Origin of the sequence: Gymnodinialimonas sp. 57CJ19, from assembly GCF_038396845.1 — a bacterium.
In the GTDB taxonomy this organism is placed as follows: domain Bacteria; phylum Pseudomonadota; class Alphaproteobacteria; order Rhodobacterales; family Rhodobacteraceae; genus Gymnodinialimonas.
In genome coordinates this window covers 1,141,785-1,255,044 of record NZ_CP151587.1, presented here as the reverse complement: position 1 = coordinate 1,255,044, position 113,260 = coordinate 1,141,785, and the positions used below count along the sequence as shown (strand labels likewise).

The following is a 113,260-nucleotide window of genomic DNA, read 5'->3' as shown; positions in this document are numbered from 1 at the left end:
GCTTTCGCTATACTCGCCTCGGGCAGCACATCGAACAAATCCCTCGCGTCGCCGGGATAAACTGCAAGGTTCTCCACCCCCGCTTCCCGGATCTTGCCAAGCAACATGGCAACGCCATTGATATAGGGTTCGCACCCGATGATCGCGACATCGGGGTTGCTAGCGGCTTGATGCACCAAATGCTCCCCGCCGCCGAAACCGACCTCTAGCCACACGTCTTTACCGCCGAAGCGCTGACCCAAATCCAGCGCCTTGCGTTCTGGGTTCACGTCCCAATCAACGGCGCCCGGCGACAGGCGCGCCAAATCCTCTTCCAGATAGCGCTCTTGGCTATCTCGAAGGTCATGGCCCTTGCGGCGGCCATAGAAGTTGCGGTGCGGGCGGTTGGGGTGAGGCTCTGTCATAATGGCGGCGGAGTATCTTGATCCTCGGCGCTTCTCAAGCCTTTGGCCCCAATCTGCGCCCTCCCCCACATCACAACCACAAAAAACGCGTGGGTCACAGCGATATAGGTCAGGTGAAGCGCCCAGAATTGGGTGTCGCTCAGCCGTATTTCCGGCCGGTAGCTACGCATCCCCAAGCCGGCCAAGATAATGAAAACGCTCAGGATCGCCGTTGCCGGTAAGGCGATCCACACGGCGTCCCGCCACCCCATGGCGCGGGCCTCGCGAAGCGCAAATCTGCGCCCAATGGCCAAGGTCGGCAGGCTGGCCCAAACCAACAAAGAGACCGCACCACCCGGCCCGTTACCCAAGCGCGAGGCCCACCCATCGGCCAATGTGACCAGGAACAGGTAGATCAAGAGCACCACGGTAGACAGGACAAGCCCCCCCACGTGGCGTGCGCTATAGCGTGCCCGTAACCCGCCCGCCTCTTGCCGTGTCACTCAGCCGCCGTTGCCGCGCGTTTCAACTGGCCTCGAATCGCGGCCCAGAAGAACAGTTTGAAAAGCAGCATCAACACGACCGCAAGGCCCACCATCGGCACCAGGGCAAGAAGCAGATCATCGCCGTTCTCAGCCAGCAGCCTGTCCCATGCCTCGGTATTGCGAGAGAGGCCCAGATAAGCGCCGGCCACCACAGCTCCGGTGAAAATGACGGAACAGATCGCCGCCAGCCCCCAGCCTTCGCCGCCAGACATGGCGCGGCCTTCATGGCGAAAAAAGCTCTGCCCTACCTGAAACGGCGGCACGACAAAAATCGAGGTACTCGCCCCAATCATCGCCGGTCCGGTCATCAGCGTCTCTGCCAAATTCGGTGCGAACCGTAACAGCAGATAGGCCGCACCGAATAAAAGCGCTCCCATGCCGATCACCGACACGATGAAGCGGAAGACGTAGTAGAGCAGTGGCTTCGCCATGCTTACAGCGCCGCCTTGATGGCGTCGGCCAAATCCGTTTTTTCCCACGAGAATCCGCCATCGGCCTCGGGCGCGCGGCCAAAGTGGCCGTAGGCCGCCGTGCGGGCATAGATCGGGCGGTTCATGCCCAGATGGGTGCGGATGCCGCGAGGCGTCAGGTCCATGACCTGGCCCAATGCCCGCTCGATCTCGGCCTCATGCACTTGGCCCGTCTGATGGGTGTCGCAGTAGATCGACAGCGGCTTGGCCACGCCAATCGCATAGCTCAGCTGGATCGTGCAGCGATGGGCCAAGCCTGCCGCCACCACGTTCTTCGCCAGATAGCGCGAGGCATAGGCCGCCGAGCGGTCCACCTTCGTCGGATCTTTGCCCGAGAAAGCGCCGCCCCCGTGGGGTGCTGCACCGCCGTAGGTGTCCACGATGATCTTGCGGCCGGTCAGGCCGGCATCGCCATCGGGCCCGCCGATCACAAACTTGCCCGTCGGGTTCACGTGCCATTCCGTATCGGCAGAAATCCAACCATCGGGCAATTCACCGCGAATGTAGGGCTCTACGATGGCGCGGACGTCGGCAGAGGACAGCGATTCGTCCAGATGCTGTGTGGACAAAACGATGGAGGACACGCCGACCGGCTTGCCATCTTCATACCGTACCGACAGCTGAGACTTGGCGTCGGGTCCAAGCACTGCTTGTTCGCCAGACTTACGAACCTCGGCCAGTTTCTTCAGAATCGCGTGGGCGTAGTGGATGGGCGCGGGCATCAGCTCGGGCGTCTCGTCCACGGCATAGCCGAACATGATCCCTTGGTCGCCTGCGCCTTCTTCTTTGTCCTCAGCCGCATCGACGCCTTGGGCGATGTGAGCCGATTGTTCGTGCAGCAGGTTGGTGATCTCGACCGTCTCGTGGTGGAACTTGTCCTGCTCGTAGCCGATATCCTTGATACAAGCGCGCACGATCGGGTCCACTTTGCCCATATATTCGGCCAGCTTGTCCTGGTCGCTCAGACCCACTTCGCCGCCGATCACGACACGGTCGGTGGTGGCGAAGGTCTCGCACGCCACCCGCGCTTCGGGCTCTTCCGATAGGAAAGCGTCAAGGATCGCGTCAGAAATCCGGTCGCAGACTTTATCGGGGTGCCCCTCGGAAACAGATTCCGAAGTGAACAGGAAGTTATTACGTGCCATGGGGAGTGCTCCATTGAAGATTGCCCCACGCCAGGAAGCCGTTGTGGGGAGGTTTACGCCGCTTACGCCCCTTTGTTGCGGCAATCAATGGGGGCGGCGGCGGCGCGTCGCAACAAGGGCGGCGCCTGTGACAAATATCGCAATCAGAAGTGTCGGTATGTCGCCTGTGCGGGAATAAACCGTCGGCGGCAGCGGTGTGGGAAGCCGCGTGTCCAGCACCCCTTGGCTGTCCATCGGCAAGGCCTGCACCACCGTGCCACGGGCGTCGATTACGGCGGAAACGCCCGTGTTCGCCGCCCGGATCAACGGCAGTCCCTGTTCAGCCGCCCGCAGACGCGCCAGGGCAAGGTGTTGGTAGGGCATCGAAAAACTGCCGAACCAAGCATCATTGGTGACCTGAACCATCCAATCGGGCCGCGCGACCGCGTGAATGTAGCGCGGGAATATCGCCTCGTAACAGATCATCGGGAACACCTGCCCCAAGGGGCCAAGGTCGATCACCGCGGGCCCCGCACCGGGGCGATAACCGCCCGAAAGCTGCTGTGCGAGGCCGCGCAGGCCAAGCCGTTCGGCCAAAGCCCGCAGGGGCAGGTATTCGCCGAAGGGCACAAGGTGGTGCTTGTCATAGACGCTGATAACCGCCCCATCTGCGCCCAGATGCGCCAACATATTGCGCGGCTCACTGCCTGCATAGCGCTGGCCGCCGATCAAAACCTCGGCCTCACCCGCCGCCTCAGCAACGCGGGTACGGGCATCATCAGATCGGTTCAACAGGGTTGGCAGGCTGGTTTCCGGCCAGATGATGAGGTCCGGCGCTCCAAGGGGACCCGCGGCCTGGGCGGAGAGAGCAAGTCCGCGATCAAAGAACACAGGGATCATATCGCGGCGCCACTTCAGGTGCTGGGGCGCGTTGATTTGCACGACACGCACCACGGGGGCATCCGCGGCAGGCTCGGGCGCGGGAGGGGCCAGAGGGATCAGGCCAAGAGCAAGCCCCGTGGCCAGGGGGACCACAGACCAGAGCCGCCGGCGGGCCATGAACAGCGCCGCCGCGCTGGCCGATAGCACAAGCACCACCAGCGTCAGACCATAGGGGCCCACAAATGCCGACAGGGCCAGCGCCTCGCTTCCGATCAACCCGTGACCCGGCTCTGCCCAGGGCAGGCCGGTGAACACCCGGCCCCGCAGCGCTTCGGTCAGCGTCAGCAAACCTGCAAAGGCCAGCGCCCTGAGCGGACCGGAGCAAAGCCGCGCAGAAAGCCACCCCGCAAGGCCCCAAAACAGCGCCAAACCGCCCGCCAGAAGGACGAGCGCAAAGGGGGCCATCCAACCTGTCGCCAATGGGTCCACGAAGAAGGGCTGCACGATCCAATGCATCGACAGGGCGAACCACCCGGCCCCGGCGGACCACGCCCGCCATGCCGCCTTTCGTGGGGAAGGGGCCGCAACGACAAGGGCCGCAACCACCGCGAAGGCCGGGAAAATCACCACCCACAGATTGAACGGAGCCAATGCCAGCGCCGCGATGACGCCTGAAAGAAACGCCAGCGCCAGCACCTGCCAATGGCCCCGCCAAAGCCGTTGTGGCAAGTTCACTCGGCAGCCTCGGCCGGAAGGCGCACGCGCAGGCGTTTTATTCGGCGGGGATCGGCGTCGATCACTTCGAACTCCACGCCCGAGGGATGCGGGACAACTTCGCCCCGTGCGGGCACACGGCCCGTCAGAAGGAAGACCAATCCACCAAGAGAATCGACTTCTTCCTCTTCCTCCTCATCCACCAGATCTACTCCGATCTCGGACTCGAATTCATCCAATGGCGCCCGGGCCAGCGCCAGAAACGCGCCGTCTTCCTCGCGGACCCAAGGCTGCGCTTCCTCAATGTCGTGTTCGTCCTCGATCTCACCAATGACCTGCTCGATCAGGTCCTCGATGGTCAGCAAGCCGTCTACGCCGCCGTATTCATCAATCACCAATGCCATGTGGATGCGATCTGCCTGCATCTTGGTCAGCAGAACGCCGATGGGCATTGACGGCGGCACATACAGCACCGGGCGCAGGCTCTCGGACAGATTGAAGTCCTTGGCCCCACCATTGAACCCATGCTGCAACGCGATGTCCTTGAGGTGCACAAGGCCAATCGGGTCGTCCAAGGTGCCATCGTAAACCGGCAAGCGCGTCAGGCCGCTATCCCGAAATATCTGTACCAGGTCGGGCAAATCCGTGTCACTGCCGACCGAGGTGATCTCGGCCCGAGGGATCGCAACATCCTCCACCCGCATCTGACGCAGGTTCAGGATACCGGGAAGCCTTGGGCCTAGGGTATGAGGGGGGGAAACGACGCCGTTGGACAGGTCACGTTCGGGAGCAGGGCCCGAAGCATCGGCACCAAAAATACGGGCAAAAAAGCCGGGCCTTTGGGCCGGACTATCTTCATCGTCGAGCAGCGCGCCGGGCGCCGCAGCAGACGATGGATCAGGATTTGAGCTCATGGCTCCTTTCCGCAAAAAAACCGGGCCAGAATTGCCCGTGCCGCCCTAATATGGGTCAGGCACCCCCAAGGTTGCAAGTATCTGCGTCTCGAAGCCTTCCATAAGTGCCGCATCTGCATCGGTTTCATGGTCAAAACCAAGGCAATGCAGCAGCCCATGCACAATCAAATGGCTCACATGGTGGGCCAGCGGTTTGCCGCCTTCATCGGCCTCACGCGCACAAGTTTCGAACGCCAGTGCAATATCGCCCAACTCTTCCGGCATGCCATTGGGGTCGGGCAGCGGCAGAGCGGGCATTTTGCCGGGCGTGTTTGGTGCGCGGTCCTCGGCGGGCCAAGACAGCACGTTTGTCGGCGTGGGTTTGCCTCGGAATTCGGTGTTCAACTCGGCGATCCGCGCGTCGTCGCAGGCCATCAAAGACAGCTCGTAAAACCGCGACGTCACGCCGAGGGTGGCAAGGGTTGCCTCCACCGCCGCCTCAGTCATCTGGGCCAAGTCCAGCGCGTCCCAAGCGGGCGCTTCAATGAGGATATCAATCTCCATACCGCGCCCCTTGCACCCTTGCGAGCCGCCCGTCAATTGCTGCCCACCTCAGCCCACCGGGCCGTCCTTGTCGTAGGCTTGGATGATCTTGGCGACCATGTGGTGGCGCACGACATCCTTGGCGGTAAAGTAGTTGAAACTGATGCCCGGCACATCCTTCAAGATACGCTCTGCGTCGGACAGGCCGCTGGTGACGCCGCGGGGCAAATCCACCTGCGTGCGGTCGCCGGTAATGACCATACGGCTCCCCTGCCCCAGACGGGTCAGGAACATCTTCATCTGCATCGACGTCGCATTCTGCGCCTCGTCCAGCACCACGTAGGCATTGGACAGCGTGCGCCCGCGCATGAAGGCCAAGGGCGCGATTTCGATGGTCTTTTCCTCGATCAACTTTGCCAATTGCTTGCCGGGCAGGAAATCGTTCAACGCGTCGTAGAGCGGCTGCATGTAGGGATCGACCTTGTCCTTCATGTCGCCGGGCAGAAAGCCGAGCCGCTCTCCCGCCTCGACCGCAGGGCGCGACAGGATGATCTTGTCCACGTGGCCGCTCATCATCTGGTTCACGGCGACCGCCACAGCGATATAGGTCTTGCCGGTGCCCGCCGGACCGATGCCGAAGGCCAGTTCATTACCATAAAGCGCGCGGACGTAGTCCTGTTGCGCCTGGGTGCGCGGCTCTACCGTCTTCTTGCGGGTGCCGATTTCGAGCGTGCCGCCTTTGAACATCTCGATCTGGTCGCCATCGCGCACGCCGGTGCCGCTTGTTGAACCGTCCATGCGCACCGCAGCGTCGATATCGCCGGGCTCTACCTCTTTGCCTTGCTCAAGACGGGCGTAGAGCCCCTCAAGAATCGCGGCCGCCCGGACGCGCGCTTCGCCGAGGATCGCCAGCAGATTGCCGCGACGGTTGATCTGCACCGATAGCAATTGTTCAATCTGTGCCAGGTTGCGGTCATACTCTCCGCAAAGCTCAATAAGCAGCCGGTTGTCGGAAAACTCGATAACCTGTTCGAGAGATTCGGGGGCAACAGAGGGGGCGCTGGACGGGTCCGCAGGGGGCAGCGTGTTGATTGCCAAAGAAATCTCCGGTTGGGCTGGTGCACCCCGGACATCCCGCGGCGTCTGTTCTGTCCGAGTCTGGCCCCAGCGCCGTGTCTTGTCCACATCCCAAAGGGATCTGTCCGCAATATTTTGTATTTCGGGACAGTACCGCACGCAAAACCTACCCTTTTTCAAAGCAGAACGGGCGACCCATTGGGCCGCCCGCATGCATGAAATCTATTGGCGCACTTAGTTGCGGATGCGTGGCACGCGATCCGCGATGCCGGGGCTACCCGAGCTGTAATCGCCAATGATCGACCCACGAGGCGCGGGCTCGGTGCAGACCGGCAGACCCGAACGTGGGTCAAGGCGGCGCGACCAGTAGCCTTCAAGGCCATCGTCGATCATCCAGATGTGGCAGCCGTCGGGGTCGATGTAGATGCCAGCCTCAAGACGCGAGAGAGACCCCGCATCGCGGCCCCGGTCTTCGCCGATCGCGATAACAGGAGGTTCACCGTTCGGGCCAACACGCGCAGAGGTCGTACCCTCAAAGCTTTCCACACAGCCCATCAAGGCCAGTGGCGCAGCAATCAGCAAAGGAAGTTTAAAAACAGTCATAGTATGGTCCCTTCCTCCGCCTCAGCGGTAGCACACGATTTCGACGCGGCGGTTACGCTGCATGTTTGCAGCCGAATCGTTAGGCGCAACCGGACGACGTTCACCGTAGCCGATTTCCCGCGCGACGCGGGCGCCGATGGAACGGGCAACGTTCGCAACAGAGGCGGCGCGACGCTCGCTCAGGCGCATGTTGTATTCGTCCGAAGCGCGGCTGTCGGTGTGGCCATAGATTGCGTAGGCATAGGCACCGGCTTGGCTGAAGAACTGTTGCAGGTACTGGCGACCCGAGCTGGTCAGACGGGCGCTATCGGTGTGGAACAGTGTATCGGTGTTCGCGACGCCACAAGGGTTCACGTCCAGACATACGGGCATGCCGTTCTCTGGGTTAACACGGCCTTCCATGTACCCTTCAATACCGCCATCCGCGACCCAATGCAGGCAGCCATCGGGATCAACCCAAAGGCCCGGTTGGACCTGACCGCTAACGATAATCTGCTGCTGTTGCTGTGCTGCGACCGGCGCCGAGGTGGCCATGAACGCCCCCGCAACCAAGGCAGCAACGCCAAACGAGCTCGTCATTCCGCGCGCAATTACGCGTGTAAGAGCATTTTTCACCCGTGCATCCCCCTATGTTCTGAACAGCCAAGCACATACACGCACAGGCCTTCGATCAATTAATTCACATGCCTATTTGCGGACCTGGCAGGGCCGAAATGGAAAAGGCTTAGATTTCGGCAGGATAGCACCTTATCCCCCGTTGGGAAGGGGTTTATTCGCCCCAGCGTTGCGGATTCGGAAACAGCGTGTGACCAGTTCGCGCCATTTTTGCGTTTCAGGCGACGCACGATTCGCAATGTGATGCCGCGGCGTGCATTTCCCCCGTCAAAGAGAGATCTGCGCCGTTGTTCTCAACGAGCAGACGATCCCGCAAATCAAACGTGATTGTTTCCAAGTCGCGCGAAACTGAGCTGTTTCAGTTTTTGTGATGAGACCCAGCCCCCCATGTGTTAACCTTTTGGCACACATCGGGCGCCGCATGGATCTCTGCCAAGGGCTTTACCCCTTGATCAACGGCCCCGAGTAAACTGGGGAACTAAAATGATTAAAGCACTTACATTTACCGCCCTTGGGGGCGCACTTCTGCTTGGCTCTGGCGTGCCTGCAACAGCCAACAATTACCAATACCACATGATCGTGAACACCGTCCAAGTGACCGTCAGCTGTTTCCGCGGCCCGTTTTCCGAGGTCATCTGGGACCGCCCCAACGCGGTTTTCATCGATAGCCTGGTGAACGCCGGCTACACTTTCCCCGAGGCGCACGCCATCGGAGAGCGCGTTTGCCGCGACCCTTCCACCGTGGATCGGCCCGATATGGCGGTGCAGGTGATGCACCAGATCATCGCGCAGAACCCGCCGGGTTAAGCCAAGGCCAGCTTTGGCCACAACGGGCGGGATATGTCCCGCCCGAGCGCCTTAGACCAACCGTCCGGTTAGCGAGTTGGTCATGCTTTCAACAATCTCGACTTCGGCAATTTGTCCTCGCAGGGTTTCGGGCCCTTCCACATGGACCGAATGCAAGTAGTCGGATTTGCCGATCATCTGGCCGGGTTTGCGGCCGGGCTTTTCAAACAGCACTTTCACGCGGCGGCCGACCATATCGTCTTGGGCGGCGCGTTGTTGTTTGGTCAGCAGGGTTTGCAGCCGTTGCAGACGCTCGCTCGCCACTTCTTCGGCCACCTGACCTTTGCGCTCGGCGGCAGGCGTGCCGGGGCGGGCGGAGTATTTGAACGAATAGGCGGTGCCGTAGCCCACGGTTTCCACCAAATCGAGCGTGGCTTGGAAGTCTTCTTCCGTTTCGCCGGGGAAGCCGACAATGAAATCGCCCGACAGGTGCAGGTCGGGCCGCGCAGCGCGGATGCGTTCGATCAGGCGGATGTATTCCGCTGCCGTGTGCTTGCGGTTCATCGCCTTCAGGATCTTGTCGCTGCCAGCCTGCACCGGAAGATGCAGATAGGGCATCAGCTCTGGGCAATCGGCGTGCGCCGCGATCAGGTCATCTTCCATGTCATTGGGATGCGAAGTGGTGAAACGCAGGCGCTCCAGCCCATCAATCTTGGCCATCTCCCGGATCAACCGCGCAAGGCCCCAGGTGCCATCAGCCGCCGCCCCGTGGTAGGCGTTCACATTCTGCCCCAGCAGGGTGATCTCGCGCACGCCGCGCGCCACCAGATCACGGGCCTCGCCCATCAGCCTCTCAGCCGGGCGGCTCACTTCCGCGCCCCGCGTGTAGGGCACGACGCAGAAAGCGCAGAACTTATCGCAGCCCTCTTGTACGGTCAGAAACGCCGTCGGCCCGCGGGTGGCGCGTGCCTTGGGTAGCTTCAGAAACTTGTCTTCCTCGGGGAAGTCGGTGTCGAGCGCCTTTTCCCCCGCGTTCACGGCCTCCATCATCTTCGGCAAACGATGGTAGGTCTGCGGCCCCACGACCAAATCCACCAGCGGCTGGCGGTTCATGATCTCTTCGCCTTCAGCCTGCGCAACACACCCCGCGACGCCAATTTTCAGATCGGGGTTCGCGTCCCGCAGGGGGCGCAGACGGCCCAGTTCGGAATACATCTTCTCGGCCGCTTTTTCGCGGATGTGGCAGGTGTTGAGCAGGATCATGTCCGCGCCCTCGGGCGAGTTGACCTGTTCATAGCCCTCGCTTCCCAAAGCCTCGGCCATGCGCTCGCTGTCATAGACGTTCATCTGACAGCCATAGGTCTTCACGAACAACTTTTTCGTGTTGGTCAGCTTCTTGGTCATCAGGGCGCCTCGCGCGGGGTCAGGGAAATATCAACGGATGGGGTGTATCCTGCGGATACCTGCGGTTCAACCGACGTCCTAATTGCAAAATCGCCCAAGCAAAGGCATCTTGTGGCCAACCAATAAGACCGAGCATACGACCCTATGAATTTCGACTCCCTCACCAGTTTCAAGGCGGCCCCGGCATCGCAGCTAGGCAAGGGTCCCTTTGCGGTGCTGATTGCCGAGGACCGGGTGGAGCTTGCGTCTTCCTTGGACCACCTGCATTCGTTGGCCTTCAAGGCGATTATCGTGCTCGCGCCTGAGGAAGTTGAGGTTCCCGATGCCCCGGAAGGGGCGAAAACGGCCCAACACATCGTTCGCCACCCCTCCCGGCAACCGGGCGCGACCCAAGCCATCGTCAACGCCCTGATCGAGAAGGTGCCAGGGCAGTGGATTCACTACTGCTACAACGGCGAGTATCTGTTCTTCCCCTTCTGCGAGGATCGCACGGTGGGTGAATTGGTGACATGGGTGATGGAAGAACGCCGTGAATCGGTGCTGACCTATGTGGTCGACCTTTACGCCGGCGATTTGTCTGCGCACCCCAATGCTGTTGATCTGGACGGTGCGCTGTTGGACAGCTCTGGCTATTATGCCGAAACCCGGCGCGGCGGGCCTGAGAACGACGAAGTAATGGAAAGGCAGCTAAATTTCTACGGCGGCCTGCGGTGGCGGTTTGAAGAACATGTCGCCAAACCCAAGCGCAAGATTGACCGCGTGGGCCTGTTTCAGGCTGCCCCCGGTCTGACCCTGCGCGACGACCACACGCTGTCGAATGAAGAACTCAACACCTACGCCTGCCCTTGGCACCATTCGCTGTCGGCCACGATCTGTTCGTTCCGGGTGGCCAAGGCACTGCGCACCAACCCCGGGTCGCGCCATGACATCTCTGATTTCCGTTGGCACAAATCAGTGCAGTTTCACTGGTCCTCCATGCAGTTGATGGAACTGGGACTGATGGAGCCGGGGCAGTGGTTCTGAGGCGACCGGCCCACGGGATTGTTCACAAACCAATTTGAGTTTTAGGCAATGACCATGCGGAGCCTAAGCCCGCGTTAGCTATTTTTTGCCACCCTCCTGATCAAAGACACCCTCGATCAGGATGACGCCATGACGATCAGCGGCGACGAAAGCCCCACAGCGCCCCTCCTTGCGCAGAAACCGTCTGAAACCACGTCCCTGAGGCAGACTTATACGGTGCGCGACGGGCATGGCAGCGATGAGATCAAAACGTTTCAGCCCCACGATATCGTCGCCTTCGACATGGCCGAGATTGGCAGCTTCGAAGAAGTCGTCACGCGGATATCGGGCGGCGACGATCCGACAATTACCTTCGACAACGGGGATACGCTCAGGCTATGCGGTATCCACGCGCGGGATCTGAATGCCTCCAACTTCACCTTCTCTGTCGGGCCCGTGTCCTTTGTTGCGGGCACGCCCATAACCACCCAGCGCGGCGATATCCCGATCGAATTATTGCGCCCCAGTGATATTTTGTGGACCAAGGATCACGGCTGGCAGGCCCTGCGCATGGTTGTGCGCGAGACAATGAAATTCGCGGTGCATGACGATAGCCCAAAGCCAATCCTGATCCCGGCAGGGGCTTTGGGGGTCAATCAGCCAAAACAAGATATTATGGTATCCGGCCAACTTCGGGTTTTGCGAAGTATAGGCCAACACGGGGACGAAGTTTTGGTTCCCGCTGTGAACCTGATTGGCCGCAACGGCATCCGCCGGATGCGGGGCAAGAAGCGGGAAGAATACCTGAACGTGGTAATGGAACGGCACTCAATCATTCAGGTCGCCGGGTGCTGGGTTGAAAGCCTCCTTGCGACTTCGCGAAGCCTGCCGAAACAAACAGCCGCGGCTCGGCGCATGTTGGAGCACGCAGCCGAGATGACACCGACGCGGCGGATCGAGCGGCATGGCGCCCGCCCTCGCAATCTTAGAACTGGATAGTAAAACGGGCGGCCCGCTGGGGCCGCCCGTCACAAAGGTCAATGTGTCAGCGATTTAGGCGCTGGCGGTATCAGCCTCGATCGCTTTGGCAGTTGTTGATCCGCCAATCTCGATCCGGCGCGGTTTCAGCGCCTCTGGCACTTCACGCACCAAATCAATGTGAAGCATGCCATGTTCGGCCACGGCACCCGTCACACGGACATGGTCGGCCAATTGGAAACGCTTCTCGAACGCACGGGTGGCGATGCCACGATGCAGATAAGTCTGCTTTTCGTCCGTCGTTTCACGCTTGGCCGCGATCACCAGCTGATGTTCGCGCTGCTCGACACTGAGATCAGCGTCAGAGAAACCGGCAACAGCCACGGAAATCCGGTACGAATGCTCGTCCAGCTTCTCGATATTATAAGGGGGGTAAGTGGACTGGCTGGCGTCCTGGGTCAGCACGCGGTCCAGCATATCTGCCACACGGTCAAAGCCGACGGTGGCACGGTAGAGAGGGGAAAAATCATAGGTTCGCATGGGTCATCCTCCATTGAGCGATAACAAGTAATTTGGGCCGCCCTGTTGTCAGGCACGCACCCGGTTGCTTTCGTATCGGCCCGCTAGGCGGCACCGACCCCATTGATCTGGGAAGGGGGAATGCCGGTTTCAAGACCCTTGATCAGGGGCGAATGAACCGCGCCCCAATACCGCTGCGTGCGTTTGCGCCGTTCACGATGAACGACGGCGTGCCCCCCAACGTGGTCACCCCCACAGGTGTCGAAGCGCTGGCCTGATATTGCGACATCAGCGTGGCCAAATGATCTTCGAGCATGACAGCAAGGGAGATATCGCCTTCGCTCGATTGTGCGCTGGCGGAGATGACGGCGACCACTTCTGCGCGACCCTGATTGACCCGCACCACCGGAGAGCCCGAGGCCCCCGACACCACCTGACAATTCATTGCCCGTACCGAGTCCTGCCGCTGAAGGATTTCGCACCCCTCTTCGATCGAGGCATAACCTTCACGCTCGCGGCCATAAGACACCACCGTGACGCGCCCCTCACGCCAAGGCGTACGGGCCGTGGAAATCGGCACGATAGATGTCATCGAGATCGGCATCGACAGCTCCAAAAGTGCCAGATCACGACCAATCATATCGAAGTCCGGCCCTTGTTCCGGGTGGTATCCGGGCAGGACAATGATCCGGCGCACGTTGCGGACCGCCTCGGCATGGCCATTGCGGAGCCCGGCCAGAAAGGTCAGATCAGAGGCATCAAAAGCGCGGGCCGTCTGCGGGTGAAACACGCAATGGGCCGCGGTCAGCACCAGATTTTCACGGATGAGCGTGGCGGTGCAAAAGGAAGCGCCGGTATCGAGCCGCCCAACGCCCCGCCAGACCTGCGCCTCGGTCCCACTGTTAAGGGCCCGAAGGCCACCGTGCCCCTCGATCAGTTGCACCTGCGGCAACCCCTGCGCGAGAGCAGGGAAGCTGGCGCCGAGAATGACACCGAATGCACAGGCTACCCCTGCGAAAAATGACCAACCCATCGGTGGCTCCTTAACCGTTTCGGTAGGGCGTAGTGGGCAAGCGCGGCGAGAATATGGCCAGAGTGGGGATCAACTAGGGGGCGCGGGAGGGAGCCCTCCGAGAGGGCGGCGTTTGGGGCGGGTGTGGGATTGAGTTGTATTTGCCAAGATGAAGGAGGGAGCGAGGCGTTGGGTTTGCGAGCGTGGATTGAGGGGGAGCCTAGCGCAGCAGGGGCACGGCGGGCGTGTCACGGTTGCGATCCAACGCGGGCGGGCGCGGGCCGCCTGTGGCCCAATCGAGCAGCTCTACCGTGTGGACGATGGGCACGTCAGTCGCGCCACCGATCTGCATCATACAGCCGATGTTGCCCGCAGATATGATATCGGGGCGAAGGGCTTCGAGGGTGTGTACCTTACGCGTTTTGAGTTGGCCTGAGATTTCAGGCTGCATCAAGTTGTAGGTTCCAGCGGAGCCGCAGCAGAGGTGACTGTCAGCGGGTTCCAGCACCGTGAAGCCGGCGCGTTTCAAAAGGTCCTTGGGGTAAGTCTTGATCTGCTGGCCATGTTGGAGTGAGCAAGCCGCGTGGTAGGCTACGCGAAGGCCATCGGCGGTTTTCTGAACCGTTTCCGCGGGCATCAGGTCTATCAAGACTTCGCTAATGTCCTTGGCGATGTCCGCTACCTTTTGCGCGTCTTCGGCCAGGGTCGGGTTTTCCCTAAACATATGGCCGTAGTCTTTCACCGTCGTGCCACAGCCCGAGGTGTTAATCACGATTGCATCTAAGCCCGCGCCGTTAAGTTCGGCCGTCCAGGCGCGGATATTCCGCGCGGCGGCAAGGTGGCTCTCGTCGGATTTTCCCATGTGGTGAGTTAGCGCGCCACAGCAACCCGCCCCCTCGGCCACCACAACCTCGGCCCCGAGGCGCGTGAGCACCCGGATCGTCGCGTCGTTGATATCGGTGTTCAGCGCCTTCTGCGCACAGCCCGTCATCAGGGCCACCCGCATTTTCTTACTTGCCGCAGGAAAGGTCTGAGGATCATCATTGCGACTAACCGGAGGAATGTAGGTCGGCGCCATTTCCAGCATCGCCCTAAGCCGAGCATCCGGCATCAACCGGCCAAAGGGGCGGCCGATTTTCGCCCCCAGAAGGGCCAATCTGAACCGCGTTGGGTAGGGTAGGATGCGCGCCAAGGTCCAGCGAAGGATCCGTTCTAGCATCGGGCGTTCGTAGGTTTGCTCGATATATTCACGGGCATGATCAATCAGATGCATGTAGTGCACGCCCGAGGGGCAGGTCGTCATACAAGCCAGGCAAGACAGGCAGCGGTCCACATGTTTCACTGTTTTTTCGTCCGCAGGTCGGCCAGTCTCCAACATATCCTTAATGAGGTAGATCCGCCCCCGAGGGCTATCGAGCTCATCCCCCAAGACCTGATACGTTGGGCAGGTGGCCGTACAGAAGCCGCAGTGAACGCAGGTGCGTAGAATCTCGTTCGAGCGGGCGGTTGTGGGGTCTTTCAACTGCTCTGGCGTGAATGTGGTTTGCATTTCAGGTGCCTCCCATCAGGCCCGGGCTCAGGATGCCGCGCGGGTCAAACTTTGCTCTTAGCCCTTGCGATAGCTGCGCGAGGCCGCGCGGTTCCGGCTGGAAAGTGGGCACCTTCGCCACGACGGCGTCCCGCGCCTTGATCAGGGTCGCGTGGCCACCGCCATGGGCGACAACGCCAGCTTGAAGCCGCGCGTGCATGGCTGTGACCTCTGCATCCTCTGCGCCGGCGGCCATGCGCAGCCAGGCCAAGCCACCCGCCCAATCGAACTGAGCGTCCAGCGTATCCGAAAGCGACGGCATCAAGCGCCCCATCAGGTCGGACGGTTTCATGGAGATACGCCATACCGCACTGGCGTCGCCGGAGAAATCCGTCACGTCCCTCAGCCGTTTCCATAGGGCCGCCGACAGCAACGGGTCCGCGATAACCTCAACCTCTCCCATCGCGCCCAATAGGTTGCGCAATTGATCGCACCGATAGCGTACCGAGACCTCTAGCCCTTCCACTCTTAGGAAAGTCCCCTCCCCCGGAACGGCCGCAGCGCCGGACACATCGAAGGGCGACATCATTGCGCTGGTCATAACTTCCAAAGGGTTGCCCCCCCGCACAAGCACCGTCGCACCGTCCAATCGCGGCAGCACCTTTAGCGCCACTTCCGACAAGACCCCCAGCGTCCCGAAAGAGCCCGCCATCAGCTTGACCAGATCATAGCCAGTGACGTTCTTCATCACCCGCCCGCCGTTCTTCAGAACCTCTCCTCGTCCATCCACAAACCGCACGCCCAATAACGCATCGCGACACGCCCCCGCCTGCAATCGTCGCGGGCCGGAGGCATTGGCCGCCACAACTCCGCCAATGGTCGACCGCCCCTCGCGCCCCATAAGCGCCCGCATATCCAAGGGTTCAAATGCAAGCATCTGTCCTTCCGAAGCCAGTGCCGCCTCGATCTCCTCCAACGGCGTCCCCGCCTTTGCCACCAACGTCAGCGCGCCGGGATCATACATCTCGATCCCCGCCATGGCTTGCAACGACAGCACCTCCGCGTCAGGCACCCTCCCGATCACGCGTGTCCCACCGCCCCTGATCCGCAACGGTCCCGCAGCACCTGCCACTGCTTCGCTCAACTCAGCCTCATCCCGAGGGGTCAACATGGGGCCTGCTCCTTCATCTTGGCGCATACAACTCCGGGGGTCAGCGATCTTTTTCCTGGAAAAAGATCGCTCAAGGGGGCTGGCCCCCTTTTTGCCTTCCCATCAAGCCGCATGTTTATTCTTTCGACGTCCCACGGACACATCCAACGGAAAGACCTTTGCCGGGTTCAGCAACCACGAGGGGTCAAAGACATCTTTCACCCACATCTGCGCCTCCAGATCGGCGGCAGAGAATTGCGCCCCCATCAGATCGCGCTTCTCCACGCCAACCCCGTGCTCTCCTGTCAGGCAACCGCCCACCTCAACGCACAGCCGCAGTATGTCCGCGCCGCATTGCTCACACAGTTCCAGATCTCCGGGCTTATTGGCGTCGAACATGATCAGCGGATGCATGTTCCCATCGCCCGCATGAAACACGTTGCCCACCTTCAACCCGTAGCCGTCCGCGATATCCTTGATTCCCGTCAGCACCCTCGGCAACGCTCCCACCGGGATCGTGCCGTCCAAACACATGTAATCTGCGACCTGCCCCACGGCCCCAAAAGCGCTCTTTCGGCCTAACCAAATCCGCGCCGCTTCTTCCTCGGTCTGCGCTTCTCGGAACGCGACAGGATTATGGGATTGCGCGATCTCCCGGATCAACGCCAACTGCGCATCAATTTCCGAAACGCTCCCCTCCACTTCCACGATCAAAACGGCCTCGCAATCGGGATACCCTGCCTTCGCGTGGTTCTCTGCCAGCTCCAGAATCGGGCGGTCCATGAACTCGATGGCGACCGGCAAAACGCCCGCCTTGATGATGTCGCTGACACAGGCCCCTGCGACCTCATTGCTGTCAAAACCGATCAGCACGGGCCGCGCCCCTTCGGGCTTTCTCAGGATCCGCAACGTGGCTTCCGTCACGACGCCCAACTGCCCCTCGCTGCCGCAGACCAACCCCAGCAAATCATAGCCCCCACTATCGAGGTGCGCGCCGCCGATCTCCAACACCTCTCCGGCCATCGTAACCATCGTGACCCCCAGAAGATTGTTCGTTGTCACCCCATACTTCAGGCAATGCGCCCCGCCCGAGTTCATCGCGATATTGCCCGCAATGGCGCAGGCCAATTGCGACGACGGGTCCGGCGCGTAAAAGAAATCCTCCGCCTCCACCGCCCCCGTGACCGACAGGTTCGTGCGCCCGGTCTGCACCCGCACCACCCGGTTCTCATAATCCGTTTCCAGCACTTGGTTCATCCGGACCACGCCCAGGATCACGCAATCAGCCGTAGGCAACGCCCCTCCCGCCAAAGAGGTGCCAGACCCGCGCGGCACCACGGGCACCCCTTCCGCGTGGCACAGCTTCAGCACGGCGGCGACGTCCTCGGTCGTGCTCGGCAACACCACAGCCAGGGGCGGACATTTGTAGGCCGTCAAGGCATCGCATTCATAAGCTTTGGTCTGCAACGGATCGTGGATCACCGCCGTTTCCGGCAAGATCGCCAGTAATTGCTCTACAATCCTCGGCTTTCGCGCAATGATCCCTGCATCAGGTTCCGGCATTTGCATAGGCTGACCCTCCCGTCACGCGCGGCTGCATCGCACGAATTGGTAAAATATTATAACCAATACCACCTCACATCAATCGTTTTCCCACAGGGACAATCTGGCCCCTTGCGACCCGCGGGCTTCCCGCTCACAACAAGCGCCATGGAATGGGTCAAAGTCATACATCTGCTGTGCGTTCTGGGGTGGATGACCGGCATCTTCGCCGCGCCGCGCGCGTTGATTTTCTGGAAGCGTGAATGGGCCGCGCAAGGCACCTTCGGCCCGACCGGAGATCTCACCATCCGCATCTACCGCTTTTCCCTCGGCCTTGGCGTCGTCGCAGTGCTGTCCGGCATTTACCTTGCCCACCTCTGGGGCTGGCCCACCTGGTCTCTGCTGAAGATCTGCACCGTGGTCCTGCTGGCGGGTCACTACGGCTGGACCGGACGTCTCATTCTTCGGGCGCGCCAAGGCATCTTCACCGAATCCGACCGCTGGCTCCGCATCTACAACGAGATTAGCGTGCTTGGCGTCATCGGCATCCTGATCCTCGTCGTCTACAAACCCTTTTAACCCATGCCCCTCACACCTTCGCGTCGTGCATTCCTGTACCATCGCCCCTATTCTGCACCGATGAAGTATCTCATCCCCCTCCTGTTTCTCGCCACAACGCCCGCATCCGCCGACCCAGCCCAAATCCTTGAAGTCACCGCCGCCCAAACCGCTTCCGGCTGGCGCTTTGACGTGACCCTGTCCCATGCCGACACCGGGTGGGAGGACTACGCCGACGGCTGGCGCGTCGAATTGGCCGACGGCACAATCGCCGCCACACGTCCCTTGACCCACCCCCATGTGGACGAACAACCCTTCACCCGAGGCACCTCCGGCGTTTCCATCCCCGAAGATACCACCCAAGTCTTCGTCCGCGCCCGCACCAACACCGACGGCTGGTCTGACACGACAGCCCCCTACACCCTGCCACGCTGAGCCACTCCCAAGGTCACAAGACAGCGCCCCAGAACGCCGCGCTCCAACTTCACCTTTTTACAAATATCGAAACCCACCCTCTCCGCAAACGCACCGCCTGCGTTCGCCGAAATGGGGGAGCGCGAGGGGGGCTTCCCCCCTCGCCACCGACCCCCGCGCACGCAGCGCGGGGACCCCAACCAACCCCGTAAAGTCGCGCCCTATTGCCGTCCTTCGCGCAACCAGCCAGCCAACATCAAACCGCCCGCCAACAGCAGGAAAATCCACGTGCGGATGAAGGGTGTCACCGTCAAATCGGTGGTCACATAGGCCTCTCTCGTGGTCAGCCCCAACCAGCCGCGACCGTGGGCAATTCGGCCCTCCGATACCCGGCGCAGGTCAGGCAAGCCCTCTTCCAGCCGGACTGCTCGCCCGCCTGTGGCCGTCAACAATGGCTCCAGACGCTCCGCCCCGGCAATCGTCACTTCGAACTCTCGAGGGGCAGCCGGGCCGAGCGCGATGACCCGCTCCATATCACCCTCCACCAAGCGATAGAGGCCCTGTTCCTCACCCTCAATCTCTGCCGAGAACGCGCCCGGCGCGCTTTCCTCCAGCATCACTTCCAGCTGCTGGCCATCCGGCGTCGTCACGATGACGCGACCCGCCTCATCCGCTAGGGTGCGGCGCGTGATGGTGATGGTCTGGCCATCCACATCGGCCACCAGCGCCTCTTCTTCCAGGTCCGGCTCGCCCATCATCCAATGGGCCAATCGGCGCAGCAACTCCAATTGCGGACCGCCGCCTTCATACCCACGATCCCATAGCCATGCGTGATCCGAGGCCAGCAGCGCCACGCGCCCTTGCCCCACGCGGTCCAGCATCAGAAGCGGCGCACCATTGGCGCCCTCCATCACCGTTTGGCCGCCTTGTTCCGTCAGCTCAATCTGCCGTAGCCACCGCCCCCAAGGAGCCTCGCTTTCCGGCAGAGGCGTATGGTCGCCTTCCAGCCCCGTTGTAACCGGATGCCGAGCCCCCAATTCGCTGATCGTGGGGAGATAGGGCTGCTCGATCACCCGCGCCGTAGGCCGACCCGGCAAGATATCCGCCAGTGGCGTCCGATAGAGAGAGGACGCCCCCGCAAAGTCCGGCCCCGCCGCCACAAGCAAAGCACCCCCGTCTTCCACGTAGCGGCGAATGTTGTCGATGTAGACCATCGGCAGAATGCCACGGCGCTGATAGCGGTCAAAAATAATCAGGTCGAAATCATCGACCCGTTCCATGAACAATTCCCTTGTGGGGAAAGCGATCAAGGACAGCTCGCTAACCGGCACCCCGTCTTGACGGTCGGGCGGGCGCAGGATGGTGAAATGCACAAGGTCCACCGACGGATCTGACTTCAGCAGGTTGCGCCATGTGCGCTGGCCGGGGTGCGGCTCTCCACTGACCAAAAGCACCCGCAAACGGTCGCGGATACCGTTGATCTGCACCACGGCGGCGTTGTTGCGCGTCGTCAATTCGCCTTGGGCTTCCGGGACGGTAAACTGGATCACGTTTTGGCCCGCGTGCTCCAACGTCAGCGGCAACTCCAGACTTTCGCCCACGGGCACCGTGAAGGTTTGCGGCGTCCCGCCATCCACAGCGATCACAATTTGCGAGCGTCCCTCCAGCCCTGCGGGGACTGCGCCTTGATCCTCCAGGCGGATCGTCAGCATCAGCTCTTCGCCGATGATCCCAAAGGCGGGCGCGGTTTCCACCACAAGGCGGCGGTCCCAATCGGTGTCACGCCCGGTAATCAGCGCATGGATCGGCGCGGGCATATCCGGCACCAGCTCTGGGTCATGCAACCGTCCGTCGGTTATCAGCAACGCCCCCGCGATCCTTGCGCGCGGCTCCTCCGCCATCAGGCGCTGTAACTCGGACATCAGCAGCGTGCCCGCGTTATCTTCAGCGTCGCCCACGCGGGCGATCCGCGCCTCCATCCCCAACGCCGCAACTTCGGCCTCCAACGCGGCAAGCGCCTCGGCCGTTTGCGCGGGGCGGTTCGCGATCCGCTGGCTGGCGCTTTCGTCCACGACCAGCAGAACGATATCGGACAGCGGCTCTCTCTCCTCCGACTGCAACGACGGATTTATCAGGGCCAGCAACAACACCGCCGCCGCCAGCAAACGATAGGGCCACCCCGCCAAGCCACGCCAGATGGACAGCGCAAGGATCACCAACACCGCCGCACCCAGGCCGTAGATCACGGGCCACGACAAATGCGGGTCAAAGAGGATCTGGTTCGCCATCATTGCCCCAATCGGTCGAGCAGATCAGGCACATGGACCTGGTCGGATTTGTAATTGCCGCTGAGCACATGCATTACAAGATTCACACCGAATCGCAGCGCGATCTCGCGCTGGCGCTCACCGGCTTGACCTCGCCCCACGGGGTAGAGCGGCCGGCCCCGGTCATCCTGCGCCCAAGCGGCGGCCCAATCGTTGCCTCCGATCAGCACCGGCGTAACGCCGTCGTTCAGGTTGCGGAACGGCATCCCCTCAATCTGTTCCGCATCTGCGGGCGCAGCCTCGACCCAGACGTCACGCGACAGATGGCGACCGGGGAAGTCTTGCAGTAAATAAAAGGTGCGCGTCAGCACATGATCATCGGGGATCGGCTCCAGCGGCGGAATATCCAGAGGTGCCGCGATCACCTGCAAGCGCCGGCCTTCCGGCGTGCCAGACCCGAAGCCCCCCACATGGGCGTCGCGCGTATCAAACACGATCATCCCGCCACCACGCAGATAGTCGTTCAGGCGGCGGTATGCGGCGGCGGAAGGAATCTCCTGGCCCGCCGTGATCGGCCAATAGATCATCGGGAAGAAGGCCAGTTCGTCAGTTTCCAGGTTCACCCCGATGGGTGGCGCAGGCTCAACTGAGGTGCGTTGGTATAGCGTGTTGGACAGGCCCTGAAGGCCCGCACGGGATGTCTCATCCACGCCTTCATCTCCGGTCAGAACATAGGCCAATGTTGCTTCCGACGTGGCCAGAAGCGCCAGCTCTTCTGCCGGGGTCATCTGTGCGTCCGCCTGTGGGGTCAGCACTATCGACGCGGCGAGAACGGCCACGCCCTGTGTGAGCCGGCCGAGCCGTCCCGCCAGCCAAAGCGCCGCGAGGGCATCGAGCAACAGCAAAGCCAAGGCGCTCGTCAGGAACGCCGCCATAAGGTCCGTGGGCACCGTGACCGACATGCCTTCAACCGGCACATCGGCGGGCCATTGCGCAGCCGCCAGCGCCGTGTCCTGCGCCATCACGTTGCGGGCCAGGCGTCGATCCTCGCCGGAATAAAGCCCCGGCAAGACCTCGGCCGACAGGGGTGCTGTCGCCAGATCTTCCCCCGCCACGCCCGGGCGCGTGCCCGCATCGCGCAAAACGCCGAAGCCGTCCAGCACCTCTTCCGGGGTCCAGATCGTGCCCTCCAGATCCGCTGCTTCCGGGGCCACGGGGCGGGTCGAAACTGCCAAGCGTTCCAGCATTTGAACGAAGAGGCCCGACAGCGGCAACGTGGACCACTCCGCATTTGCCGTGACGTGGAACAAGATCACCGACCCTTGCCCAAGGTTGGCACGTGTGACCAAGGGCGTGCCATCCGAGAGCGATGCAATCGTACGGTCTGCAAGGGTAGGGTCCGGCTGCGCCACCACCTGGCTGGTCACTTGCACATCCGCCGGGATCGCCAGCCCGAAGAACGGCGAGCCCTGTTCAAACGGGCGTAGTTCCTTGGGCTCTCCCCAAGACATCGCGCCGCCGACGGTGCGCCCCCCAATCCGCAATCGCACGGGCATCAGAGGCCCCGCCTCGTCCCGCGCAATGTCCGAACCGGCAAGTCGTGGTCCCGCAAACCGCACCAAGAGCCCGCCGTTTTCGACCCAAGCGATCAACCCCGCCTCTTCTTCCGGCGAAAGGGTCGCGACATCGGCCAGCATGATGACATCAGGGCTCGCCAAAAGGACATCCGACAGGGCACCTTCCATCAGATCAGCGGTCGGCTCCAAGGCTTGGCGCAGGTAATGCAGCGGCCACAAAAGCGTCTGCTGTTCATCATCAGCGCCTGCCGAGATCAGGGCTACTTGGCGCCGTTGCAGCGCATCATCGACCAACGCCACTGCGCCCGCATGACGTTCACCAGAAAGTTCAAACCGGGTGATCCGATTACGCAGTTCCGGCGGCAGGTCAAATGCCACCTGTGCCACCATCTCGCCTGCATCAAAGGTGGCCACCGCCTGCGCCAAGTCACGGGGCAAGCCCGCAGGGTCCAGCCCATGGGCCACCACGGTCACGTCACGCGGCGCGCCCGAGCCGAGGCGCGAAAGGTCACCGCGCACCATGCCATCTTCGAACCGGGGCGGCGACAAGGCGATCAAGTCGCGATCCCCTTGGAACACCGATAAAGCGCCCAAATCGCCGAGCGCCTCAGTCAGCGCATCGCGCCCCTCATGGGCGACACCGTCCGAGAACCAGAACACCTCTGCCGGGCCATCCAACGCGGCGACCCAATCCTCAGCGGCGGACATATCGGGGGCAAAAGGCGCGGGCGTCAGGGTCGGCACGCGGGGGGCCCAGGCATTGGCCGCTTGGAACGAGGGGGCGGAAGCGGGCAAATCGGTCAGTTGCACGACCGCCACCTCCCGGCCCCGCCGGGCGGCATCATCCAACAACAGCTCTGCCCGAGACAGCCGCGCAGGCCAATCACGAGCCGACGCCCAAGAGCTATCCATAACAATCAAAAGCGGGCCATCCCCCGCGACGCGGTCCTCTGCCGGGTTCAGGACGGGGCCGGCAAAGCCGACAATCGCCGCTGCCACCGCCGCCATGCGCAACAACAACAGCCACCATGGCGTCTTGTCCGTCTGGCTTTCGTCATCAGATAGCCCCAGCAGCAGGGCAATGCCCGGAAAGCGGCGCTTGATCGGCGCGGGCGGCACGGCCCGCAACAGCCACCACAACAGCGGCAAGGCAACCAGCGCCAGCAATAGCAGCGGAGAGGTGAAGGCGAGCGAACCAATCATCAACGGCGCTCCAATGTTTGATAAAGCCACAACAGTGCGGGTTCAGCCGGCGTGTCGGTGTGGTGCACATGGAAGCGCCACCCGGTTCGGCGGGCCATCTCGCGCAGGGCATCTTTACGGGCCGCAAGACGGGCAAGGTATTCTTGTCGCAGGGACTTGGCTTTCAACGTCTCAAACCGGATCGCCCCGGACATGCTTTCAAACAGGGTGCGCCCGTCGAAGGGAAATGCCTCCTCAACCGGGTCAAGTACCTGCACCAACGCGCCTTTTACGCCCCGATCAGCGGCGCGGCCAAGGACCGTTTCAATCGACGCCGGATCGCCAAGAAAATCGCTGAAGAACACCGCGCGCGCGCCCGCTGGCATGACTTGCGGCTTGGGGGCGCCGTATTCGGGCCGATCTCCGCCATCCATCATCGCGCTGGCAATGCGCAGCAATTGCGCCTGCCCGCCACGGGGCGGCTCTGCCAAATGGGTCAGGCCCACCCTCTCTCCACCACGCACGGCGATCACGGCCAGCGCCATGGCCAAGGTCTGGGCCCGCCGCAGTTTCGAGGGCCGCGCATTGCTGCCCGAATAGGTCATAGAGGCGGCATCATCGACGCCAATCATCACCGATTGCGCCGCCTGCCATTCCGTTTGCCGCAGAAAATGCCCATCGGACCGGGCAGAGCGTCGCCAGTCGATCGACCGATAGCTGTCGCCCATTTCCGCCGGGCGATACTGCCAGAACTCGTCCCCCGTGCCCGCGCGTTTGCGGCCATGCACCCCCAACAACACCGTCGCCGCCAATTGCTGCGCATCCGCCATCAACGGCGGAAGCGATGCCGCAACCGCTTCGGACCGCGACCGCAGGCTGTCAGGCGTATGGAGGGTGAGTTCGCTCAAGCCGCCGCCTCGATCCGCGTGACGCGGGCGGTGACTTCGTCGATGACCTGCTCCAACACCGCACCCTCGGCACGGGCCGCAAAGGACAGCGCCATCCGGTGGCCCAGCACGGGCCGCGCCAACGCCGCGATATCTTCGACCGACGGCGCAAGCCGCCCATCCAGCAGCGCCCTTGCCCGTGCCGTCAACATCAGCGCCTGTGCCGCGCGGGGACCAGGCCCCCACGCCACCGCGTTTTTCACCACATCCGGGGCGTCAGGCTCGGACGGACGGCATGCACGCACCAGATCAAGGATCATCTCCACCACGGTTTCGCCCACGGGCATCTGCCGCACGACCCGCTGCGCGGCGATCAGCTCCTCAGGGGTAAACACCTCAGAGACCGAGGTTTCTTCAGTCCCCGTGGTGGCAATCAAAATGCTGCGCTCGGTGTCTCGATCGGGGTAAGGGACGTCGATCTTCACCAGGAAACGGTCCAACTGCGCTTCGGGAAGGGGGTACGTCCCCTCCTGCTCAATCGGGTTTTGCGTGGCCAACACATGGAAGGGCGCAGGCAACGGGCGATGTTCGCCAGCAATCGTCACCTCCTGCTCCTGCATCGCTTGCAGCAGCGCCGATTGCGTCCGAGGAGAGGCACGATTGATCTCATCGGCCATCAACAGCTGGCAAAAGACCGGCCCTTCGATGAAGCGGAAGTTGCGCGAGCCATCGTCAGCGGTTTCCAACACTTCCGAGCCCAGAATATCCGCCGGCATCAGATCCGGCGTGAATTGCACCCGGTTGGCCGACAGACCCATGACCGTGGAAAGCGTGTCCACCAACAACGTCTTCCCAAGCCCCGGCAAACCCATCAGCAAAGCGTGACCGCCCGACAGCATCGCCGCCAAAGCAAGTTCCACAACCTCTTCCTGGCCGATAATCCGCCCCGCGATCGAGGCCTTCGCCTCTCCCAATTTCGCGCCTAAGGCTTCAATCTCGGCAACAAGGGATTCGGTGTCAGCCATGGAAATGCTCCGCTTGGGTGATAAATATAGCTCCAACAGGTAACAGACCTATTCCGAAGACCACAAATGGCAAAAGGCGATGGGGGACAATTCATCGTGACTAACGCCTCGATTGCCCATTTTATCGCGCCCGACGCCCAAGAGAGGACACGAACACCATGACACCCGCGACCGATCAATTGCTCAAAGCCGCTCAAGACGCTGCAAAACAGGGCAAACTGCCGCCCGTTCACCTGTGGAATCCAGAGTTCTGCGGCGATCTGGATATGGAGATTCGCCGGGATGGGACGTGGTTCTATGAAGGCACACCCATTGGCCGAAAACCGCTGGTGCGGCTGTTCTCCACGATCCTGAAGCTGGAGGACGGGAAGTATTTCCTCGTCACCCCGGTGGAGAAGGTCGGCATCCGCGTTGTCGATGCGCCCTTCGTGGCGGTGGATATCGAACAGACCGCAGAGGGCATCACCTTCACCACCAACGTCGGCGATACGGTCACCGCCGGGGAAGGCCATGCGGTCCGGGTCGAGCGTGACTCGGACGGAGAGCCCTCCCCCTACATCCATATCCGCGCCGGGCTCGAGGCGCTGATCGACCGCAAAAGCTTCTACCGCCTCGTGGATATGGGCGAGGCGCATACGGTCGAGGGCACCGCTATGTTCGGTGTCTGGTCGCGGGAAACTTTCTTTCCCATCATCCCCATGGCCGAACTAGATCTTTAAGACCGCATCAACTGGCGCTGGTTCCACAATAACAGATATATCAGCGCGGCCAGAAGCATCCCCTGCAAGGCCCATAGAACCGGCGCCGTGCTTATGCCCCACTGGCTGGCCTCTCCAAACACGTCGATTGCCTGAAACACCATCGCGCCCACGGCTGCCACAATGGCCGCAAACCGCAAAACCACCGGTGCGCGCCGAATACTGCACCCCGCCGCAATACCCGCGAACACCGCGACCGCGACCTGCACATCAATGCGTTCGCCCCGCATGCCCATCAGCGCCAGCGGGCCAAAAACCCCCAAACCAAACACCACCAATCGGGCGTGGGGCAACAATGCTAGAAACCGATCCATACCCCCTTTCTCTCCCAATCCTTCCTCTCAGGCAACGGCCCTGACACACTCCTGACAGAACGCTGTCAGGAGCAGGGTGCTAATCCCGTTTCATCAACACAAGAAACCAAGGAAACACACAATGTCTGACACCGCTCAAAACTCCGCCTGTTGGTTTGAAATCGCCGTAAGCGACCTGGACGCCGCCAAAGCCTTCTACGGCGCCGTTCTCCAAAAAAACCTCACCACCGACACCGCAGGCCCAAACCCGATTGCCATGCTCCCCTTCAACGATGACACGCCCGGCATCGGCGGTCACCTCTACCCCGGCAAACCCTCCCGCGATGGCGCCACGATCCACCTCATCGTCTCCGATAGCCTCGATGCCGCCCGTGAACGCGTGATCTCCGCCGGCGGCTCGGTCGAAAGCCCCGATGTGCAAATCCCTCCGGGCCAATTCTTCTACGCCCGTGACCTCGACGGGAACTCCATCGGCTTGTTCAAAGCCAACGCCTAACCCGCCAACGAAGCGCGCTTGGCTCTCTGCCGGGCGCGCTCCCCCCTTCGTCTTGGCAAATACAACTCCTGCGCTGTCTCCTCCCCCAATCCGACACCTGATCTGACTTTCCCAACCCATCCCCCCGCTTCCCCTCCTCGCCAAGCAAAGGTATCCTGCCCCATGCGCCGAGCAGATCGCCTCTTCCGCCTTATCGACCGCTTGCGCCTCGGCAAGCTGACCACCGCGCGTGCCTTGGCCGACGCGATGGAGGTGTCTGAACGCACGATCTACCGCGACATCGCCCACCTCCAAGGCTCCGGCGTCCCGATAGATGGCGAAGCGGGCGTGGGCTACATGATGCGCGACGGCTACAACCTGCCGCCGCTCATGTTTACCGAAGAAGAGATCGTCGCCCTGAGCGTCGGCGCCCGGATGTTGCAAACCTGGGGCGGCACCTCGATGGCCCGTGGGGCCGATAGCGCCTTGGACAAGATCACCGCTGTGCTTCCCGATACCACCCGGACCCGCGCCGAGCGCCTACGGTTCGAAGCTTGGACAACCAACCCGCTCGACGACAAAACCCGCGCTACCATCGATACAGTGGAGGCCGCCATCCAAGCGCCTGAGCGACTGTCTATCGACTATCGTGACGACAAGGGCGCACCGACCGAACGCATCCTGCGCCCCCTCGGTCTCTGGTTCTGGGGCTCTGTCTGGACGCTTGTGGCGTGGTGCGAGCTACGTGAAGCCTTCCGCATGTTCCGGCTCGACCGGATTGTGGCAGCCCGGAACCTCGGCCCCTATGTCCCCCTGCCACACCAAAGCCTCGACCATTTCTACCAAACCGAATTCGACCGCAGGGACCGTCGGATCGACCGTACGGGACCGCCACAAGATAGCGCGACCCGAAACGCCCTCTAACCAAGCTCCCCCTTGCAGGCCCGTCCCTCCAACCGCAATACTCTCCGCACCATTGGGAGGTGGCAAGATGCTGGACGTGGCACAGTTCGATATCAACCGTATCGACGCGGCTTTCATTGAAAACCCCTATGCAACCCTCGCCGCCCTGCGCCAATCCGCGCCGGTGCATCTCAATGCCGATGGCTCGGTCTTTCTGACCCGCCACGATGATTGCCTCGCCACTTACCGGTCCCGCGATATGCTGTCGGACAAGACCGAGGCGTTTGGCAAGAAATTCGGCGAATGTCCGTTGAAAGAGCATCACACGACCTCACTCGTGTTCAACGACCCGCCCGATCACACGGTTGTGCGCAAGCTGATCTCGGGCGCGTTCACCCCGCGCAAGTTGCAAGAAATGGACCGCGCGGTGGAACGGATCGTCGCCCGCCTGCTGGACAGGGTCGAAGACCTCGGCGAATTGGACCTGATCGCTGATTTCGCCATGATGCTCCCGACCGAGATCATCTCGATCATGCTCGGCGTGCCGGAAGCCTACCGGGCAGAACTGCGCGGCTATTCCACCGCCATTCTCGGCGCGTTGGACCCGGTCGTGTCGCCGCAACAGATGGATGCCGGCAACCGCGCCGTAGAGGAATTCGGCGCGGTTCTGGATGACCTCATCAACCATCGCCGCGACAACCCCGATGCTGGCGCTGAAGGTGAGGTGCTGGAGGCGCTGATTTTCGGGGAACACAATGGTCGCAAACTGACGCAACAAGAGCTGGTCCAGAACTGTATCTTCCTGCTGAACGCGGGCCACGAGACGACGACCTCTTTTGTGGGGAACTCGGTCGATCTGCTGCTGGAAAACCCAAGCGAACACCGACGCTTGCGCGATGATCCCACCCTGATCGGCACCGCGCTTGAGGAAATCCTGCGCATGGAAAGCCCGCTGCAAATCGGTAACCGCTTGGCGGGCGACGATATAAACCTGCCCTCTGGCACGTTGATCCCCAAGGGCACTTATATCCACACGTCAATTGCCGGGGCCAACCGTGACCCCGAGGTTTTTGCAGACCCCGACCGCTTTGACATCGCCCGCAAGCCCAACCCCCATATCGCCTTTATCACCGGCATCCATGTCTGCCTTGGCGCGTCGCTGGCGCGGATGGAGGGGCGTATCGCCGTGGGTGGATTGATTGAACGTTTCCCGAAACTCGCCCGTACCAACACAGGGGAACGGTTGGGACTGGCACGCTTTCGCGGCTGGTCATCGTTGCCCATCAAGGTCCGCTAATGCCTTGAAGTGGCGCGGCGGCCCTCACCGCCGCGCCCATGGCTTCAGCCAACCCGCAAGACGACGGCCATGGCGGAATCCCCCGCCGCACAACCTTGGAACAGTCCTGTTCCACCGCCGCGCATGTTCAATTCCTCGATCATCTCGATCATCGCCCGCAGGCCCGTTGGTCCCTGCGGGTGACCCCAGATAAGGGAGCTGCCGAAGTTGTTCATGCTCCGCCAATCAATCCCGTAGGCACGGGCGAACGCGATGTCATTCACCGCAAAAGGGTTGTGGGATTTGATCGTGTCGACCCCATCAATGCTGATCCCGGCCCGCTCCATCGCCATGGCCGCCGCCTTGATCGGCGCGGCGGGCATGTAGCCCTTTTCTTCGCGGCCCTGCCCCACGGCCAGAATCTCGACAATCGGGCCCGAGCTGATCTCCTGCGCCCTTTCGCGGTCCGCCACCACTACCATGCCAGCATTGCCATCAGCCGGGTGGGTCTGCCCGGCAAAGGTGATTGTGCCGTCAGGCAACACGGGCCGCAGACGGGTCAGTTTGTCGGGGTCCGTCGGCTCCACGCCCTCATCGGTTTCCAGCGTGGCGACGGTCTTGCGGAACCGTGCGTCCGGCACTTCCAGAACCGGCATATAGCGGCGTTGAAAGGCACGGTCATCGGCCAAGGCATCGTCGTATTGCCCGCGCCGCGTCACCACCAGATCGTGCTGCTCTTCCGTGCTGATCCCTTCACGCGCGGCGACGTTTTCTCCGGTCTGGAGCATCCCATTCCGCGCCCAGGGGTCATGGCCAAAACTATCCAGAACCAGGTTCTCGGACGTCCCGGTGCCGCCCGTCCCTTGGGGGGCGGGGTAGTAGACATGGGCCCCGTTGGAGGTTCGGTCCCCGGACACCAACAACGCCTGTTTCGCCCCTTGCAGGCATTCGCCCACCGCCGTGGACAGCAAACGTGCGCCCGTCGCGCAGGCCTGTGACACCATCGGCGCGGCCAAGCCTTCGGCCCCTGCCATCGCCGTGAACCACGGCCCGCCATAAAAGCTGCCCGGTTGCAAAACGGTCTGACCGAAGGCGGCAAAATCAAATGTGTCAGGCGTCAGGTTCATCCGGCCCAACTCGGACCGACACACATGGGCGGCGAACTCGACCGAGTTCAAATGCGCCAGCGTTCCTTGCCAGCGCGCAAATGGGGTGGCCCAATAGGCACCATATGGAATGAAGGCCATTAGCTGTCTCCCAACACAACGACGCCCGGACCACCTTGATAGAGGCTTTCTATCAAATCTGCCCTGCGTGACTTCAGTTTCGCAAAGTTCAGGTTGCCCTTCGCGGTAATCTCTCCGTCTGCGATGTCCGGCGGCTCCGCCATCACCAAGACTCGCTTGATCTGCGCGGCAGAGCCGCCTGACCATCCGCATAACCCAGCGAAATCGGCATCGGTCAGCAGGGCGCCCGCCTCTTCAATGGCGCCGTCTCGGAGCCCTTGGGTAGGTACGATCAACGCCCCGACTTCGCCGTGCCCTTCGCCCACAAGGACAACATCCTGTGCGATGCCTTTCAGCGCCTCCAGAACCTTCAGACGCAGAACGCCCGCCCGCACCCATGTGCCGGTGACAAGCTTGAATTCTTCGCCGATGCGTCCATCGAACCGGAGCCCTTGGTTCATGTCATCGGGATCCACAAAGGCCATGGCATCGCCGGTCCTGAAGTAGCCTTCTTCGTCAAATGCATCGGCGGTTTTCTGGGCGTCGCCGAGGTAGCCGTTGAAAATCGACGGACCTTTGACGCGGACCTCGTATCGGTCGTCCACGGGGATCAGTTTCACATCGACCCCCGGCAAAGGCACGCCCACCACGCCGGAACGCTTTGTGGGTTCATGCTGTAGAATGGCCGCCGGCGCGGTTTCGGTCAGCCCCCAGGAAGAGGTGAACAACGGCAGGTCGCCGCGAACGTCCAGCGCCATGCTTTCCAGATCGCTCCACACGTCCTGCGGCAGGGAAGCCCCGGCGTAGAACAGCATGTCGAGGTCTTCGAAAAACGCTTTGGCAAAGCCCGGGTCATCCTTCATCGCGTCGCGTAGCGCGGCGAAGCCCACGGGGACGTTGAAGCTGATCGTGCCCTGTTTCAGGCGGTTGTTCTCGACCGTTTCGCCGATCAGCGCGGGAACCGGTTTGCCGCCGTCGATATACATGGTGCCGCCGTTGGCCAGCACGATGTTAAAGTTATGAGAGCCGCCAAAGACATGGTTCCAAGGCAGCCAATCCACCAACACGGGGGGGCGGCTTTTCAGGAACGGCAGGCCCATGGCAATTTGCGCTTGGTTCACGCACATCATCCGGTGGGTGGTTTTCACCCCCTTGGGCGCCGAGGTGCTGCCGCTGGTCATCAGGATCTTGGCGACCGTATCGGGGCCGACAGAAACGCCGCGCAGATCGCCGCCGCGTTGTGCCAGGGCGTCCAGCGTCAGGCCCGGCCCTGTCGCCATCAGTTGTTGCACGCCGTGCAGGCTATCGCGGGCAAAGACATCGGCCAGCGCCGCGCCATCTTCGGCGAAGACAGCCCCCGGCTGGATGAGCGAGGCGATGTAGTCAATCTGCCCCCGCGCCGCGGGAATGGCGGCATATTGCTCGGCCACGGGCACGATGGGCGCCCCGATATATTGGCACGCCAATGCCAGCAGCCCATGGGCGACCGAATTGCCCGTAATCACCATGACCGGGCGGTCTGGTCCCACGCCGATATCCAGCAATCCAACGGCAATGGCACGGGCTGTGTCGCGCGCTTCGCGGTAGTTGACTTCACGCCAGCCGTCGCCCGAGCGTTCCGCCAGAAACACCGTGTCCGGGGTCTCAACGGCCCAATGCTCCAACCAATCTGTGGTACGTTCAGCGATATCTCCAAGGTCAGCCCGCGCACGCAGGATCATCGTGCCATCGGCCCGATCTTCTCGGATCACGTCATGTCGTTGATACTTGTCCAATTTCCCGGCCCTCCCAAGCCTCGGCGCCGTTTTCCTCCACGCGGCGTAACGCGGCGATCAAAGCGGCGCGTTCTTCTGCTGCCATGCCTTTGGTCAAATGCTCATCAAATGCCCGCAACTTCTTGGCCGCGGCTGCGATTTTCTCGATGCCGGCGGTGGTTGCCGTCAGGCGGTACGCGCGGCGGTCGTTGGCATCTCGGGTTCGCTCAATCAGGCCTGGTTTCTGCAACTCGTCCAGAATCTGCACCAGATTGGGCCGTTCAATCGCCAGCACCTGCGCCAGATCCGATTGCTTGATCCCCGCGTTTTGCGCGATGACCGATAGGGCAGAATAGGTTGTGCGGCGTAGCCCGAAAGGCTTCAGAACCTTGCCCACTCCGACCAAGAGGGACGAGTTCGCTCGCTTCACATTGTAGCCCACCAACCCGCGCAGATCCGTGTCGAAGGACATCATTCGAAATCCGGTTCACGCTTGTCCAGGAACGCCCGAAAGCCTTCCTTTGCATCGGGCGAAGTCTGCGCCATCGAGGTGCAAAGAGCCTCGGTGAAGAAGCCCTCTTCCGGCGACATGGAGTTGATCTTCGAGACCCCATGAATGGCGAAATAGTTTGACATCCGCGCGTTCTTGGCGATCTCCGCGGCCAGCTCTCGTGCCTTTTCCAACGGGTCATCCACGACGTAGTGACACAGCCCCAAGGCCAAGGCATCCTGCGCGCCATAGGTGCGGCCCGTCAACATCATCTCGGTTAATCGGTCCGGCCCGATGATTTTGCCCACACGCACGGTCGCGCCGCCCCCCACGAAGAAACCGCGTTTGCCTTCAGGCAACTGAAACCGCACATCGGGCCCCGCCACGCGCACGTGACAGGCGCTGGCAACTTCCAGCCCGCCGCCGATCACCGCGCCGCGCATGGCGGTGACGATAGGCAAACCGCCAAACTGCACCCGCTCCATCGCGCGGTGCCAGCCACGGGAATGGGCCATGCCCTCCGCCGGGTCACGGTCATGCTGCTCGGCCAGATCAAGACCGGCACAGAAGTGGTCCCCCGCCCCCGTCAGGATCGCGACACGCACGCCTTCCGGCGGCGCATCACAGAAGGCGGAGAGTTCGGCCAGAAGCGCATCATTCATGGCGTTGCGCTTGTCGGGGCGGTTCAGGGTCAGCGTGGCGACGCGGCCCTCTATCGCGATATCGAGGCTCATTTCGGGGGCAACCTTGTTGCGCCGTCGAGGCGGATGACCTCGCCGTTCAGATAGGGGTTCTCGACGATGCTGGCGACCAACTGGCCGAATTCAGCAGGATGCCCCAACCGCGCCGGGAACGGTACATTGGCCACAATAGCTGCGGTGGTTTCTTCCGGCAGGCTTTCCATCATCGGCGTGTTGAACAGCCCCGGCGCAATGGCGTTCACGCGGATGCCGGGCCGGGCAAGTTCACGGGCCAAGGGCAGGCACATGCTGGCAATCGCCCCCTTGCTGGCGGCATAGGCCGATTGCCCCACTTGCCCATCCTGGAACGCGGCCGAGGCGGTGTTGACCACGACACCCCGTTCGCCATCTTCCAACGGTGGCAGGTCCATCATCGCCTGAACCGCGTAGGTCATCACGTTATAGGTGCCAATCAGGTTCACCTCGATCACCTTGCGAAAAAGATCAAGCGAGGTCTTGCCCTCGCGACCCACGATCCTGGCCGCAAAGCCGATGCCCGCACAGTTCACGCAGATGCGCGGGGCTTGCCCGAACCGCGCCATCGCGCTGGTCACGGCAGTCGCCGCCTGTTCGGGGTCGGTGACGTCACACTGCTGAGAGTAACCGCCAATGTCTGCGGCCACTTCCCGCGCACGGTCGCCGTTGAAATCGAGCACTGTCACGTCGCATCCCTGCGCCGCCAGATAGCGGGCTGTCGCCTCGCCAAGGCCCGAAGCCCCGCCTGTCACAATCGCTGATTGTCCGTCTAGTTTCATCACATACCTCCCCTGTGGCGTGACCGCCTTCGGCTTGAATAGCACCGGTTTCCTACTCCCGTTGGAAACCGTTATAAAGTATAATCATCTACCAGGTGATAAAGATCAAGGTAATCATTGGGAATAGAACCAACAGAACCACCCGCAGCAGATCAGACGCCACAAAGAACATCACGGCCTTGTAGGTGTCCGTCATCTTGGTGGTCTTCTCCATCGCATTGATAATGAACAGGTTCATCCCCACGGGCGGCGTGATAAGGCCCACCTCCACCACGATCAGCACCAGGATGCCGAACCAGATTGCCACCAGTTCCGAGTTGATCCGGGCCAGCGCACCGGCATTGACCCGACGCAACTCCAACGCACGGGTCTGGTCGCGAACCAGTTCCTCCCCGTTGGCGAGCGTCGTGAAGATGCTGTTGAGCATCCCATCGGCCATTTCGTAATGCCCCTGGATTGCGCCCATCGCCGCTGTCTGGGCAGCATCCAATGTGCCGCCACTGGCAAAGGCTTCTTGCAGACTGGAGACCATGCCCGAGGTTATATCCGGCACCGCCGCCATCGCCTCCATCGCGCGGGCGCCATGCAGGTCGACCATGGACACAAAGCCAAAGTCCAAACCCTGCATCACTGGCCAGAAGATCGGAATGGTCAGCAAGATCATCGACAGGCTGTCCATGAAGCACCCAAGCACCAGATAGAACACCAGGATGAGAATCAGGATCATGTAGGGCGAAAAGCCCGAGTCGCCGACCCATGCCGCGATGCCTTGGGGCACCTGTGTCAGGGCGAGAAAGCCGTTGTAGAAGGCCGCGCCAAGGATGATGAAGAAGATCATCGCCGTGGCGCGCGCTGTGACAGTAAAGCTTTCGATCAAGGTCACGCGTGTCAGTCCGCCGTTGAACCAAGCGATCAACCCAGTGCCAAGCGCGCCAACAGCGGCGCCTTCGGTCGGGGTAAACCAACCCGCGTAGATACCGCCGACCACGGCGCCGAACACCATGAGAACCGGCCAGATCTTGACCAGGGACGCAAAGCGTTCCGCGTAGGGAACCCGTGGCATCACACCGCCCCGCTCAGGGAACAGCCGCACATAGATCGAGATCGCAAGGACATAGCCAAGCGCCGCAATGATGCCGGGAATGAAGGCCGCAAGGAACAGCTTGGCGATGTTCTGCTCGACCAAAATGGCATAAATCACCAGCACGATAGAGGGCGGGATCAGGATACCAAGGGTGCCGCCCGCTGCCAGAACAGCCGTGGAGAAGCCGCCGTCATAGCCGTAGCGTCGCATCTCGGGCAGGGCCACCCGGCCCATGGTGGCCGCCGTCGCCAAGGACGATCCGCAAATCGCGCCGAAGCCCGCGCAAGCGCCCACAGCCGCCATCGCCACGCCGCCCTTGCGGTGGCCCAGCCAGCCTTCCGCGGCCTTGAACAGCGCCTGGGACATGCCGCCAAGGGTGGCGAAATGGCCCATCAGCAGGAACATCGGGATGATCGACAGGGAATAGCTGGAAAACGTCGTGAAGGTTTCAGACTTCAGGCGACCGAAAGGCACCTGCGTGCCGTCCGTCACCATGACAAGCCCGATCAGGCCGGTGACGAACATCGACAGGCCGATCGGCACCCGAAGGAAAATCATCGTGAGAAGCAGAGGGAACGAGAGGAACCCGATAAGTTGGTCAGTCAATGCTCTGCTCCCAGATCAGCGGGGAGCATCACGCGGCCCGTCATCATTTCAATCACCCGGACAATCGCCAAATAGACCGAGACCACAGCCGCCAGGACGGCCCCCAAAAGGCCAATGGCGTAGGAACACCAAACCGGGAAATTCAGCTCCAGGGTGGTTTGGCCCGAATTCAGTTTCCCCATCATGCCTCCGAAGAGTTGTGCGGCGATCAGCACAAGAACGGCGGCGAAGATCACCTCGGTCACCCCGCGAAGGATGCGGTTGGTGCGCTCGGACATCTGCGAGGTGAAGATATCCACGGTCGCGTGTCCGCCTGTAATCTGGCAAATTGGCAGGAACGCGAAAATCACGAAGCCGATGCCGGCCTCGATCAGCTCAAACGTGCCAAGGATCGGGCCAACGCCCGCGTCAATCATCCATTGCCCCAAACCGGCAAGGACATCCGCGTCTTTCATCCAGTGAAACAGACGGTCAAGGACACGCATAACGACGGAAAATACTGTCAGCAAAATGACGGCCGAAAGCATCATCCCGCCAAGGATGGCCATCAGGCGGGACAAGGACATAAGAGCGCGGTGCATGAAACTTCCAGGAGTTTTGGGTAGAAAAAGGGCCGCGGCAGATCGCCTGCCGCGGCCCGTTTTGCCTAGGGGCTTACTGAGCGCATTCGCCCGTCATCAGCTCGTTTGCGCGATCGATCAGCGCCTGACCGTCCATGCCGTTCTCGGCAAGGTCAGCGATCCATGTCGCGTAGATTGGCTCTACAACAGGCATCCATTCGGCCTGAGCGGTCGCTTCATCAATGGTGATGATGTTGTTGCCCAATTCAACGGCGATATCGCGCGCTGGACCATCGGCATCGGCCTGCGTGCCACCGGCAAAGATCGAGAACTCAAGACCAGAATGCTCGTCCATGATCGCCTGAAGATCTGCAGGCATCGCTTCGTAGGCTTCGTTGTTCATCGCCAAAACGAAGGTGAGGTTGTAAAGCGCGTTGCCTTCAAACTCGGTGTGGTTCTCGACCAGTTCCGCCACCCGCAAGGACGCCGTAACTTCCCAAGGGATCGTTGTGCCGTCGATAACACCGCGCGAAAGTCCCTCGGTCACAGCAGGCACAGGCATCCCGACCGGCGTAGCACCCGTGGCTTCAAGCAATTGGTTCACCAGACGCGAGCCGCCACGGATCTGCATGCCTTCAAGGTCAGCGGGGGTCTCGACCGGGTCTGCCGTGTGGAACAGACCGGGGCCGTGTACCCAAGTGCCCAGAAGGTGCACAGAGGAGAATTCCTCCTGCATGCTTTCCTCATACATCGTCCAGTAGGCGCAGGACGCGGCACGGGCATCGGCAACCATGAACGGCAGTTCGAAAACTTCGGTCGAAGGGAAACGGCCCGGCGTATAGCCGACCACGGTCCAAACGATGTCAGCAACACCGTCGATCGCTTGGTCCAGAAGTTCTGGCGGGGAACCACCCAACTGCATGGAGGGGTAGCGCTCGATCGAGATACGGCCGTCAGAGGCTTCTTCGATCTGGTCCGCCCAAACGTCCAGAACCAGCGTCGGCACGTTAGCCTGTGCGGGCAAGAACTGGTGCATCCGCAGGGTCACTTCCTGAGCAAATGCGCCAGACGCGGCCATCGCGCCCACGGCAACGGTGCCAAGCGCCGTCATAAGTGTCTTGTTCATCATGTTGGTCTTCCTCCCAGTGGTTTTTCCCGGGGCGGTCACGCCGCCTTGTTCCGGAACATGCGCAGTTGAGTTTCCCTAACTCAACTACAAGATTTATGAATATGAAGCATAATCGTTATGCCATGTCACTATTTTTGTGCGAAAAGCACAATTCTACCGGCCTTTCTGCAATAAAAGTTCACTTGACCCCACAGGGGCCATTGCCCTGTTTTGGCGCCCCCCCCTGCGAGCCACCCTTGTCGCAAAACCTGCAGGGGGCAGGCCCTCCGATAGAATCCTTGCGCTGCCTGTGAGGGCCAAGACTGTCAGTGGCAGCCTCATTCCAACACCTGCAACCATTCGTCCTGCACCGGACCCAGTTGGTCCAGTAGTGCGTGGACACGTTTACGACAGGCTATTTCCGCCCGCTCGGCCCCCAATACAGCCTCCGCCGCCGGGTCAGAGCGAAGGGCGAGCCGGCGCCAGCCATGCAACACCAACACCCGAAGCGCCAACCGATCAAGGGGAGACTCGGGCAGCGCATCAATAATGCTGACCAACTCCGCCAGCTTAGCGAACGCGTCTTCACACCCGGCCTCTGCCACCTCGGCGCGGACCCAATCGGGCAAGCCTCGGTCGCTCGGCTTGGCGACGATCCAATCCTCTGGCACGTCTTCCAGCGCCCCCGCGACAAAGCCGAAGCTACGCGCAATTGATATCGCCGAGGCGCCTTTGGGCAGCAATGCGAAGCCATCGGGCGCATCGGGCGGCAAGCCCACCAGGTGCCATTCTTCACACCCGGCGCCGGGCCCATAGACCCGATTCTCGACCTCGCCCACCTGCTTCATCCCGGTTGCAGAGAGGCTGTGGTATCCCACACGCCCATCGCGGCGGCTTTCAACCCAACCGTCCCGCTTCAAGCGGTGCAGGGCGACCCTCATCGCTTGCGGTTGCAGTCCAAGCCGCTCCACCAGGGCCGACAACACAATGCCCGACACTTCCGCGCCGCTGGACCGCCCCACATCGCCGAGGCAGGTCACCAGAACCGACCACAGCTTAAGCGGCGCGTCCGAGGCAAGTGCCGCGGCCAGATCCCGAACCGGATCACGCAAAACCGCGGTCCTTCCGTTCGGTTGTCGTCTTCATTTCGCGACCATCGTTAACAACTCGTATTCCGCCACGGCATCGCCGTCTTGATTGGTGACCTCTGCGTGCCAGCGTACCTCACCATACTCTTCCGTCCGAGATTTCCTATCCATTACCGTCAGATCAACGATAATGCTGTCTCCTGGCACGACAGGCTTCAGGAACCGCAGATTATCCAGCCCGGTATTCGCCAGAACTGGGCCCTCGGCGGGCTCTACAAACAGGCCCGCCGCAAAGCTGAGGATCAGATAGCCATGGGCTACGCGGCCCGGAAAGAACGGGTTCCGCTCGGCTGCGGCGTCATCCATGTGGGCATAGAAAGTGTCGCCGGTGAACTCCGCAAAATGCGAGACGTCATCCAGTGTAATTGTGCGCGGCTCTGTGCGCAGGGTGCGCCCGAGGCTCAACTCGTTGAATGTGACCTGGAACGGGTGCTGCGCCTCGGCCTTCTTGTCGGCGCCGGGAAGCCAGCGCCCCGTCACCGACGTCAGCATCGAGGGAGAGCCCTGAACCGCCACCCGCTGCATGTAGTGCTTCACCGCGCGGATGCCGCCCAGTTCCTCACCACCGCCAGCACGCCCCGGCCCACCGTGGGTCAGATGCGGCATCGGCGCGCCGTGGCCTGTGGCCTCGCCCATGCTGTCACGGTCATTGATATAGACGCGGCCATGCCAAGCGCCGATGCCCGTCACGACTTCACGGGCCACATCGGGGTCGTGGGTGATGACAGAGGCCACCAGGCTGCCGCCGCCCCGGTTCACCAGCCCCACCGCATGATCCAGGTCGCGATACCCCATCAGGGTCGAGACCGGGCCAAAGGCTTCGGTTTCATGCACGGCTGTCGCGGCATCGGGATCGGCGCAATGGAACAGCTTGGGGGAAACAAAGGCCCCCTTCTCGATGTCGCCGGCAACTTCGCCCTCGAAGACGCATTCGGCTTCACTGGCGATGATCGCGGCCTTTTCCAGCACGTCTTCGCGCTGATCGGCCGAGACGACAGGCCCCATTCGCACGCCCTCATGGCGCGGATCGCCCACGACGACGCGGGAAAGCCGCGCCGACAGCCCCTCTATCAGGGGCTGGAGAAGCCGTTCGGGTGCCAGCACCCGCCGAATGGCAGTGCATTTCTGTCCCGCTTTCGTGGTCATTTCTCGGGTGATTTCTTTCACGAAGAGATCAAATTCCGGGCTGCCCGGCTCTGCGTCTGGGCCAAGGATCGTAGCGTTCAGACTGTCTTGTTCCGCCGTGAAGTGCACGGCGCGGTCCAGCAAGCCTTGATGCCCGCGCAACATCCGCGCTGTTTTCGCGGACCCGGTGAAAGTCACCGAATCCTGCGCGTCCATGTGGTCCAACGCATCACCGACTCCGCCACTGATCAGTTGCAACGCGCCATCCGGCAGAACCCCTGCATCCAACATGATTCGCACGCATAGTTCGGTCACATGGCAGGTCGCCGTGGCCGGTTTGACGATAGAAGGCACACCTGCCAGCAGCGCCGGAGCGATCTTTTCCAGCATCCCCCAAACGGGGAAGTTGAACGCGTTGATATGCAACGCGACGCCCAGTTTCGGCGTATAGATATGCTGCCCGCCAAAGGCGCCGGTCTTGCCCAACTGCTCGAATCCGCCGTCAATCAGGACATGCCCTTCCGGCATTTCGCGCCGCCCCTTGGAGGCGAAGACAAACAGCGTGCCGATGCCGCCGTCCACGTCAAAGCCATGGTCGGCTTGGGTTGCACCGGTGGTGAATGACAGGTCGTAGAGCCGTTGCTTGTTCTTGTTCAGGTGAAGCGCCAGCGCCTTCAGCATCCGCGCCCGGTCGTGGAAATCCATCGCCCGCAGGCCTGGCCCGCCCACTTCGCGGCCATAGGCGATCATGCCCTGCACATCCAAATCGGCACGGCCGGCTTTGGCAATCACCTCTCCGGTGGAGGCATCCGCGATTGCGCGCGAGCCCGCATCTGGACCGATCCACACGCCCTTTGCGAAACTTTCAACATGTTGCACAATATTTCCTCCCCGAATAATCTTGTAACACTTTGCGCGATCAGACAAAATGCTGCAAGTAAAGTTTGGGAGGACTTCCACCATGGGCCTGGGCAGCGCCGCGCAAGCGGATGAAAAAACCATGCACGCAAGCGGTGCCTTTGTGGTGTATAACACATTATGACCCCGAAAGAGCGTGCAAACCGAAGTGCGGCTGCCATGTGGGCGGGCGACAAGGCCTCGGCCTGGGTCGGCATGGAGATTACCCATGTCGACGAAGGTAAGGCCACCCTGACCCTTAAGATTCGGGAAGAGCACTGTAACGGGCACGGTATCGGCCATGGCGGCGTGACCTTCATGCTGGCCGACAGTGCCTTCGCTTTTGCCTGCAACTCTCGCAACGTCGCAACGGTAGCCCAACACAATTCAATCAATTTTCTCGCCCCGGCCCGCCTTGGCGATACGCTGACCGCCACCGCCGTGGAGACGACCCTGAAGGGGCGCTCGGGCATTACCGACGTGACCGTCACCAACCAATCCGGCGAGAAGATCGCCTTGTTCCGAGGTGCGTCCCGCGCACTCGGCTCTGCTTTGTTTGAGGAATAAGACATGCGCGACCTCACCCCCTCTCGCGATTCTCTCGATGCGATTGAAATTGCGTCCCGCGATGAAATTTCGGCCCTGCAACTCGACCGATTGAAATGGTCGTTGCAACACGCCTACGACAATGTGCCGTTCTACAAGGCGCAATTTGATGCGGCGGGTGTGCACCCCGCGGACCTGAAGTCCTTGAAGGATCTGGCGAAGTTCCCGTTCACAGTGAAGTCCGATCTGCGCGACAACTACCCGTTCAACATGTTCGCCGTGCCCCGTGACAAGATCTCGCGTATCCACGCCTCTTCCGGCACCACGGGCAAACCTACGGTCGTGGGCTACACCGATGGCGATCTGGAGATGTGGGCCAATATGGTCGCCCGGTCCTTGCGCGCGGCAGGCACCAAGCCCGGCGACATGCTGCACAATGCCTACGGATACGGCCTGTTCACCGGCGGCCTTGGCGCGCACTACGGGGCCGAGAAGCTTGGCTGTACAGTCGTGCCCGTCTCCGGCGGGATGACGGCCCGGCAAGTCACGCTGATCGAAGATTTCCGCCCCACCACGATCATGGTCACCCCGTCCTATATGCTCAACATCTTGGAGCAATATCACCGACAAGGCATCGACCCGCGCGATTGCTCGCTAGAAGTAGGGGTCTTCGGGGCCGAGCCTTGGACCAACAAGATGCGCGCAGAGGTGGAAGCCGCTTTCGACATGCACGCCGTAGATATTTACGGCCTGTCGGAAGTCATGGGCCCCGGCGTCGCCAGCGAATGCGTCGAAACCAAGGACGGGCTGCACATATGGGAGGACAACTTCTACCCAGAGATCATCGACCCGGTCACCGGGGAAGTGGTTGAGGACGGCGAAATGGGGGAACTGGTTTTCACCACGCTCACCAAGGAAGGCATGCCGATCATCCGCTACCGCACCCGCGATTTAACTCGGCTATTGCCCGGCACCGCGCGATCCATGCGGCGCATGGAAAAGGTGACAGGCCGCTCGGACGACATGATGATTCTGCGCGGTGTAAACGTGTTCCCGACCCAGATCGAAGAGCAGGTCCTGACGATTGAGGGCCTGGCGCCGCACTATCAGATCGAACTGTTGAAGGAAGGCCAGATGGACGCCATGCGCGTCCACGTTGAATGCCTGCCCGAACATAGCAGCCCCGAGGCACAGGCCGCCCACGGGGCGACCTTGAAACACCGCATCAAGGAAGTCGTCGGCATCACCGCCGTCATTGTTGTCGCAGAGCCTGGCGGCGTCGCCCGCAGTGAAGGCAAGGCAAAGCGGGTGATCGACAATCGCTCCTGATCGGCTCGGCACGCGAAAAGCGTTACTTAAAACCTCTTTAGTTTTTATGTGGTAACGTTTTGTTGGACTTGGCACGCAAAACCTGCTAAAGTCGTTATCATATACCCAACGGGCTCCCTTTCGGGGCCACCCAGGCATCGAATGGAGTGATCTCATGTACGCTCAAATGGTCAAATCCGAGGCAACCTCTGACGACCCGGAAAAGCTTGCCGCTTTTCAGGCACGCATTGATGCGGGCGAAAAGATTGAGCCGAAGGATTGGATGCCGGAAGGCTACCGCAAGACACTGATACGCCAGATCGGCCAGCATGCGCACTCCGAAATCGTCGGCCAACTGCCCGAGGGTAACTGGATCACCCGCGCCCCCACGCTGGAGCGCAAGGCGATCCTGCTGGCCAAAGTGCAGGATGAAGCGGGACACGGGCTCTACCTTTACTGCGCGGCCGAAACGTTGGGGATCTCCCGCGATGAGATGACCGAAATGCTGCTGGATGGCCGGATGAAATACTCCTCCATCTTCGCCTATCCGACGTTGACCTGGGCCGACATGGGCGCGGTCGGCTGGCTTGTGGATGGCGCGGCGATCATGAACCAAGTCCCCCTCCAACGCACATCATTCGGGCCCTACGCCCGTGCGATGATCCGGGTGTGCAAAGAGGAATCGTTCCACCAGCGCCAGGGCTTCGACATCATGATGAAGATGTGCGCGGGCACGCCTGCGCAAAAGGCCATGGCCCAAGATGCCCTGAACCGCCTATGGTTCCCCTCCTTGATGATGTTCGGCCCCTCTGACGCCGAAAGCACCCACTCCAGCCAGTCGATGGCATGGAAGATCAAGATGAATTCCAATGACGAGCTGCGCCAAAAGTTCGTGGACCAGACCGCACCGCAAGCGGAATACCTTGGCCTGACAATTCCCGACGACACGCTGGCGTGGAACGAGGAGAAGGGTGGTTACGACTTTGCCGAACCCGATTGGGACGAATTCTTCGATGTCCTCAAAGGCAATGGCCCCTGCTCTACCGACCGCATCGCCACGCGCCAGAAAGCCTGGGACGACGGCGCTTGGGTCCGCGAAGCCATGACCGCCCACGCCGACAAGAAACACTCCGCAAAAGTCGCGGCTGAGTGACAAAATCTCTTGCAAGAGATTTCCCAGAGCCTTGCAAGGCTCTGCCCACGCCCTTGCAAGGGCGTGCCAAGGCTTTTGCAAAAGCCTTCTGCCCCATGATGATAGGTAAGGCACTGTTATGACTGATAAACGAGAATGGCCCCTGTGGGAGATTTTCATTCGGGGCCAACACGGCGCATCGCACCGCCATGTGGGTTCTCTCCATGCAGCTGACGCCGAAATGGCGATCCTGAACGCCCGCGATGTCTACACCCGCCGCAAGGAAGGCGTCAGCATCTGGGCAGTACCCGCCAGCGAAATCGCGGCCTCCAGCCCTTCCAAGAAGGGCCCGATGTATGATCCAGCGGAAGACAAGGCCTACCGCCATCCCACGTTCTTCAACATTCCCAAAGAAGTAGGGCCCATGTGATGGAGACAACAGAAAACACCGCCCTGTTCGAGTTCCTGCTACGGATGGGCGACACCACCCTGATCCTGGGCCACCGCCTATCGGAATGGTGCGGCAAGGCCCCGATCCTGGAAGAAGATATCGCGCTTGCCAACACCGCGCTTGATTTCATCGGTCAAACTCAACTTTGGCTCGGCCTCGCGGCTGAGGTCGAGGGCAAGGGCCGCTCCGCCGATGATCTCGCCATGCTGCGCGACGCATGGGATTTCCGCTGCTGCCTCCTGGTACAGCAACCCAACGGCAACTTTGGTCAAACGATCATGCGGCAATTCCTGTTCGATCACTGGCACTTGGCACGCCTCGGCTCCCTGAAGAACAGCACCGACGACCAAGTTGCCGCCATCGCTGCCAAGGCGGAAAAGGAAGTCACCTACCACGCAGAACGTTCTGCCGATCTGGTGATCCGTTTGGGCGATGGCACGACCGAGAGCCACGATAAAATGCAAGACGCGCTCGACTTGCTCTATCCCTATGTCGGCGAGCTTTTCGTCACAGATACAACCCTGCCCGCCATCGCGCCCGATCCCGCGCTCCTGCGCCCTGCCTACGACGGCACTATGGGCGCCATTCTAGCAGAGGCCACCCTGACGATCCCCGAAAGCCGCTTCGCCCATCAAGGCGGTCACACGGGCGCGCGCCATTCCGAACATCTGGGTCACCTGCTGACTCAGATGCAGTGGCTGCAACGGGCCTATCCGGGTGCATCTTGGTGAAACCTTCCACCCAACAAGTGTGGGACTGGCTCGACAATGTGCCAGACCCGGAGATCCCTGTGATCTCTCTGGTCGATCTTGGCGTCGTCCGGGGCGTTGCCTGGCGCGATGACACCTTGGAAGTCACCTTGACCCCCACCTATTCAGGCTGCCCTGCCACGGCGGTGATCGAATTGTCCGTGACCGAGGCGCTCCACGCCAAAGGTATCGACAATCTCTCGCTCAAGCGCCAGATCGCGCCGCCTTGGACAACCGACTGGCTCTCCGACAAAGGCCGCGCCAAGCTAGAGGCCTACGGCATCGCCCCGCCCAATCCCGCCGGCGGCCCGGCCCATTGCCCCCGATGCCGATCCACAGCCGTCGAGCGCATCAGCCAATTCGGCTCCACCCCCTGCAAGGCCCAATGGCGCTGCACGGAATGCCTCGAACCCTTTGACTACTTTAAGTGCATATAACCATGGCCAAATTCATCCCCCTCACCGTCACCCACATTCATCGCACCACCGCCGATGCGGTCTCCCTGCGACTGACCCCCACCGACGGCTCAACCCTGCCTTTCACCCAAGGCCAATACCTTACATTCCGTCAGGAAATCGACGGCGTGGAATTGCGTCGCGCCTATTCCATCAGCGCAGGCGTCACCGACAACATCTTGGAGGTTGGTATCAAGAAAGTGCGCGGCGGCGCCTTTTCCACTTGGGCCAACGAGACGCTCAAAGTCGGTGACCAAATCGAGGCGCTCTCCCCCATGGGCACCTTCCACACCCCCCTGAAACCCGAAGCGCGTCACCACTACATCGGCTTCGCCATCGGCTCTGGCATCACGCCTATCCTGTCGATCCTGCGCAGCACCCTCGCGGTAGAGCCAAACAGCCGCTTCACCCTGATCTACGCCAATCGAACTGCCCGCGATGTCATGTTCCGCGAGGAACTGGAGGACCTCAAGAACGAAAACCTCACCCGCCTCAACGTCGTCCACATCCTCAAGAACGACCCCACCGGTATCGACCTGTTCACTGGCCGCATCGACGCCGCCAAACTAGACGCCATGTTCGCCCAATGGATTGACGTCGAAACCGCAGACGCCGCCTTCATCTGCGGGCCGGAGTCCGCGACGGAAACCATCGCAAACCGCCTGTCTCACCACGGCGTGCCGCAAACGGCGATCAAATACGAACTCTTCGCCGCTGCGCAAAAGGGCCAACTGCCCCAAGGCGCGCTGCCTGACGACAACGCCACCACCACCACCGCCACGATCATCGTCGATGGCACCGCTCAGGACGTGGACGTTGCCCCCGGTGAAACCATCCTCACGGCAGCCCTGCGCGCGGGCCTCGATGCGCCCTACGCTTGCAAAGCGGGCGTCTGTTCAACCTGTATGTGCAAAGTCCTTGATGGTGACGCCCAGATGATCACCAACCACGCCCTCGAAGACTACGAAGTCGCCCGGGGTATGGTGCTGAGCTGCCAAGCCCTACCCATCGGCGACAAGATCACTGTGGAATACCAGGATCACTGATCGCGCCCGCTCCTTCATCTTGGCGGATACAACTCCCCGCGGAGCGTCCCACACCTGCCCCTCCCGCGAACACACGCTTCCGCCCTCTTCGCACGCATCCTCACGGTCGCCACAAAAAAGCCCCGCACGGATTGCTCCGGCGGGGCTCTCTTAAACGTATCTGAACAGCTTAGTTGGTGCCGTCAGACGAATCGGAGCTGGCAACGATACCAGCAACAACAACCGCTGCGCCCAACACGGCGAGGAAAATGGTCGACTCAGCAGCCAGCGTCCCGACTGTCACATCGGTTGCAGGGGCGGTGGCGACAGGCTCAATACCTTGTGCAACAGCCGTGGTCCCGAAAGAAGCGATGAGTGCGGTCGTCAGAAGGGCCTTTTTCACGGCACTACTCCAAATAAAGTAAAATGATATTTCAGTAGTATTTTGACTAAAGCTTGTTTTCAAGGCCAATCACCGTGAATTTGCGCCGCTCAATTGTAACCCCGCGGCAGGTAACAATAAGAATCTGCTTCAGCTCCCGTCAATCGTCCCCGCCTCCTTCTAAACCTCGCAAAAGGTTAACAAACTCAACATTATCTTGGCCCCTCTGACGGTAATGAAATTACTTGCATAAACGCTGGCCCCTCCAAAAGCCTCCCTTACAGGCTCGGTTCCGCCCGAGAATTCTCGCCCAACAGGCGAAAGGTTACCAAGACCACCGCTATTCCAAGGAAACTGCATCATCGCACGTCCGAGCCTGCCTCGGGCAGCGAAAAAACATCGCCAATTCAAGAGCTCGTGAAACTTGTGGAATATCAAACAGCCCATTGCAGTGCCGATTTGGAACACGGTGAACCCCGATGCCAGTTCTCGGGCATGGAGCCTCCGGCGTGGGCGGCGGCGGGGGCCAAAGGGCGCGATAGGGATCTTTACGAAACAGACCTGGAATACGCGCTGACTGCGTACGATGGCTCACTTCCTGTGGTGAGCCACGACGCCAAACTCCTTGAACGGATCGGCATCGAACGGCGCGTACTGTTGTCGGGCCAAAGGCGATCATGGATGCGCGGCAAGCCGCAGCGCGTTGCGCAGACACTCTCTGACCCGCTGGCAATGAACGTGTGGTGCTTCAGACACAGGCCGTCGAACTGGCGCGGCTCTCCAACTGAACCTGAACGATTGACGGGACACAAATGTTTGCACCGTGCCGGATCGAGAACCGTTCACCCTGCGAAATACCGGACTGAGCGCGCCGACAGCCCCTGCCGCCTTCGCGGCGAAGCAAAATACTCGACGACGCGCTTCTTGACCCTCCAGCAACTGGAAGCATTACCTCTCTGATACCAAGAAAGCATACTGCGCCCCGGTTGTGGAACCCTCCCGCACTGGAAGGTTGTTTCACCAGTGCAGCAACAAATTCGGAGATTGATGAGATGGAGAAGAAATCGGACTCTAAGCCCTATGGCCGGTTTTTCGCGATGATCGGAACATCGACCGCGATCATGTTCGGCCTGATGTATCTGAACACCTATGCCCTTGATCATGTGTTCTTCAGTGAAACACGGTTCTACATGGCTTTCCTCATGGGATCGGTAATGGCGGTTGTGATGCTGACATTCATGCTGGGGATGTACCGAAACAAGGCAGTAAACACGGCGATCTATGCAGGCTCAATCCTGGTATTCGCGGGCTCGCTCTGGCTTGTCCGCAGTCAGGAGACCGTGCAAGACGTAAGCTGGATGCGCGCGATGATCCCGCACCATTCCATTGCCATTCTCACCAGCGAACGGGCGGAGATTTCCGACCCCCGGGTGCAGGAACTAGCTAGTGAAATCATTGCAGCACAACGGCGTGAGATTGACGAGATGACCGCGTTGATCGCGGACCTCGATGGATCGTGACATCAACAAAATTGGAGACCCCAATGCCCAAAACGAACAGATCTGCCGTCCTCTATCGTATGGTCATGGCCGACCATACTTGCCCCTACGGCCTCAAATCCAAGGACCTTCTGGAGCGTGAAGGGTATTCCGTCGATGATCGCCATCTGACCAGCCGCGATGAAACCGATGCGTTCAAACAGGAGCACGGTGTCAAGACGACCCCCCAGACTTTCATTGAGGGCGAGCGGATCGGAGGCTACGACGACCTGGCCGCTCATTTCGGGAAACCTGTGAAGGGCGAAGGCGACACGTCCTACCAGCCTATCATCGCGCTGTTCAGTATCGCCGCGCTGATGTCAGTCGCCGTCACTTGGCTGACCCTCGGCGTGCCATTGGCCGGGCGATCCGTCGAATGGTTCATTGCAATATCAATGGTGCTGCTGGGTCTCCAGAAGCTTAAAGACCTGGAGTCTTTCGCGACGATGTTCCTCAACTATGATCTGCTGGCGCAACGCTGGGTTCGCTATGGCTACGTTTATCCGTTCGTAGAGACCGGCGCAGGACTGCTGATGATGGCGGGCGTCCTACCGTTGCTTTCTGCCCCTGCGGCATTGTTCGTTGCCAGTATCGGGGCGGTCAGCGTGTTCAAGGCGGTCTATATCGACAAACGAGAATTGAAATGTGCCTGCGTCGGAGGCGACAGCAACGTGCCGTTGGGGTTCGTGTCGCTGACCGAGAACCTGATGATGATCGGCATGGCGATCTGGATGCTCACGAAAGCGTTAGGCGGTATCGCTTGACCCTCCAGTAGGTGGAATCTGTATCCCGGGCGAAATTGCAACGGAGAACGCAGTGAACAATCGACTATTGGCAGGAGCAAGTTTCGTTGCGGTGGCGGCAGCGGGGCTGTGGTGGACATTTCAAACAGAGCCCGCGTCTACGGCTCCGGCAGCAGATGAGGCGGGATCTGCCCTCGCCGAGGTCTTACTGCCAGAGACGCTATCGGCGAATGCCCAGATCGGGGAAAATATCTATCTAAGCCAATGCGCGGATTGCCATGGGGTCGATTCCGTGGGCCGGGCTGGCATTGCCCCTCCGTTGGTCCATATCATTTACGAGCCATCGCACCATGGCGATGAGGCGTTTCAAAGGGCCGCCGCCCTGGGTGTTCAGCAACACCACTGGTCCTTCGGCAACATGCCCGCCGTCGAGGGCCTGACCCGCGGCGATGTCGCCATGGTCGTCGATTACATCCGTGAGCTTCAACAGGCCAACGGCATAAACTAAGGAACGTAAGAATGAAAAACCTGATCAGCGCGTCGTTCGCCGTTGCTCTATCCACCGGCATCGCAGCGGCCCACAGCGACGCCATGACGACGATGCCAGCCGATGGTGACACCGTCCGGACCGCACCTGAGCACGTCATGTTCACATTCGACGATCAAATCCGGCTGACCCGCATCGAGATGACCCATGGCGATACGCCGGCCGCTGATCTGGACCTGAGCGATCAGCAGTCTTTCGGGACCGAGTTTTCGGTGCCAGTTACGGACATGGGCCCCGGCACGTACCTGATCGAATGGCGGGGGCTTGGGATTGACGGGCATCCCGTCGTCGGTTCCTTCACTTTCAACGTCGAGTAAACCCATGCCCGATATCTGGGGGCAGGTCGCCATCATCATTAAATTGTGCCTCTACCTGAGCGTTCTTACGGCAACGGGTCTGGTCATGGTTCGTGTCGTTTTTGCCAATCAGCTCGGCGACACCCCCCTTGCCATTCGCAAGACCACTGCTGTGGCGGCAGCGATTGGCCTTGGGGCTGCGGGTTTGGCCTTTGCAGTTCGTGGCGCCGCTTTGACGGGCGATGCCTCGGGCATCACCGACCCGCAGATACTCGGCATACTGTGGCAAACACCCGTGGGCACGGTACTTTCCCTTCGTGTGATCGGCTTGGGCCTCATCCTTATCGGCTTGATGACGGGCCAGTTGGGCAAATGGGTGGCGCTTGCGGGGACCGCGCTCGTACTGTGGTCCTTCGCCCAGATTGGGCACCTTTCCGGAGCCGTGACGGGGATGAAAGTGCTGCTGGTCGTGCATCTGGCGGGCGTCGCATTCTGGATCGGCGTGCTATCGCCGCTCAGGCGGTTGGCCTCCAATCCTTTGTATCTTTCGCAAGCCGCCACTCTGGGCCATCGGTTTGGACAGATTGCAACCATCGTGGTGCCCGTCCTGATCGGAGCAGGTGTGTTTCATGCGTGGAAATTGACCGGATCGTGGGCGAACCTGATCGGCTCCGCCTATGGTCAGACCCTTTCGGCCAAAATCGCCCTCGTAAGCCTTCTTTTGGGCCTCGCTGCAGCCAACAAGCTGCGGTTCGTCCCCCAGCTTGCTGCCGGTGACACACAGGCCGCTCGACACCTTTCCTTGTCCATCAGTGTCGAATGGGTCGCCATCGTCGCGATCCTGTTGGCGACATCCATCTTCACCTCAATCCTACCGGTGCCCACATGATCCTAACGCGTCGCACATTCCTCGCCACGACTGCCGCGTCGGCCTTTCTTCCGCGCGTTGCTTTGGCGACACCAATCACCCTGCGGGCAGAGCCGGTATCGGCTCAAATCCTGCCCGAGACGGAGCCCGCGACCCGAATGCTGGGATTGAACGGCTCTACCCCCGGGCCAGAGCTTCGCCTGCGACAGGGCGAGACGCTGTCTGTCCTGTTCGACAACCAGACAGATCAAGGTTCAGCGATGCATTGGCATGGTATTCGCATAGACAACGCCATGGACGGTGTACCCGGCTTGACCCAAGACCTCGTAGAGCCAGGCACGACGTTCGACTATAACTTCGTCACCCCTGATCCTGGCACCTACTGGTATCATTCCCATGCCCGGTCGTGGGAGCAGGTGGAACGTGGCCTCTACGGCCCGTTGATCGTGGAAGAGACCAACCCGCCGCCTGTCGACCACGACATCACGGTGATTGTGGATGATTGGAGAATGGATCGGTCCGGGCAGTTGGCGGGAGATTTCGGAAACCGCCACGACTTCTCTCACGGGGGACGACTGGGCAATTTCGCGCGTGCTGTGATCTCCCGGCCATCGGTGCGACAAGGCGACCGAATCCGGCTGCGTCTGATCAACACGGCTACGGCACGCATTTTCCCGCTTGAAGTTACGGGGATCGAGGGGGTGATTGTCGCCTTGGATGGGATGCCCTTGCCGGACCCGATGCCAATTTCCGATCTGGTTATGGCCCCCGCCCAACGCATCGACATTATCGCAGACGTCGCTGACCCTGTGTCGATCCTTATCCAGACTGGAGAAGGCCCGTATGAGCTAGGCCAGATTGCGCTGGAAGGCATGAACGCAGACCCAATCATCAATGAGATTGTCGGTTTGCCAATGACCCCGACAGCCATGCCGGCCCCCACCCCCGATCACGCCTTGACCCTGACCATGGAGGGCGGAGCCATGGGTGGGAGGCACTCGGGCGAGGATCTGTGGGGGTTTAATGGCCAATCGAACCTGACCGACACACCCTTCGCCCGATTTGATCGCGGGCAGACAGCGCGGATCACTCTGGTCAACGAAACCGCGTTCCCCCATGGCATTCACCTTCACGGGCACCACTTCCATGAAGTTGCCGCCGATGGGTCGCTCGGGCCGCAACGCGACACGACCCTCGTCAATGCAAGGGAAACCCGCGATATCGTTTGTGTCTTCGACAATCCCGGCCAGTGGCTGCTTCATTGTCATATGCTTGGGCATCAGGCTGCCGGCATGAAGACTTGGGTGCAGGTGGCGTGATGCGTCTGTTTATGCCGTTGGTCGTGCTGGCCATAACCCCCGCCTCTGCCGTTGCAGACCATGAGATGGAAGGTCGCGATATCGCGAACGGACGGTCCCACTATGAAACCCACTGTGCCGCCTGCCATGGCCCGGATCTGGAGGGTCAACCCAACTGGCGGGTGCCCGGTGACGATGGGGTTCTTCCAGCTCCACCCCATGATCGCACGGGCCATACATGGCACCACGATAACCAACTGCTGTTCGACTATACATATCTGGGCGGTCAGGCGGCACTGGAGGCCCGTGGCATCGCCGGCTTCAATAGCGCCATGATGGGAATGCAGGACATTCTGACAGAAGATGACGTCTGGGATATCCTTGCATACATCCGGTCAACGTGGCCTCAAGACGTACAAGACATCCAAGCCAGCATGAACCCGCCCCACAGTGAAGAGTGACGCTTTTGGATGGCATCCTTGGCCGTGGCTGCCGGGATTACTCGCTCATGCTCCGGTAGCGACCTCAAATGCCGAACGCGATGCCGAAAAGATTTCGGTTCAACACAGCCGTGCTCAAGTTGAATCTATTAACTCAGATTTTCAGAAAAACGTTATGCCGAGTATAAAGCGTTGCGTTTCTTGAACCGCATAGCAGGAGACTTTCCACAGTCAGCTCGTGTGATCCATCGCCTTGAGGGTACGCCATCTAGGCTTAAATAAGTCGACAAAATTGGATATAGCTTTCGTCTTGGATATGGCTAAAGGATTGCACTGAGGACAAAATTTCGTGGCGTCTTCTCGATCAACTGCATAGGAAATTACTTAAGGGCGCCGATAGCTTCATTGCTTTTGCACGTAATTTTTTTCTGGTGCCTAAGTGTGGGACCCCTACCGGCGGAGAACCGCAACTTGCGGGGTAACCATTTGTGCGGCGAAGCCTCTGAACTACGTCATCTGAAAGATCACCGGTCGCAGTTGCCCCCCCCCCCCGCGGCTCCGACCGGCCGAGTTGGTTGCTTATTTGATACGCCGAAGGTACCCGCCAGGAGCCACCGAAATTTGCAATTTTGCGTCAATGTTGCGGTCAATTTCGAAATCATCGTTAGTCTGAAGAAACGCGTTTACAGCAGTCCTTGGATTGTCTCCCGGGCCCCAGGGCCTATCGTGAAACAACGAAGCGTCCATGTTTTCAACTAAGGTGTCGAATACGACGCAATAACTGTCGACGCTCGTCAGGTCGGCATAGGCCTCCAACTCCGCAAGTACGTGGTCGTGTGTGTGATTGCTATCCAATGATATCATCACTGTCTTCGCGCCCTCGGCGGCTGCACGGACCTGTTTGATAATATCCGGCGCGATGGAGGAGCCCTCGATCATATCAATACGGCCCGCCATCGGATGCGCTTCAATGGCCTCTCGGTTATGAGCGCGGATATCAATGTCGATTCCAAGTATACGACGTTTGGGGGCGGCGGGATCCATCACCTCTCTGGCCTCGATTGCTTCGCACAACTCAAGCTGAGCCAGCTGCGACGCCATGAAAATCAGGGATCCGCCGTGGGCAATCCCCGTCTCGATAATCAGGTCCGGCTTCACGTCCCAGATCAGTTCCTGCATGGCCATGATGTCTTGCGGATACTGAATAATCGGGCGGCCTTGCCAAAAAAAGTTGTAGGAGTACTGCTTGGCGAAGCTGGCCTCGATGAACTGATGGGCGGCAGCTTCCATCTGAGAAGCGTCGGTTTTGACGGCGTCGAGGCGCTCGGCCATTTCTTTCTCGAAGGGGGTCATTCAAATGTCTCCTGACGGGGCCGGGGTTCGGGAAAATCACTGTGCTCTGGAAGTTCGGTTGGATGGCCGACGACACAGGCGGGATCAAATGGGTTATCGGGTCGCGCTCCGAAGTTAAGCAACTCAACGCGACCATATCTTTGTGCGATACGGGTGGCCAGAACGCGCACGCTGATACCTTCGCCCGAGCAGACGTTCACAGGCCCCGATACGTCACCAAAGGTGGCCAGAATGATCCGGCGCGCGCCTTCTTCAACGTCGAGAAAGTCACGGATTTGCGAGCCTTGGCTAAGGTCTACGGGCTGCCCTTGCGACAGACGTTCATGCAAATGCGCCACGAGGCGGTTAGGGTGTTCACCTTCGCCAAAGAGGTAGAACAACCGGCACCACGCGAAGGCGGTTTCCGTTTGCGCCAATGACGTGGACAGCGCTGTGAAAGCAGCAGCCTTCGCGCCGGCATAAGGAGACTGCGGTTCCAGTGGCGTGTCGGTCCGCAGTGGGGCGTCGCCCATGCGGTACTCGATACAGGTCCCGATGCCGGTGAATTTGGCCACCTTGGCAGATCATGAAACCCGCGCATGAGAGGGGGCGCGAACATGGGGCCGGTATCGCCTCTCGCGGCAGGCTTGCAAAGTTCTGCAAGACAAGCGCCGCAAGATCTACCGCTCTAACAATCCCCAGAACTCCAGAACAGCTCCGCGCAAAACATCATTGTCCTGCGTGATTTTGCGCAATTCTCGTTGGCTGATAGATTTTGCTGGAACAAAGAACTCGACGCCGTCTGGCTGGTTTCGCACCGCATCAAACGGCAAGATACTCGCGCCAAATCCGCGCCGCACGAATGAGAGGATCGCTGTCGTGTTACGGGCCTCCAATGTGCTCGCGAGACGCAATTCACCGACGATGGGCGCCTCAACAAGCTCACAAAGCGGGTTCGCGATGAGCGGCTCTAGCGCCAACAGGTTCCAGTCTGATGCGCCTTGATTTGCCAAATGGGCTTTGTGGATCAGGCCGCCTTCGGCACAGACAATGCCCAGATCATCCGCAAAAATGCGCGTGCCTTCCAACGGCTCGTCCGGGCGCGCTGACACGATGCCGATGTCTGCTTCGTCGCGCTTTACCCGGGCACGCACGGTCGCACTGTCCACATCGCTGATTTCGATCCGCACCTCGGCGTGCGTCTTGCGAAAGGCGTCGATGACATCGGGCAGCAAGGCAACCGTAGCAGACGGCACAGCGGCAATGCGCACAATCCCCGCCGTCGACATCGCATGGCGGCGTATGGCCTCGACGCTTTTGTCAAACACATCCGTCGCCCGAGTGCTCTCTTCCAGCACGAGTCGCCCCAAAGGGGTAAGGCGGTTCTTGCGGTCTGTTTCAAACAGTGGACCGCCGATTTCTTGCTCGAACTGAGCCAGCATCATGGACACGGCTGAAGGCGTGCGCCCCAAGACCGCAGCGGCCCCCGCGAGGGTTCCCTGGTTGGCGGTCACGGAGAACGCACGGAGCATTTCCAACCTGATCGACATTCAGAAATCCTGAATAAAGCTTCAATAGCTTTAGAATGACTGAAGTCACCGCAACGGTCTAGGAGTTGATCAATCACAAAGGAGACAGCCATGACCGATCTTACGCAGCTTTATATCGATGGTGTTTGGACAGACGGTGCCACGCAAATCGAAAATCGCAACCCGTCTGATACGTCGGATTTGATTGGCATGTACGCCCAGGCGGATGCAGGGCAGCTTGACACCGCCCTTGCCGCTGCACGCCGTGCGCAACCTGCGTGGTGGGCTGCGGGCATCCAGAAACGCCACGACGTATTGATGGCGATCGGCACCGAGTTGATGGCCCGCGCCGAAGAGATCGGGCGCTTGCTGTCGCGTGAAGAGGGTAAGCCACTGGCCGAAGGCAAAGGAGAGGTCTACCGCGCGGGTCAGTTCTTCACCTATTTCGCCGCCGAGGTCCTGCGCCAGCACGGCGATCTGGCCGAAAGCGTGCGCCCCGGCATCGAGATTGACGTGCGCCGCGAGGCGGTTGGCGTTGTGGCGATCATCTCGCCCTGGAATTTCCCCGTCGCCACCCCCGCCTGGAAAATCGCCCCCGCGCTGGCCTTTGGGAACGCCGTCGTGTGGAAGCCTGCCAATGTCACGCCTGCCAGTGCAATTGCCCTGACCGAGATCATCTCTCGCCAAGACATCCCCAAAGGCCTCTTCAACCTTGTTGCAGGTCCGGGGCGCGATGTTGGACAACGGCTTGTGGAAAGCGCGGATGTGGATGCGATCAGCTTCACCGGCTCTGTACCAGTTGGCCGTGGCATTGCCGCCGCTGCTGTTCAAAACATGACCAAGGTGCAGATGGAGATGGGCTCCAAGAACCCGTTGATCGTCATGGATGATTGCGACCTTGATCTGGCCGTGACGCACGCCGCAGGGTCCGCATTTGGCGGCACGGGTCAGAAATGCACCGCCGCCAGCCGGCTGATTGTGCATGCCTCTGTGCATGATCAATTCGTCGAAAAACTCGTCGCGGCGGCGGGTGCGATGAAGGTTGGCCATGCGCTGGAAGACGGCACACAGCTGGGCCCGGTGGTCAGTGAAAGCCAGTTGAACGGCAACCTGGAGTATGTCGGCATCGGCAAGTCCGAAGGCGCGGAGTTGCTTTGCGGTGGCGACCGTCTGGAGATGGCGACCGAGGGCTACTACATGGCTCCTGCCGTCTTTGTGGGCACCCGCAATGACATGCAGATCAACCGCGAGGAAATGTTCGCGCCGATCACCGCCGTGCAAAAAGTCGAGAGCTATGACGAAGCACTGACAACGGCCAATGACACGCAATTCGGCTTGACCGCCGGCATCATGACAACCTCGCTGGCGCGGGCCAGCCACTTCCGCGCCAACATGCGGGCCGGTTGCGTGATGGTGAACCTGCCCACCGCTGGCACGGATTACCATGTGCCCTTCGGTGGGCGCGGGGCGTCCAGCTTTGGCCCGCGCGAGCAGGGGTCCTATGCGGCTGAATTCTACACAACCGTGAAGACCGCTTATGTCTCTGCGGGTGAGCCGTCATGAGCTACCTGATCGACGGTCTGCAATATGCGAACTGGTCCGAAAAGATCTTTCGCCAGATGCGCAAGGGAGGCGTGGACGCGGTCCACGTCACCATCACCTATCATGAGACATTCCGCGAAACGGTTCTGATTATCGAAAAGTGGAACCGCTGGTTTGAGCAATATCCCGATCTGATCTTTCAGGGCCGCACCGCCGACGACGTCCGCATAGCGCGTGAAACCGGGCGCACCGCGATCTTCTTTGGCTCGCAAAACCCGTCCTGCATCGAGGATGACATCGGGCTGGTCGAAGTCTTGCACACGCTGGGTCTGCGGTTCATGCAGCTGACCTATAACAACCAGTCGCTTCTGGCATCGGGATGCTACGAGGATGAAGACATCGGCCTGACCCGCATGGGTAAACAGGTTGTGGCGGAAATGAACCGCGTGGGCGTGGTGGTGGACATGAGCCATTCCGGCGAACGCTCCACCTTTGAGGCGATTGAGCACTCGACCCGTCCGATCACCATCAGCCACGCCAACCCTGCCAGCTGGCACAATGCCCTGCGCAACAAATCTGACGACCTGCTGCGCGCGCTTGGCGCGTCGGGTGGCTTTCTAGGCCTGTCCGTTTACCCCCACCACCTCAAGGATGGCGGTGACTGCACGCTGCAATCCTGGTGCGATATGGCGGCGCTGGCTATTGATCTGGCGGGGCCGCAAAACGTCGGCATCGGCACGGACCTCTGTCAGGACCAGCCCGACAGCATCGTTGAATGGATGCGTGTGGGCCGCTGGACCAAGACGATTGACTACGGCGAAGGCTCTGCCACCAACGCGGGCTTCCCGCCCATGCCCACATGGTTCAACGACAACCGCGACCTGGCGGGCATTCGCGCAGGTCTGAGCGCCGCAGGGCTGGACGAGGCCACAACAGACGGGCTCATGGGCGACAACTGGCACGCCTTTTTCGCGAAAAGCTTCGGGGCGCAATCCGCACCCCGCAAAATTCAAAGCGCTGCTGAATAGGCCGCGTACCATCGCTTATGGGAGGAACGATAATGAGCGATACGACGAAAGCAACGGGTCAGCCTTCGGGCACCACAGACAAGGCACTCTTCGCGATTACGGGCGGTTTCATCGCGCTGTTCTGCGCCTATGCGTTTTTCAACATCGAGGGCCTTTCGGCGCTGGTCGACAGCAGCTTTGCGTTCTCGGCACAGTATTTCGGGCTTTATTGGCAGGTTCTACTGCTCGCCACTTTCCTGATCGGGTTGCTGCTTTGTGTGTTGCCCGGCTCCAGGACCCTGATGGGCGGGTTGTCCCTGCCTGAGTTCGGCACGTTCAGCTGGGCGTCCATGATCATGTGTACCTTGCTTGCGGGCGGTGGCGTGTTTTGGGCGGCGGGTGAGCCGATTGCGCATTTTCTCTCGCCCGCGCCCGTCTTTGGCGATCTGAGCGGTGACGTGCAGGCGCAGGCGCACGCCGCCCTTGCGCAGAGCTTTCTGCATTGGGGCTTTCTGGCTTGGGCTATTCTGGGGTCACTGACCACCGTGATGCTGATGCATTACCACTACGACAAAGGTCTGCCGCTTGCGCCCCGCACACTGCTGTACCCAGTGTTCGGAGATCGCGCCCTCAGCGGGCCTATCGGTGTCATTACAGATGCGTCCTGCGTCATCGCTGTGGTTGCGGGCACCGTTGGTCCCATCGGTTTTCTGGGTCTGCAAATGTCCTATGGCCTGAACGAACTGACAGGTATTCCTGACAATTTCACCACCCAAGCCATCGCCATTCTGGCACTGGTCGGGCTTTACACCGTGTCTGCGATTACCGGTCTGGCCAAAGGCATCAAGATCTTGTCGCAGATTAACGTGATCCTGGCGGCGGCCCTGTTGGCCTTCATGCTGGTCGCAGGCCCGACGATGCAGATTTTCGCAGGCTTCTTCGGTGGCATGCAGGTCTATGCAACGCATTTCTTTGATATGGCGATGTATCGCGGCGATGCGGGCTTTTTCAGCGATGCCGGCTGGCTTGGATGGTGGACTGTGTTCTTCTGGGGTTGGTTCATGGGCTATGGCCCGCTGATGGCCGTCTTCATCGCGCGTATCAGCCGTGGACGGTCGATCCGCCAGATCATCCTGACGCTGTCGGTTATGGCCCCGCTGATCACAAACTTCTGGTTCACCATCATTGGCGGCTCCGGCATTTTCTTTGAAATTGCAGAGCCGGGTATCGTGTCGGGCCCATTCGAGGGCTTCAACCTGCCAGCCGGTCTGTTGGCGATCACACAAGCCATGCCCATGGGCATGATCCTGTCGGTCCTGTTTCTGGTGCTGACGATGTGCTTCGTGGCAACGACCAGCGACTCCATGAGCTATGTGATCTCATCCACCATGACCACCGGAGAGCCGTCCACCGCGATGCGGGCATTCTGGGGCTTGGCGATGGGTGTCATGGCGTTGATCCTGATTTCGACCGGATCGGGCGGCATCGGCAAATTGCAAAGCTTTATCGTGGTGACGGCTGTGCCGGTCTCCCTGATCCTGCTGCCATCCCTTTGGGATGCGCTGCGGATTACGTGGATGCTCGGCCGCAAGACCGAAGTCGCCTCCGCCTGAAAATACGAGGTGGCGCGGTGAACCCGCGCTACCTCGCCTGGGAAAATGCACGTTTGGGAGGACCTGCAATGTCTGTCAGCACTCGGAGAGTAACACCTGAACTGGCCCGCTATATGCGCGCTCCGTCCGAGGTCATGCGCCTTGCACGAATGGGCAGCGGCCATCCCACGCGCTTGTCGTTTCTGCGTGTCCTGCTCAGACGCCTTGGCACGGCAGATTGGCAAATTGACCGGCCCGTCTGGAACGTTGATGCCAAAGGCGTGGGCCACGGCGTCTACCGAGTAAAAAGCGGCAATCGCACCTATAGCCTTGTGGCATTCGCCCATGATCTTCCGCCTGAAATGCGCTCTGACCGGGTGATTGCAACGGCATGGGACGCGACGTTCACGCTATTTGACGGCGACCCCAGCGACACGGATATCGCACGATTGGCCGAAAATGTCCCGCTCCAGGAAGTAGGTCGTATCAGCCCCAAGGAACTCACCCTGGCCCGCGCGAACCGCTCGGTTCGCTTGTTCGAGCATGTCGTCGATACCTTGGCGCAAGGCCAGCAACCGGACCCCGACGAGATTGCCAACGTGGGGTATCTCATGCGCACTACGGCCGTTTATGGCTCGGGTAAGTTCGGCGCGTGTGATCGCAGCGACATTGCAGCGCGCGCGGAACTGGCCGCGCCCTTTCAGGTCGAAATGCTCACCGTTTGGCTGATCCGGGCGTTTACCATCGATATCGTCGAACACATCGCCGCCGCCAAAGGCGGAGACCGCGCCGTGAAACTTGACCGAGACACGCGTCGCAGCCTTGGCGTGGGTAATTCAACCGGCCTAGGCATGGCCCCGTTCGTCGTGCGCCACCCTGTTTTGCTCAACAACTGGATGATGGCCCGCGAAACGGCTTTGGCCCGGGTGCGGGCGCAGACGCGCGCAACCCCACAGACCATCGCAGGCCTGACCGCCGCAGCGCAGGGCGCAGCGACCAACGCACAGGCTTGGCATTCCGAGCATCCGGTTCAGGTGCGCAAGCTGCATGATCTGCGCCGCGATCTCGCTCTGATTACCGAATGTCTTGCGGGATGGGACTGGGACACCGATCATCCTTGGGACGCGCTCTGGCGATGGGGGGAGGCAACGCTCACCCTTGAAGGGCAAGAGGCGCTGCTGTCCCTGATGCTTGAACCCCATGGCGCCTTGATCGACGATCTGGCCGATCACATGGGCGCAGATGAGGCGGCCAACTTCCGAATTGACGGGGCCATGCCCGTGGCCCAACTGCGCGACATTCTGGAGAGTGATTACGCGTGGGCGCTGAAGATTGATTTCTCTGCGCCCGAAAACATCGCGCGCTTCTGGTATGTCTCCGAAGAAAAGCTGGAACCCCGCTTGGGCGAACGCGCAACCGAAGACGGCGCCACTTTGGAACAGCCCCTTTGCATCGCGCGGCTGATGTCCGAGCTCTACTTGAGTGTGCAGGCGGCGGAAGCGTCCAGCCCTGTTGCAGCGCTGATACTGGCCCATCCCGAACACCGCTATGCGGTGCGCCGAGCACAGGTGGCGGCCCGGCATCCCTTTGCGGAAGTGCAAGACAACCTGATTGCCGCTGACATGCTGCCCATCGACCTTCTGCGCTGCAAGCTGGCGTTCTTCGGTGCCAGCCAGTTTGATCCGCGTTCTGACCGTTGGGTGCGCATCAACCTGTTCGCAGGCGCTCCGTTTCCCGACGAGCTTGGATCGGAGCCCACGGCATGAGCCATCATCCTCACGACCAGACACGCGGCGATTCCACGCCATACTTCAGCGAAATGCAATCCGCACCGCTATCGTGCAACGAGGCTGCATCGCTGTGCATGAAGGCGGCACGTGGCGCAGGCATGAGCTGGGGCCTGGCCGAAGAAGCCGGGTTTTCAGCCGCATGGCTGGTGTCGCACGGGCTTGATGGCCCGTCATTCCTGCGGGCGCATCTGGAACGCGCCGACGGTAAGGATTGGTCGGATCTGTGTCCCGCCATCGTCCCCGGGAAATGGGAGAACGCAAAAGGCCAAGCCGTTTGCCCGATCATTCTGGGGGCAACCTTGAGCGATTATGCCGAGTTGCCGGAAGGACCCGTCGTGGGGGCCAAGATCATGTTGGGGCTGGTCAGTGCGCCGATATTGTTGCTGCCCTTCCTGTCCGAACTGGGCCGCGCTTATGGTCTGACCTTCACGTTGTCCGCTCAAACGGGGGCGGTTGATATCAATGCCGATCCGACCTCGCTACACGCGGCCGCACACCTGCTGGATGTCGCGCAGCTTGAGTTGACCATGGGCGTCAAGGCCGACGAGCCATGCGACCGCGAAGATCCATCAACGCCAAACGCCAAGACGACGGCCGCGACGATTGCGGCCCTCAACACATTCGCCATGCGTACGACCGTTCCGGCAACGGATGCGTCACGCGCTGGCGCTGGATCAACCCTCAGTGACAACGACTAACAAAGGAAATGTCATGACCCTCTCGCGCCTCAACCCAGGCCCCCGAATGAGCCAGGCGGTCACCGTCGGCAATATCGCGTTTCTGGCCGGTCAGGTTCCCGACGACCTGACTGCCGATATCGAAACCCAGACCCGTCAGGTACTAACCAAGATGGACGCCGTCATCGCCGAGCTGGGAGCAGCCAAGGCAGACATCGCATCGATTCAAGTCTGGCTGGCCGACATGGCCGATTTCCAAGGCATGAACGCCGTTTGGGACCAATGGGTCAGCAAAGACGCGCCACCCGCACGTGCCACCGGCGGCACAGCGCTCGCGCGTCCCGGCATGCGCGTTGAAATGATCGCTGTCGTCGCCCTGCCCCAGGCGGCCGCCTGACCCTGATTGTACTGGAGTGGCTTGGGCTGGCCGCTTCAGCGTGCATCGTTTCACGCCGCCGATCCCGAAATAGGGCGGCGTGGACATTCGCCACCAGGTCGAAAGCCCCCCCCGGCAGCCGCAAGCACAGGCTTGCACGTGCGCTGTTTCTTGAAGTCCTCAGCCCCGATTGTGTTCACGGCTGCACCGATGCCTGCGCACGCAATCCGGAGACTTTGAGCGTTGAATGCGACTGAACGACCACGCGGATATCTGGGAATTTTGCTGGATGCGTGTCACGGTAACCGTGAAGCATTCAACTCAGCATGTGGTTTGTGGCGGATAATGCAGCGGGCGGGGTGCGACCCAGTGCTTCTGATACCGAGATTTCGATGGTGCGACACATCGCATCCAACGGAAGTCCGTTTTGAACATTGCGGAACGGGTGCTCTAGCTCATTGGTGACCGCTTGAAGGCCGAAGAACACATAGGCGACCACGGCCGCAAAGAGCGGCGCGAACCAGCCCGTCGCTTCGATCAGGGCAAAGGGCAATAACCAGCAGTAAAGATACGTCGTTCGGCGCACCAACAGGGAATAGACAAACGGCAGCGGCGTGGTGAAGATCCGCTCGCAACCGGCTTGCGCAAGGCCCAATGAGGAGAGCGTTTGCGAGATCGTCATTTGGCCAAATCCGCTGATCGCATCTTCTTTGACGAGGTTGCCAATCTTGTCGGCCATCGAGCGTAACGCGGAATCCGCCGGATTCTTTCGCGCAACCATTGCGGCGGCCTCCTGTTCACCGACCCAGTCACGGATGTCCGCCTCTACATCCACCCCGCGTAGAAAACCGCGATGCAAATGCGCGAAGGCCACGGCGCACGACAGGATCCGTTCACGGTCCGCACCCTTTCCAACAAAGACACACATGTGCCGCCCCAAGTTGCGCACATCCGCAATCATGGCCCCCCAGAGCTTTCGCGCCTCCCACCAGCGATCATAGGCCGCGTTGTTGCGAAACCCGAGAAACAGCGACAGGGCGACGCCAAATATCCCCATGGCACCGATGGAGATACGTGGCAGCGGGACGACGTAGGTGTCCAGCATCATGACGATCACGGTCAAAAGTGCGATACCAATGATCCTGCCATAGATCTTTGGCACCACGGAACCTTGCATCACGAAGAACAGTTTCAGGGTCGAAGGCGCTTCTCTAACGATCATTTCGCGATCCTGTTTGTCGATGGTGTCATCTCTTGCGCCTTGCTTAACCCCTCACCGAGGTGGTCCAGAAGCAGTCGCACTTTGGGCGAAAGGTGGCGGTTGTGGGGGTAGACTGCCCAGATACCGTCATTGGGCGCGCTATAGTTCTCGAGGATCGGCACCAACCGACCGGCCGCAATATCTGCATGAATGTAATAGTCTGGCAGTTGGATAATGCCGATGCCCTTAAGTGCAGCATCGACCAGTGACCAACCGCTGTTGCAGCGAATATTACCTTTGACGCGGATGTGACGGGCCCTGCCCTGTTCCTGAAACCGCCAGGTATCCAGCGTTCCTTGCAGGCAATTGTGCGGCTCCAGCTCGGACAGGGTGTAGGGCGTGCCGTTCACGGATAGATAGGCCCGCGACGCGCAAGTGTAATGGGTGCGGGACGCCAGCCGTTTTGCCATCATCGTACTGTCGTTCAATTCGCCCAAACGGATCGCCAGATCATAGCTCTCTGCAACAAGATCAACCATCTGGTTGGTCAAGGTCAGGGTCACATCCAACTGAGGATAGCGCGCAACGAAGTCGTTGATCAGGGGCGCAATCCTGCTCTCGCCATAGGTCACGGGCGCGGTCATGTTGAGCCTGCCCTTGGGGGTCTGGTGCAGATCGGTAACTGCGCGTTCTGCTTCGGCCAGCCCGTCAAGAACCTGACGACAGTGGTTGTAATAGATTTGCCCTGTATCGGTGATCGAAACCTTGCGGGTGGTGCGATAGAACAGCTTGACCCCCAGCCGCGCCTCAAGGGCTCCGATTTGGCGGCTGACCTGTGCGGTCGAAACCCCCAAGCGGTTGGCCGCGGCGGTAAAGCTCTCGGCTTCCGCGACAGCGACAAATTCAGAAACGCCTTCCCAGATAACCAATCGAGTCTCCACCAGCGCCGGACCAAGCAACCACACCATTACCATACAGTAATAGTTATTTGCAGATTTACCCGATTATCTTGTGTCGGAAATAGAGTAAATCACAAGTCAGAAACCCCACATCAGAGAAAAGTGAGCCAGAATGACCGGTATCATCAAATCGAAAGCCGCCGTTGCCTGGGCTGTAAACGAGCCCCTGTCTATTGAAGAAATCGACGTGATGCCGCCGCAAGCGGGCGAAGTGCGCGTGCGCATTGTCGCGTCCGGCGTGTGTCATACCGATGCGTTCACCCTGTCGGGCGATGACCCCGAAGGCCTGTTCCCGGTTGTTTTGGGCCATGAGGGCGGCGGCATCGTTGAATCCATCGGCGAAGGCGTGACCAGCGTGGCTGTGGGCGATCACGTGATCCCGCTCTACACGCCCGAATGCGGCGAGTGTAAGTTCTGCAAATCCGGCAAGACCAACCTCTGCCAGAAGATCCGCGAGACCCAAGGCAAGGGGTTGATGCCTGACGGCACCAGCCGGTTCTACAAGGACGGCAAACCGATCCTGCACTACATGGGCTGTTCGACCTTCTCGGAATACACTGTGCTGCCCGAGATCTCTCTGGCCAAGGTGAACCCGGAAGCGCCTCTGGAAGAGGTCTGCCTGCTGGGTTGCGGCGTCACCACCGGCATGGGCGCGGTGATGAACACCGCCAAGGTCGAGGAAGGCGCGACGGTTGCGATCTTTGGCATGGGCGGCATCGGCCTTTCGGCTGTCATCGGCGCGGCGATGGCCAAGGCCAGCCGGATCATCGTGATCGACATCAACGAGAGCAAGTTCGACCTCGCCCGCAAACTGGGCGCCACCGACTTCATCAATCCCAAGGACCACGACAAGCCGATCCAGGATGTGATCGTCGAGATGACAGACGGCGGCGTCGATTACTCCTTCGAGTGCATCGGCAACGTCAACGTCATGCGCTCGGCGCTGGAGTGCTGCCACAAGGGCTGGGGCGAATCTGTCGTGATCGGCGTCGCTGGCGCGGGTCAGGAAATCTCCACCCGTCCGTTCCAGCTTGTCACCGGTCGTGTCTGGCGCGGTTCGGCCTTTGGCGGCGTCAAGGGCCGGTCGGAGCTGCCCGAATATGTCGAGCGCTACATGAACGGTGAGTTCAAGCTGAATGACTTCATCACCCACACCATGGGCCTTGAGGACATCAACGAGGCGTTCGACCTGATGCACGAAGGCAAGAGCATCCGCTCGGTCATCCACTTCGACAAGTAAACCAAACAATTTGGTCGCGCCTTTGTTGGCGCGACCGTCACTTCAATACAGCAGGTGTGACATGTCACTCGAAAACACGAGCGTTAACAAGAATTTCGGCGGCTGGACCAAGCACTACTCCCATCGTTCAACGACATTGAATTGCGACATGCGGTTCGCCATCTATTTGCCGCCGCAGACCGCGGATGGGCAAAAAGTACCGGTGATCTACTGGCTGTCCGGGCTGACCTGCACTGACGAGAACTTCATGCAGAAAGCCGGCGCACAACGGCTGGCCGCAGAACTGGGCGTTGCGATCGTCGCCCCGGACACCAGCCCACGGGGCGCGGATGTCGCCGATGATGACGGGTATGATCTGGGGCAAGGCGCGGGATTTTACGTCAACGCCACGCAGGCTCCGTGGAACCGCCACTACCAGATGTATGACTATGTCCTGAACGAACTGCCGCAACTGATCGAAGCGACATTCCCCGTAAGCGACAAGAAGTCGATCTTCGGCCATTCCATGGGCGGCCATGGCGCGCTGGTGTTGGCACTGAGAAACCCTGAGCAGTTCAAGTCGGTTTCTGCGTTCAGCCCGATTGGCAATCCGGTCGATTGTCCGTGGGGCCAAAAAGCTTTCACCGCGTACTTGGGTAAAGATACCGCCCCATGGGCCGATTACGATGCCAGCCTGCTAATGCGCAAAGCAACCAAGGTGGTGCCAGCACTGGTCGATCAGGGAGAGGCTGATGATTTTCTGGAAGAGCAATTGAAGCCTGAAACCCTGGAAGCGGCTGCAAGAGCCAGTGGCTATCCTTTGCAGCTAAACCGTCGCGAGGGCTATGATCACAGCTATTATTTCATCGCCAGCTTCGTTGACGACCACCTGCGGTTCCACGCGGAGCATCTGAACACCTGAAGCCCGGGGGAGGACTCCATGAGTAAGGCATTCACCAAAGAAGACGACGGCCCCGAGAATATTCGGCTCGACGATCTTCCACAAAGCCCGCACCCAAATCTGGTCACCCCGTCAGGGCTGGCCAATCTCAACGACCGTTTGGCCGCCGCGCGGGAGGACCTTGCTGAACTACGGAACCGGCCGGAGGCCATTGAAAACAATATGGCGATTGCAGTCGCCGAGCGCGACATTCGTTTCCTCGAAAGCCGTATCTCCAAAGCGATCCTGATAGACCCCAAAGACCACCCCGGCGATGTGGTCACGTTCGGTGCATCGGTTGACGTCGTCAATGAAGAGGACGAGCCGTTGACATACCGAATTGTGGGCGAGGATGAGGCAGATCCGACGCAAGGACTCATTGCGCCTTACTCACCACTGGGTGTCGCTTTGCTAGGTGCGGAAATTGGCAGCACGGTGGAATGGCAAAAACCAAGCGGCGTCGTTGAGCTTGAAATCACTGCCATACGGTTCGAATGAATAGACGGGCAGCCTCTCTCGGCGATGCCGCCTGACGCCAGTGGACCATGTTGATCGGTCAAGGGAAGACCGTTTCCGCTGCGCGCGCCAGTTTCTCAACGACTTCGTCCATTTGAGCCTCGCTCATGATGAAGGGAGGCGCCAGCAAGACGTGGTCGCCAACTTTCCCATCACGTGTGCCGGGCATCGGGTAGCAGGCGAGCCCTTGGGCCATGGCCGCTTTCTTCAGCTTTCCTGCGACGCCGTGGTGGGGCGCGAACGGGGTCTTGCTGGCGCGATCCGCAACGAATTCCAGCCCCCAGAACAGCCCACGCCCACGGATATCTCCGACATGGGGCATCTGCGCGAACCGCGCGCGCAGGCGGGCCTCGAAGGCCAAACCCTTTCGGCGGACCCCTGCGATCAAGTCGCGCTCCAACATTTCTTGTAACACAGCGCGCCCAGCGGCGGCGGCGATGGGGTGACCCAGATACGTGTGGCCGTGTTGGAAAAAGCCGGTGCCGTCGGACACGGCTTGATAGATTTGCTTGCTGCACAGCATCGCGCCGATCGGCTGGTAACCCGCGCCAAGACCCTTCGCGATGCAGAGGATATCGGGAGCGATGCCATCGGCCTCGCAGGCGAACAGATGTCCGGTGCGCCCCATGCCGCACATGACCTCATCCAGAATCAACAACACGCCGTGGCGATCACAAATCTCGCGGATGCGCTTGTAGTAGTCGCCAACCGCCGCAACCGCACCCAGGGTCGCGCCCACAACCGGCTCGGCGATGAATGCCATGACGGTCTCGGGGCCGAGCCGTTGGATCTCGTTCTCCAACTCCTGCGCAGAACGGGCGGCATAGGCATCCAGCGTCTCGCCCTCCGCGCGCTCGGCGTATTCATAGCACGGCGCGATGTGGTGGACGTCAATCAACAGCGGCGAGAATTGCTCCCGTCGCCATGCGTTCCCCCCCGCCGCCAAAGCCCCCAAGGTGTTACCGTGGTAGCTTTGCCGCCGCGCGATCAGGTGCCGCCGTTCAGGTTGGCCGTTTTCGACATGGTATTGTCGCGCCAGTTTGATCGCGGCCTCTACCGCTTCTGACCCGCCAGAGACGAAGTAGACGCGATCCAGATCGCCCGGCGCATGTTCGATCAGGATATCGGCCAGTTCCTCGGCCGGGTCGGTGGTGAAAAAGCTGGTGTGGGCATAAGCCAGCGCGTCGACCTGATCCTTGATCGCCTGCCTCACCCGTTCGTTGGAATGGCCAAGGCACGAGACAGCCGCGCCCCCCGATCCGTCAAAGTAGCGGTTGCCCTGAGCGTCGATCAGGTAGCAGCCGTCACCGGCAACGGCGGTGGGCAGCTCGGCATGGCAATGGCGGGGGAATACATGGGACATGGGGTCAGCTTTCTGGGGTCAGAGGTTTCATCCAAAGGCCGTTTGGATCACAGATCGGGCCAAGGACCACTTTGGCATCGAAGCGCGTGCCTGCAATGTCGAGTGTGACTTGAGTGTCCTGCGCAACGGGTGTGTGAACATGGCCCAGGGCAATTGGCCGCCCGGCGCGATGCCCGAAGGCGGCAGAACTGGTTTCCCCGATGATCGCCCCGCCATGATAGATTGGCTCATGCCCCAACGGATTGGCTGCTGTGTCGTCCAGCGCCAGCGAAATGACGTGGTTGCATTCGCTTCGGGCACGCGCCTGTGCGAGGGCTTCGGCCCCCTTGAACCCGCCGGTCTTGCGCACCGCGAAATCGAGGCCCGTGGTGATCGGTGTCACGTCGCCATCCAACTCATGGCCCATGGCGCAGAAGCCTTTCTCGATCCGCATGGAGGTTTGGGCGAAGAGGCCCGCAGGCACGGCCCCGGCGGCGGTCAACGCGGCATAGATCGGGGCCGCGTTCTCGGCCTTGCAGGTGATCTCCCACCCCGCCTCTCCGACGTAAGACATCCGCGCGGCGCGGACGTGTTTTCCGGCGATATAGGCGGCGGCTTGTTTGAAGTAACCGATGTCGTTCAGTTCAGGCGCGGCCGTTTCTTTCGCGATACGAGCAGCGTCAGGCCCCATGAGGCCGAGGACCGCGTAGGTTTCTGTCGTGTCCGTCAGCGTTACATCGAACCCATCGGCGTGACGACGCAGCCATGCAAGATCGCGCTTGATCGCGTTGGTGCCCACGAACAGGCGGTAAAGCGTGTCGCTGATGCGCTGCGCGGTCAAATCGGACTCGAACGTGCCGCGCTCATTCAGCATCGCCGTGTAGATGACCGAGCCCGGTTTCCGCGCCATGTAGCCCGCACAGACATGCAGCAGGAACGCCTCGGCGTCGGGGCCTTCCACGTCGATCTTGCCAAAGGGCGAGACATCGAAAATGGCGGCCTTCGTGTGGGCCGCGTGGACCTCTGCTGCGACGTTGTCGTGCCAATCCGGTCGCCCGAACGTCATACGCGGCTCAGCTACCTTGCCGAAATAAAGCGGGCGTTCCCAGCCGTAGACTTGCCCCATATGGGCGTTGGCGGCGCGGTATTCCGCGTCCAAAGGCAACAAACGCAGATCGCGTGCCGTTCTCAGCTGTTTGCCGGGATAGGCGATATCGTAATGCGTCCCCAATATCTCGGGCGCGCGGGCCATGAGGTGCTCGATCGAGTTGAACACAGGCGCGAACCGCTTGGCGTCCGCCTCTCCCAGGTCGTAGGCTGTGGCCCCATGCACAATAGCATGGGCGAGGTTCATCCCCGCGCCGCCGCCTGATGCAATCCCGACAGAGTTCATTCCGGTGCCCAAGAACAGGCCCTTGGTTTCCGCAGTCTCGCCCAACATGAACGCGCCATCGGGAGTGAAAGATTCCGGCCCGTTCAGCAGCATCTTCACCTCTGCCGTCTCCAGCGCGGGCAGGCGGTGGAGCGCGTTCATCATCATCGGCTCGAAGTGATCCCAATCCTCCCCCAGCAGACCGAATTCAAAATTTTCATCCAGCACGCCGGGTTTGATCGCTTTGCCCATCGGTTCAAAGCAACCCACCAGCAGGCCGCCGCTGTCATCGCGGATATACAGGTGGCTGTCGTGGTCCGATAGCGTAGCCATGTTGCCAAAGATCCCCTCAATCGGCTTGGTCAGCAGGTAGAAATGCTCACACGGCCATAGCGGCACGTCGGCGCCCGCCATGGCGCCCAATTCGCGCGACCAAAGCCCACCGCATAGCGCGATGGCGTCGCAGGCCACCGTGCCTTGAGTGGTTTCCACGCCGCGCACCTGGCCATTTTCAGTGAGAATTCCGGTGACGCCCGTGTCTTCAAAAATCTTTGCGCCCAAGCCCTTCGCCGCTTTCACCAGCGCCGCGCAGACATCCGACGGGCTGACCCGGCCATCATCCGGGGACCAGACTGCGCCCAGGACATCTTCCCCGTTCATCAGGGGCCAGCGTTCTTGTGCTTCACCGGGCGAGATTTCCGTCACGTCGATTCCGAACGCCTTGGCCAACGCGCCTTGGCGGCGCACATGGGTCAGGCGGTCTTCGGACGTGGCGATGGACAGCGAGCCTTCCTGTATCCAACCCACCGATTGCCCCGTCTCCTGTTCCAGCTGCGCGTAGAGGTCGACGGAATACTGGATCATCCGCGTCAGGTTGCGCGAGTGGCGCAAGGCGCGGACTTGCGCCGCCGAGTGCCACGTGGTGCCGGAGGTCAGCTTGTTGCGCTCCAGCAGAATCGCGTCAGACACGCCCATCTTGGCCAGATGGTAGAGCGTCGAGGTGCCCATGATGCCGCCGCCGATCACGACGACAGAGGCATGTGGGGGGAGGGGCGTCATGGCAGGTCATCCAGATGAGGTGAAATGCAAATAGCCTGACGTCAAATTACACAATGCGTCAATCATCGAGGAGTGATAACGTTTGTTATCAAAATATGAGGCGATGATTCCATGGACCCGACGCTGAAAAGCCGTTTGCTTTCAGAGATCAAGCAGCAAGCGCCTACTCTTTCCCCGCGCTTGCGGCTGGCGGCGAAGTATGTGGCGGATCATCAGGCGGACTTCGGCCTCGACCCGATCCGCGAGACGGCGCGCAAGGCTGGCGTCAGCACGTTCACGATGGTGCGGCTGGCAAAGTTGTTGGGGTTTGACCGCTTCGATGATCTGCGTGAGCCGTTCCGCCATGCGCTGGTGAGCACCACCGATCATGCCGAGGCGCAGGATTGGCTGGAGCGTTGGCGCGAAGCTGAAAGCCCGACACCGGCAGAGGCGGCGGCCAATTCCATGGCCGTGGTGGACCGCTCGTTGCAGCGTCAGAACCCCGAGAAGTTGCAGGAAGCCGTCCGCATGCTGCTGGAGGCGGACACCGTTTACCTGACGGCGATGCGGGCCTCTTACGGGCTTGCGTATCACTTCCATTATGTGGCGCGCATGGCTTTGCAGTCGATGGAACTGGTGCCGCGCCACATGTCCACGGCCATTGACGAGTTGAATGATGCGGGGCCGGGCGACGTGCTCATGGCGATTACCTTCACGCCCTATTCGCGCGAAACCATCGAAGCGGCGGCCTTTGCCAAGACCAAGGGCGCCAGGCTGATCATGATCACCGACAGTGAAATCATGGCGCCAGGGCTGGAGCCGGATCTGACTCTGCTGGTCTCGACTCTGTCGACGCATCATTTCGCCTGCACCTCTGGTGCCATGGCACTGATGGAGACGCTCCTGGCGATGGTCTTTACCGACGGCGGCCCAGACGTGCGCGAACGAATCACCGCCTACGAGGATTTGCGCACGGCACACAGCGCGTATTGGAGCAACCCGAAAAAACAATAGTTTTTGCGTGACACTTACTGAAAGTTGAGACCAACTTGTTACTATCGCCTCGGCAACGGGGCCGACACGGGTACTGCCCCAACGCTGGGGTCAAGACGGGCGCAGGCCCGCACGAAATTCAACTAAGGAGAGAAAGCATGACAATCCATAAGGCTTTGTTTGGCGCGACCACCGCAGCAACGCTGCTGTTGGCAGGTGCCGCAACGGCGCAGGATCAACAGTTCATCACCATCGGCACCGGCGGCGTGACCGGCGTGTACTATCCAACCGGTGGCGCAATCTGCCGCCTGGTCAACGCAGGCCGAGCCGACCACGGGCTGCGCTGCTCGGTCGAATCGACCGGTGGTTCCGTCTACAACACCCGCACCATCCGCGAGGGCGAGTTGGACTTCGGCGTGGTACAATCCGACGTGCAGGCCGCCGCACTGGCGGGCGAAGGCGCATTCGTGGACGACGGCGCCTATCCTGAGCTGCGCGCGCTGTTCTCGATCCACCCCGAGCCGCTGCACGTGATGGCACGCGCCGACGCGGGTATCGCTACACCGGCTGACTTCCCCGGCAACCGCGTGAACATCGCAAACCCCGGCTCTGGCACCCGCGTGTTGGCCGAGACGTTGATGCAGTACTACGACATCTCCGTCGATGACTTGTCGCTGGCGGCTGAAATGTCTTCGGCCGAGCAATCCTCGGCGCTGTGCGATGGCAACATCGATGCGACGATCTGGGCCGCGGGCCTGCCCAACGGCTCCTCTCAGGAAGCAACATCGACTTGTGACGTTGTGATCTTGCCGCTTGCAGGGCCCGAGATTGACGCGCTGCTGGCCGACAACTCGGCCTATGCCGCTGCAACGATCCCCGGTGGCATGTACTCCGGCAACCCCGATGACATCCCATCCTGGGGCCCACGCGCCACGTTCGTGACCGCCGCCGACACCCCTGATGAGGTGGTCTATGCCGTTGTCAGCGCCGTTTTCGAGAACTTCGAGAACTTCCAGCGCCTGCACCCGGCTTTCACCAACCTGACCCCTGAAGAAATGATCTCTTCCGGGATCACGGCTGATCTGCACCCCGGTGCCGCGCAGTACTACCGTGAGCAGGGCTGGGTCGAGTAACCCAACTTAACGACCAAGGCCGCCCGAGAGCATGATCTCGGGCGGTTTTTGCGTTTTCAGGACGCAGATCGAGGGACACCACCGGGGGACACGGCATGAGCGACACACACACAACGACAGCGGGCGAGGATTTCATCGCCGAAGCCGATACCGGCGCCCGCGCACCTAGCGGTGGTTTCAACCGGTCCGTCCTGTGGACCATCCCGCTGGTCTGGTCGCTGTTCCAGCTTTGGATCGCCTCCCCGATCCCTTATTCCATTGGCATTGGCGTGGTGAACAACGCCGAGGCACGCTCCATCCACCTGGCCTTCGCGGTCTTCCTGGCCTTCGCCGCGTTCCCCGGCCTGAAACCTGGCGGCGGAGCGAACCGGTCCTTCGTCGTGCTGATCGGTAGTTTCGTGACAGCCTACCTCTGCGTGTTGGTCGGCTGGCTGGTGGCGCAATCCTACGTCAACGGGGTCGTAGACCCGCTGGAACTACTGGAGACGCAAGGCAGCTGGACCACGCTACTGTTGCCGTCGTTCCTGCATGTCATCGGCGTGCTGGCCCTGACCGCCGCCCTTTATCCCTTTGTCAGCTATACGCCGCGCGATGGCATCCCGATCCTGACCTGGGTCATCGGCCTGATCGCGGCCTTTACCTCGGGCTATCTGTTTCTGGCCTGGGATGGCCTTGCAGCACGATCCGGCGCGCCCTCCAGCCTTGATATAACCGTGGCCGTCGTAGGTGTGGCCCTGCTGATGGAGGCGGCGCGGCGGTCCCTTGGATTCCCGCTGATGGCCGTGGCCGGCGTGTTCCTGCTGTATGTCTTCTTTGGCTCCAGCGAGTGGCTGCCCGACGTGATCCGCTGGCGCGGCGCCTCCATCGAGCGCGCGATGAGCCACATGTGGTTGACCACCGAGGGCGTCTTCGGCGTGGCCCTTGGCGTGTCGTCGGGCTTCGTCTTCCTCTTCGTGCTGTTCGGCGCACTGCTGAACCAGGCGGGCGCGGGCAACTATTTCCTGTCCCTCGCCTTCGCTACCTTGGGCCACCTGCGCGGCGGCCCGGCCAAAGCGGCGGTGATCGCATCTGCGGCGACCGGCCTGATCTCTGGTTCTTCAATCGCCAACGTGGTGACCACGGGCACGTTCACCATTCCGCTGATGAAACGCGTGGGCTTCTCGCCGTCCAAGGCGGGCGCGGTCGAAGTCTCTAGTTCCATCAACGGTGTTCTAACGCCGCCCGTGATGGGCGCGGTGGCCTTCCTGATGACGGAATATGTCGGAATTTCTTACGTGGAGGTGGTAAAAGCCGCCATCGTGCCAGCCGCGATTTCCTACGTGGCGCTGGTCTACATCGTCCACCTTGAGGCCCTGAAGATGGGTATGAAGGGCACCAGCCGGATGAACCCTATCAAGTTCATCCTTGGCGCGATCCTGATCATCTGCGTCGGCATCGTGATTGCGGGCGGCATCCTCTATGCCGCCGGACTTTTGGTCGGCCTGCTTTATTCCACCCTCGGCAGCGTCGCGCTTCCTGTCATAATCGTGGGCTTCCTCGTCGGCTACGTTGCTTGCGTGCGCTATGCAGCGGCAGGCCCGGACCTGGAGTTGTCCGTGGACAGCATGCAGAACCTGCCCCCCACCCGCGAAATCTTCAAATCCGGCGTCTACTACCTGCTGCCGATCCTGCTGCTGATGTACCTGCTGATGGTCGAGCGGAAATCGCCCGGTTTCTCGGCCTTCTGGTCGGCCTGCTTCATGCTGCTGACGCTGCTGACGCAAAAACCCCTGAAGGCCTATTTCCGGGGCGAGGGGCATTTGCAGGCGCGTCTGGTCGAGGGCTTCTGGGAAGTTACCGAGGGCCTGATCTCGGGCGCGCGCAACATGATCGGCCTGGCCTGCGCCATGGCCGTTGCGGGCATCATCGTGGGCTCGGTCACGCTGACCGGTGTGGGCCAGGTCATGGCGGAATTCGTGGAGTTCCTGTCGGGTGGCAACCTGATGGCGATGCTGTTCTTCGTGGCCGTGATCTCCATCATCCTCGGCATGGGGCTGCCCACGACGGCGAACTATATCGTGGTGTCGTCGCTGATGGCCTCGGTCGTGGTGGAGTTGGGCGCGCAGAACGGCCTGATCGTGCCGCTGATCGCGGTTCACATGTTCGTCTTCTACTTCGGGATCATGGCCGATGTGACACCGCCCGTGGGCCTTGCCAGTTTCGCGGCGGCGGCGATTTCCGGGGGCGATCCGCTGAAAACCGGATTTCAGGCGTTCTTCTATTCGATCCGCACGGCGCTGTTGCCGTTCCTGTTCATCTTCAACACCGATTTGCTGTTGCTGGATGTGACATGGGTGCAGGCGATATTCGTCTTCGTTGTGGCGCTGATAGCCATGCTCGTCTTCGCGGCGGGCACCATGGGCTTTTTCCTCGTGCGCTCGAAAGTTTGGGAATCAGTGGTGCTGGTGCTGGTGGCGCTGACGCTGTTCCGGCCCGGCTTCTGGCTCGACCAGATACAAGACCCGTACCTGCAACTTGCCCCGACCGAGATCTTCGCGCTAGCGGAAGAGGCTCCGCCGGGCGGAGAGCTTCGAGTCGGTCTGGAAGGGATGACGCTGGACGGCGATTTCGTCTCCTCCACCTACTTGCTGCCCTTGGGCGATGCGGGGCCGGACGGGGCCGCGCGGTTATCTCAGGCGGCGGGGCTTGATCTGGTGGAGCAGGATGGCACCGTCGTGGTCAGCTCGTTGATGTTTGGCGGCGTTGGTGAGCAGTTGGGCATCGACTTCGACTGGACCGTCACCACGCTGGAGGTCGAGAATGAGCGGATGCCGAAAGAGATTTTCTTCATCCCCGCCCTGCTGCTTCTGGGCATGATCGCCCTGATCCAAAGGGGCCGTATGCCCCGCGAAGAAGAGGAGGTAACAGCATGAGCGCGCTTGTCCTTGCGGCCCTTGATCTGGCCCACCCCGAACACCACGCGCCCATCCTCCTGAAGGCGGCCCAGATGGCAAAGGCCGAAGGGGCCGGAATTGCTGCCATCACCGTGATTCCCGACTTCGGGATGAGCATTGTCGGCTCTTTCTTTGAGGACGGCGCCGAGCAAAAGGCCCTGAATGCGGCGGGCGTCAGCTTGCACGCCGTGACACAAGAGGTGCTGGGAAAAGAGCTTAGCGCCGACGTCCGCCACATTGTTCGTCACGGCACAGCGTACGAGCAAATCCTTGATGCCGCAGCCAAGCATGGTGTCACGTTGATCATAATGGCCGCGCATCGGCCAAATTTCCAAGACTACCTGATCGGCCCCAACGCCGCCCGGGTCGTCCGCCACTCCAAATGCTCAGTGCTGGTACTACGCGACTGACCAACTGCCGCCCCTTGGTGCACTGCTCGGTATCGCAACGCGTGCGGGATCCCCGCTTCAGGGCTCCGTTAAAAACACTTCGCCGCCATGCGTGTGACTTTCGGCAATAGCTGTAGGGCCTAAGGACAAATCGACGGCCCCCCTGCGCATCAGGCGTCCGATTGAAGTGTCGCCATGTTGCGAGAGAATGATTCCGACGGGATGCACTGAAATCAGCATCAACAGATCGCAAAGTCAGTAATTTCTGAAAGTGTTCATCAAGGATGTGGGGACGCTTTCGGCCACAAGCCAAAATAATGCTAACCAACAAAATTTCAGGAGATCTAAGTGGCGGACTGGGGAACCGCCAAACCGCGTTCCAGACACTTCCGAAACAGTATAAAACTTAGATGCTTATCAGATAACTACGCCTTGCAACGTCCAACGCCGTCCCCCATATTCCTATAAAGAATGGGGGGTAAAATGGCGGACAATCAGAACAATACCATTACGCGCGAGGCACGCCGCAAGAGCGGGCAACACCCTGAGAAAGCCCTATCCGCCGCCTTCGTCCGGTCCGCCAAGGAACCCGGCAAATATTTCGACGGTCACGGGCTTTTCCTTAAGGTAGACGCCAGCGGCGCAAAGCGTTGGGTCCAGCGGATCAACGTTCGCGGCAAGCGCCGGGAAATCGGCATTGGCTCGACTTCCCTTGTTTCTCTGCAAGAGGCGCGTGAAACAGCCCTAGAGAACCGCAAGCAAGCTCGTGCGGGGGGCGACCCCCTTCAAGCCAAGAGACAGGCTCAGGCCGTCCTGACGTTTGAAGAAGCCGCGCGAAAGGTCCATGAACTCCACCGCCCGTCATGGCGCAACGCAAAACACGCGGCACAGTTCCTATCCACACTCGAAACCTACGCCTTCCCCACCATCGGGCGCTTGCGCGTGTCAGAGGTCTCTACGGCGGACGTGCTGGGCGTGCTGACACCGATCTGGCATACCAAACCCGAAACGGCGAAGCGGGTACGTCAGCGCATCGGCACAGTGATGAAATGGACCGTTGCCCAAGGCTGGCGACAGGATAACCCGGCCCAAGCGATTGCGTCCGCCCTGCCCCGTCAGGAGAAAGCACAGAACCCTCGCAAGGCGTTGCCCTATGTTGACCTGCCCGCCTTCCTTACAGACCTACACGGAAGCGAAGCTAACCCGCTCACCAAGCTGGCCTTGGAACTGATTATCCTTACTGCTTGCCGATCTGGCGAGGCTCGATTGGCCCAATGGGATGAAATCGACCTAGGCGCGGCTGAATGGACCATCCCGGCGGAACGCATGAAGGCGAAGCGGATCCACCGCGTTCCTCTGTCTACCCGCGCAGTAGAGGTATTGAAGAATGCCAAGGCCGAGGGAGAACGCATCGGCGATGAAAGCGGCCTAGTGTTCCCCGGTACAAAACGCGGCAAGCCTTTGTCCGACATGACGCTGACAAAGCTGGTAAAGGCGCTGGGCTATGACGTTCACGTTCACGGCTTCCGCACGTCGTTCCGCACATGGGCGCAAGAGCGCACCAACTACCCGCGCGAGGTGGCCGAAGCCGCCTTGGCCCATGTGAACGCTGACAAAGTAGAAGCCGCCTATGCGCGGTCTGATCTATTTGAGAAGCGAAGGCAGATGATGGACAGGTGGGCCGCGTCACAATCAATAGGAATGGGCGTCGTGGTGCGCCTTGATTCATGATTCATTCGACTTCAGAGTTTTTGTCGGCGACTGCAACCCGACCGCGACGCATTTCGAGATTTGCAGAAATTCCGCAAACACAGCGCCACGCCGCTAGAATCCATGCGGGAAAGGCACTGACCCGGCGAACATTCTATTTTTCAAGGAAAATATCCGTGTGGATTATCCAATAAAGTGATTGACCCACTCGGGGCCGCTTACGGTATACCTAGAGCATCCGAATTGTTCGCGAAATGTTCGGTGCCTCCCGACGCCGTGCAAGGCATCAGGAGGCGAGTCGGAAATGACTTGGATGGTACATTTTCCGACTCCTGTCTCGCAAACCATTGGGCGTAGCGCAAACGATTTCTGCGCGGCCCTTCAGAGCAGGAGCATCCATATGGAGCGCCATTTAAGACGACAGGCCGTCGAAGAAATCACCGGGCTTTCCCGGTCCACCCTCTATGCCATGATTTCAGAGGGAAGTTTTCCGAGGCCAGTGAAGCTAGGCAAGAGAGCCGTCGGTTGGCCTGAATCAAGCATTCAGACTTGGCTTTCTCAGCGCGAAACCGCCTGAGAACCGCCCACACTCACCACCATATGAGCGCGGGCGGGACATAGCTTTCCTGGACACGGAATAAATACCCCCTCCGCGCGAGAATTGAAAGGAACGGCTTTTGGCTGATTTTCAAGTCATGCGCATTCGCCCCCACAACGGCGCCCCCTTCACCATCAACGCTAAAGGGCGCGACCTTTGGGCGCTCGAACAACTGGCAAAAGCAAGCCAATCGGGCGTCACACCTAGAGAAGAACCCACTGGGCCACGCTGGGCGGCCTACGTCCACAAGTTACGAGGGCTGGGCGTCCCCATCGAAACCCGGCACGAACCCCACGGCGGCGAATTTCCCGGCACCCACGGCAGGTACATCTTACACGCCACCATTGAGCGGTTGAGTGCCGAGGTGGCACAATGATGGCCCAACGCATCGCCCGCCTTCGCCGCCTACATGGCTTGACCGACGCACAAGCCAAAGCGCTTGCCGTGCTTGTTTGGGGCCAGTGACATGACAGCCCTTCGAGAGCAACATCTAACAGATGATTTCCGCAATGAACTTGCCCGCCTTGTGCGGGCGGGTTTCCCACTCCTGCCGTTAGGAGGCGGGGCCGACGGCAAGGCCCCTCTCTTACGGTCATGGGCTGGCCCTACACTCACTCTAAGCCGCGTACTGGCCCCGCTTCATCGCACGGGTTCGCAGGTCTATGGCGTGCGGCTGGATGACTTGACCGTAATCGACTGCGATGATGATAGCGCCGAATTGGTCGCGGCTATGGAAGCGCGCTTTGGAGCATCCCCGGTGCATGTAAAGACGCCACGTGGGCGGCACCTATATTACCGCGCTAGTGGTACGGCTCCAAACCTTCGCGGCGAAAGCTATCCCGTTGATATCAAAACAGGAGCGCGAGCCTATGTCGTCGGACCACTTTCGCTGCGCCCAGACGGAGGCCATTACGCCCCAGCCAAAGGTTTACTTGGGACAGACGCCCTGCCCCTGATACGCGACTTTGAGAGGGCACAAGGCGCACAAGTGGAACAAAGGCCGTCAGAGTTCATCCCAATCGGTCAGAGACACGCGCGGCTTGTCACGGAGGCAATCAGAATGGTCGAATACGTGGACAGTGAAGGGGAACTTGTTGGGAATTTGCAAGGGGTGCGGGACGACCTTTGCGCCGACGCCGCCACAATGCCCGACAGTGAATTGGGGGCCATCGCCAAATGGGCTTGGGAGTGCCGTCTAAATAATCGCGTCTACCGAGGCCGTGACAGTGCTTTTCCTGTATGCAGGAAAGCGTTGGATGCCCTGCGCAACTGCGACAACGAAAGTGACGCTATCGCGCTCTTTGTGCTGTTGTCCGATATGCATGGTCATTCCCCGGGCAAACGGTTCGCTCTGGATTTTAAGGCAATGCGGTCATCAGGGCTAACCCGGCTTTCTATCCCCCGTTTACGTGCTGCACGCCGTGCCCTAGAGGCAGTTGGCCTATTGGCTGTCGCGGGCAATCACTTCGCGGGGGCGGTGCATCGTACCTATACGCTTACCCGATTGCGATTGCCCTCTGGCGACCCTGCCAGCGTAGCGCAGATGCCCAGCCGAAACGGAAAAGGCAAGGAAGGGGGGAGGGTCTAAGATTATATATGTTGAGCGATATCGGACCTACAAATTACACGCGTACGGCGGGCGGCATTATGCGTCTCGAACCCTATTAAATTGATGGGATGCATTATATGCAGGTGCCAGAATGCCGTTAAGCACAGATTAGGAATGAGAATGTTGTTCACATGGTTGGGGAAGGCCATCGCCCTGCTTTGCCTCTTGTACGGATTGTTCGATCTGCTTTGGACTCTAACAGGGCAATATGGCCCGGCCATTTCCCATTTGGCAGACCTAGACCTTGGCCCTGGCGAGGTGGCACAGGCGTTGAACGAAGTAGGCATGTTTGAGGACGTTGGCGACGCGTTTAGACTAATTGCATTCGGTGTCGCGCTCGGTGTTTTGACAGAAATCAGCCAGTCGCTAGTTGTGAGAACGACCAATAACTGAAATTTGCCGACCGACCGCACACGCATAGAGGTTTCGATAACCGGCGGCGAACTAGTAGCGGCGCGCAAAGTGCGCGATCTATCACGCCGCAATTTGGCGGTGAGATGCGGACTCCTTCCCGACACCATCCGCTATTGGAAGGGAAAGCCGGAGCGCACAGGCTGGTCATAGGTCGCAGCACAATCCTAGCTTTTTATGTTCAATCTGACGGTACAGAAAAATAGTTACCCGCCACGGTCCATCATCGGGTGGCGCTGGACTTTGATACTCCCCCCACCCTCACCCTAAGGAAAACCTAAACTTCTCTGATGATTTCGGAAAATAATAGGAGGTCCAGCATGGGTGGATACGGCTCAGGACGACCAAGCTACAAACAAAAAGCAGAGGACTGCCGCTCGCTCGACGTGAACCGCTTTCACCGCGAGGGATGCCTAGACCCCGGCAAACGAGGGAACTGGGTTTGGTCCCGTGATGGCGAGGAAACCGGGCGCATCGGATACAAAGCAGAGGCTGGGCGACTGGTCCTAGACTACCGTGTGCGCGAACGTGGCGGCGATTGGGAACCAATCACCGAAACCGTCCAACTCACGCGCGTCGCCTGCCACTATGGCAATTCTCGACCCTTTTTCCTCTGCCCCGGCGTGGTGAACGACCGCACTTGCGGGCGGCGTGTTGGCAAGCTGTTCGCAGGCGGGCGCTACTTCCTCTGTCGCCATTGTTGCCGCGTGGCCTATGCCAGCCAATCAGAGGCCCGCCATGACCGCATGTTGCGCCGCGCCAACAAACTACGCATGGCGCTGGGCGGCGAACCGGGAACCGCTCACTGGATAGCCCCCAAGCCCAAAGGCATGTGGCAACAGACCTATCAGCGGAAACGGTTTGAGATTGAGTGGTGCGAGGACCAAGCGAACCGGGCCTTCATTGCAAAATTCCGCCACCTTCTCAACGCTGAGGAACGCGAGATATATTTCGGTCAGTAGACGACATCACCCGGCTCAGCAGATGCGCAGTTGACCTTGCGCGGCCTCACATCTCTATTGGCACTTCTCAGCTTACCTAGGAAAACCCATGACGCCAGTCGAATTCATCTCCAAATGGCGCAACGTCGAGTTGAAAGAGCGCACGGCCTCACAGTCGCACTTCAACGACATATGCCGCCTTCTGGGCATCGACGACCCCATCACGGCGGACCCCAAGGGCGATTGGTTCACGTTTGAAAAAGGCGCATCCAAGACAAGTGGTGGCGAAGGCTGGGCGGACGTTTGGCGCAAAGACAGCTTTGCATGGGAATACAAAGGCAAACGCTCCAACCTCGACAAGGCATTCGACCAACTCTTGCAATACGCAATCGCGCTGGAGAACCCGCCGCTTCTCATTGTGTCGGATATGAATGTTATCCGCATCCACACCAACTGGACCAACACCGTCCAAAACGTCCACACGCTCACCCTCGACGACCTGACAGACGCCGCCAAACGCGACCTTCTGCGCAATGCCTTCCTCGACCCGGGAAAACTGAAACCGACCAAGACCCGCCGCCTTGTGACGGAACAGGCCGCCCAAAACTTTGCCAATATGGCCCAACGCCTCCGCGAACGCGGCCACGACCCGCAAGAGGTCGCGCATTTTATCAATCGACTGGTCTTCTGCATGTTCGCGGAAGACGTGGACCTTCTGCCTAACAAGATGTTCGAGCGGATGATAAAAACCGCCCGTCCCAAGCCTGAAACCTTCGCTATCCACGCCAAGGCCCTGTTCGGCGCAATGAAGACGGGTGGCCTTGTCGGCTTTGAAACCGTCGAATGGTTCAATGGAGGTCTCTTTGACAGCGACGATGTTTTGCCGCTGGAATGGCAGGACCTTGATGACCTCATCCGCGCCTCTGCGCTCGATTGGTCCGATATCGACCCTTCCATCCTTGGCACCTTGTTCGAGCGTGGGCTGGACCCGGCCAAGCGCAGCCAGCTTGGGGCGCATTACACCGACCGCGACAAAATCATGCAGATCGTCAATCCGGTCATCGTGGAACCGCTCCTGGCCGAGTGGGCCGAGGTCAAAGCGCAGATCGAAGCGCAGATTGACAAAGCACCCAAGGCCACCAAAGAAAAGCTTCTCAGCACCAAGGAAAAGGCAGCCGTTACCCGCGCACTGGACAAGGCCGAGGCGCTGCACCTTGAATTCATCGAGCGGCTAAAAGCGTTTCGTGCGCTCGACCCCGCCTGTGGGTCGGGCAACTTCCTATACATCGCCCTGCTGGAACTTAAGAACCTAGAACACCGCGTCAATCTGGAGGCCGAGGCGCTTGGCCTGCCCCGTGGCTTCCCCCAGCTTGGACCGGAGGTTGTTCTGGGGATTGAGCTAAGCGCCTACGCCGCCGAACTCGCCCGTGTATCGGTCTGGATTGGCGAGATCCAATGGATGCGGCGCAACGGCTTTGAGGCGGGAAAGAACCCGATTTTGCGCAAGCTGGAGACAATCGAGAACCGCGACGCGGTGTTGAATGTGGACGGGACGCGGGCGGATTGGCCGAAAGCGGATGTGGTGATTGGGAACCCGCCATTCTTGGGCGACCGCAAGATGATTGCAGAACTCGGCGAAGAATACACTTTCGCATTACGAAAGGCATTTTCCCGACAGGTGCCGGGCGGAAGCGACTTAGTTTGCTATTGGTTTTCTAAGGCTTGGGAACAGATTGAAATTGGTCAGCTGAAACGAGCGGGCTTAGTTTCCACGAACTCGATACGCGGTGGAGCCAACCGCAAAGTGATAGAGCGGATTGCCAAAGGTGGCTGGATCACAACCGCTTGGTCAGATGAGGCTTGGACTGTCGACGGCGCGGCGGTGCGAGTCTCGATGGTCTGTTTTCAAGAACCTAAATCTAAAGATACAACTTTGAACGGTGACGTGGTTCCAATCATATATTCCGATCTGACGACCAATTTGCTCGACTTCGACCTTACCGACGCGGTCCGCTTGCTCTCTAACGTGGGAACTTGCTTCATCGGAACGCAAAAAAATGGACCGTTTGATATTTCCGGTGACGTCGCGCGGCGGTATCTATGCAGCCCACTGAATCCAAATGGCAGACCAAATTCTGACGTGGTTTTTCCTTGGACCAACGGTTCGGCGATAACGCAAAGAGACCCCGACAAGTGGGTCATCGACTTTGGGCCAATTATGAAACAGGCGGACGCCTCACTCTATGAGGAACCGTTTGAGCGGGTCGTTTTGGAGGTAAAACCGACTAGGGAAAAACTCAGGAGAGATTGGCACCGTCTTAAATGGTGGCTTCACGGCGACCCCCGGCCTGCTCAGAAACGCGCAGTCTCAGACCTCAATCGCATGGTAGTGTCGCCTCGCGTATCCAAACATCGTTTATTCGCGTGGCGGATAGCAAAACTTGTGCCGGATTCTGCCGTTGTCGCAATCGCCCGCGACGACGACACCACCTTCGGCATCCTGCATTCCACCTTCCACGAACTCTGGTCTCTGCGCATGGGCACTTTCTTGGGCGTCGGCAACGACCCTCGCTATACCCCTTCTACAACCTTCGAAACCTTCCCCTTCCCCCAAGGCCTCACCCCCAATATCCCCGCCGCCGACTATGCCGACGACCCGCGCGCCGTGAAAATCGCCGTCGCCGCCGCGCGCCTCAACGAACTCCGCGAAAACTGGCTCAACCCCGCCGATCTGGTGGACCGCGTGCCCGAGGTCGTCCCCGGCTACCCCGACCGCCTCCTGCCCAAGGACGACGCGGCGGCCAAAGAACTCAAGAAACGGACCCTCACTAACCTCTACAACACCCGCCCCGCGTGGCTCGACCACGCCCACAAGGCTTTGGACGAAGCGGTGGCCGAGGCCTACGGCTGGGGCGACGATTGGCGTGATGGCAAGGTGACTGAAGATGAAATCCTGGCCCGCCTGTTCAAGCTCAACCAAGAGCGCGCGCAGGCCGAGGCCAAAGCGACATCGAAAGCAAAACCTAAGCACTATGCGAAAGCGAAGGCAAAAAAATGATCCCTTTCACCCGGCCCAAACAAATCTCGCTCAAGAGCCATCCCGTCTATTCCGAAAACTGGGTTCAGGACATTATTGCCGAAGACCCTTCAATCCTAGGTTTGGGCGACCTCGTCCTGAGGGACCGCGAACGCATCCAAGTCCGCGCCGGGCGGCTGGATTTGTTGCTTCAGGACCCAGAAACCTACAAGCGCTATGAAGTCGAATTACAGCTTGGCGCGACCGACGAGACCCACATCATTCGCACAATTGAGTACTGGGATATCGAACGAAAACGCTACCCGCAGTACGAACACTGCGCAGTCATCGTGGCCGAGAATATCACCAGTCGTTTTTTGAATGTCGTATCTTTGTTCAACGGCGCACTGCCGATTGTCGCGATCCAGATGCAGGCTTTTGAAGTGGGCGAACACGTCACGCTGGTGTTCACGAAAGTCCTAGACGAAGTACAACGCGGCCTAGTGGACGAGGACGAAGACGCTATCAGCGCGCCGACGGACCGGGCCTATTGGGAAAAAGACAAGGGAACCCAAAAGACCGTCGCCTTGATGGATCGCATGTTTGAAATCGTGAAGGAAGGCGACCCGTCGTGCGAGCTGAAATACAATAAATTCTATGTTGGACTGATCAAGGATGGCCGTGCCAACAATTATGTTACGTTCAGGCCAAAGAAGTCGTTTGTTCTTTTCGAGCCTAAATTACCACGCACAGACGAAGTCGACGGCTTGTTGGACCAAGCTGGCGTGGAGACCCTTGAGTATAATGACCGCTGGGGCCTCTATCGCATCCGAGTGACTGACAAGGACTTCAAGACCCACGTGGGCTTATTTCGCGACCTGATTGACCGTTCCAGAGCAAATCGCAGCGGGTAAGTGCAAGGGACGACACCCGTGTCATACGCGCAGGTGTCCGACATTCCGCGCGTCCAAGTGGTTCGTATAGCAACACATGCGCTTTAGTTCTTGCCAGACCTGAAAGAGAAGCGGGGAGGTCGCAAGCCTGTGTCTAATATCTGTTGACCGGATGCAGTAGGCAACCTTGCTTGGGGGAAAATGGCGGCAGAAGTGGCAACCAAAGAGAATAGCTTCAAATCTGGGATGGCGGTCAAAATGGGGGACGTACGCCAGATGCCGACCTCTAAGTCGATGATTTAAAATCAAAATCTGGATTTAAATGGCGGACTGGGGAGGATTCGAACCCCCGACCCCTTGATTCGTAGTCAAGTACTCTATCCAGCTGAGCTACCAATCCGCGTGAGGGTCATTTAGCGCCGCCGGTTGCGTAGCGCAAGGGCCTAATCAAGCCGCAAGGCCCCCGGGAAGAAATAATGCGAAGATCGTGCCGTCTGACCCCGTACTTTTTAACGTCAACGTCCCCCCATGGCCGCGCAGGATTTCCGCACAAATCGCAAGACCAAGGCCCGTACCGCCCACTTTGTCGGTGGAAGAGAACGGCTTGAACAGCCCCTCTTGGGCGCCTGCGGGCAAGCCGGGGCCGGTGTCGCAGACTTCGATGCGCCAGCCGCCCTCGTGCGCGCAGGCTCGTACGATGATTTCACCGGGCTGGCCTGTGGCGGTAATGGCCTGGCGGGCATTGCGGACAAGGTTGGACAAGACGCGGTGCAATTGTTCAGGGTCCGCGCGCACAACGACGCCGGCCTCGATCTCTACATCATAGCTGACTTCTCCGTCCCCTTGGGCAAGGTTGTCATTGTCCAGCACGTCATCCACCAAAGGCTGCAGCAACACTCGGTCCAGCTTGGGGGCCGGTTCTTCGGCGCGGCCAAAGGCCAAAGTAGCCTCGGTCAGGTTAATTGCCCGCCCGAGCGAGTTGATGAGCTTTGGCGCAATGCGTTTCACCGTCGGGTCTTGGACCGTTTCCAGCCGATCCGCGACGAGGGTGGCAACGGACAGAATATTACGCAGGTCATGGCTGATCTTGGCAACCGCCTCACCCAATTGCGCCAGCCTTTCGCGTTGCCGAAGCAGAGAGGTAAGTTGGGTCTGCATCCCGTGAAGCGCCTCTTCCGCGTTCCGAAGCTCCCTCACCGAGCCGCGCGGGGTAATGATCCGGTTCGCATCCTCGGGGGCTTCGGCATAGGTCATCATCGCGCCAACCACACGCTTGATCGGGTTCACCATCAGCATGCGCACCGCCACGAACAATAGCAGCGCCACAAAGGCCGATATGGCGGCGGACAATAGCAAGATCCGCATCCCATAGTCGATCATCGCCATACGCAAGGGCGCGGTTTCCATCGTGACTTCGATCAATAGTCCCGCTTCGCGGACCGGCTCGCCGATCACACGAATATTCTGATCTTCGGTCTCGAACATCCGCATGGAGGCGTCGCGAACAAGCTCCCAGGCCGAAGCATCGCGCAGGTCGAAGGAGGCCGAGATCGGCTCCATCCCATCGGTTGAAAGGACCAGCTGCCGCACGGCGTCCCGTCGCAAGACCACGTTCAGGACTTCTGCGTTTTCCAACAGCTCATATTCGAGCTCATCGTCGATCATACCGTCTGCCGCCAACAAGGCGAGAGAGGCGATTTGCGCCCGCTCCAACCGTGCCAGAAGATAGTCTTCGCGAAACCGAGCGATCGAGGGCACGAAAATGAAGACTTCAGCCAGCATCACGAAGATGACGGTAAGGAGCAGAAATCGCCCTGAAAGACTGTTTGCCACCAACGGCTCCCTTATTGGCCCGAAGCCCGGCCCCTTCTACGGGCGACCGAGCTTTTGCACAAATCCGACGACCTTCTTTACCATAGGACTATCGAACAGCTTTGGCGTGAAATAGGCACTGGCAGCGCGTTTGTTAACCTCGCCAAGCGTCGGATAAGGCGCGATCATGTTGGCGACCGCGCTCATCTTCAGCTTGTTGGCGATGGCGAGCGACCAAATCCCGATCAGCTCTCCCGCTTGCGGCCCAACAATCGTTGCCCCCACGGGTTTGCCTTTCACAACCATCACTTTCACGAAGCCCGTGGTCTGTTCCGTCGCGATGCCACGGTCATTATGGGAAAATTCTGCTTTGGCGACGAAAACCTTGTCACCGTGCTGGTCTTTGGCCTCGGCCTCGGTAAGGCCAACTTGGGCCAGTTCCGGGGAGGTATACGTCGCCCAGGGAATATGATCGGTGCGTGCCTTGGCGGGCAGACCAAACAGCATCGGCCGGATGATGACACCTGCATGATAGCCCGCGACATGGGTAAACTGCGCCCCGCCCGCGGCGTCGCCCACGGCATAGACGCGCTTGTTGGTGGACCGCAGATCCGCGCCGACGGTCACACCGCCCCGCTCAAACGCGACGCCCGCCTTGTGCAGGTCCATATTATCGACGTTTACCTGCCGCCCGACCGCCACCAGAAGGTGAGACCCCTCAAAGGTCGCGCCATCCTTGGTTTCGACCTTGATCGCCCCTTCCGTGCCGCTGATGTCAGAGGCCGTCGCGCCCTCCACAATCTCGATCCCTTCGCCGCGCAGGGCGTCCAGAACGATTGCCGCCGCTTCCGGATCATCCTTACCCATGGCTTTCTCGCCTTCCAACACGGTCACACGGCTGCCCAAACGCCGATGCGCTTGCGCCATTTCCATGCCAATGGGGCCGCCCCCGATGATGATCAGATGATCGGGTCGCTCGCGCAGGTCGAAGATCGTCTCATTCGTGTAGTAGGGCACGCGGTCCAGACCGGGGATCGGCGGCACAAAGGGTCGAGAGCCCGTCGCAACCACAAAGCGCCGCGCCTTGATCGTGGTGTCGCCCGCCTGCACTTCCGAATGAGAGATGAAGCGCCCGAATTCGCGGATCACTGTCACGCCGAGGCCTTCAAACCGTTCTTGCGAATCGACGGGCTCAATCTCGGCAATCACCGCGCGGACATGGTCCTTGGCCGCAGCGAAATCGGGGGCCGGGTCATGGCCCGCCACACCGAAAGCCGCCTGAGAGGTCGCGTGCGCCTTATGTCCCGCCGCCAGCAAAGCCTTGGAGGGCACGCAGCCAAAGTTCAGGCAATCCCCCCCCATCAGGTGGCCTTCCAGAAGCACAACCTTCGCCCCCATCTGAACGGCACCTGCCGCCACAGACAGGCCGCCGGAACCGGCACCAATGACGCAAATATCAGTTTCAATCACAGCCATGGTTCACAGCCCTTTCTTGCCGCGCACGGCTTTTAGAATGATGGGGAGGGTCGCAAGCGCGCACAGGCCGAGGATCGGCAAGATGATCTGCGGCTCGAAGATGATGCCAAGGTCCGGGGTCTCGCCGCGGGCAAAGACCTCTCCCAATCCGGCCCCGACAGAAGTGTAGACGATGGCTCCCGGCATAATGCCGAAGAAGGTGGAGATCACATAGCGCCGTGTTGGAACCTCAAAGAAGGCGGGCAGAAGGTTGGCAATGAAGAACGGCACCGCAGGAACCAGGCGAAGAAGAAAAAGCGCGGACCATTGGTTTTCATCAATGGCGTCCTTGAATTTCTTGGTGATCCCTTCCGAGCCTTCCAACCTCGCCCCTAGCTGCGCGCCAAAACTGGTCTGCGCTGCCAGGAAGATCGCCGTGGCCCCTGCGGTCGCCCCAAGAACATTGAAGAGCGCGCCGGGGAAGGTTGCGAACAGGAAGCCGCCCGTCAGCGTGGCAATTGTGGCCCCCGGCAGGGAGAACGCCACGATCAGCGCATAAGCCAACACGAACAACAGGACCGTCAGCAGGTAGTTGGCATCGCGAAAGGCAATCAACGCCTCTCGGTTATTGGCCAGAGCTTCAAAGCTCAGGTAATCGCGAAACAGATACCACCCGACGCCTGCGCCGATCGCAACGGCGATAAGCGGAAGATAGCGGGTGAATTGTGTGTGCTGCTGCTGGTCCACGCTGTCTGACATACCTTTTTTCCCTTACCCTTGAGTTGGACCTTAGATGCGGCATCTAACGCAAGGGGGATATCCCCGCTCACGGTTGCTTGATGGGGCGTGACGCAAGTAAGGGTTTTCGTGACCGCAATGGCAGCAAACTGTCACATTCGCGGTTTGGATTGTTTCAAGTGTGGGTCGTACCATGGAGAAGATTTTCGTCAGCGCCTGCTTGATGGGTGCGCGCGTGCGCTACGACGGCGGCGCAAAGACGCTGGAGAATCAGCTTCTGGCCACGTGGCGGGCCGAAGGCCGCTTGGTAACCCATTGCCCGGAAATGGCGGCCGGTCTGTCCAGCCCCCGCCCCGCCGCCGAGATCGCTCCGGGGGCCACCGCTGAAGCGGTGCTGGCAGGCCGGGCTGGCGTCTACGACAAGGACGGCCTGGATTGGACCGGAGAGTTCACCCTGGGCGCCCAGCTGGCAGTGGAATTGGCGCAACAACAGAACTGCCGCTTTGCTTTATTGACTGATGGAAGCCCGTCTTGCGGCCCCACTTACGTGCATTCGGGCAATTTCGATGGCCAACGCCATTCTGGTGAAGGCCTTGTCGCGCACCGTCTTCGCGCCATAGGCGTCGCCGTCTACGCCCCGGACCAGTTGCGCGAATTGGCCCGCGCCTTGGAAGAGGCCGAAAATACCGCGTCCTGATGCGGGCGCGTTGTTGACAGCAGCCCCACACTTGCCTATCCCGCAGGCTCTTAGAAAGATTCCTGCCGTATGAGGCGCGCGTTTGGCGCCCTCCGGCCAAGATTGACGGAGCGAGACCCATGTCGAAGCGGACATTCCAACCCTCGAACCTCGTGCGCAAGCACCGCCACGGCTTCCGTGCGCGTATGGCAACCAAAGCAGGTCGCAAGATCCTGAACGCCCGCCGCGCCCGCGGTCGGAAGTCGCTCAGCGCCTGATCGCCGACCGATGGCATCGCAAACGCCTCCGCCGAGCGCCGCCTCGCCGGGGGCTTTTTGTGTTAAACGTCCGCTTATGACCCTTACCCAGCGGGCTGATTTCCTGTCGGCCGCCCGTGCGGCCCGTGTGCCGACGCCTGCCTTCCTGTTGCAAGCTCGTCAACGCCCCGAGGGAGAGGCCGCTGATGCGATCCGCGTCGGTTTCACCTGCTCCAAGAAGGTCGGCAATGCCGTCGCCCGTAATCGCGCCAAGCGACGTCTGCGCGAAATTGCCCGCGCCGTGCTGCCTACCGAGGGGAAGGATGGTTGGGATTACGTCCTGATTGGCCGCAAAGACGCCACAGCGACCCACGATTTCCAAGCGCTAAAAGCTGATCTGTCCCGCGCGTTGCGCAAGGTGCACCGATGAACCCGGCGGCATTTCTCCTGTCACTTCCGATCCGGTTCTACCGGTTGGTGATTTCTCCGATGATCGCCACCAACTGCCGTTTCACGCCAACCTGCTCCTCTTACGCGATGGAGGCATTGCGTAAACATGGTGCGATCAAAGGCACCTGGCTGGCCACCCGCCGCGTCGCCCGTTGCCACCCTTGGGGGGGCTCGGGCATCGACAACGTGCCGGACTAGGCTTGGCGGTCCGCGAAAACCTGTCGCGAAGCTTCCTGCATTAACCTCCTGTTTGCGAAGTTGGTCTACCCCTTGGGCGCAGTTCGTATAGCAGCCGGAGGCGTGAAAGTTGGCAGACCCCAAGGCAAAAGGCACGGTAAACGTCGGGCAAGGGCCGCTCTATCGCTTGTCGAGGCGTATCCAGACGGCGCTCTCTCGAATAGAGGTGCTGGCGCTTTTCCCCCTGCTTGCCCTTAGCGCCCATTGGATGGGTTTCGAGGATGTTTCGCTGGTCACAGCGGTTTGCCTGTCCACATTGCTGGCCCTTGGTGGAATTGGCAGGCGGGCAACGGCCCCAGGCAGCTTTGCCGCTTCCGCCGCCACCCCGGCGACGGGACGCGGCGCGTTGGTGGCCATGATGGACCGCGTGTCGGACGTGCCGGGGCGCGACACTGCCTGCATCCTTGTGCAGATTGATGATTGGGCCGCCTTGCATAGCCGGTGGGGTCTGGATGCCTGCGAAGAGATTGCAACCCGCGTTGAAGAACGGCTTCAAACGACTCTGCGCAACGGCGACCTGCTGACCCGCTTGGGCGACGCCCGCTTTGGCATCGTGTTGTCGCCCCTTGCGACCGCGCGGCTTGGCCTGCGCGACACCATTGCCTCGCGGCTCTCTGATGCCATTGCAGAACCTTTGGCCATGCGCGGATCGGCCCTGCGCCTCACCGCCTCGATCGGGCACTCCGCGATGATCAAGAACGGGGCGGACCCGGCCGATACCACCTTCAAAGCGGCTGAAACTGCCTTGGACGAAGCCGCCCTGAATGGCCCCAATGCTATCCGCGCCTTCGCCCCCGGCATGGGTCGTGCCCGCGCGCTACAAACCAGCCTTAGCGAGGAAGTGGAGGCAGCCATTCACGACGGCGCCATTCAGGCATGGTTTCAACCGCAAATCCACGCCCGCACCGGCACCCTTTCCGGGATGGAGACGTTGGCCCGCTGGCAACACCCCAAACACGGGCTTCTTGGCCCGAAAGAGTTTTTCTCCGCCGTTGAAGCATCAGGACACATGCCTCTGCTTGGGCAACGTATGCTGCACCAAGCCCTGAAAGCGCTGCGTGATTGGGATGCTGTGAAGGCGCATATCCCGCAAATCTCGGTGAACTTCTCGGCGGGGGAACTGCGTGACCCTGACTTCGCCAATCATATGGCTCAGGAAGTTGCGCGCTTCAGCCTTGCACCCTCTCGGATTGTGATCGAACTGCCCGAAGGCGTCGGCAAACATATCGAGGAAGACGCAATCGCGGCCAACCTTCTGAAATTGCGCAACGCAGGGCACCGCGTGGACCTTGAAGGCTTCGGCCTTGGGGCCGCATCCATCCCCACCTTGCAACGGTTAAGCGTCAGCCGGATCAAGATTGACCGGAGCTTCATTCTGGATGTCGATGTCGCCCACGAAAAACGCCAGTCCGTCGCCGCCATTATCGCCTTGGCGCAAGCGATGGGCATTGAAACATTGGCCCAAGGGGCGGAAACCCAAAGCGAACAAGATGCCGTGGCAGAACTTGGCTGCGATTTCGTGCAAGGCTATGCCATCGCCCGTCCGATGGGGTTGGACAACGTTGCCGATTGGGCCCGTGCCCATGGCGCCGCTGGCAAGACGATTCGTCTCGACGACAGGCGTGCCGCGGCTCCCTAGTCGATTTACCGAACTGCTGAACACCGCCGCCGCTCCGCCAACCGACCCATCTGGACCCTGCTGCCCCCAGCCACAGAAGGCCCGACGCCGCCTCTGCCCTTGGGACCCGCGCCGATTTCGCCTCTTGACCTTTCAACCCTCAGTCTGTTGAACCCGCAGGGATTGGCGTTACCGATTGAGCAGCGGTGTTTCGCCTTATTCCTAAGGGCTCGGATAGAGGAATTTCGCGGACATGGATGATCAGAACAGAAACCTGATCCTGGCCACCGGCCTTAGCTTTGTTGTGATCCTCGTGTGGTTCCTTCTCTTCCCGCCTCCAGAGGTCGTGGAAGACCCCAACGCGATCCCCGTGGTCGAAACCGAAACCGGCATCGCGCCCACCCCTCCTGTCACCGCGACAGGCGATCCTGCGGGGGCCGAAAACACCGCGCCCACCGAGGTGGCTCTGACCGAAGCCGCGCGGATCGACATCGAAACGCCTTCCGTCGAAGGCACCATTTCGCTTCTGGGCGGCCGCATTGATGACCTGTCCCTGCGCAACTACACCACAGAAGTGGACGGCGACGAGATCGTGCGCCTTCTGTCGCCCGTCGGCTCGGAAGATCCCTACTACGCGCTCTATGGTTGGACCCCTTCCGGCGACCTCGGCTATGAAGACGTCCCCACCTCCGACACCCCGTGGGAGCTTGAGTCCGGCACAACCCTGACGCCCGAGACGCCTATTACCTTGGTTTGGGACAACGGCGGCGGCCTCGTGTTCCGCCGCACCATCGCCATCGACGACCGCTTCATGTTCGAAGTCACCCAATCGGTTGAGAACACCGGCGAAGGAGACGTGAGTCTTGCCCCCTATGGCATCGTCGCGCGTCACGGCCTGCCCTCTGACTTGCAGAACTTCTTCATCCTTCACGAAGGCGTCGTGCGCAAAGTCGATGGTGAGCTGAGCGAAGTCGACTATGATGACCTTCCCGATCTGGACGTCGTCGCCCGCGAAGGCGTGCCCGCCGAAGTGATCGAGGTAGAGGCCAACGGCTGGATCGGCTTCACCGACAAATACTGGATGACGACGCTGATCCCCGGCGAAGACCAACCCTTCGTCTCTGTCATCAAATACGTGCCCGGCTCGGACATCTACCAGACCGAAGCGCGCCTTCCCTATATGTCCATCGCCCCCGGCGAAACAGCCGAGGTGACGACGCAGCTTTTTGCAGGTGCCAAGGAAGCCGAGACCATCCGCGACTATGAAAACGCCGAGCCGGGCTTCATCGCCCGCCTGTTTGGCGCCGAGCAAGACCCCAACCGCGGCGAAGTTTCCCGATTCGTCGACAGCATCGACTGGGGCTGGTTCTACTTCCTGACCAAGCCACTGTTCTGGCTGCTGCACTGGCTCAACAGCACCATCGGAAACATGGGTCTTGCGATCATTGCCCTGACGCTGATCGTGAAAGCCGTTCTCTTCCCGCTCGCCTATCGTTCCTATGTGTCGATGGCGAAGATGAAAGAGCTCCAGCCCGAGATCGAGAAGCTGAAAGAAGCCGCTGGCGACAACCGAGAGAAGCTCCAGAAAGGCATGATGGAGCTGTATAAGAAGAACAAGGTGAACCCTGCGGGCGGCTGTCTGCCGATCATCCTGCAGATCCCGATCTTCTTCTCGCTCTACAAGGTGATCTTCGTCACGCTGGAACTGCGCCACGCGCCGTTCTTCGGCTGGCTCAATGACCTGTCCGCGCCCGATAGCTCCTCGATCATCAACCTCTTCGGCCTCTTGCCCAACCCCGCGCCTGATCCAGAGTCGATCATGGCATTGATCTTCATCGGCATCCTGCCGCTGCTGCTGGGTATTTCCATGTGGTTGCAACAGAAGCTGAACCCAGCCCCCACCGATGCGATGCAGGCGCAAATCTTCGCGTGGTTGCCATGGGTGTTCATGTTCATGTTGGGCAGCTTTGCGTCTGGCCTGCTGGTGTACTGGATCGCGAACAACACGCTGACGTTCACGCAACAGTACCTGATCATGCGCAGCCAAGGCTTTAAGCCCGATGTTTTCGGCAACATCCGCAAGAGCTTTTCGCGCAAACCCAAGGAAGAAAAGTGACTTGGGAACTGGATCAGATCTGGCGCTATCCGATCAAAGGCGTCGGGGCTGAAAGGCTCCGCGCCATTGATCTGTCGCCCGGTCTGCCCCTGCCTTTGGACCGCGCCTGGGCGGTCCTGGAAGAAGGTGGCGATGCCTCTGATGGTTGGCGGTCTTGCCGCAATTTCCTGCGGGGTGCCAAGGGGCCGTCGCTGATGGCGGTAACCTGCAATGTGGATGGCCCTGAAGGCGGCGAAGTCATTCACCTCAGCCACCCTGACGTGCCCGATATCAGCGTCGTCCCCGGAGCGGACACGAAGCCCTTCTTCGACTGGCTCTCCAAGATCTACCCAGACACCCGCCCGCAAGCGGCGGCGCTGGTAGAATCCCCGGCAGAGGGCATGTCGGACGCGCCTTTCGCGTCAATCAGCATCCTGAACGCGGCCTCGCTTCGGGCCTTGTCCCAAAAGCTGAACCAATCTCTGGATGAACGTCGGTTCCGCGGCAATCTCTGGGTTGAGGGGCTTGCGCCTTGGGAAGAATTTGACCTGGTGGGCAAAACCCTCCGCATCGGTGAGGCTCTGCTCGAAGTGATGGAGCCCATCACCCGCTGCCGCGCGACCGAAGCCAACCCCACCACAGGCCACCGCGACGCGGACACCCTGCGCGGGTTGCGTGACGGCTGGGGTCACCAAGATTTCGGCGTCTACGCCGTGGTGCGGCAAGCCGGCAAGATTAAAGCGAGCGACACGGTCCAACTCCCATGAGCGGCCCCGACCCGTCCACCCTCGCCCCCATGGCTCCCGCCTACGCGGGCACCGTGTTCCTCAAGCCGCTGGCCGAGGGGCGCGCGAATGTCACCGTGGGCGATTACACGTATTATGACGACCAGGATGAGACCCGCGATTTCTTCACGCGCAACGTGCTGCACCACTACGATTTCATCGGTGACCACCTCCACATCGGCCCCTTCTGCGCCATCGCCCACGATGTGCGCATCTTCATGAACGGCGGCACCCACGCGATGGACGGGTTCTCGACATATCCCTTCAACATCTTTGGGCATGGCTGGGAAGACGGCTTCGACCCCGCCACCTGGACGGCCGGGCAGAAGGGCGACACCCATATCGGCGCAGACGTCTGGATCGGCAACTCGGCCACGATCATGCCCGGCGTGACAATAGGCGCAGGCGCGATCATCGCAGCCAAGACCGTGGTCACCAAAGACGTCGCCCCCTACACCATCGTGGCAGGCAACCCCGCGCAGCCCGTCAAGCAACGCTTCGATACGGATACCATCGCGCGCCTGCTTGCCGTCGCTTGGTGGGACTGGCCAGCAGACAAAATCACCCGTAACCTGAACGCGATCCGCGGCGCTGACTTGCCCGCGCTGGAGGCCGCGACATGAACGCCCTACCCTTTCCCCTTGCTGACGAACCCGATGCGATTACCGCAGAACGGGGCCGCAAGCTGTTCGCGGGCAATACCGACTTCCTCAAAGGCGTCGTCGCCATGGACGGCCTGCCGCCCGCTGACCGGATAGAGGTCTGCTTTGCCGGCCGCTCCAACGTCGGCAAATCCACCCTGATCAACGCGCTCACCGGCCGCAAGGGCCTCGCGCGGGCATCGAACACGCCGGGCCGGACGCAGGAAATCAACTACTTCACTCTGCTCGACAGCCACTACCTCGTGGACCTTCCCGGCTACGGCTACGCCGAGGCGCCGCTGCATGTGGTGCAACAATGGCAGGCCCTGCTGAAGTCCTACCTGCAAGGCCGCGCCACCCTGCGCCGCGCCTTCGTGCTGATCGACGCGCGCCACGGCGTGAAGGCCGTCGATGAAGAGATCATGAAGCTCCTCGACATCGCCGCCGTGCCGTTCCAAACCGTGCTCACCAAATCCGACAAGGTGAAAGGCAAAGACCGCGAAGCCTCCCTCGCCCGCACCCGCAAAGCACTTGCCAACCACCCCGCCGCCTACCCCGAGATCATCCTGACCTCCTCGGAAAAAGGCGACGGCATCCCCACACTCCGTGCCGCCATCGCCTCGATCGAGGCCTAGCGCACCGCTCCTCCTTCATCTTGGCCGTACACCTCCGGGGGTAAGCGGGTTTTCCCCACGGGAAAATCCGCCAAGGGGGCTGGCCCCCTTCATTCCACCGCTTCACACCCGCGCCCGCGCCGCTTAACGTGAGGCAAATCTCACACCGGCCCAAAACATATGAAAACCCAAATGACCCGCGACTACCTCGCCACCGCCCGCACCCTCTCCGAGGCCCTGCCCTACCTGCAACGCTTCAACGACGCCGTGATCGTGGTGAAATTCGGCGGTAATGCCATGGGCGACGACGCCGAAATGGCCTCTTTCGCCCGTGACATCGTCCTGCTGCGCCAGGTCGGCATCAACCCTGTGGTCGTCCACGGTGGCGGCCCGATGATTAACGACATGCTGGCGAAACTCGGTATTGAAAGCACCTTCAAAGACGGCAAGCGCGTCACCGATGCCGCTACCGTTGAGGTAGTCGAAATGGTCCTCTCGGGCCGCGTCAACAAACGCATCGTCCAAGCCATCAACGCCGAGGGCGGCAAGGCCGTGGGTCTTTCCGGCAAAGACGCCAACCTGATTACTTGTGTCCCGGCTAACCCTGATCTGGGTTTCGTGGGCGACCCCTCCGAGATCGACACAAGCGTCATCGACAACCTCTTCGAAGATGACATGATCCCCGTCATCGCCCCCTTGGGCCAAGGCACGAACGGCGAGACCTATAACATCAACGGCGACACCGCCGCCGGTGCCATCGCCGCTGCCCTCAAAGCCGACCGCCTCCTTCTTCTCACCAATGTCTCCGGTGTAAAGAACGCGGCGGGCGATGTGGTGACAGAACTCACCTCTGCTGATGTGGACGCCATGATCGCCGATGGCACTATCGCGGGCGGGATGATCCCCAAAACCGAAACCGCCCTGCAAGCGGTCCGTGCCGGTGTCCGCGCCTGCACCATCGTCGATGGCCGCGTGTCCAACGCGGTTCTTCTGGAACTTTTCACCGAACATGGCGCGGGTTCCATGATCCGCCAATGACAGGCCAAAACTGATGGACTACGAAACCCTCCAGAACGCCGTCCGCCCCCACCACCTCACGATCGTCGGTGCCTTCCACCCAAAGCCCGACGACACCACCCCCGACGGCACCGGCACCCTTGTGCTCCTCGCCCCGGCCGAGCCGACGTTCTGGCCCCATTTCACGGCCTCTCCAGAATACCTCGATGGTGCGCCGGACCCGATGAACCGTTGGTCCACCCGCACGCTCACCACCATCGCAAAGCCGCTGGACGCCACGCCCCTCTTCCCCTTCGGCGGCCCCCCTTATCTGCCATTCATCTCATGGGCGACAAAATCCGGCAGCATCCACGCCAGTCCTATCTCTCTGCTGGTTCACAACGACCAAGGCCTGATGATCTCTTTCCGTGGGGCGCTGGCCCTGCGCGAAAAAATTCCCCTCACCCCGCCACGCCTCACGCCCTGCCTGCTCTGCGCCGCCCCCTGTGAGACCGCCTGCCCAGTCGATGCCCTGTCCGAAGACGCCTACGACACCGCCGCCTGCCACAGCTTCCTCGACACCCCCGCTGGCGCGGATTGCATGACCAAAGGCTGCAAAGCCCGCCGCGCCTGCCCGGTCAGCCAGGACTTCGCCCGCAACACAGAACAATCGGCCTTCCATATGCGTAGCTTCCACCCATGAGCCAAACAATCATCCTGATCCGCCACTGCAAATCCGACTGGGACGGCAGTACCGATGACCACGCCCGCCCCCTCAGCGCCCGGGGCCACCGATCCGCCCCGCGCATCGGTGCTTTCCTCTCACACCACGACCTTGTCCCCGACGAAGCCCTCTGCTCCGACGCCCTTCGCACGCGGCAAACCTGGGCCGGCATCAAAGACACCCTCCCCCGAGCGCCCAAGGCCACCCTCAACCCGGCCCTTTACCTCGCAGAGCCCGCGGTGATGCTCAAAGCCCTCCAAGCCTCCAACGCTGCCACAATCGCCATGATCGCCCACAACCCCGGCACCGCCGCGCTTGCCTGGAGCCTGGTCCACACGCCTCCCGCCGATGACCGCTTCGCCACCTATCCTACCGGCGGCACCACAATTCTCCGTTTCAACGGCCCCATCTCCCCCGGCACAGGCCACCTCCTCCACTTCACTGTGCCGCGCGACCTCCCCGATCCGCACTGACCCTCCCTTCATCTTGGCCAATACAACTCAAAGAGAAACGCCCGCATCTTGCGACACGGGCGTTAGGTATCTCGTAGACCGGGCTTAAGCCCGGGGTGTTCAGTGCCCCAGGATCTGGCTCAGGAACAATTGCGTCCGCTCCGATTGCGGGTTCGTAAAGAACTCCTCCGGCTCGTTCTGCTCCACGATCTGACCGGCATCCATGAAGATCACGCGGTTGGCAACCTGGCGGGCAAAGCCCATCTCGTGGGTCACGCAGAGCATCGTCATGCCCTCTTCCGCCAGCTCGATCATCGTATCGAGCACTTCCTTGATCATCTCAGGGTCCAGCGCCGATGTCGGCTCATCGAACAACATGATCCGAGGGCGCATGCACAAGGACCGCGCAATCGCCACACGCTGCTGCTGACCGCCCGAAAGCTGACCGGGGTATTTATCGGCCTGCTCGGGGATCTTCACCTTCTCAAGGAAATGCATCGCCGTTTCTTCGGCTTCCTTCTTGGGCGTCTTACGTACCCAAATCGGGGCCAACGTGCAGTTCTCCAAGATCGTCAGATGCGGGAACAGGTTGAAGTGCTGAAAGCACATGCCAACCTCGGACCGGATCTTGTCGATGTTCTTGAGGTCGTTGGACAGCAACGTGCCATCCACCGTGATCTGACCCTGCTGGTGCTCTTCCAGCGCATTGATGCACCGGATCAGCGTGGACTTACCCGACCCCGACGGGCCACAGATCACGATCCGCTCCCCCCGGTTAACGGTCAGGTTGATATCCTTGAGCACGTGGAACGTTCCGTACCACTTGTTCATTCCATTGATTTCGATCGCAACCTCATCGGAAACGGTCATTTGGCTGCGGTCGATGGTACGATCTTCAGCTGTATTAGACATGAGTTTTCTCCTCAGCGATGGCCCGATTAACGGTGGCCGGTAGCGAGCTTACGCTCAAGATATTGCGAATAGCGGGACATGCCGAAGCAACAGATGAAGAAGCATAGCCCGATGAAGATGAACAACTCCCAGTAGATACCGTTCCAGTCAGTCGTGGCGCGGATCAAGTTGGAGAAGCCGATAGGGTCCGACAGGCCCACAAAGACCACCAGCGTGGTGTCTTTGAACAAGCCGATGAACGACGACACGATCCCCGGAATGGAAATCTTCAGCGCTTGCGGCAGGATAATCAGTTGCATCGCTTGCCAGTAGTTCAGGCCAAGGCTGTCTGCGCCCTCATACTGCCCCCGTGGCAAAGCCGCGAGGCCGCCCCGGATCACCTCGGCGATATAGGCCGAGGAAAACAGCGTCACCATGATGATGACACGCAGCATAAGGTCGAAGTTTGCGGACGGCGGCAGGAAGTAGTTCAGCAGCAACGACGCGGTGAACAGCCACACAATCAGCGGCACGCCCCGGATCACCTCGATGAAGATCACCGAGAATTTGTTGATGATGAACAGGTCCGACTGCCGACCCAAGGCCAACACGACCCCCAAAGGCATCGACAGAATGATCCCCGCCGCGCCGATGACGAAGGCCAGAAGGAAGCCCCCGAAGTTATCGGAATCAACCGCTTCGATCCCAATCGGCGCGATGGAGTTCAACACACCGGTGATCGGTCCGACAAGGAACAGCCAGAAGATCAGCGGAAGCACGATGGCCGCCAGCGTCGACAAAAGCGCGCCCAATGGAAGTGCACCGTATTTGATGCAGGCAAAGCCAATCACAAAGCCGAACGCCACGACCAGCGGGCCCCAGATCGAGCCCCCCCAAAGAAGAAAGTAACAGATGAACGGAGCCAGAAGCGTCAGGATCAGCATCTTGCGGTTGACGTTGTCAAACAACACCGGCGCAAGGGCCACGCCGAAGATCACCAGCGCCAGGATCGGACGCCAGTAGAACTCTGGCGGGTAGAACCCGAACAAAAGCTGGTGCCAGCGGTCGCTTAAAACGGCCCAACAAGCCACCTCGGTATGCTCTGCCCAACGGCCCTCGGCGATGTAGCCGTCGCGGATTTCACGGCACTCGGACAAAGAGCCCGCGTCCCAGATCCCCATGAAAACCCACCCCAGCGTGTGGCTGAGGATGTAGTAGATCACATAGAGCGCAAGGATCGTCATGATCCCGTTGCCGACCGACGAAAACAGGTTCTCTCGAACCCATTTCGCCGGGCCCGCAGCCGTTACCGGAGGCGCTTGCTCGGGCAGCATCTCGGTGCGGACATACGCGGTGTGTGTGCTTGTTTCTGAATGAATCTCGCTCATATCAACGCTCCTGCAATTTGACGGAGTTGTTGTAGAGGTTCATTCCCCCCGAAATCACCAAAGAGGTAACCAGGTAGAACAGACCCAGAAGTAGCATCCCTTCAAGCTCTCGACCGGTTTGGTTGATCGTGATCCCGCCAAGGGTCGCACGGACATCCATGTAGCCCACGGCGATCGCCAGCGAGGAGTTCTTGGTAAGGTTCAGATACTGCGAGATGAGCGGCGGGATAATCACCCGCAACGCCTGTGGCAGAACCACAAGGTTCATGGTCCGGTTCGGACGCAGGCCCAGGGCAGAGGCCGCTTCGGTCTGGCCCTTGTTCACCGCCAGAATACCAGCCCGCACGATCTCGGCGATGAAGGCACCTGTGTAAAGCGACAGGGCAATCCAAAGCGCGATGAGGGAGTTGCGAAGCTGCAAGCCGCCGCTGAAGTTGAAGCCACCCAATTCAGGGTAGTTCAGGGTAACGGGACGACCCAAGATGAAATAGGCGATCAGCGTTGGAATGAAGAATAGCGCCAAGCCGACAAGGAACACAGGCGATTGCACGCCGGTTTGTTCCTGCTTCTTTCGCGCCATGGAGCGGTAGACGAAAATGCCCACGATGGATGCCAGAAAGATCGCAACCAACAGCATCGAATTCGCGCCCCACTCAGGCGAAGGCATGAAGATGCCGCGGTTGGTGATGGCAACGCTGTCCCAGAGGATCATGGATGCCTCTGCATCCTCACCCCGGAAATCGCGGGGCTGCGGCGTGGCTTCGGTCATGACTGCGAAAATCACGATGATCCAAAGCAGCAGGGGAATGTTGCGGAAACCCTCGACATAGACGGTCATCAGGCGCCCGACGATCCAGTTTTTCGACAAGCGCAATACGCCCGCCGTAACCCCGATAATCGTGGCCGTGACGCAGCCAAGGAAGGCGACCAGAAGCGTGTTGAGGATGCCCACCAGCGCGGCCCGCGCGTGGGTGGAATCGTTGGAATACTCAATCAGCATCTGGTTGATGTCGTAACCAGCGCGATTGCCCAGAAAACTGAAGTCGAAGTCCTTGCCAAGCGTCGCAAGGTTCGTGACCACATTACTCGCCAACCACCAGATGCCCGCCATGATCAGGATGAACGCGATCACTTGAATAGTCGTCGAACGGTAGCGGGTATCGTAAATCAGTTGACTGATATGGAAGGATTTCTGCGGCGGGTCAGATAGCGTCGCCATTATGTGTTGTCCCTGTCAGAAGGATACGTGCGTCCCCAGAGGCGGCCCAGTTTTGTCGGGTCCTGCCCATTTCTTGCTTAGGATGACGCGCGGAATCGAGTGGATATGGAAAGGGCGCGAACTTTACGTTCGCGCCCTCCAAGGTCATTCCTTAGCGGAAAGGTGGTGCGTACAGCAGGCCACCGTCGGTCCATTGAGCGTTCAGACCACGCGCAATACCGATCGGAGTGGATTCACCGATGTTGCCTTCGAAGATCTCGGCATAGTTACCGGAAGCTGCGATAGCACGGGCGGCCCAATCGGCGTCCAGGCCAAGCATCTCGCCGAGGTTGCCCTCGGTGCCCAGCAGGCGACCGATTTCTGGGTTCTCGGTAGTGCCACCGATTTCACCGGCGTTTGCCGACGTTACACCCAGCTCTTCAGCAGCGATCAGGGCGTTCAGTGTCCAGCGAGCGATATCTGCCCACTCATTGTCACCGTGACGTACCAGCGGGCCGAGTGGCTCTTTGGAGATGATCTCGGGCAGAACAACGTGTGCCGATGGATCTTCAAACGTCGCGCGTGTAGCGGCAAGGCCGGATGCGTCCGTTGTGTAAACGTCACATGCGCCAGCAAGGTACTGCTGCTGTGCTTCGGCGTTGGTCTCAACTGGAACAGGCTCGTAGCTCATGTTGTTGCCAGAGAAGAAGTCAGCCAAGTTCAGCTCGGTTGTTGTACCGGTCTGAATGCAGACAGTTGCGCCATCCAGCTCAAGTGCGGAAGACACGCCCAACTCACGGGGGACCATGAAGCCCTGACCGTCATAGTAGTTCACGCCGACAAATTCGAACGACAGGTCAACGTCACGGGAGAATGTCCACGTTGTGTTACGTGCCAGAATGTCGATCTCGCCGGAGGCCAGAGCGGTAAAGCGTGTTTGGCCCGTTGTTGGCGTGAAGCTTACAGCATCTGCGTCGCCCAGAACGGCTGCTGCGACAGCGCGGCAGTACGCAACGTCAAAGCCTTGCCATACGCCATTCGCGTCAGCGGACGAGAAGCCCGTCAGACCTGTCGAAACACCACAGTTAAGTGTGCCTCGCTCTTGAACATCGCCCAGTGTCTGCGCCGAAGCGAAGCCAGCGGCTACGCCAGCAACGGCGAGAGTGCCGAGAAATACTGATTTTTTCATGTTTACCTCTTCCTGTGGAACCGCCCGTCCGGATCATCTTTGTGTGTCCCGACGAGTATTGGCATATGCCACGGAGGCCTGTTGTACCTCCGCATGAGCCAAATTGGGCAAATCCGGGGCATAAGGTCAAGGGCAAGACGACCTGAAGAAGGGGAGGAAACGCATCGTTTTCGCCGATCCGTTCAGCGACTGCCTTCGAATCGGGCAATGGCAGCGGGCAGTTGCCGTCTTGCTGCTAGTTGGGCTGACAGAATTTCCAAAAACTATCCGCGTGTAAAAACTGCGCCTCTTTTATCGCCGCCGCCTCTTCTGCTTCCTCGTCAGCGCCCCATTGCTCCATCTGCCACGTCTCATCGATTCGGCTCAAACGCCAAGCTTCCTTGGCAGATATGTGCCTGTGAGCGACGGCGAGGCCCAACACGAGCGACCCCGACAGCGTCACCAGATCGTGAAGCGCGGTCATCGGAAAGGGCGCGACCGCACGCAATGGCTTGGCCAAAGCGGCAATAGATGCGTCAGGCTGGCTGACCCACATAACCCCGGTGCGAAGCTCCAGCCGGGCGCCAAATTCCTCTGCCGCCCAATCCAGAACCGGATCCCATGCTGCTGCTTGACGTTGCGTTAACGCCTCCGGCCCCTCGGCCCGATAGCATAATAAATCGGTGTCCGCGTATCCCAGCAGCATCTCCGACACCGCTTCAAGCTGTGGTGTGACCCGTTCAATGGCGGAATTGGCCGATCTGGTATGGGGCATGGTCAGGGGCCGAATCTCTTCTTCCTGCGCGTCCCACTCTGCGGCGACGGCCTCGGCCATGGCCCGGGTGGGCATGATCAAGGGCTGTTTGCCCGGCGTGTTGACACCGCGCCCATCCAACAAGACGCGGAAGCCGCCCTCCACTTCGGCAACACTGGCCGTTTTCCAGAACCGTTTGGCTTTCCACTCGGTCATTGGACCTCCCACAAGGCTGTAAGGGCTGTCGGCATCTCGGCGAAATCGCGCAGGATTTGAACCGCGCCCGCCCCGGTCAAAGCGTCATCGGCGTGGTAACCCCAGCCGACCCCAAGTCCGCGCACCCCCGCGCTGCGCGCCATTTCCATGTCATAACTGGTATCGCCCACCATGATCGCGCTGCCCGCTTCTACCCCGGTCTCGGCCAGGCACGTCTGCACCATGGACGGGTGCGGCTTGGAGGGATGATGATCGGCCACTTGAAGCGTCTGGAATGTCTTTTCCCAGCCATTCGCTTCGATCAGATGGTCCAAACCCCGCCGGGATTTACCCGTCGCCACCCCGAGCAACACATCATCTTGCTGCGACAGCCCCGCCAAGACGGCCTCTGCGCCGGGATAAAGCGGCGAGTCTGCTTTGCCGGACGCCCGAAGATCGACGAATGTATCCTTATAGGCCTGCGTCAGGCTTTCGCGTTTGTCCGTGTGGTGGGGGACCAGTTGCACGAAGGCTTCGGGCAGGGACAGGCCGACGATGGACAAGATCGCCTCGCGCCCCGGAGAGGGCAACCCATGGGCCGCAAACGCCCCATCCATCGAGGCGATGATGTGGCCTTGGCTATCGACCAGCGTGCCATCGACGTCGAATATCACCAGCTTCAAAGTCAAAATTCGTCATCCTCAAACGGATCAGCCGGCACGTCGCGCGGGTCCCAACCAAGGGTCTCCCAGGTTTTTGCCATATGTGACGACAGGGGGGCTACCAGATTGATCTGGGCGTTTGTCATCGGGTGGCGGAACGACAAGGATCGCGCGTGCAAGTGCAGCTTGCGGCTGATGTCGCCGCCCAGTTGTGCGCCCCAGCCATCGCCAAGGTTTTCCTGCCCGCTGCCGCCGTATTTACCGTCGCCGATAATCGGATGCCCGATCTCGGCCATATGGGCGCGTAGCTGGTGCGTACGTCCGGTGATCGGCACCAAGGCGCACCAACACACACGGCCCGCAAGGTTGGACATGACGGCGTAATCCGTCTCGGCCCGTTTGGCGCCCTCGGTATGGGGAATTTCGTGCACGGGAACGGCACGCATCTTCTCGTTCTCGCCGCCGCGACCGTGGCCGGGGGCTTTCACGAGACCGAGCTTGATCGTGCCCATACGTGGCAGAGGGCTGCCCGCGACGGCGGCCCAATAGATCTTGCGGGTAGAGCGCAGGCGGAACGCATCGGTCAGCGCTTTGGCCCCCATTCGCGTCCGCGCCATCAACAAGACGCCAGAGGTGTCTTTGTCGAGCCGATGCACAAGCCGCGGCTTGTCCTCGAACCCGAATTTAAGCGCCTCGGCCAAGCCATCCACATGGCGCGTTTGGCCGGTGCCACCTTGGGTCGGCAGGCCCGCAGGCTTGTTGATCGCAATGATATGGTCATCGCGGTAGATGACGGCCTTTTGGATCATCTCGGCATCGGCGTCGCTGATGCGGCTTTCGCGGTTCACCCAAGTCGCGGGGTCGGCCTTGGGATCGGCAGCATCAGGCAGCGGCGGAATGCGCACCATCTGTCCGACTTCCAAGCGCGTGTTGGATTTCACCCGGCCACCATCGACGCGGATTTCGCCCTTGCGGCACATCTTTTCAATCCGGCCTTGGGGGACGTGGGGGAAGATGCGACGGAACCAGCGATCCAGCCGCTGATCGCCATCGTCCGGCCCGACTTCCAGTGTTTGAACACCACTCATGCGAATACCCCACGGGCAAGCCAGAGGCCTGCCATTAATCCTGCGATGGAAAGCCCCACCGATAGCGCCACATAGGTTGCCGCTTGGCCGACATCGCCGCGCTCGTACAGCGTCACGGTTTCCAGCGAGAAGGCCGAAAACGTCGTGAAACCACCGAGCAACCCGGTCATGACGAAAGGCGACAGATGCGTAAGGCCGCGGTGCTCGGCGACCACCACGAAGACGCCCATCAACAACGAGCCGATGATGTTTACGGTCAGGATCGGCAGCGGAAACGCCCCTTGCCCGAACACACGCAGCATTCCGAGACCGGTAAGGTATCGCAGTACAGCGCCAATGGCACCGCCGAGAGCAATTTGAAGGACAGTAATCATAGGGCGGGGAGTGCGCCTGCGGCGCGGATTTGTCAACGTGTTGCGCCTCCGGACGGCTCCTCCAGGCGAGGCCTGTCCTCGCCGCGGCTAGCGGTTGCGTTTGGCACGCAGCCCTTCGAACCAGTCAACGCGTTTGCGCAGATCCCGCTCGAACCCGCGTTCCTTGGGTTCGTAGAACTTCGGGCGGGACATCGTTTCGGGGAAATAATTTGCGCCCGAGAAGCCATCTTCGGCGTCGTGGTCGTATTCATAACCCTTGCCGTACCCCTGTTCCTTCATCATCGAGGTGGGCGCGTTCAGGATGTTCTTGGGCGGCATCGCAGAGCCCGTGGACTTGGCACTGGCGCGCGCCGTTTTATAGGCCACATAGGCCGCGTTGGATTTGGGCGCGAGGGCCAGATAGACGACCGCTTGGCTCAGCGCCAATTCACCTTCGGGCGAGCCGAGGCGCTCATAGGTTTCCCAAGCGTCCAGACAGACACGGTTGGCCTGCGGATCGGCCAAGGCGATGTCTTCCACAGCCATGCGCGTCAGCCGCCGGGCCAGATAGCGGGGGTCTTCACCGCCCTCCAGCATCCGGGCGAACCAATAGAGCGCGGCGTCAGGGTCCGAGCCGCGCACCGATTTGTGCAAGGCAGAGATCAGGTTGTAATGGGCATCGCCCGACTTGTCGTATTGCGCCGCGCGGCGTTGCAGACGTTGGCCGAGCGCCTTGGTATCGAGCGGTGCCACATCCCAGGAGGCGACCTGTTCCACCAGGTTCAGCATCGCCCGCCCGTCGCCATCGGCCATTTCACGCAGGGCAATGCGGGCATCGGGGAGAAGGGGCAGTTTTCGGTTCAGTTCCGTCTCGGCCCGTTGCAGGAGCGCTTCCAGATCGTCATCGGAGAGGCGTTCCAGCACCATCACTTGAGATCGGCTCATCACAGCGGCGTTCAGCTCGAACGAGGGGTTTTCCGTCGTGGCCCCCACCAGAAGGATCGTGCCGTCCTCCATATGGGGCAAGAAACCGTCTTGCTGCGCCTTGTTGAACCGGTGGATTTCGTCGACGAAAAGCAATGTGCCCTGGCCGTTGGCGTGGCGGATCTTGGCGGTCTCGAATACTTTGCGCAGGTCCGGCATACCGGTGAAGATGGCGCTGATCTGGACGAAGTTCAGGGCGGTTTCATCGGCCAACAGCCGCGCGATGGTGGTTTTGCCAACCCCGGGAGGACCCCAGAAGATCAGCGACGACAAGGCACCGCTGTCCAGCATCACCCGAAGCGAGCCCTCGGGGCCCAGAAGGTGTTGCTGCCCGATCACCTCAGACAGAGACGCGGGACGAAGCCGGTCCGCAAGCGGGCGCGGGCCTTTGGGGGTGTCGGCAGCCTTTGCGCCTGTGTCGAAGAGATCAGCCATGGGGGGAACGTATGCCTCATCGGGCTTGAGAACAACGCTTGCGGCGCGCGATATCTTGCGGGGGATTTCATCCCCCGGCCCCCCTGAGAGTTGTATGGCCAAGATGAAGGGGCGACAGAGCGGGCGCCGCCCCTTCGAGGAGGGTCAGTGCATTTTGGAGGCCATGGTGACGAAGTAGCAGCGATGCGCGACGCCCCCGATTTTCATGACTGGGCCGCCCGGCTCCATGTCGATGCCGAGGCGGCGGCCGAGGCGCGGGATGCCGATGGGGAGGAGGCCGAGCAGCGTTGTGGCGCCCAGTTCGCGGGCCGAGCGGACCATATGGCCCATGAGGGACAATTGCACGTCGCGGCGGATGTCCGTTTCGACACCTTCGGCCACAAACAGGCGGTTGGCGTCCCAGATGTGGGGCGCGATTGGGGCATCTTCGTCCAGAAGATTGGCGGGGATCGCATCGAGCAGGCCGCGTTGCGCGTCCCGGACCATATAGCTGTAGATACCGCAAGACGCCGTGGTGGGCGTCAGGCGAACACCGGCGAGCACTCGGCTGCCATCGTGGACACAGACCCATCGGCTTTGGGCGGTGTCGTATTGGTCGAATTCCATGTTCCCTTCAGAGGGGATTTCCCAGCCCATTTCCTCGATAAAGGTGCGGTGGCGCGCCTTGAGCATATTGCTAAAGAGGGGGCCGTGGGTGTGGAAGTTCTCGAACGAGAGGGTCGTCATTTGCATAGCAGTCTCCTGTGAGGTGAGTCAGTTCAACGTGATCACATCGCCAAGAAGGCCTTCATGCGGGCGCTGCGGCCCTTCCTCTCAAATCAATCCGTACTCCTTGGCCCGTTGGACAGCTTCTGCTGTCGTTCGAGCCATCAGTTTTTGACGAGCAGACGTCAGACGCGCTTTGAAAGCGCTTTCGGATATACCGAGCTTCGCGGCAGCAGCAGCATGGCGGTCCCCCTCCGCGATGCATTTCAGGGCGTCGGCTTGCGCTTTGCTTAGTCGAGCAGGCGGTTCCGACAGATCGTGCATGCGATGCACGATCCGGTAGATCAGCTCCATCTCGTCGTCGCCAAACTCGCGGTCTGCGCGGCTGGCCCCTGCGATGGTGCGTGAAGACATCGGTCCGATAGAGGCGATCATCCCGTATTTGAGGCCGTACTCAGCCGATTCTTGCAAAATCCCGAAGGGATCAGGCAGGCCGATCTGGCTCCAACGACGGGTTCCCGTATGGCTTAACCCCCAGGCTAGCGTCGGGTCCCTCAGACCGTAGAGTTTAGATGTGTAAACCTCCTGCCAGATATCGGGGTAGGTGTTCACCATGATCAATGGCGACACGTAGCGTATGTGCAAGCCCACGGCAAAACCGGCAGGTGCCGCTAGCGACAACTCGTGCAGCAGCAAGTCGAGTACCGGCGCTTTAGTCATGGACCTCACCAATTAGACATGTCCATTTAGATAGGTTGCTAGGTAGGTGGTCAAGGTTGATTATCAACCGCTTAGCAAACAGGTGAGACATATGGACAAGAGGATCGCACCGGATCTTTTTGCGCGTCTCATGGAGCTGCCTCCCGAGATGCGAACAGATTTACTGGAATTTCTGGGAGAAACGCCGTTGGCCCCGGCGGAAGTGTTGCGCCTGGCCGATGCGGCTGCCCACAAGGCAACGCAAGCAGATCCCTGACTGCCAACAAAAAAAGGCCCCTCGCACGCGCGAAGGGCCCAAATTTTGATGTCGCAAGAGCGGCGCGTTATTCCGCGTCGGCCTCTGCTTCAACACGGGCACGGTCCGCGGCGCCTTTGGCATCCACGTCACGGTCCACGAATTCGATGATCGCCATGGGCGCCATGTCACCGAAGCGGAAGCCCGCTTTCATGATGCGTACGTAGCCACCCTGACGCTCGGCGTAGCGAGGCCCGAGAACTTCGAACAGCTTGGCGACGTCCTTGTCCTGCTTCAATTGCGATGCGGCCTGACGGCGCGCGTGCAGGTCGCCGCGTTTGGCAAGCGTGATCATCTTTTCGATGATGGGACGCAGTTCTTTTGCCTTGGGCAGCGTGGTTTTGATTTGTTCGTGCTCGATGAGCGAGCCGCACATGTTCGAGAACATCGCTTTGCGGTGTTCGTGGGTCCGGTTCAGGCGGCGGTATCCGCGGGCGTGACGCATGGTCTATCTCCAATAATGTGCCCTCTACGGGCGATTTTACTTTGTCTGGAACCCCATGCGTTGCGGGGCTCTCTCCTTGGGCCGGCGGGCTTGGCCGCTAGCCAGATCGTGAGGCCCCCGGGCCTTGGCCCGGGGAGTTATCTTCAGAAGTTGTCTTCGTACTTCTTGGCCAGCTCTTCAATGTTGTCGGGCGGCCAGTCAACGATATCCATGCCCAGGTGCAGACCCATGCCGGACAGCACTTCCTTGATCTCGTTCAAGGATTTGCGGCCGAAGTTCGGGGTGCGCAGCATCTCGGCTTCGGTCTTCTGGATGAGATCGCCAATATACACTATATTGTCGTTCTTCAGGCAGTTGGCCGAACGCACAGACAGTTCCAGTTCATCAACCTTCTTCAGCAGAAGCGGGTTGAATTCCAGATCGTCTTCGTCGTCCTGACGGGTCGCGGACTCGGGCTCATCGAAGTTCACGAAGATCGACAGCTGGTCCTGGATGATCCGCGCAGCGTAGGCCACGGCATCGTCAGGACTCAGGGAGCCGTCGGTTTCCAGCTTCAACGTCAGCTTGTCATAGTCGAGAACCTGACCTTCACGGGTCGGTTGCACGTCGTAGGACACTTTCTTGACCGGCGAGTAGATCGCATCAATCGGTATCAGGCCGATGGGCGCGTCTTCGGGGCGGTTCTTGTCAGCAGCCACGTAGCCTTTGCCGGTGTTAACCGTCAGCTCGATGTAGAGATCGGCACCGTCGTCGAGGTGGCAGATCACGTGGTCCTTGTTCAGAACCTCGATACCTGCGGACTCAGAGATGTCGCCTGCCGTCACGACCCGAGGGCCCTTGGCAGAGATCGACACACGCTTGGGGCCTTCTGCGTCCATACGGATCGCAACACCCTTAAGGTTCAGCACAATGTCGGTAACATCTTCACGAACGCCAGCGACGCTGGAAAACTCGTGCAGGACGCCGTCGATTTGAACGCTGGTGATCGCCGCGCCTTGCAGCGACGACATCAGAACACGCCGCAGCGCGTTGCCAAGCGTCAGGCCGAAGCCACGCTCCAGCGGTTCTGCAACCACGGTTGCCTTGCGCGCAGGATCATTGCCCGGCTGAACAACCAGCTGAGTGGGCTTGATAAGCTCTTGCCAATTTTTATGGATCATACGTCCCTCCATTCTTGTGTCGGGGGGATCCGTCCCGGACACGCTCGAGGATCAAAATGACGTCACCCCACGCCACCGAAGTGACGCGGGGGGATGTAGAGAAAATTGCTTAGACGCGGCGACGCTTCGGAGGGCGGCAGCCGTTGTGGGCCATAGGCGTCACGTCGCGGATGGACGAGATCTGGAAACCCAGAGCAGCCAGAGCACGCAGCGCGCTTTCACGGCCAGAGCCAGGGCCCTGCACTTCAACGTCCAGCGTACGAACGCCGTGGTCTTGTGCTTTCTTGCCTGCGTCTTCTGCGGCCATCTGGGCAGCAAAAGGCGTAGATTTACGGGAACCTTTGAAACCCATGGTGCCGGCGGACGACCAGGAAATGGCGTTGCCCTGAACATCAGAGATCAAGATTTTGGTATTGTTGAACGAAGAGTTCACATGAGCAACGCCTGCGGCGATGTTCTTGGAGACCTTCTTCTTTGCGGGGCGACGATCGCGAGCCATGCTATCAGCCCTCCCTTATTTCTTCTTGCCGGCAATGGCCTTTGCAGGGCCTTTGCGCGTGCGAGCGTTGGTGTGGGTACGCTGACCGCGAACGGGCAGGTTACGACGGTGACGCAGGCCACGGTAGCAACCGAGGTCCATCAGACGCTTGATGTTCATCTGGGTCTCACGACGCAGGTCACCTTCAACGGCATAGTTGGCGTCGATGTGCTCGCGGATGGCAAGAACTTCGGCGTCGGTCAGCTCGTTCACGCGGCGCGTGGGGTCGATACCGACTGCTTCGCAGATCGCGGCAGCAGAAGTGTGGCCAATTCCGGTGACATAGGTCAGCGCGATCGGTACGCGCTTGGCGGTGGGGATGTTAACCCCGGCAATACGTGCCATGTGTGGCATATCCTTTTCGTTGCGAGCCCGTCGTACCAGGCCCTTTTTTCACAACGTAAGCCCGGGCAATCTGCGCCGGGCTTGCGAGGTAATCATAAAGAATCAAATGCGCATCTGATTCCCACTAAGGTGCGGGATGTAGGCCCCATTCCGGCAAAGGTCAATAGGGCTGCTGGGTCCAGCGTTTCAAGCGTCCAGAACGTCTGCGATGCTCTTGGAAACTTCCGCGATCTCACCCAGACCCGGGACCCAGTGCAACTGGCCTTTGGCGTGGTAATATCCGATCAGCGGTGACGTCTTCTTGTAGTATTCCATCAGGCGGATCTTGAGGCTTTCCTCATTGTCGTCGGCACGCACCGGTTGGCCTGCGGCCTCTGCCTCTTTGGCGCGGTTGACGATCCGGCCCACAAGTGCCTCGTCGTTGACTTCCATGGCGATGACATAGTCCAGCGTCTGGCCAACTTCTGCCAGCAGGTCTGCCAATGCGTCTGCTTGGGCCAAGGTGCGGGGGAAGCCGTCAAAGATGAAGCCAGAGCCGCCCTTTTCCAACTGCTCACGGATCAGACCGATAACGATCTCATCTGTCACAAGCTCTCCGCGGTCCATCACGCCGGCAACAAGATTGCCCATCTCGGTGCCACTGGTGCGGGC

Annotated in this window: 115 protein-coding genes, 1 tRNA gene and 1 riboswitch (2 of these 117 only partly in view); of the genes, 57 read left to right on the top strand and 59 right to left on the bottom strand. The window is 60.4% G+C overall.

Features of this window, described 5'->3' with window-relative positions; genetic code table 11:
- From AADW23_RS06290 to AADW23_RS06245, 10 genes are all read right to left on the bottom strand, one after another.
- Window positions 1-404 carry the 5' portion of a tRNA (guanine(46)-N(7))-methyltransferase TrmB gene (locus AADW23_RS06290; protein ID WP_341863669.1) on the bottom strand. The gene continues 304 nt to the left of window position 1, outside the view, so 404 of the gene's 708 nt are visible here — the first part of the coding sequence; its start codon is at window positions 402-404; its stop codon lies off the left edge, out of view.
- Window positions 401-886, bottom strand: a complete 486-nt coding sequence (locus tag AADW23_RS06285) for a hypothetical protein (RefSeq protein ID WP_341863668.1) — start codon at window positions 884-886, stop codon at window positions 401-403. The genes AADW23_RS06290 and AADW23_RS06285 overlap by 4 nt, the downstream gene beginning before the upstream one ends.
- Window positions 883-1,359, bottom strand: a complete 477-nt coding sequence (locus AADW23_RS06280) for an ABZJ_00895 family protein (RefSeq protein ID WP_341863667.1) — start codon at window positions 1,357-1,359, stop codon at window positions 883-885. The genes AADW23_RS06285 and AADW23_RS06280 overlap by 4 nt, the downstream gene beginning before the upstream one ends.
- A gap of 2 nt (window positions 1,360-1,361) precedes the next feature.
- Window positions 1,362-2,543 carry a methionine adenosyltransferase gene (gene metK / locus AADW23_RS06275; protein WP_341863666.1) on the bottom strand — a complete coding sequence of 394 codons (1,182 nt, stop codon included), beginning with the start codon at window positions 2,541-2,543 and terminating at the stop codon, window positions 1,362-1,364.
- A gap of 6 nt (window positions 2,544-2,549) precedes the next feature.
- Window positions 2,550-2,596: riboswitch (SAM-SAH riboswitch) on the bottom strand.
- 31 nt (window positions 2,597-2,627) lie between these two features.
- A complete protein-coding gene (gene lnt / locus AADW23_RS06270) occupies window positions 2,628-4,139 on the bottom strand; it encodes an apolipoprotein N-acyltransferase (protein WP_341863665.1) in 1,512 nt (503 codons plus the stop codon).
- On the bottom strand, window positions 4,136-5,032 hold the full coding sequence (locus tag AADW23_RS06265; RefSeq protein ID WP_341863664.1) for a transporter associated domain-containing protein: 897 nt from the start codon (window positions 5,030-5,032) through the stop codon (window positions 4,136-4,138). The genes lnt and AADW23_RS06265 overlap by 4 nt, the downstream gene beginning before the upstream one ends.
- Before the next feature lie 45 nt (window positions 5,033-5,077).
- Complete coding sequence (gene ybeY, locus AADW23_RS06260; RefSeq protein ID WP_341863663.1) at window positions 5,078-5,575, bottom strand: rRNA maturation RNase YbeY; 498 nt, start codon at window positions 5,573-5,575, stop codon at window positions 5,078-5,080.
- Between the two features lie 48 nt (window positions 5,576-5,623).
- Window positions 5,624-6,637: a PhoH family protein gene (locus AADW23_RS06255; RefSeq protein ID WP_341864287.1), complete on the bottom strand. Its 1,014-nt coding sequence runs from the start codon at window positions 6,635-6,637 to the stop codon at window positions 5,624-5,626.
- 228 nt (window positions 6,638-6,865) lie between these two features.
- On the bottom strand, window positions 6,866-7,234 hold the full coding sequence (locus AADW23_RS06250; protein ID WP_341863662.1) for a hypothetical protein: 369 nt from the start codon (window positions 7,232-7,234) through the stop codon (window positions 6,866-6,868).
- Window positions 7,235-7,255: 21 nt separating this feature from the next.
- On the bottom strand, window positions 7,256-7,813 hold the full coding sequence (locus tag AADW23_RS06245; protein ID WP_341863661.1) for an OmpA family protein: 558 nt from the start codon (window positions 7,811-7,813) through the stop codon (window positions 7,256-7,258).
- A 519-nt stretch (window positions 7,814-8,332) separates the two neighbouring features.
- Here AADW23_RS06245 and AADW23_RS06240 point away from each other — a divergent pair.
- Window positions 8,333-8,656, top strand: a complete 324-nt coding sequence (locus tag AADW23_RS06240; RefSeq protein ID WP_341863660.1) for a hypothetical protein — start codon at window positions 8,333-8,335, stop codon at window positions 8,654-8,656.
- A 51-nt stretch (window positions 8,657-8,707) separates the two neighbouring features.
- On the opposite strand, the gene miaB is transcribed toward AADW23_RS06240, so the two are convergent.
- Window positions 8,708-10,027, bottom strand: coding sequence for a tRNA (N6-isopentenyl adenosine(37)-C2)-methylthiotransferase MiaB (miaB, locus tag AADW23_RS06235; protein WP_341864286.1), 1,320 nt, complete (start codon window positions 10,025-10,027; stop codon window positions 8,708-8,710).
- A gap of 156 nt (window positions 10,028-10,183) precedes the next feature.
- Here miaB and AADW23_RS06230 point away from each other — a divergent pair, with 156 nt between their 5' ends.
- Window positions 10,184-11,062, top strand: coding sequence for a hypothetical protein (locus tag AADW23_RS06230; protein WP_341863659.1), 879 nt, complete (start codon window positions 10,184-10,186; stop codon window positions 11,060-11,062).
- A 129-nt stretch (window positions 11,063-11,191) separates the two neighbouring features.
- Window positions 11,192-12,040 (top strand): Hint domain-containing protein, encoded by an 849-nt coding sequence (locus AADW23_RS06225; protein ID WP_341863658.1) that lies wholly within the window; start codon window positions 11,192-11,194, stop codon window positions 12,038-12,040.
- Between the two features lie 54 nt (window positions 12,041-12,094).
- Here AADW23_RS06225 and AADW23_RS06220 read toward each other — a convergent pair whose 3' ends face one another.
- The 5 genes from AADW23_RS06220 to AADW23_RS06200 form a co-directional block, all read right to left on the bottom strand.
- Window positions 12,095-12,559 carry an Hsp20 family protein gene (locus AADW23_RS06220; protein ID WP_341863657.1) on the bottom strand — a complete coding sequence of 155 codons (465 nt, stop codon included), beginning with the start codon at window positions 12,557-12,559 and terminating at the stop codon, window positions 12,095-12,097.
- Window positions 12,560-12,701: 142 nt separating this feature from the next.
- Window positions 12,702-13,571: a trypsin-like serine protease gene (locus AADW23_RS06215; protein WP_341863656.1), complete on the bottom strand. Its 870-nt coding sequence runs from the start codon at window positions 13,569-13,571 to the stop codon at window positions 12,702-12,704.
- Between the two features lie 199 nt (window positions 13,572-13,770).
- Window positions 13,771-15,099 (bottom strand): glycolate oxidase subunit GlcF, encoded by a 1,329-nt coding sequence (glcF, locus tag AADW23_RS06210; RefSeq protein WP_341863655.1) that lies wholly within the window; start codon window positions 15,097-15,099, stop codon window positions 13,771-13,773.
- A gap of 1 nt (window position 15,100) precedes the next feature.
- On the bottom strand, window positions 15,101-16,246 hold the full coding sequence (locus AADW23_RS06205) for an FAD-binding protein (RefSeq protein WP_341864285.1): 1,146 nt from the start codon (window positions 16,244-16,246) through the stop codon (window positions 15,101-15,103).
- Window positions 16,247-16,351: 105 nt separating this feature from the next.
- Window positions 16,352-17,797, bottom strand: a complete 1,446-nt coding sequence (locus tag AADW23_RS06200; protein ID WP_341863654.1) for an FAD-linked oxidase C-terminal domain-containing protein — start codon at window positions 17,795-17,797, stop codon at window positions 16,352-16,354.
- A 141-nt stretch (window positions 17,798-17,938) separates the two neighbouring features.
- Here AADW23_RS06200 and AADW23_RS06195 point away from each other — a divergent pair, with 141 nt between their 5' ends.
- Both AADW23_RS06195 and AADW23_RS06190 read left to right on the top strand, forming a co-directional pair.
- Window positions 17,939-18,349, top strand: a complete 411-nt coding sequence (locus tag AADW23_RS06195) for a CopD family protein (protein WP_341863653.1) — start codon at window positions 17,939-17,941, stop codon at window positions 18,347-18,349.
- Window positions 18,350-18,409: 60 nt separating this feature from the next.
- On the top strand, window positions 18,410-18,763 hold the full coding sequence (locus AADW23_RS06190) for a hypothetical protein (protein WP_341863652.1): 354 nt from the start codon (window positions 18,410-18,412) through the stop codon (window positions 18,761-18,763).
- 200 nt (window positions 18,764-18,963) lie between these two features.
- On the opposite strand, the gene AADW23_RS06185 is transcribed toward AADW23_RS06190, so the two are convergent.
- From AADW23_RS06185 to AADW23_RS06170, 4 genes are read right to left on the bottom strand one after another with little or no spacing between them, the layout of a single operon-like run.
- A complete protein-coding gene (locus tag AADW23_RS06185) occupies window positions 18,964-21,030 on the bottom strand; it encodes a hypothetical protein (RefSeq protein ID WP_341863651.1) in 2,067 nt (688 codons plus the stop codon).
- Window positions 21,030-23,789: a DUF4159 domain-containing protein gene (locus AADW23_RS06180; RefSeq protein ID WP_341863650.1), complete on the bottom strand. Its 2,760-nt coding sequence runs from the start codon at window positions 23,787-23,789 to the stop codon at window positions 21,030-21,032. The genes AADW23_RS06185 and AADW23_RS06180 overlap by 1 nt, the downstream gene beginning before the upstream one ends.
- The gene (locus AADW23_RS06175) at window positions 23,789-24,676 is read right to left on the bottom strand and encodes a DUF58 domain-containing protein (protein WP_341863649.1); all 888 of its coding nucleotides are present in this window, start codon (window positions 24,674-24,676) and stop codon (window positions 23,789-23,791) included. Before AADW23_RS06175 ends, AADW23_RS06180 begins: the two co-directional genes overlap by 1 nt.
- Window positions 24,673-25,680 carry a MoxR family ATPase gene (locus tag AADW23_RS06170; protein ID WP_341863648.1) on the bottom strand — a complete coding sequence of 336 codons (1,008 nt, stop codon included), beginning with the start codon at window positions 25,678-25,680 and terminating at the stop codon, window positions 24,673-24,675. Before AADW23_RS06170 ends, AADW23_RS06175 begins: the two co-directional genes overlap by 4 nt.
- Window positions 25,681-25,838: 158 nt before the next feature.
- Here AADW23_RS06170 and AADW23_RS06165 point away from each other — a divergent pair, with 158 nt between their 5' ends.
- A complete protein-coding gene (locus AADW23_RS06165; protein WP_341863647.1) occupies window positions 25,839-26,399 on the top strand; it encodes a DUF1285 domain-containing protein in 561 nt (186 codons plus the stop codon).
- Here the strand turns inward: AADW23_RS06165 and AADW23_RS06160 are convergent.
- The gene (locus AADW23_RS06160) at window positions 26,396-26,752 is read right to left on the bottom strand and encodes a hypothetical protein (protein ID WP_341863646.1); all 357 of its coding nucleotides are present in this window, start codon (window positions 26,750-26,752) and stop codon (window positions 26,396-26,398) included. The genes AADW23_RS06165 and AADW23_RS06160 overlap by 4 nt on opposite strands.
- A 121-nt stretch (window positions 26,753-26,873) precedes the next feature.
- On the opposite strand from AADW23_RS06160, the gene AADW23_RS06155 reads away from it, so the two are divergent.
- The 3 genes from AADW23_RS06155 (at window position 26,874) to AADW23_RS06145 (ending at window position 29,427) form a co-directional block, all read left to right on the top strand.
- On the top strand, window positions 26,874-27,248 hold the full coding sequence (locus tag AADW23_RS06155) for a VOC family protein (RefSeq protein WP_341863645.1): 375 nt from the start codon (window positions 26,874-26,876) through the stop codon (window positions 27,246-27,248).
- 162 nt (window positions 27,249-27,410) lie between these two features.
- On the top strand, window positions 27,411-28,151 hold the full coding sequence (locus AADW23_RS06150; protein WP_341863644.1) for a YafY family protein: 741 nt from the start codon (window positions 27,411-27,413) through the stop codon (window positions 28,149-28,151).
- A 67-nt stretch (window positions 28,152-28,218) separates the two neighbouring features.
- Complete coding sequence (locus AADW23_RS06145; protein ID WP_341863643.1) at window positions 28,219-29,427, top strand: cytochrome P450; 1,209 nt, start codon at window positions 28,219-28,221, stop codon at window positions 29,425-29,427.
- A gap of 44 nt (window positions 29,428-29,471) precedes the next feature.
- Here AADW23_RS06145 and AADW23_RS06140 read toward each other — a convergent pair whose 3' ends face one another.
- The 10 genes from AADW23_RS06140 to paaZ form a co-directional block, all read right to left on the bottom strand.
- A complete protein-coding gene (locus AADW23_RS06140) occupies window positions 29,472-30,653 on the bottom strand; it encodes a thiolase family protein (protein ID WP_341863642.1) in 1,182 nt (393 codons plus the stop codon).
- Entirely contained in the window at window positions 30,653-32,383 is a 1,731-nt protein-coding gene (locus tag AADW23_RS06135; protein WP_341863641.1) for a feruloyl-CoA synthase, read from the bottom strand. Before AADW23_RS06135 ends, AADW23_RS06140 begins: the two co-directional genes overlap by 1 nt.
- Window position 32,384: 1 nt before the next feature.
- The gene (locus AADW23_RS06130; RefSeq protein WP_341863640.1) at window positions 32,385-32,861 is read right to left on the bottom strand and encodes a MarR family transcriptional regulator; all 477 of its coding nucleotides are present in this window, start codon (window positions 32,859-32,861) and stop codon (window positions 32,385-32,387) included.
- A complete protein-coding gene (locus AADW23_RS06125; RefSeq protein ID WP_341863639.1) occupies window positions 32,858-33,610 on the bottom strand; it encodes a crotonase/enoyl-CoA hydratase family protein in 753 nt (250 codons plus the stop codon). Before AADW23_RS06125 ends, AADW23_RS06130 begins: the two co-directional genes overlap by 4 nt.
- Window positions 33,607-34,371 carry an SDR family NAD(P)-dependent oxidoreductase gene (locus tag AADW23_RS06120; RefSeq protein ID WP_341863638.1) on the bottom strand — a complete coding sequence of 255 codons (765 nt, stop codon included), beginning with the start codon at window positions 34,369-34,371 and terminating at the stop codon, window positions 33,607-33,609. The genes AADW23_RS06125 and AADW23_RS06120 overlap by 4 nt, the downstream gene beginning before the upstream one ends.
- A gap of 88 nt (window positions 34,372-34,459) precedes the next feature.
- Window positions 34,460-36,013, bottom strand: a complete 1,554-nt coding sequence (locus AADW23_RS06115) for a TRAP transporter large permease (RefSeq protein ID WP_341864284.1) — start codon at window positions 36,011-36,013, stop codon at window positions 34,460-34,462.
- Window positions 36,014-36,057: 44 nt separating this feature from the next.
- Entirely contained in the window at window positions 36,058-36,642 is a 585-nt protein-coding gene (locus tag AADW23_RS06110) for a TRAP transporter small permease (protein ID WP_341863637.1), read from the bottom strand.
- Window positions 36,643-36,715: 73 nt separating this feature from the next.
- Entirely contained in the window at window positions 36,716-37,732 is a 1,017-nt protein-coding gene (locus tag AADW23_RS06105) for a TRAP transporter substrate-binding protein (RefSeq protein WP_341864283.1), read from the bottom strand.
- A gap of 335 nt (window positions 37,733-38,067) precedes the next feature.
- Window positions 38,068-38,841 carry a hypothetical protein gene (locus AADW23_RS06100; protein WP_341863636.1) on the bottom strand — a complete coding sequence of 258 codons (774 nt, stop codon included), beginning with the start codon at window positions 38,839-38,841 and terminating at the stop codon, window positions 38,068-38,070.
- 30 nt (window positions 38,842-38,871) lie between these two features.
- Window positions 38,872-40,881, bottom strand: coding sequence for a phenylacetic acid degradation bifunctional protein PaaZ (gene paaZ / locus AADW23_RS06095; RefSeq protein ID WP_341863635.1), 2,010 nt, complete (start codon window positions 40,879-40,881; stop codon window positions 38,872-38,874).
- A 159-nt stretch (window positions 40,882-41,040) separates the two neighbouring features.
- Here paaZ and paaI point away from each other — a divergent pair, with 159 nt between their 5' ends.
- The 7 genes from paaI (at window position 41,041) to AADW23_RS06060 (ending at window position 46,586) form a co-directional block, all read left to right on the top strand.
- Window positions 41,041-41,466: a hydroxyphenylacetyl-CoA thioesterase PaaI gene (gene paaI, locus AADW23_RS06090; protein ID WP_341863634.1), complete on the top strand. Its 426-nt coding sequence runs from the start codon at window positions 41,041-41,043 to the stop codon at window positions 41,464-41,466.
- 3 nt (window positions 41,467-41,469) lie between these two features.
- Entirely contained in the window at window positions 41,470-42,774 is a 1,305-nt protein-coding gene (gene paaK / locus AADW23_RS06085) for a phenylacetate--CoA ligase PaaK (RefSeq protein ID WP_341863633.1), read from the top strand.
- Between the two features lie 154 nt (window positions 42,775-42,928).
- The gene (gene paaA / locus AADW23_RS06080) at window positions 42,929-43,906 is read left to right on the top strand and encodes a 1,2-phenylacetyl-CoA epoxidase subunit PaaA (protein ID WP_341863632.1); all 978 of its coding nucleotides are present in this window, start codon (window positions 42,929-42,931) and stop codon (window positions 43,904-43,906) included.
- 118 nt (window positions 43,907-44,024) lie between these two features.
- A complete protein-coding gene (paaB, locus tag AADW23_RS06075; RefSeq protein WP_341863631.1) occupies window positions 44,025-44,315 on the top strand; it encodes a 1,2-phenylacetyl-CoA epoxidase subunit PaaB in 291 nt (96 codons plus the stop codon).
- Window positions 44,315-45,067 (top strand): 1,2-phenylacetyl-CoA epoxidase subunit PaaC, encoded by a 753-nt coding sequence (gene paaC, locus AADW23_RS06070; protein WP_341863630.1) that lies wholly within the window; start codon window positions 44,315-44,317, stop codon window positions 45,065-45,067. Before paaB ends, paaC begins: the two co-directional genes overlap by 1 nt.
- Entirely contained in the window at window positions 45,064-45,522 is a 459-nt protein-coding gene (gene paaD / locus AADW23_RS06065; RefSeq protein ID WP_341863629.1) for a 1,2-phenylacetyl-CoA epoxidase subunit PaaD, read from the top strand. Before paaC ends, paaD begins: the two co-directional genes overlap by 4 nt.
- A gap of 2 nt (window positions 45,523-45,524) precedes the next feature.
- Window positions 45,525-46,586: a 2Fe-2S iron-sulfur cluster-binding protein gene (locus tag AADW23_RS06060; RefSeq protein ID WP_341863628.1), complete on the top strand. Its 1,062-nt coding sequence runs from the start codon at window positions 45,525-45,527 to the stop codon at window positions 46,584-46,586.
- Between the two features lie 169 nt (window positions 46,587-46,755).
- Here AADW23_RS06060 and AADW23_RS06055 read toward each other — a convergent pair whose 3' ends face one another.
- Window positions 46,756-47,031, bottom strand: coding sequence for a hypothetical protein (locus tag AADW23_RS06055; protein WP_341863627.1), 276 nt, complete (start codon window positions 47,029-47,031; stop codon window positions 46,756-46,758).
- 342 nt (window positions 47,032-47,373) lie between these two features.
- Here AADW23_RS06055 and AADW23_RS06050 point away from each other — a divergent pair, with 342 nt between their 5' ends.
- From AADW23_RS06050 to AADW23_RS06015, 8 genes are all read left to right on the top strand, one after another.
- Window positions 47,374-47,907, top strand: a complete 534-nt coding sequence (locus tag AADW23_RS06050; protein ID WP_341863626.1) for a hypothetical protein — start codon at window positions 47,374-47,376, stop codon at window positions 47,905-47,907.
- Between the two features lie 92 nt (window positions 47,908-47,999).
- On the top strand, window positions 48,000-48,467 hold the full coding sequence (locus AADW23_RS06045) for a DUF305 domain-containing protein (protein ID WP_341863625.1): 468 nt from the start codon (window positions 48,000-48,002) through the stop codon (window positions 48,465-48,467).
- A gap of 23 nt (window positions 48,468-48,490) precedes the next feature.
- Window positions 48,491-49,249, top strand: coding sequence for a glutaredoxin family protein (locus AADW23_RS06040; protein WP_341863624.1), 759 nt, complete (start codon window positions 48,491-48,493; stop codon window positions 49,247-49,249).
- Between the two features lie 52 nt (window positions 49,250-49,301).
- The gene (locus AADW23_RS06035; RefSeq protein ID WP_341863623.1) at window positions 49,302-49,736 is read left to right on the top strand and encodes a cytochrome c; all 435 of its coding nucleotides are present in this window, start codon (window positions 49,302-49,304) and stop codon (window positions 49,734-49,736) included.
- An 11-nt stretch (window positions 49,737-49,747) separates the two neighbouring features.
- Entirely contained in the window at window positions 49,748-50,092 is a 345-nt protein-coding gene (locus AADW23_RS06030) for a copper resistance CopC family protein (RefSeq protein WP_341863622.1), read from the top strand.
- A 4-nt stretch (window positions 50,093-50,096) separates the two neighbouring features.
- Window positions 50,097-50,960 carry a CopD family protein gene (locus AADW23_RS06025; protein WP_341863621.1) on the top strand — a complete coding sequence of 288 codons (864 nt, stop codon included), beginning with the start codon at window positions 50,097-50,099 and terminating at the stop codon, window positions 50,958-50,960.
- Window positions 50,957-52,258 (top strand): multicopper oxidase family protein, encoded by a 1,302-nt coding sequence (locus AADW23_RS06020; protein WP_341863620.1) that lies wholly within the window; start codon window positions 50,957-50,959, stop codon window positions 52,256-52,258. Before AADW23_RS06025 ends, AADW23_RS06020 begins: the two co-directional genes overlap by 4 nt.
- Window positions 52,258-52,698 (top strand): cytochrome c, encoded by a 441-nt coding sequence (locus AADW23_RS06015; RefSeq protein WP_341863619.1) that lies wholly within the window; start codon window positions 52,258-52,260, stop codon window positions 52,696-52,698. The genes AADW23_RS06020 and AADW23_RS06015 overlap by 1 nt, the downstream gene beginning before the upstream one ends.
- A gap of 558 nt (window positions 52,699-53,256) precedes the next feature.
- Here the strand turns inward: AADW23_RS06015 and AADW23_RS06010 are convergent.
- From AADW23_RS06010 to AADW23_RS06000, 3 genes are all read right to left on the bottom strand, one after another.
- On the bottom strand, window positions 53,257-54,030 hold the full coding sequence (locus AADW23_RS06010; protein WP_341863618.1) for a cephalosporin hydroxylase family protein: 774 nt from the start codon (window positions 54,028-54,030) through the stop codon (window positions 53,257-53,259).
- Complete coding sequence (locus AADW23_RS06005; RefSeq protein ID WP_341863617.1) at window positions 54,027-54,584, bottom strand: NAD-dependent epimerase/dehydratase family protein; 558 nt, start codon at window positions 54,582-54,584, stop codon at window positions 54,027-54,029. The genes AADW23_RS06010 and AADW23_RS06005 overlap by 4 nt, the downstream gene beginning before the upstream one ends.
- Window positions 54,585-54,689: 105 nt before the next feature.
- On the bottom strand, window positions 54,690-55,559 hold the full coding sequence (locus tag AADW23_RS06000; RefSeq protein WP_341863616.1) for a LysR family transcriptional regulator: 870 nt from the start codon (window positions 55,557-55,559) through the stop codon (window positions 54,690-54,692).
- 90 nt (window positions 55,560-55,649) lie between these two features.
- Between AADW23_RS06000 and AADW23_RS05995 the strand changes: the two genes are divergently transcribed.
- The 6 genes from AADW23_RS05995 (at window position 55,650) to AADW23_RS05970 (ending at window position 62,543) form a co-directional block, all read left to right on the top strand.
- The gene (locus AADW23_RS05995; RefSeq protein ID WP_341863615.1) at window positions 55,650-57,101 is read left to right on the top strand and encodes an aldehyde dehydrogenase family protein; all 1,452 of its coding nucleotides are present in this window, start codon (window positions 55,650-55,652) and stop codon (window positions 57,099-57,101) included.
- Entirely contained in the window at window positions 57,098-58,108 is a 1,011-nt protein-coding gene (locus AADW23_RS05990) for a membrane dipeptidase (RefSeq protein ID WP_341863614.1), read from the top strand. Before AADW23_RS05995 ends, AADW23_RS05990 begins: the two co-directional genes overlap by 4 nt.
- Before the next feature lie 32 nt (window positions 58,109-58,140).
- Complete coding sequence (locus AADW23_RS05985; protein ID WP_341863613.1) at window positions 58,141-59,700, top strand: BCCT family transporter; 1,560 nt, start codon at window positions 58,141-58,143, stop codon at window positions 59,698-59,700.
- A gap of 68 nt (window positions 59,701-59,768) precedes the next feature.
- On the top strand, window positions 59,769-61,445 hold the full coding sequence (locus AADW23_RS05980) for a hypothetical protein (RefSeq protein ID WP_341863612.1): 1,677 nt from the start codon (window positions 59,769-59,771) through the stop codon (window positions 61,443-61,445).
- Complete coding sequence (locus AADW23_RS05975; RefSeq protein WP_341863611.1) at window positions 61,442-62,167, top strand: DUF3726 domain-containing protein; 726 nt, start codon at window positions 61,442-61,444, stop codon at window positions 62,165-62,167. The genes AADW23_RS05980 and AADW23_RS05975 overlap by 4 nt, the downstream gene beginning before the upstream one ends.
- Window positions 62,121-62,543, top strand: a complete 423-nt coding sequence (locus AADW23_RS05970) for a RidA family protein (RefSeq protein ID WP_341863610.1) — start codon at window positions 62,121-62,123, stop codon at window positions 62,541-62,543. The genes AADW23_RS05975 and AADW23_RS05970 overlap by 47 nt, the downstream gene beginning before the upstream one ends.
- 295 nt (window positions 62,544-62,838) lie before the next feature.
- Here the strand turns inward: AADW23_RS05970 and AADW23_RS05965 are convergent, their stop codons facing one another.
- Both AADW23_RS05965 and AADW23_RS05960 read right to left on the bottom strand, forming a co-directional pair.
- Entirely contained in the window at window positions 62,839-63,744 is a 906-nt protein-coding gene (locus AADW23_RS05965; RefSeq protein ID WP_341863609.1) for a bestrophin family ion channel, read from the bottom strand.
- Window positions 63,741-64,652: a LysR family transcriptional regulator gene (locus AADW23_RS05960; RefSeq protein ID WP_341863608.1), complete on the bottom strand. Its 912-nt coding sequence runs from the start codon at window positions 64,650-64,652 to the stop codon at window positions 63,741-63,743. The genes AADW23_RS05965 and AADW23_RS05960 overlap by 4 nt, the downstream gene beginning before the upstream one ends.
- A 151-nt stretch (window positions 64,653-64,803) precedes the next feature.
- Here AADW23_RS05960 and AADW23_RS05955 point away from each other — a divergent pair, with 151 nt between their 5' ends.
- The 3 genes from AADW23_RS05955 (at window position 64,804) to AADW23_RS05945 (ending at window position 67,339) form a co-directional block, all read left to right on the top strand.
- Complete coding sequence (locus AADW23_RS05955; protein WP_349771073.1) at window positions 64,804-65,922, top strand: S-(hydroxymethyl)glutathione dehydrogenase/class III alcohol dehydrogenase; 1,119 nt, start codon at window positions 64,804-64,806, stop codon at window positions 65,920-65,922.
- Window positions 65,923-65,983: 61 nt separating this feature from the next.
- Window positions 65,984-66,823 (top strand): S-formylglutathione hydrolase, encoded by an 840-nt coding sequence (gene fghA, locus AADW23_RS05950; RefSeq protein ID WP_341863607.1) that lies wholly within the window; start codon window positions 65,984-65,986, stop codon window positions 66,821-66,823.
- 18 nt (window positions 66,824-66,841) lie between these two features.
- Window positions 66,842-67,339 (top strand): GreA/GreB family elongation factor, encoded by a 498-nt coding sequence (locus AADW23_RS05945; protein ID WP_341863606.1) that lies wholly within the window; start codon window positions 66,842-66,844, stop codon window positions 67,337-67,339.
- 58 nt (window positions 67,340-67,397) lie between these two features.
- Here AADW23_RS05945 and AADW23_RS05940 read toward each other — a convergent pair whose 3' ends face one another.
- Window positions 67,398-68,720 carry an aspartate aminotransferase family protein gene (locus AADW23_RS05940; RefSeq protein ID WP_341863605.1) on the bottom strand — a complete coding sequence of 441 codons (1,323 nt, stop codon included), beginning with the start codon at window positions 68,718-68,720 and terminating at the stop codon, window positions 67,398-67,400.
- 4 nt (window positions 68,721-68,724) lie between these two features.
- Window positions 68,725-71,130: an FAD-dependent oxidoreductase gene (locus AADW23_RS05935; protein WP_341863604.1), complete on the bottom strand. Its 2,406-nt coding sequence runs from the start codon at window positions 71,128-71,130 to the stop codon at window positions 68,725-68,727.
- A 111-nt stretch (window positions 71,131-71,241) separates the two neighbouring features.
- On the opposite strand from AADW23_RS05935, the gene AADW23_RS05930 reads away from it, so the two are divergent.
- The 12 genes from AADW23_RS05930 (at window position 71,242) to AADW23_RS05875 (ending at window position 85,756) form a co-directional block, all read left to right on the top strand.
- Window positions 71,242-72,123: a MurR/RpiR family transcriptional regulator gene (locus AADW23_RS05930; RefSeq protein WP_341863603.1), complete on the top strand. Its 882-nt coding sequence runs from the start codon at window positions 71,242-71,244 to the stop codon at window positions 72,121-72,123.
- Window positions 72,124-72,260: 137 nt separating this feature from the next.
- Window positions 72,261-73,235 carry a TAXI family TRAP transporter solute-binding subunit gene (locus AADW23_RS05925; protein WP_341863602.1) on the top strand — a complete coding sequence of 325 codons (975 nt, stop codon included), beginning with the start codon at window positions 72,261-72,263 and terminating at the stop codon, window positions 73,233-73,235.
- 95 nt (window positions 73,236-73,330) lie between these two features.
- Entirely contained in the window at window positions 73,331-76,147 is a 2,817-nt protein-coding gene (locus tag AADW23_RS05920; RefSeq protein ID WP_341863601.1) for a TRAP transporter permease, read from the top strand.
- Window positions 76,144-76,578, top strand: a complete 435-nt coding sequence (locus tag AADW23_RS05915) for a universal stress protein (RefSeq protein WP_341863600.1) — start codon at window positions 76,144-76,146, stop codon at window positions 76,576-76,578. The genes AADW23_RS05920 and AADW23_RS05915 overlap by 4 nt, the downstream gene beginning before the upstream one ends.
- A gap of 462 nt (window positions 76,579-77,040) precedes the next feature.
- Entirely contained in the window at window positions 77,041-78,288 is a 1,248-nt protein-coding gene (locus AADW23_RS05910) for an integrase arm-type DNA-binding domain-containing protein (protein WP_341863599.1), read from the top strand.
- Between the two features lie 283 nt (window positions 78,289-78,571).
- Window positions 78,572-78,844 carry an AlpA family transcriptional regulator gene (locus AADW23_RS05905; RefSeq protein WP_341863598.1) on the top strand — a complete coding sequence of 91 codons (273 nt, stop codon included), beginning with the start codon at window positions 78,572-78,574 and terminating at the stop codon, window positions 78,842-78,844.
- 100 nt (window positions 78,845-78,944) lie between these two features.
- Window positions 78,945-79,241 (top strand): hypothetical protein, encoded by a 297-nt coding sequence (locus tag AADW23_RS05900; RefSeq protein WP_341863597.1) that lies wholly within the window; start codon window positions 78,945-78,947, stop codon window positions 79,239-79,241.
- Window positions 79,242-79,925: 684 nt separating this feature from the next.
- A complete protein-coding gene (locus AADW23_RS05895; RefSeq protein WP_341863596.1) occupies window positions 79,926-80,453 on the top strand; it encodes a hypothetical protein in 528 nt (175 codons plus the stop codon).
- A 141-nt stretch (window positions 80,454-80,594) separates the two neighbouring features.
- Window positions 80,595-80,867: a hypothetical protein gene (locus tag AADW23_RS05890; RefSeq protein ID WP_341863595.1), complete on the top strand. Its 273-nt coding sequence runs from the start codon at window positions 80,595-80,597 to the stop codon at window positions 80,865-80,867.
- Between the two features lie 338 nt (window positions 80,868-81,205).
- Window positions 81,206-81,847, top strand: a complete 642-nt coding sequence (locus AADW23_RS05885) for a hypothetical protein (protein WP_341863594.1) — start codon at window positions 81,206-81,208, stop codon at window positions 81,845-81,847.
- Between the two features lie 88 nt (window positions 81,848-81,935).
- Window positions 81,936-84,884 (top strand): class I SAM-dependent DNA methyltransferase, encoded by a 2,949-nt coding sequence (locus tag AADW23_RS05880; RefSeq protein ID WP_341863593.1) that lies wholly within the window; start codon window positions 81,936-81,938, stop codon window positions 84,882-84,884.
- Window positions 84,881-85,756 (top strand): hypothetical protein, encoded by an 876-nt coding sequence (locus tag AADW23_RS05875; protein ID WP_341863592.1) that lies wholly within the window; start codon window positions 84,881-84,883, stop codon window positions 85,754-85,756. Before AADW23_RS05880 ends, AADW23_RS05875 begins: the two co-directional genes overlap by 4 nt.
- Window positions 85,757-86,058: 302 nt before the next feature.
- Here the strand turns inward: AADW23_RS05875 and AADW23_RS05870 are convergent.
- The 4 genes from AADW23_RS05870 to AADW23_RS05855 all read right to left on the bottom strand — a co-directional run bounded on the left by AADW23_RS05870 (window position 86,059) and on the right by AADW23_RS05855 (window position 89,761).
- Window positions 86,059-86,135 (bottom strand) — tRNA-Arg (locus AADW23_RS05870).
- A 47-nt stretch (window positions 86,136-86,182) separates the two neighbouring features.
- Window positions 86,183-87,568 carry a HAMP domain-containing sensor histidine kinase gene (locus AADW23_RS05865; protein WP_341863591.1) on the bottom strand — a complete coding sequence of 462 codons (1,386 nt, stop codon included), beginning with the start codon at window positions 87,566-87,568 and terminating at the stop codon, window positions 86,183-86,185.
- Between the two features lie 36 nt (window positions 87,569-87,604).
- Window positions 87,605-89,023, bottom strand: a complete 1,419-nt coding sequence (locus AADW23_RS05860) for an FAD-dependent oxidoreductase (RefSeq protein ID WP_341863590.1) — start codon at window positions 89,021-89,023, stop codon at window positions 87,605-87,607.
- A gap of 3 nt (window positions 89,024-89,026) precedes the next feature.
- A complete protein-coding gene (locus AADW23_RS05855) occupies window positions 89,027-89,761 on the bottom strand; it encodes a VTT domain-containing protein (RefSeq protein WP_341863589.1) in 735 nt (244 codons plus the stop codon).
- Between the two features lie 172 nt (window positions 89,762-89,933).
- Between AADW23_RS05855 and AADW23_RS05850 the strand changes: the two genes are divergently transcribed.
- From AADW23_RS05850 to AADW23_RS05795, 12 genes are all read left to right on the top strand, one after another.
- Window positions 89,934-90,437, top strand: coding sequence for a DUF523 domain-containing protein (locus AADW23_RS05850; RefSeq protein WP_341863588.1), 504 nt, complete (start codon window positions 89,934-89,936; stop codon window positions 90,435-90,437).
- Between the two features lie 119 nt (window positions 90,438-90,556).
- On the top strand, window positions 90,557-90,694 hold the full coding sequence (gene rpmH / locus AADW23_RS05845) for a 50S ribosomal protein L34 (RefSeq protein ID WP_011453767.1): 138 nt from the start codon (window positions 90,557-90,559) through the stop codon (window positions 90,692-90,694).
- 10 nt (window positions 90,695-90,704) lie between these two features.
- Window positions 90,705-91,103, top strand: a complete 399-nt coding sequence (rnpA, locus tag AADW23_RS05840; RefSeq protein ID WP_341863587.1) for a ribonuclease P protein component — start codon at window positions 90,705-90,707, stop codon at window positions 91,101-91,103.
- Complete coding sequence (yidD, locus tag AADW23_RS05835) at window positions 91,100-91,321, top strand: membrane protein insertion efficiency factor YidD (RefSeq protein WP_341863586.1); 222 nt, start codon at window positions 91,100-91,102, stop codon at window positions 91,319-91,321. Before rnpA ends, yidD begins: the two co-directional genes overlap by 4 nt.
- A 109-nt stretch (window positions 91,322-91,430) precedes the next feature.
- Window positions 91,431-92,999, top strand: coding sequence for a GGDEF domain-containing phosphodiesterase (locus tag AADW23_RS05830; protein ID WP_341863585.1), 1,569 nt, complete (start codon window positions 91,431-91,433; stop codon window positions 92,997-92,999).
- A 232-nt stretch (window positions 93,000-93,231) separates the two neighbouring features.
- Window positions 93,232-95,094 (top strand): membrane protein insertase YidC, encoded by a 1,863-nt coding sequence (gene yidC, locus AADW23_RS05825; RefSeq protein ID WP_341863584.1) that lies wholly within the window; start codon window positions 93,232-93,234, stop codon window positions 95,092-95,094.
- Window positions 95,091-95,840, top strand: a complete 750-nt coding sequence (locus tag AADW23_RS05820; protein ID WP_341863583.1) for an MOSC domain-containing protein — start codon at window positions 95,091-95,093, stop codon at window positions 95,838-95,840. The genes yidC and AADW23_RS05820 overlap by 4 nt, the downstream gene beginning before the upstream one ends.
- Window positions 95,837-96,481 (top strand): CatB-related O-acetyltransferase, encoded by a 645-nt coding sequence (locus AADW23_RS05815; protein ID WP_341863582.1) that lies wholly within the window; start codon window positions 95,837-95,839, stop codon window positions 96,479-96,481. The genes AADW23_RS05820 and AADW23_RS05815 overlap by 4 nt, the downstream gene beginning before the upstream one ends.
- Window positions 96,478-97,134, top strand: a complete 657-nt coding sequence (gene yihA, locus AADW23_RS05810; RefSeq protein WP_341863581.1) for a ribosome biogenesis GTP-binding protein YihA/YsxC — start codon at window positions 96,478-96,480, stop codon at window positions 97,132-97,134. Before AADW23_RS05815 ends, yihA begins: the two co-directional genes overlap by 4 nt.
- Before the next feature lie 159 nt (window positions 97,135-97,293).
- The gene (argB, locus tag AADW23_RS05805; protein ID WP_341863580.1) at window positions 97,294-98,151 is read left to right on the top strand and encodes an acetylglutamate kinase; all 858 of its coding nucleotides are present in this window, start codon (window positions 97,294-97,296) and stop codon (window positions 98,149-98,151) included.
- Between the two features lie 13 nt (window positions 98,152-98,164).
- Window positions 98,165-98,812 (top strand): ferredoxin, encoded by a 648-nt coding sequence (locus AADW23_RS05800; protein ID WP_341863579.1) that lies wholly within the window; start codon window positions 98,165-98,167, stop codon window positions 98,810-98,812.
- Complete coding sequence (locus tag AADW23_RS05795; RefSeq protein WP_341863578.1) at window positions 98,809-99,306, top strand: histidine phosphatase family protein; 498 nt, start codon at window positions 98,809-98,811, stop codon at window positions 99,304-99,306. Before AADW23_RS05800 ends, AADW23_RS05795 begins: the two co-directional genes overlap by 4 nt.
- A 99-nt stretch (window positions 99,307-99,405) precedes the next feature.
- On the opposite strand, the gene AADW23_RS05790 is transcribed toward AADW23_RS05795, so the two are convergent.
- From AADW23_RS05790 to AADW23_RS05715, 16 genes are all read right to left on the bottom strand, one after another.
- A complete protein-coding gene (locus tag AADW23_RS05790; RefSeq protein ID WP_341863577.1) occupies window positions 99,406-100,197 on the bottom strand; it encodes an amino acid ABC transporter ATP-binding protein in 792 nt (263 codons plus the stop codon).
- Window positions 100,198-100,223: 26 nt separating this feature from the next.
- On the bottom strand, window positions 100,224-101,564 hold the full coding sequence (locus AADW23_RS05785; protein WP_341863576.1) for an amino acid ABC transporter permease: 1,341 nt from the start codon (window positions 101,562-101,564) through the stop codon (window positions 100,224-100,226).
- Window position 101,565: 1 nt separating this feature from the next.
- Window positions 101,566-102,783 carry an ABC transporter permease subunit gene (locus AADW23_RS05780; protein WP_341863575.1) on the bottom strand — a complete coding sequence of 406 codons (1,218 nt, stop codon included), beginning with the start codon at window positions 102,781-102,783 and terminating at the stop codon, window positions 101,566-101,568.
- A 151-nt stretch (window positions 102,784-102,934) separates the two neighbouring features.
- Window positions 102,935-103,951 (bottom strand): amino acid ABC transporter substrate-binding protein, encoded by a 1,017-nt coding sequence (locus AADW23_RS05775; RefSeq protein WP_341863574.1) that lies wholly within the window; start codon window positions 103,949-103,951, stop codon window positions 102,935-102,937.
- Window positions 103,952-104,186: 235 nt separating this feature from the next.
- Entirely contained in the window at window positions 104,187-104,900 is a 714-nt protein-coding gene (locus AADW23_RS05770) for an ATP12 family protein (RefSeq protein WP_341863573.1), read from the bottom strand.
- Window positions 104,897-105,568, bottom strand: a complete 672-nt coding sequence (locus AADW23_RS05765) for an HAD-IA family hydrolase (RefSeq protein WP_341863572.1) — start codon at window positions 105,566-105,568, stop codon at window positions 104,897-104,899. Before AADW23_RS05765 ends, AADW23_RS05770 begins: the two co-directional genes overlap by 4 nt.
- Complete coding sequence (locus tag AADW23_RS05760; RefSeq protein WP_341863571.1) at window positions 105,565-106,629, bottom strand: RluA family pseudouridine synthase; 1,065 nt, start codon at window positions 106,627-106,629, stop codon at window positions 105,565-105,567. Before AADW23_RS05760 ends, AADW23_RS05765 begins: the two co-directional genes overlap by 4 nt.
- On the bottom strand, window positions 106,626-107,003 hold the full coding sequence (gene crcB / locus AADW23_RS05755) for a fluoride efflux transporter CrcB (protein ID WP_341863570.1): 378 nt from the start codon (window positions 107,001-107,003) through the stop codon (window positions 106,626-106,628). Before crcB ends, AADW23_RS05760 begins: the two co-directional genes overlap by 4 nt.
- An 87-nt stretch (window positions 107,004-107,090) precedes the next feature.
- Window positions 107,091-108,401, bottom strand: coding sequence for a replication-associated recombination protein A (locus AADW23_RS05750; protein ID WP_341863569.1), 1,311 nt, complete (start codon window positions 108,399-108,401; stop codon window positions 107,091-107,093).
- A 144-nt stretch (window positions 108,402-108,545) separates the two neighbouring features.
- Window positions 108,546-109,133 (bottom strand): acyl-homoserine-lactone synthase, encoded by a 588-nt coding sequence (locus AADW23_RS05745; RefSeq protein ID WP_341863568.1) that lies wholly within the window; start codon window positions 109,131-109,133, stop codon window positions 108,546-108,548.
- Between the two features lie 81 nt (window positions 109,134-109,214).
- Window positions 109,215-109,826 (bottom strand): autoinducer binding domain-containing protein, encoded by a 612-nt coding sequence (locus AADW23_RS05740; RefSeq protein ID WP_341864281.1) that lies wholly within the window; start codon window positions 109,824-109,826, stop codon window positions 109,215-109,217.
- A gap of 323 nt (window positions 109,827-110,149) precedes the next feature.
- Window positions 110,150-110,566 (bottom strand): 50S ribosomal protein L17, encoded by a 417-nt coding sequence (rplQ, locus tag AADW23_RS05735; RefSeq protein ID WP_341863567.1) that lies wholly within the window; start codon window positions 110,564-110,566, stop codon window positions 110,150-110,152.
- Window positions 110,567-110,709: 143 nt separating this feature from the next.
- Window positions 110,710-111,726 (bottom strand): DNA-directed RNA polymerase subunit alpha, encoded by a 1,017-nt coding sequence (locus tag AADW23_RS05730; RefSeq protein ID WP_341863566.1) that lies wholly within the window; start codon window positions 111,724-111,726, stop codon window positions 110,710-110,712.
- A 109-nt stretch (window positions 111,727-111,835) separates the two neighbouring features.
- Window positions 111,836-112,225, bottom strand: a complete 390-nt coding sequence (gene rpsK / locus AADW23_RS05725; protein WP_257894214.1) for a 30S ribosomal protein S11 — start codon at window positions 112,223-112,225, stop codon at window positions 111,836-111,838.
- 15 nt (window positions 112,226-112,240) lie between these two features.
- Entirely contained in the window at window positions 112,241-112,609 is a 369-nt protein-coding gene (gene rpsM / locus AADW23_RS05720; RefSeq protein ID WP_341863565.1) for a 30S ribosomal protein S13, read from the bottom strand.
- Window positions 112,610-112,795: 186 nt separating this feature from the next.
- Window positions 112,796-113,260, bottom strand: the 3' portion of a protein-coding gene (locus tag AADW23_RS05715) for an adenylate kinase (protein ID WP_341863564.1). The gene runs 111 nt beyond the window's last position; the window shows 465 of its 576 coding nt (coding positions 112-576); the start codon falls outside the window, past its right edge — the gene reads right to left on this strand; it ends in the stop codon at window positions 112,796-112,798.

What these genes read in the sequence shown, in the direction of transcription:
- AADW23_RS06250 (WP_341863662.1), bottom strand. Translation starts at nt 7,234, where the DNA reads ATGACTGTTTTTAAACTTCCTTTGCTGATTGCTGCGCCACTGGCCTTG.
- AADW23_RS05730 (WP_341863566.1), bottom strand. Translation starts at nt 111,726, where the DNA reads ATGATCCATAAAAATTGGCAAGAGCTTATCAAGCCCACTCAGCTGGTT.
- AADW23_RS06185 (WP_341863651.1), bottom strand. Translation starts at nt 21,030, where the DNA reads ATGGCGAACCAGATCCTCTTTGACCCGCATTTGTCGTGGCCCGTGATC.
- AADW23_RS06010 (WP_341863618.1), bottom strand. Translation starts at nt 54,030, where the DNA reads ATGACCCCCTTCGAGAAAGAAATGGCCGAGCGCCTCGACGCCGTCAAA.
- AADW23_RS05995 (WP_341863615.1), top strand. Translation starts at nt 55,650, where the DNA reads ATGACCGATCTTACGCAGCTTTATATCGATGGTGTTTGGACAGACGGT.
- paaC (WP_341863630.1), top strand. Translation starts at nt 44,315, where the DNA reads ATGGAGACAACAGAAAACACCGCCCTGTTCGAGTTCCTGCTACGGATG.
- AADW23_RS05890 (WP_341863595.1), top strand. Translation starts at nt 80,595, where the DNA reads ATGTTGTTCACATGGTTGGGGAAGGCCATCGCCCTGCTTTGCCTCTTG.
- yidC (WP_341863584.1), top strand. Translation starts at nt 93,232, where the DNA reads ATGGATGATCAGAACAGAAACCTGATCCTGGCCACCGGCCTTAGCTTT.
- AADW23_RS06040 (WP_341863624.1), top strand. Translation starts at nt 48,491, where the DNA reads ATGCCCAAAACGAACAGATCTGCCGTCCTCTATCGTATGGTCATGGCC.
- paaK (WP_341863633.1), top strand. Translation starts at nt 41,470, where the DNA reads ATGCGCGACCTCACCCCCTCTCGCGATTCTCTCGATGCGATTGAAATT.
- AADW23_RS05855 (WP_341863589.1), bottom strand. Translation starts at nt 89,761, where the DNA reads ATGTCAGACAGCGTGGACCAGCAGCAGCACACACAATTCACCCGCTAT.
- AADW23_RS05760 (WP_341863571.1), bottom strand. Translation starts at nt 106,629, where the DNA reads ATGAGTGGTGTTCAAACACTGGAAGTCGGGCCGGACGATGGCGATCAG.
- rpsM (WP_341863565.1), bottom strand. Translation starts at nt 112,609, where the DNA reads ATGGCACGTATTGCCGGGGTTAACATCCCCACCGCCAAGCGCGTACCG.
- AADW23_RS05885 (WP_341863594.1), top strand. Translation starts at nt 81,206, where the DNA reads ATGGGTGGATACGGCTCAGGACGACCAAGCTACAAACAAAAAGCAGAG.
- AADW23_RS06220 (WP_341863657.1), bottom strand. Translation starts at nt 12,559, where the DNA reads ATGCGAACCTATGATTTTTCCCCTCTCTACCGTGCCACCGTCGGCTTT.
- ybeY (WP_341863663.1), bottom strand. Translation starts at nt 5,575, where the DNA reads ATGGAGATTGATATCCTCATTGAAGCGCCCGCTTGGGACGCGCTGGAC.
- AADW23_RS06245 (WP_341863661.1), bottom strand. Translation starts at nt 7,813, where the DNA reads ATGACGAGCTCGTTTGGCGTTGCTGCCTTGGTTGCGGGGGCGTTCATG.
- AADW23_RS05875 (WP_341863592.1), top strand. Translation starts at nt 84,881, where the DNA reads ATGATCCCTTTCACCCGGCCCAAACAAATCTCGCTCAAGAGCCATCCC.
- argB (WP_341863580.1), top strand. Translation starts at nt 97,294, where the DNA reads ATGAAAACCCAAATGACCCGCGACTACCTCGCCACCGCCCGCACCCTC.
- AADW23_RS06105 (WP_341864283.1), bottom strand. Translation starts at nt 37,732, where the DNA reads ATGACGGCGCTTGGCACCGTTGCCGTGGGCGCGATGGCCGCGTCTGGC.
- AADW23_RS05880 (WP_341863593.1), top strand. Translation starts at nt 81,936, where the DNA reads ATGACGCCAGTCGAATTCATCTCCAAATGGCGCAACGTCGAGTTGAAA.
- AADW23_RS06115 (WP_341864284.1), bottom strand. Translation starts at nt 36,013, where the DNA reads ATGATTTTCCTTCGGGTGCCGATCGGCCTGTCGATGTTCGTCACCGGC.
- AADW23_RS05920 (WP_341863601.1), top strand. Translation starts at nt 73,331, where the DNA reads ATGAGCGACACACACACAACGACAGCGGGCGAGGATTTCATCGCCGAA.
- AADW23_RS05750 (WP_341863569.1), bottom strand. Translation starts at nt 108,401, where the DNA reads ATGGCTGATCTCTTCGACACAGGCGCAAAGGCTGCCGACACCCCCAAA.
- AADW23_RS06140 (WP_341863642.1), bottom strand. Translation starts at nt 30,653, where the DNA reads ATGGCCTTCATTCCATATGGTGCCTATTGGGCCACCCCATTTGCGCGC.
- AADW23_RS05795 (WP_341863578.1), top strand. Translation starts at nt 98,809, where the DNA reads ATGAGCCAAACAATCATCCTGATCCGCCACTGCAAATCCGACTGGGAC.
- AADW23_RS06030 (WP_341863622.1), top strand. Translation starts at nt 49,748, where the DNA reads ATGAAAAACCTGATCAGCGCGTCGTTCGCCGTTGCTCTATCCACCGGC.
- AADW23_RS06150 (WP_341863644.1), top strand. Translation starts at nt 27,411, where the DNA reads ATGCGCCGAGCAGATCGCCTCTTCCGCCTTATCGACCGCTTGCGCCTC.
- AADW23_RS05860 (WP_341863590.1), bottom strand. Translation starts at nt 89,023, where the DNA reads ATGGCTGTGATTGAAACTGATATTTGCGTCATTGGTGCCGGTTCCGGC.
- AADW23_RS06165 (WP_341863647.1), top strand. Translation starts at nt 25,839, where the DNA reads ATGACACCCGCGACCGATCAATTGCTCAAAGCCGCTCAAGACGCTGCA.
- AADW23_RS05940 (WP_341863605.1), bottom strand. Translation starts at nt 68,720, where the DNA reads ATGTCCCATGTATTCCCCCGCCATTGCCATGCCGAGCTGCCCACCGCC.
- yihA (WP_341863581.1), top strand. Translation starts at nt 96,478, where the DNA reads ATGAACGCCCTACCCTTTCCCCTTGCTGACGAACCCGATGCGATTACC.
- AADW23_RS06190 (WP_341863652.1), top strand. Translation starts at nt 18,410, where the DNA reads ATGAAGTATCTCATCCCCCTCCTGTTTCTCGCCACAACGCCCGCATCC.
- AADW23_RS05905 (WP_341863598.1), top strand. Translation starts at nt 78,572, where the DNA reads ATGACTTGGATGGTACATTTTCCGACTCCTGTCTCGCAAACCATTGGG.
- rpmH (WP_011453767.1), top strand. Translation starts at nt 90,557, where the DNA reads ATGTCGAAGCGGACATTCCAACCCTCGAACCTCGTGCGCAAGCACCGC.
- AADW23_RS06060 (WP_341863628.1), top strand. Translation starts at nt 45,525, where the DNA reads ATGGCCAAATTCATCCCCCTCACCGTCACCCACATTCATCGCACCACC.
- AADW23_RS06230 (WP_341863659.1), top strand. Translation starts at nt 10,184, where the DNA reads ATGAATTTCGACTCCCTCACCAGTTTCAAGGCGGCCCCGGCATCGCAG.
- AADW23_RS05815 (WP_341863582.1), top strand. Translation starts at nt 95,837, where the DNA reads ATGAGCGGCCCCGACCCGTCCACCCTCGCCCCCATGGCTCCCGCCTAC.
- AADW23_RS05910 (WP_341863599.1), top strand. Translation starts at nt 77,041, where the DNA reads ATGGCGGACAATCAGAACAATACCATTACGCGCGAGGCACGCCGCAAG.
- AADW23_RS05930 (WP_341863603.1), top strand. Translation starts at nt 71,242, where the DNA reads ATGGACCCGACGCTGAAAAGCCGTTTGCTTTCAGAGATCAAGCAGCAA.
- AADW23_RS06000 (WP_341863616.1), bottom strand. Translation starts at nt 55,559, where the DNA reads ATGTCGATCAGGTTGGAAATGCTCCGTGCGTTCTCCGTGACCGCCAAC.
- paaA (WP_341863632.1), top strand. Translation starts at nt 42,929, where the DNA reads ATGTACGCTCAAATGGTCAAATCCGAGGCAACCTCTGACGACCCGGAA.
- AADW23_RS06110 (WP_341863637.1), bottom strand. Translation starts at nt 36,642, where the DNA reads ATGCACCGCGCTCTTATGTCCTTGTCCCGCCTGATGGCCATCCTTGGC.
- AADW23_RS06020 (WP_341863620.1), top strand. Translation starts at nt 50,957, where the DNA reads ATGATCCTAACGCGTCGCACATTCCTCGCCACGACTGCCGCGTCGGCC.
- AADW23_RS05745 (WP_341863568.1), bottom strand. Translation starts at nt 109,133, where the DNA reads ATGCAAATGACGACCCTCTCGTTCGAGAACTTCCACACCCACGGCCCC.
- AADW23_RS06155 (WP_341863645.1), top strand. Translation starts at nt 26,874, where the DNA reads ATGTCTGACACCGCTCAAAACTCCGCCTGTTGGTTTGAAATCGCCGTA.
- AADW23_RS05850 (WP_341863588.1), top strand. Translation starts at nt 89,934, where the DNA reads ATGGAGAAGATTTTCGTCAGCGCCTGCTTGATGGGTGCGCGCGTGCGC.
- AADW23_RS06015 (WP_341863619.1), top strand. Translation starts at nt 52,258, where the DNA reads ATGCGTCTGTTTATGCCGTTGGTCGTGCTGGCCATAACCCCCGCCTCT.
- AADW23_RS05985 (WP_341863613.1), top strand. Translation starts at nt 58,141, where the DNA reads ATGAGCGATACGACGAAAGCAACGGGTCAGCCTTCGGGCACCACAGAC.
- AADW23_RS05800 (WP_341863579.1), top strand. Translation starts at nt 98,165, where the DNA reads ATGGACTACGAAACCCTCCAGAACGCCGTCCGCCCCCACCACCTCACG.
- AADW23_RS05790 (WP_341863577.1), bottom strand. Translation starts at nt 100,197, where the DNA reads ATGTCTAATACAGCTGAAGATCGTACCATCGACCGCAGCCAAATGACC.
- rplQ (WP_341863567.1), bottom strand. Translation starts at nt 110,566, where the DNA reads ATGCGTCACGCCCGCGGATACCGCCGCCTGAACCGGACCCACGAACAC.
- paaI (WP_341863634.1), top strand. Translation starts at nt 41,041, where the DNA reads ATGACCCCGAAAGAGCGTGCAAACCGAAGTGCGGCTGCCATGTGGGCG.
- crcB (WP_341863570.1), bottom strand. Translation starts at nt 107,003, where the DNA reads ATGATTACTGTCCTTCAAATTGCTCTCGGCGGTGCCATTGGCGCTGTA.
- AADW23_RS05965 (WP_341863609.1), bottom strand. Translation starts at nt 63,744, where the DNA reads ATGATCGTTAGAGAAGCGCCTTCGACCCTGAAACTGTTCTTCGTGATG.
- metK (WP_341863666.1), bottom strand. Translation starts at nt 2,543, where the DNA reads ATGGCACGTAATAACTTCCTGTTCACTTCGGAATCTGTTTCCGAGGGG.
- AADW23_RS05915 (WP_341863600.1), top strand. Translation starts at nt 76,144, where the DNA reads ATGAGCGCGCTTGTCCTTGCGGCCCTTGATCTGGCCCACCCCGAACAC.
- AADW23_RS06125 (WP_341863639.1), bottom strand. Translation starts at nt 33,610, where the DNA reads ATGAGCCTCGATATCGCGATAGAGGGCCGCGTCGCCACGCTGACCCTG.
- yidD (WP_341863586.1), top strand. Translation starts at nt 91,100, where the DNA reads ATGAACCCGGCGGCATTTCTCCTGTCACTTCCGATCCGGTTCTACCGG.
- AADW23_RS06225 (WP_341863658.1), top strand. Translation starts at nt 11,192, where the DNA reads ATGACGATCAGCGGCGACGAAAGCCCCACAGCGCCCCTCCTTGCGCAG.
- AADW23_RS05945 (WP_341863606.1), top strand. Translation starts at nt 66,842, where the DNA reads ATGAGTAAGGCATTCACCAAAGAAGACGACGGCCCCGAGAATATTCGG.
- AADW23_RS05740 (WP_341864281.1), bottom strand. Translation starts at nt 109,826, where the DNA reads ATGACTAAAGCGCCGGTACTCGACTTGCTGCTGCACGAGTTGTCGCTA.
- glcF (WP_341863655.1), bottom strand. Translation starts at nt 15,099, where the DNA reads ATGCAAACCACATTCACGCCAGAGCAGTTGAAAGACCCCACAACCGCC.
- AADW23_RS05980 (WP_341863612.1), top strand. Translation starts at nt 59,769, where the DNA reads ATGTCTGTCAGCACTCGGAGAGTAACACCTGAACTGGCCCGCTATATG.
- AADW23_RS06120 (WP_341863638.1), bottom strand. Translation starts at nt 34,371, where the DNA reads ATGAAACTAGACGGACAATCAGCGATTGTGACAGGCGGGGCTTCGGGC.
- AADW23_RS05925 (WP_341863602.1), top strand. Translation starts at nt 72,261, where the DNA reads ATGACAATCCATAAGGCTTTGTTTGGCGCGACCACCGCAGCAACGCTG.
- AADW23_RS06160 (WP_341863646.1), bottom strand. Translation starts at nt 26,752, where the DNA reads ATGGATCGGTTTCTAGCATTGTTGCCCCACGCCCGATTGGTGGTGTTT.
- AADW23_RS06170 (WP_341863648.1), bottom strand. Translation starts at nt 25,680, where the DNA reads ATGGCTGACACCGAATCCCTTGTTGCCGAGATTGAAGCCTTAGGCGCG.
- AADW23_RS05785 (WP_341863576.1), bottom strand. Translation starts at nt 101,564, where the DNA reads ATGAGCGAGATTCATTCAGAAACAAGCACACACACCGCGTATGTCCGC.
- AADW23_RS06265 (WP_341863664.1), bottom strand. Translation starts at nt 5,032, where the DNA reads ATGAGCTCAAATCCTGATCCATCGTCTGCTGCGGCGCCCGGCGCGCTG.
- AADW23_RS05970 (WP_341863610.1), top strand. Translation starts at nt 62,121, where the DNA reads ATGCGTCACGCGCTGGCGCTGGATCAACCCTCAGTGACAACGACTAAC.
- AADW23_RS05990 (WP_341863614.1), top strand. Translation starts at nt 57,098, where the DNA reads ATGAGCTACCTGATCGACGGTCTGCAATATGCGAACTGGTCCGAAAAG.
- AADW23_RS05780 (WP_341863575.1), bottom strand. Translation starts at nt 102,783, where the DNA reads ATGGCGACGCTATCTGACCCGCCGCAGAAATCCTTCCATATCAGTCAA.
- AADW23_RS05935 (WP_341863604.1), bottom strand. Translation starts at nt 71,130, where the DNA reads ATGACGCCCCTCCCCCCACATGCCTCTGTCGTCGTGATCGGCGGCGGC.
- AADW23_RS06025 (WP_341863621.1), top strand. Translation starts at nt 50,097, where the DNA reads ATGCCCGATATCTGGGGGCAGGTCGCCATCATCATTAAATTGTGCCTC.
- paaB (WP_341863631.1), top strand. Translation starts at nt 44,025, where the DNA reads ATGACTGATAAACGAGAATGGCCCCTGTGGGAGATTTTCATTCGGGGC.
- AADW23_RS05770 (WP_341863573.1), bottom strand. Translation starts at nt 104,900, where the DNA reads ATGACCGAGTGGAAAGCCAAACGGTTCTGGAAAACGGCCAGTGTTGCC.
- AADW23_RS06215 (WP_341863656.1), bottom strand. Translation starts at nt 13,571, where the DNA reads ATGGGTTGGTCATTTTTCGCAGGGGTAGCCTGTGCATTCGGTGTCATT.
- AADW23_RS06145 (WP_341863643.1), top strand. Translation starts at nt 28,219, where the DNA reads ATGCTGGACGTGGCACAGTTCGATATCAACCGTATCGACGCGGCTTTC.
- AADW23_RS05895 (WP_341863596.1), top strand. Translation starts at nt 79,926, where the DNA reads ATGGTCGAATACGTGGACAGTGAAGGGGAACTTGTTGGGAATTTGCAA.
- AADW23_RS06195 (WP_341863653.1), top strand. Translation starts at nt 17,939, where the DNA reads ATGGAATGGGTCAAAGTCATACATCTGCTGTGCGTTCTGGGGTGGATG.
- AADW23_RS06280 (WP_341863667.1), bottom strand. Translation starts at nt 1,359, where the DNA reads ATGGCGAAGCCACTGCTCTACTACGTCTTCCGCTTCATCGTGTCGGTG.
- AADW23_RS06200 (WP_341863654.1), bottom strand. Translation starts at nt 17,797, where the DNA reads ATGCAAATGCCGGAACCTGATGCAGGGATCATTGCGCGAAAGCCGAGG.
- rnpA (WP_341863587.1), top strand. Translation starts at nt 90,705, where the DNA reads ATGGCATCGCAAACGCCTCCGCCGAGCGCCGCCTCGCCGGGGGCTTTT.
- rpsK (WP_257894214.1), bottom strand. Translation starts at nt 112,225, where the DNA reads ATGGCTCGCGATCGTCGCCCCGCAAAGAAGAAGGTCTCCAAGAACATC.
- AADW23_RS06180 (WP_341863650.1), bottom strand. Translation starts at nt 23,789, where the DNA reads ATGATTGGTTCGCTCGCCTTCACCTCTCCGCTGCTATTGCTGGCGCTG.
- AADW23_RS06130 (WP_341863640.1), bottom strand. Translation starts at nt 32,861, where the DNA reads ATGATGTCCTTCGACACGGATCTGCGCGGGTTGGTGGGCTACAATGTG.
- AADW23_RS05975 (WP_341863611.1), top strand. Translation starts at nt 61,442, where the DNA reads ATGAGCCATCATCCTCACGACCAGACACGCGGCGATTCCACGCCATAC.
- fghA (WP_341863607.1), top strand. Translation starts at nt 65,984, where the DNA reads ATGTCACTCGAAAACACGAGCGTTAACAAGAATTTCGGCGGCTGGACC.
- AADW23_RS06045 (WP_341863625.1), top strand. Translation starts at nt 48,000, where the DNA reads ATGGAGAAGAAATCGGACTCTAAGCCCTATGGCCGGTTTTTCGCGATG.
- AADW23_RS06240 (WP_341863660.1), top strand. Translation starts at nt 8,333, where the DNA reads ATGATTAAAGCACTTACATTTACCGCCCTTGGGGGCGCACTTCTGCTT.
- AADW23_RS05775 (WP_341863574.1), bottom strand. Translation starts at nt 103,951, where the DNA reads ATGAAAAAATCAGTATTTCTCGGCACTCTCGCCGTTGCTGGCGTAGCC.